This is a genomic window from Halobacterium zhouii (assembly GCF_021249405.1).
Classification (GTDB): Archaea; Halobacteriota; Halobacteria; order Halobacteriales; family Halobacteriaceae; genus Halobacterium; species Halobacterium zhouii.
In genome coordinates this window covers 1,114,933-1,225,764 of record NZ_CP089593.1, presented here as the reverse complement: position 1 = coordinate 1,225,764, position 110,832 = coordinate 1,114,933, and the positions used below count along the sequence as shown (strand labels likewise).

The following is a 110,832-nucleotide window of genomic DNA, read 5'->3' as shown; positions in this document are numbered from 1 at the left end:
ACTCATCCTGAACGAATCTGGTGAAGAGATCAACGAAGAGAACATCACCGGCGTCCTCGAGGCCGCCGGCGTCGATGTCGAGGAATCCCGCGTCAAGGCGCTCGTCGCCGCGCTGGAGGACGTCGACATCGAAGAGGCAGTCGAGGAGGCCGCCGCTGCACCCGCAGCGCCCGCCGCGGGCGCGGCCGGCGGCGCCGAGGAGTCGACCGAGTCCGAGGACGAGGAGTCCGAGGACGAGGAGTCCGAGGACGAGGCCGAAGAAGACGAGGGCGACGACGAGGACGAGGAGGCCAGCGGCGAGGGCCTCGGCGACCTCTTCGGCTGATTCAGTTCGACGAATCACCCGCTTCGCTTCGACAGCACACCACATTTCTTTCGCGCGTCACGTCCGACAGCACCGCGTAGCGCCGCCACCGGGACGAAACCACCACACGGTCGGAGCCCGACTGGCCCGCGAGGGTTCAAGTACGAGAGCGGGACCAACCCCGTTCGATGGACGTCCTCGGCGTTCGCGTGCTCGTCGCTCCCGGGTCGACAGCGGCCGCGTTCGCTGCGGTGTTCGCGGGCGTCGCGCTCGGTACGTGTTCGGGGCTGGTGCCGGGACTGCACGTGAACACACTCGCGTTGCTGCTCGCGGCGGCGGCGCCACTCGTCCCGGGGCCACCGCATCTCGTCGGCGCCGCGCTGCTCGCGGCGGGCGTCACGCACTCGTTTCTCGACATCGTGCCGACGCTCGCGCTCGGCGTGCCGGACGCGGCGATGGCTGTCACTGCGCTCCCCGGACACCGCCTCGTGCTCGGCGGCAGGGGCAGGGAGGCGCTGCGCGTGTCGGCGGTGGGGAGCGGCGTCGCTGTGGCGACCGCGTTCGTGCTCGGCGCTCCGGTCACGTGGGTCGCTCGCCGCGTCGCTCCTCTGGTGTACGCGCACCTCACGGTGGTGGTCGTCGCGCTCGTCGGATTTCTGCTTGCGCGCGAGCGGACGTGGCGGGCGCGCGCCGGCGGCCTGCTCGCCTTCGCACTCAGCGGCGCGCTCGGCACTGTTTCACTCCCGTTGAATCCCCAGAGCATTGTCCCGACTGGGGACGTGCTGTCGCCGCTGTTCGCGGGTCTGTTCGGTGCTCCCGTGTTGCTCGCGGCGTACCGCGGCGGTGGCGTCCCCGAGCAGGACGACGCGGCGGTCGCTGCCACACCCCGCGACGTCGCCGGGCCGGGCGTCGCTGGCAGTCTCGCCGGCGCGGCCGTCGCGTACGTCCCGGGCGTCTCCGGAGCCATCGCGGCCATCGGCGCGCTCGAGGCGACCCGAGCGGACGGCGACCGCGCGTTCGTCGCGGCGCTCTCTGGCGTCAACACAGCCAACACCGTCTTCGCGCTGTTCGCACTGTTCGCGCTCGGCGACGCCCACACCGGTGTGCTGGTGGCGTTCGAGCGCGCTCGACTCCCCCGGACGCTCCCGCTGTTGCTCGCGAGCATCGCGCTCGCAGCGTGCGCCGGCGCGGTCCTCGTTCCCGTACTCGGCGACCGTTACTTCCGACTCGTGCGGGCTACCGACCACCGCAGGCTGACCGTCGCCGTCTGCGTGCTCCTCGTCGTACTCGCCTACCTGTTCGCTGGCTGGGTTGGCGTCGTTCTGCTCGCCGTGGCGACCGTGATCGGGGCGGTTCCGCCGGCGTTCGGCGCGCGACGGGTCCACCTCATGGGAGTGTTACTGGTTCCGCTGGCGGTGTAGCCCGTCACCCGCTGGTGTGACTGGCCCGGGACACGACTCCCCGGGGCGGCCACCGAACTACTGTGGCGTATATAGGGAACTGTTCGGTAGGGTTCAAGCAATATCTCTCGGTTTCGCCCGGGAGCGGGCCGTACACCTATTATAAACGGGTTTACTACTGTTCTGTCTCCGCCCAGTTGATGACGCAGGAATCAGCGCGTCTGTCTGGTGGCTCGTCGCGTCGGAAGTTCATCGTGTCGGCTGGCGCCGTCGGGTCGGTGCTGCTCGCCGGCTGTCAGGGCAACTCCGACCCGAAGGACGGGAACGACGAATCGACAACCAGTGGCGGGAATGCACAGAACCCTGCAACGACCGCCAAACCAAACAAGAGCCTGGCGACGGACACGCTCACGGGCGACGGCTCCTCGACGGTGTTCCCCATCACGAACACCGCGGCGAGCTACTGGAACTCCAATCCGGAGAAGGGGGACGGCGACTACTGGCCGGCGGAGTGGGCCAACCAGTACGGCACCGACAAGCGCCTCGCCGACTACTGGGCGGGGCTCTACGGCTGGGAAGCGACGGGGAAGCGCTCGGTGCCGCCGTTCCGCGTGAGCATCGCGTTGAGCCACTCCGGCACGGGCGTCGAGGGCGTCATGGAGGGGCGCGTCGACATCGGCGACTCCAGCGCTCCGGCCGCCGCCGAACTGGAGGGCGAGAACGTCCCCGAGGCGAAGATGGAGAAGTTCGTCGACCACGTCGTCGGCGTCGACGGCCAGCCGATCGTCGTGAGCAAGGAGATACACGACGCGGGCGTCAGCCAGCTCACCATCGACGAACTGAAAGCAATCTACAAGGGCGAAATCAGTAACTGGAGCGACGTCGGCGGCCCGGACAGGGAGATGCTCGTCCTCGGTCGCGCGCAGAACTCCGGGACGGCGACCTCCTTCCGCAACAACGTGTTCGGCGACCCGAACGCGAGCACGGACCCCGACCAGCGCTACGGGAAGAACCAGCAACTCCAGCAGGCGGTCGCGCAGGCCGACAACGCCATCTCGTACCTCGCGCTCGCGTTCGTCCAGCCCGAGGGCCAGGTGCCGCCCATCGGACTGCAGATCGGCGACACCACCTACGAGTACGGGAAGAATCTCGGCGCGAAGGAGTACCCGCTCTCCCGTGACCTCCACGCGTACACGTGGGAGGACACGTCTCGCCAGGAGGCGGCGTTCATCAACTTCGTGCTCTCGGACTTCGGCCAGGAGTTCTTCGTGAAGTCGAACAACTACTTCGCGCTGCCCCAGGACCGCCTCGAAACCCAGCGCCAGAAGGTCGCGCCGAGCAAGTACGAGTAACGCGCCGTCGACCCGGGCCGAACCCAGTCACTGTCATCCACTCCGGCCCGTCTTTGCGCACAAGACAGACACCCAGGTTTCATATCATGTTATCCAGAGTCACCGAACGTTTCGAAAACTACCGGTCCCGGAACGACGACGCCGGACTCGTGGTCCTCGCGATCACGGCGCTGTCGCTCGTCGCAGCGTTCGTGTTGTTCTACCAGCACTCGCGCTGGACAGTCGTCCCCGTGGCGTCGTTCTTCGTGTTTTCCGTCGTCGGTTGGGTTCGGTATCAGGCGACGACCGCGCGCGGCCTGACGTTCGTCATGACCGTCGCCACCGTCGGCGTCCTGGCGCTCATCGTGACGTTCCTCTTCGTGCGGGCGTGGCCGGCGTTCGAGCAGATGGGATTCGAGATGTTGTACCGCTCGGAGAAACCGCTCTGGCCGCCTCGCGAGGGGACGCCGTGGTCGCTCGCGCCGATGATCGTCGGCACGATGGTGACGACCCTCATCGCGACGCTCGTCGCCGCACCGGTCGGCATCGCGGGCGCGCTGTACGTCAGCGAGATCGCGTCCGATGGTGTGCGTGAGGTCGTGAAACCGGGAATCGAGTTGATGGCCGGGATTCCCTCCATCACGTACGGGTTCATCGGGTTCGTCGTCGTGAACGACTTCTTCTACGATGAGTTCCAGACGTCCACGATTGGGAACTACTTCACCGTCGGCGTGATGATCGGCATCATGGCGCTGCCGACCATCGTGTCGGTCGCCGAGGACGCGCTCTCGACGGTCCCCGAATCGATGAAAAGCGGTGCGCTCGCCGTCGGCACGACGAACTGGCAGACGATGAAGAGCGTCACGCTCCCGTCGGCGTTCTCCGGGGTGTCGGCCGCAGTGCTCCTCGGCGTGGGCCGCGCGATGGGGGAGACGATGGCGGCGACGGTGATGATTCCCCACACGAAGGGGTTCCCCGACCCGGTGTACGACGTGTTCGGCGGCGTCGGTGAGACGCTGACGACGGTCATCGCGTTCGAGGGCGGGAACGCGGGCGGCCGCCACGTCCAGGGGTTGTTCGCGGCGGGCGTCGTCCTGTTCGTGATGGTGTTGGTGTTGAGCGTCACCGCACAGGTCATCCAGGCCCGCATGCGCAGCAGGTACGGTGGTGACCGATGAGCGCGCTCGAGGAGAACGCGCTCGTCTCCACGGAGACGACGTTCCGGGAGTACGTGTCGACGGGCGTGATGGCCCTCGGCGCGCTCCTGTTCCTCGCGAGCTGGGGGGTGTTGTTCCAGTGGCTGAACGGGGAGACGCCCGTCCTCGGTGCGGGGCCAGTCCCCAGCGCGGACCTGTTCACGGTGTTCGGCGCACTCCTCGTCGTGATGGCCGTCGGCATCGCGAGCGTCGGGGCCGCGTCCCGGCTCGGGTACGTGTCCGCGACGCCGTCCTCGACTGCCGGTCACGTCGTCGGCCTGCTGTTCGGCACCGTCGGCTTCGTCACCGGCGGTCTGGTCGCGTCACAGACCATCGGCATGGGCCCTACTGGCTGGGTCGCAACCGCATTCGTGTTCGGCGTAGGTGTCGCCGCGCTCGGCGTGCTTCCCCGGGAGGACGTCGGCTCGACGTTCCCACCCGCGGTGTTCCTCGCGTTCCTCGGCGTGCTGTTCGTGACGGGAACCATCGACACCGGCTGGTCGTGGTCTCCCGGGGACATCTCCGCGACGTTCGTCGGCTCCATCCTGGTGCCGTGCCTGACCATCGTCGCGTCCCTCGTCGGGTCGTGGAGCGCTGCGAAAGCCCGGGCCGGCTTCGGCACGCGTGGCCGCGAGCGCGGCGCGTTCTACCTCGTCCGACTGAGCGTGCTCGGGATGCTCGGCGTGCTCGCGCTGCTCGTCGGGTTCATCGTCGTGAACGGCTTCGACACCCTGACCACGAACGCACACGTCGGTCTCGGCGGCCACGTCGACCTGCCGTGGATTGGGTACGCCGTCCCGTTCCTCGACGTGAAGGTGCCGTTCGTCACGAACGTCTCCCAGAGCCTGTTCATCGACGTTCCCGGACTCGCGCCGTCCATCCTCGGCACGCTGTGGCTCGTCCTCGGCGCGATGCTGTTCGCCGTGCCGCTGGGGCTCGCTGCGGCCATCTTCCTCGCGGAGTACACCGAGAGCCGTCGGTTCCGACAAGTCGTCGAGGTCGCGACCAACGGCCTCTGGAGCACACCCAGCATCGTGTTCGGACTGTTCGGGTTGGCGTTCCTCGTCCCCCGGATCGGCGGCGGGAAGTCCCTGCTGGCGGGCCAACTCGTGCTCGGGTTCATGCTTCTCCCGCTCGTCGTCATCACGAGTTACGAGTCGATCACCGCGGTTCCGGACGAGTACCGGGACGCGAGCGCTGCGCTCGGCGTCAGCCAGTGGCAGACCATCAGGAGCACGGTGTTGCCAGCGGCGATGCCCGGCGTCATCACGGGCATCATCCTGGGTGTCGGCCGTATCGCTGGTGAGACCGCGCCGCTCTTGCTCGTCTACGGCGGCTCCCCGTTCTCGAATCGGAACCCGAACGTGCTCTCGCGATTCGAGTTCTCCACCTCGCCGCCGTTCGTCTCGAACGCCGCGCTGATGGAACGCGGGAGCGCGCTCCCCTACCAGCTGTACACGTCTATCACGAGCGGTCGGTTGCCAGGCCAGGGCGCGCCGTTCTCCGTCGAGGAGTTCGGCTGGGGAACAGCGCTCGTCCTGCTCATCGTCGTGCTCTCGTTCTACGCGGTCGGCATCGCGAGCCGCGTCTACTTCCGGCGGAAACTGTCGAAGTGACTGGCGGAGACGCGTTGCTCGCGTCGACAACCGACCGCTAGAACAGATTTTGGTTCACGAGCCCGAACGGCGTCGTCAACTCGAGTCGTGCTGGAGGCCCTTCAGCAGGGCGTCGACCTTCTGCTGCTCGCCGTCGAGTCGCTGCGGGTAGATGGCGACCGCGACCACGTAGTCGCTGCCGTGGTTCACCTTCGTCACGTGGACGTAGACGTCCACGCTCTGCCCGCCCTTCAGGGTCGCCTGGCCCTCGAACTTCGTCACCGTTGCCGACTGATTGAGCATCTCGACGGTGCGGTTCCCGACGGCGTTACCGACGGACAGCGACCCGTACTGCTTCTGGGCGAGGGCCGCGAGCTCACGGTTCGAGTACTTCTCCACGGGATTGAACGACTGCCCGAGCACGCTCACTTCGGGCGTCGTGAACGCCGAGAACACCGCAGCGCGCTGGTTCCCGCCTAGCGGCAGGTCGACGCTGCGTTCGTACATCGATATCCAGTTCGTGACGGTGACGTTCTTCGACTGGTTGACCACCGAGAACGTGCGCGTTACCTCGTTGCTCTGGATGCGTGCTTTCTCGTAGCCCGTCTCCGAGAGCGCGTTCTCCGAGACGGTCGCCTTCGACGCGGAGAACGTCACTGGCCCGCTGAGGAAGCCCAAACAACCACTCGACAGTACGAGTACAGCCAACGCGATGCCGATACCGAGTCTACGGTTCATGCCCCACGGATTTCAGTCCGGGCGAATAAACCTGCTGGCCTCGAGTCAGCGTGGTAGAACAACGCGTCCCGCCGATATGTCGCCGAGGACGTATTTCCGGGGGTACATCTCTGGGGGATCTATCGACGAGAACGCTTCGTCCCGCTACCGCCGGAACGTCGTCTCACCGCCGTCGTCCTCGACGGTGATGCCGAGTGCTTCCAGTCGGTCCCGGAGGTCGTCGGCGCGCTCGTAGTTCCCCGCCTCGCGTTCCTCCTCGCGAACGTCCAGGACGAGTTCCACCAGGTCATCTGCGAGTGCCACGTCGCCACCATCGTCCCGGGCATCGAACACGAAGCCGAGGACGCCACCGCCCAGGTCCTCGAAGGCCTCGACGGCGTCCTTCAGCGCGACGTAGTCGTAGCGCGCGTCGGCGTCCGTCCCGGCTTCTCCCGCATCCTCGCGAGCGTCGACGTGTCGGTTCACAGCAGTCGCGAGTTCGAGAAGCGCGGTCACCGCTCCGCGTGTGTTGAAGTCGTCGTTCATCGCGTCGCGGAAGTCCGCCCGCGCGTCCTCGACGGCGGCGCGGAACGCCTCGTCCGCCGCGGTGGCGTACGCGTTCGGACTGTCCACCGCGTCCACGGCGCGGTCGTACGCCCGCTCCAGGCGCTCGGCGCGCTCCTGGGCCTCCTCGATGGTGGCCTCCGAGTACGTCTGGCGCTGCGTGTACGACGTAGAGACGAGGAACATCCGCACGACGTTCACGCCGAACTCCGCGAGCGCGTTCTTGGCGGTGAAGAAGTTGCCGAGACTCGTGCTCATCTTCTCGCCCTCCGTTTCCAGCAGGCGAACGTGCATCCAGTATGCGGCGAACCGCTCGCCCGTCGCGGCCTCACTCTGGGCGATTTCGTTCTCGTGGTGCGGGAACACGAGGTCCTGCCCGCCGACGTGCACGTCGATGCTCGAGTCGAGATGCGCCATGCTCATCGCGGAGCACTCGATGTGCCAGCCCGGTCGTCCCTCGCTCCACGGCGACTCCCAGGTCTGGCCCGCCGGCTCCTCGATGGGCGGCAGGTCGGGGTCGCGGTGCTCGTTCGCGTCCTCGGGCGAGACCGGGCCGGCTTTCCAGAGTGCGAAGTCCGCGGGGTGGCGTTTCTCCGAACGCTCGTTCTCGTCGCCCTGGGCCTCCACGTCCTCGACTCGCTGCCCGGAGAGTTCGCCGTACTCCTCGAACGTGGTGACGTCGAAGTACACCGAGCCGTTGGACTCGTAGGCGTGGCCCTTCTCGATGAGCGACTCGACGATGTCGATAATCTCCGGGACGTGCTCGGACACCCGCGGGTACACCGTCGCGCGCTCGAGATTCAGGTCGCGCATGTCCTCGATGACGGATTCGACGTAGTGGCGCGCGACCGACGCCTCGTCCTCGCCGAGGTCGTCCTCGCCGATGCGCGCGACGATCTTCTCGTTCACGTCCGTGAAGTTCTGCACGTGCCGCACGCCGTAGCCCAGATGGTCGAGCCACCGCGACATCACGTCCGACTGCACCCAGAGGCGGGCGTGCCCGAGGTGAGCGTCGTCCGAGACCGTGAGCCCGCACGTGTAGACGAGGACGTCGTCCGGGTCCTGTGGCTCGAAGCGCTCCCGCTCGCCCGTGAGGGTGTTCGTCACGTAGAGCGTCATTGCGCGAAACTACGCGTGCCAGCGTTTCAAAGCGTCGGAAGTCACAGGAGGGAGATTAGTTGACGACAGTACTGACGCCATCGCTACTGCCTGAAAGCCCTCGGCGCTCTCAGATTCCGCCGCTCGCTGCGCGTCTCATTCGCTTCGCTCGTTTCGGTGCTTGCGTCGCGAGGGTTCGCTGAGAGCGCCGAGGGCTTTCGATCCGCCAGGGTGGCAGTTGGTCAGTCAGCAGAAACAGACGGTCGATTACGTTACTCCGTATTCGCCGGAAGCGCGTCGAGTGCGTCCTCGACTATCCGGAGGGCGTTCGCGCCGTCGCGTCGCTCCACGACCACGACGAGCGAGTCGTCGGCGACGCCAGCGGCGTCCGGTTCGACACCCGCCGTGTGCAGCCGTTCGAGTGCGGAAGAGAGCGCGCGCGTGTCGACGTCCCCGGTTGCAACGAGCGCAGTCATCGAGCCTTGGCCAGGTCCGTATCCCTGGCCAGAGACTGAGAGCAGTCCGTCCTCGGCGGGACCGACGCCCGATTTCATGCTCACGGGCGCGTCGCGGCTCTCTGCGTCGTACTCCGCGAGGTCCTCGCCGTACCGGCGGACGGCCGCGGAGACGGCTTCTTGGTCGCCGTCGACGTCGAGGAATCGCGCGGCTGCGGCGTGGTTGACGACGCCGGCGCGGAGCGCGCGCCTGAGAAACGGGTGGTCGTCGACTGCGTCGCGGGTGGCGGCGGCGAGGGTCATACGCCGGGGTGTGCGCTCGGCGAGATAAACGCCTTCGATATCCGGCCCCGTTCGCACGCGCTGCGACGAACAGACGGCCTTTACACGCCCCGGTGTGAACCGGGGGGCGTGAGCGAGGACAGCGACCCGACGAACGTGCTCTCGGTGCTCGACGACGGGCACGCGCGCGCCATCCTCGCAGCGGCGAGCACAGAACCCATGTCCGCCAGCGAACTCACCGAGACGTGTGACGCGTCGAAAGCGACGGTGTACCGCCGCATCGACGACCTGACCGACCACGGACTGCTGGAGGAGTCCATCGACGTCAGCGCGGACGGCAACCACCACCGGGTGTACCGCACGACGTTTCGGGAGCTCACGCTCGACCTGGAAGACGGCGAGTTCACGACCGCGGTGGAGTGTGAATCCGAGGACGTCGCCGACCGATTCACTCGCATGTGGGAGGGACTGTGATGAACGCGACCTACCTCGCCATCGTCGTCGTTTCGTTCCTGTCTACGGTCTTCGGTCTGTTCGTCGGCTACCAGGCGTACCGCGGGTTCCGCCGCCACGAGAGCACGTCGATGCGGTACCTCTCCATCGGGTTGATTCTCCTGACGGCGGTGACGTTCACGGCGGCGTTCGTCGGGTCCGCGCTCCTCCAGTACGGCGTCATCGACCCTGGGCTTCGGAATCCGTTCAGGCTTGTCGTGCGCGTCTGCCAGTTACTGGGCCTGTCGTGTATCGCGTACTCGCTGTATCGGCGCCCGTAGCGACGGTGTGACCCACCCGGCCCTTACTCGCAGGCGACTGACGCTGCGACGTCGAGAATGGCGTCTCTGTCGAGTGCCGTGGCGACGACGGAGTACGAGTGACCGTCACAGGACCACGTCACCATACTCGAAGACGCCGTCGTCAAGTAGCGACCGTCGTGGCCGGCGACGGTCACGTTATCGCCGGTCGTTTTCGTCCACGACCCGTTGTCGTCCGCCCCACCCGTCATCTTCGAGACGACGAGACGACCACCGTCACCGGTGTACTGCAGACTCACCTGGGAGATGTTCCCGCGCGACGAGTCGTCTCCGCCCCAGGAGACGTTCCCGTCCATGTGAGTCGCTCGCTCGAACGCGTACCCCTCGGGAACGTCCGGGTCGGGGACTGACGTCTCCACGCTCCCTGCGAGCGCCGCCCTCGAGTCGAACGTCTCGGTCTCCGGAACGTCTGTGGTGTTGACGGTCGCGTTCTCGGGGAGGTCGACCTGGAACGCGTCGTCGGGGAGGCCGCCGTTGAACGTGACGTTCGCGAGGCGCGTCGTGACGTGCATCGTCTGATTGTCGAACCGGAGCGTCTGGTTCGTCCGGAGCGGATAGTAGAACTCGGAGTCCAGCCACAGCGTCTGGTTCAGGTCCATCGCGGCCGCCGAGACCGCGGTCATGCGAAAGCCGTGTGCGGTCCGGTTCGCGACGGTCCGCGTGCCGAGGTACTCCACCCGATAACCGTCTATCTCGTGGGTCGGAACAGCAGGCCCCGAACTCGTCGCCGGAACCACCGGTAGCGGCGACACGCCGTCCGCGGGTTCGACGACCGCGCCGTCGCTCCGCGCGGCCTCGACGACTCGCGCGAGGTGAGCCCCGCGGTCACCCATCCGAAGCCTCCGCGTCCGCGGAATTCGCGTGGCCTGATTCTCGCTCTCGTCGTAGACGAGCGTCGCCGACTCGTTGACCACGACGAAGTCGCCCGCGCGCTTCGGGGAGGCGAGCTGCCGGCTGTACCGACGGGTCGTGCCCGTGAAGTCGATGCGGACGCGCGAGCGGGTCGTCGTCGTGTTGTTGCCAGCGGTTCCGTGGTCGAACGTGCCGTTCGTAGACGCGAACGTCGACACCTGCGTCGCCTGGAGGGTCTCGAGGTCGCCGAACTGCGCCTCGACGTCCTCGGTGGGGGGCGTGGGGTGGTCCTCTGGGGTGAGGGAGAGCGCGGTGCAGCCACTCGCCGCGAGGAGCGCGGCGAGCGCGACTGCGACCGCTGCGGTTCGGGCGGAGGAAGCCATCACTCTGGTACTCCCGACTACTCCAGAATAAAAGGGGCGAATCTCACCGGATGTCGGTCCCAGTCCACGGAGTGTATCGCCACCAGCCGAGACGCCGATGGCGAAGTTCCTAAGGCCGTCTCACCCCAAGCACCGCGCATGCAGGCCCTGGTCATCGTCGGACACGGCTCGCACCTCAATCCGGGTTCCTCGGACCCGGCGTTCGCGCACGCGGACACCATCCGCGAGGCGGGCGCGTTCGACGAGGTTCGCGAAGCGTTCTGGAAGGAGGAGCCGTCGTTCCGCGAGGTGCTCCGCACGCTCGAATCCGAGGAGGTGTTCGTCGTCCCCCTGTTCGTCGCGGAAGGGTATTTCACCGAGCAGGTCATCCCGCGTGAACTCCGCCTCGAGGACTGGGGTGACGAGAACTGGGACTCCGAGGGCACGGACGCCGACCACGTCACGCTCGACGCCGCGGACGTCGGGAAGACGGTCCACTACTGCGGCCCCGTGGGGACCCACGATTCGATGAGCGACGTCATCGTCGAGCGCGCGAAGAGCGTCGCGGGCGACGAGGACGTGGGGTCCGTCGACGAGTCACACTCGTCGGCTCGTCAGACGGAGTCTGACGGTGGGTTCGGTCTCGCCGTCGTCGGGCACGGCACCGAGCGGAACGAGAACTCCGCGAAGGCGACGCACTACCACGCCGACCGCATCCGAGAGACGGGCCGCTTCGAGGAGGTCCAGGCGGTGTTCATGGACGAGGACCCCGAGGTCGACGACGTCGCTGCCCTCGTCGACACTGAGGACGTCGTGGTGGTACCGCTATTCGTCGCGGACGGCTTCCACACGCAGGAGGACATCCCTGAGGACATGGGACTGACCGCGGACGCGCTGGACGGCGGCTACCCGGTTCCGGGCGAGGTCGACGGTGTTCGAATCTGGTACTCGGGCGCAGTCGGGACAGAACCGCTCGTCGCCGACGTGATCCTGGAGCGCGCGGCGGACGCGGGTGCTGACGTCACGGACGCTATCGAGCGAGTGCGCGAGCAGACCGGCGGCGCCGGGAGTACGGGGTCGGAGGGCTCGCGTTCCGAGCGGGAAACCCGAGGGTCGCAAGCGATCAACGGGGGCGACTGATGTCGGTCGCCGACGAACTCGTCGACGCCGCGGACGCGGGCATCGACTTCGACGGCCTCACCGTCGAACCGTACCGCGACGCCTACCGCTGGCAGACGGCCGAGGAGGACGCGGTGCTCACTGCCGCGGAACTCCGCGAGCGCACCGACGACCCTTACGCCACGAACTGGCACTACTGGGAGCGTGAGGTCGAAGGCCGGGGCACCGCGCGCCGCGCGTTCCTCCGCTGGGTGGAGGGCGCTGACGTGGAACTCACCGACGGGTCGACCGACGAGCGCGCCGACGACCTGCCGGTTCCGGAGCGGTACGAGGGCCTCCGCGGCGGGCACACCCGAACCTGGGGCGAACTCGCGGTCACCGTCGTCCTGAGCGAGGACGGCACCCGGCGCTACGACGTTCGCCACGAGGACGACGTGGGTGAGAACGTGGACGCCTACACCGACCCGCTTGAGGCGCGACACCTGGTGAAACACGACGACGACGGTCGCTACCGCCCGCTCTCTACGGCACCGACGCTCCCGCATGGGTGGGCGTTTGTCGACCTCGACGCCCCCGACCTCGTGCAGACCGTGGAGTACGTCTACCCCGCGACGGTGGCGAACTGGTGGCGTGAACAGAACGGCGACCTCGACGTCACGAACTGGGAGGAGACCGCCGAGCGCCAGAGCGGGATCTACCAGATCGTCGAGCAACTCGACCGCGAAGCCCTGGAGTGGGCGGTCGAGGCGTGCTGTGTCGACTCCCAGTGCGTGAAACGCCGGGAGTGGGACGCGAGCGAGGACGACGAACTCGAGGCCCCCCGCGGCGACGGCGAGTTTCCGTGCCGGGAGCCGTGTTCGGTGTTCGTCTCCGCGGCGCGCAAGTTCGTGACCCTGGAGCGCGAGGAGAGCCGCGAGTACACTCTCGAGTTGACGCCAGCGGAGAAAGAGCAACTCGAAGCGCTCGTCGACGCGGTGGCCGACGACAGCACGGGCGAAATCCGCGAAGCAGATCTCAACGAACCCGCGAACCGCTACCGGGCGCGGTACCTGCGCGCGAAGCGGATGGACGAACAGGGCTTTACGGGTACGCCGACGTACCCCGAGGACCACGAGTAGCCCGACCCTCTCATCTCGGCTCTCCCGCTACGACTGGCCGTACAACAGGTAGCCCGCGGCGCCGACGCCACAGAGCAGGGCGAGACCACCGACGACGAGACCCAGTCCCTCTGAGACGGAGAGCGCGAGCGCGGTCGCGACCGCGACGCCGACGACGGCGACGGCGACCGGTTTCGTGGTTTCGGCTGTCTCCGACGCCGACGTGGTCGACTCGGCGTTCTCCGTCTGCTTTTCGGCGAGCGAGTCGTCGATCGCGACGTCCGCTCCGCCGTCCTTCCGCGGGTCCGTCACGGTGACGTTGACGCGGGCTTTCTCGGCGCCGTACCCGGTGGATATGTCGATGTACCCCTTCACGGGGGAGTGGTCGGGGAGCAGGTTCACCTCGACGCGCCGCGTCGAATCGCCCTCGACGTAGACCTGGGTGCCGGTCGGGCGGGCGACTGCGTCGAGTGCGTCGTCGAGGTGGAGGTGGACGTGCGTGGGCCCACCGTGGTTCTCGAACGCGAGCACGAACGACCGGCCGGTTTCCAGCGTCGCCGCTTCCGGCGCGACCTCGCGTGGCTCCGACCGATTGAGGTGGACCGTCAGCGTCTCCGGCACGCTCGGTGGATGGAACCCCGGTAAGAAAAAGGTTTGTAGGTGGTCAGGCCGGCGCTTCCTCGCGCATGTCCGGCGGGAGGAGGTTCGGGATGCCGTCCTCGATGGGGTAGGTCTCGCCGCACTCGGTGCAGGTCAGCGTTCCGGTGATGATTTCGCCGTCCTCGCGCTCCTCGACGTCGAGTTCGAGGTCCTGCTTGTCGAGGGGACAGCAGACGATGTCCATCAGGTCTTCTTTCATACCCGCGACCAGGGCGCCACTCGGCAAAAGCGTACGGGTTGCGAGTGGGGGCGGTCGGGCCGGATGGCGGATGGGCCGGACAGGAGGGGGTCGACGAGTCGGCTACTCGAAGGGGTTGTGTCGAACGATGGTCTCCTCGCGGCCTGGACCGACACCGACGGCGTACGCAGGCGCGTCGAGTTCCGACTCGACGTACTCGACGTACTCACGCGCTGCCGCGGGGAGTGCATCGTACCCCTGGGAAGCGACCGCTTCGGAGTCGAACTCCTCCCAGCCGTCGAACGTCCGGAAGATGGGTTCACAGTCGGCCCACTGCTCGGTCGTCGCGGGCATCGTCAGGACCTCCTCGTCGTCGAGCGTGTACGCGTGCCCGACGCGGAGTTCGTCGAGGCCGGCGAGCACGTCGAGGTGGTTGAGCACGAATCCGGTGAAGCCGCTCACGCGTGTCGCGTGCCGGAGCATCGGCATGTCGAGCCAGCCGACGCGACGCGGGCGGCCCGTGACGGTGCCGTACTCGCCGCCTTCGTCGCGAATGTACGTCGCGAGGTCGTCGTCGTCGCCGTCGAGTTCGGTCGGCATCGGGCCGCTCCCGACCCGGGAGAGGTACGCCTTCACGATGCCGACGACCTCTCCTTGCCCGATGGTGGTCGGGCCGAGACCGGTGCCCGTGGCGGCGTAGCCAGCCGTCGGGTTCGAGGACGTGACGTAGGGGTAGTTGCCGTGGTCGATGTCGAGGCTCGTGCCCTGAGCGCCCTCGAGCATCAGTTCCTCGCCGTCGTCGATGCGGTCGGCGAGGAAGTCGCCCGCGTTCACGGCCATGTCGTCCGCGCGGATGCGGTCGGCGTACTCCAGGCAGTGGTCGTAGAGTTCGTCGACGTCGAACTCCGACTCGACGCCGGCCTCCTCGACTGTGGTTCCGGAGACGACCTCGTAGAGGTCCCGTTTCTTCGGGACGACGTACTCCAGTCGGTCGCGCAGCACGTCCGCGTCGAGGAGGTCGCCGACGCGCACGCCGCGGCGACCCACCTTATCCTCGTACGTGGGGCCGATGCCGCGTCCGGTCGTCCCGATCTCGGCGTCCGAGTCGGCCTTCGCTTCCTCCTCGACGCCGTCGAGTACGCGGTGGTACGGGAGAATGACGTGTGCGCGGCGAGCCACCCGGACGTCCGGGTCGAGGCCGCGCTCGCGGAGCGCGTCGATCTCGTCGAACAGCGTCTCAGGGTTGACGACGCAGCCGTTGCCGAGCACGCCGGTCTTCCCGCGGACGACACCGGAGGGGACGAGTGAGAGCTTGTACTCCTCGCCGCCGACCACGACGGTGTGGCCGGCGTTGTCGCCGCCCTGGTAGCGGGCGACCACGTCCGCGGCGTCGCCGTAGAGGTCGACGACGCCGCCCTTGCCTTCGTCGCCGAGCTGTGCGCCGACGATAGTGACGGTCATATCCGGAGGTTCCACGACGAACGTGATACCAATTACGGTACCGGGCCGCTGAGTGATGCACGGTCGTGTACAGGGTCGGTAAATCGGTGCGTGTTTCTCCCACCGCAATCGTTAATTGTTACCACCTCCAAGCTTTCCACCTCCCCTTCTCGCCGGCGGACTACGGTAACATTTAAAGGCGGGCAAGACAAGTTAACAAATGCCATGATAGACCGACTTGAGAAAGAGGTCGACATGCTGGAACGACATCTGCAGGTTCTGCGGATGGTCATCGAGAACGAACCCATCGGCATCGTAAAGATGTCGAACGAGACCGGCTACCCCCACCACAAGGTGCGCTACTCGCTTCGCGTGCTCGAGGAGGAGAACCTCATCGAGCCGTCGAGCCAGGGCGCAATCACGACTGAACGAACCCACGAGTTCGTCGAGGAACTCGACGAGAAGGTCGACGAGATCGTCGGCAAGATGGAGTCGATGAAGATCGACTCGACCGCCGCCGAAGCCGAGTAATCCAGTTTCTCCGATTCGCACGTCTCCGGCCGGGACGCTCTCCGAAAATCAACTATCTACTGCTGCGGTACGGCCGGGAGCATCGCTCGTCGGCGTAAGCGGGGCCAGTGAAACCGACAGGGGTCTGGGAGAACTGATAGAACTCCGGTAGAACCGATAGGGCTCCAGTAGCACCGATACGGGACCAGTGGAACCTACAGTTCCGGCACTGTGAGGTGGAACGCGTCGTTCCGGTCCTCGACCAGACAGAGGTGGTACCCCTCCTTGCGGGCGACCTTCACGTAGCTCTCCCTGTCCGACCGACTCAGGAAGCCGCCGCCGTCGGTCGCGTCCGACGCCGTCTCCAGCGCGCGCGGCTCGAAGAACGACGCGGTCACGTACATCGCCGCGCTCAGGTCGTCGACGCACTCCCGCACGTCGGTCGCGGCGTCGACGAGCGCGTCCATCTCGTCGCCCGACACCGCGTCGCGCTCGTCGTTCAGTTCGGCGACCACGAGCGCCTCACCCATCCGGTCCCGGAGCACCACGTCGAAGCTCTGCGCAACCGTCTCGCCGTCGACTTCGCCCTCGACGGTGCCGCCGAGTTCAGCGCGGTCGACCCGCGGCAGCGCCTCGTAGAGGTCCGCGAGCCCGGAGGCGTGGCCGGCGTCACGGATCTCGTAGGGGAGTTCGCGAACCGCCCACGACACGAACCGGTGGGCGTTCGACGACGTCAGGAACGACTCGAAGGACTCCCCGTCGACGACCACGTCCTCCGCCTCGAACTTCGTGTGGTGGTCGATGCGGAGGTTCTGGTTCACGGCGTCGGCGTCGGTCTCGCTGTCGAGTTCGTCGAGCGTCGCCTTCCCCTTGGAATCGTAGCGGACGAACAGGTTGGTGTCCGTGAGCGCCGCGTCCGGTTCGAGTTTGGTCTTCGCCGACGCGTCACCGCTACCGTCGTGACCGCCGGCGTCCCGTGCTGTCTCGAGTTCCTCGACGCGGGCCTGAAGTTCGTCGCGTTCGTCGCGGAGTTTCTCGACGCGAGCCTGGAGGTCGTCGCGCTCCCCCTCGAGGGAGTCGATGCGTTCGCCGGCGGCCTCCAGTTTCTCGTTGCGCTGCTGGACTGCTTTCTTCAGTTTCTCTACGGTGGACCCGCGGCCGCCGGACTGGCCGGACCGGCCGCGACCTGCATTCGCGTTGGTGGGCTGGCGCTGTGTAGACTGCCGTTGTTCGGACTGTTGCTGTGTAGACTGTCGCTGTCCGGACTGTCGCTGCCCGCGCTGTTCGGACTGCGAGCGACCACTCGACTGGGACTCGGCGTCCCCGCTGTTCTCGCTCTGCTTCGGGTCGAGTGTCGGCACGGAGCGCGCGTTCTGCCACTGTTCCTCGTCGTCGAAGACGCCTTCCTCCGACGCCGCTTCGGCTGCTGCCTCGGCGCCCCCGGCCGACGCCGGGGATTCGCCCGAATCGCCGTCTGCGTCTCCAGTCCGGGAGGACGCCTGACGGCTTCGAGCGTTATCGGTGTCCGCGCTGGACCCGGCGGCACTGGCGTCCGACGCAGACTTCGCTCGGGCCGGGTCCGACGGGCTGGAGTCTCTGGAACTGGTCGGACCGGATTCTGCTTCGGCCGCGGCGTCGGCGGTCGTATCGCGGCCGGCGTGCTGCGTGGGTTCGGTCGGCGGAGACCCGGTCGAGCCAGACGACGATTCGGTTGTGGCCGCGTCGTCGCTCGTGGCGGAGTCACCGCCTGCGGGGTCGCCGGGCGCCGAGTCAGCGCCAGCGGCTGCGCCGGCGACTCCAGCGGCACCAGCCGATGCTCCGTCGCCCGTTCCGTCCGCGTCGTCGCCATCTTCCTTCGCGGGCGTTCCGGGGAGGCTCGTGACGTTCACGGGCGTCTTGCGGACCTCGTAGACGCCGACCTCGTCGTTCGCGCGTTCGAACGCGTCGTCGCCCGCGACCAGTTCCTCGCTGGCGCCGATGAACGCCGCGCTCATCGAGCGGCCGCCGTAGTAGACGACGTAGTAGTCCCCCGAGAGGACGTTCTCGGAGAGCTCCACGTAGCCCGTGAAGTTGCCGTCAGTGAGCGTGCCGTCGACCTCCGAGAGCGGCGTGTCGTTCGTGTAGTACTTGGCCTGCGTTTCGCCGCCGCGCTCCTGCATCGAGAAGAGCAGCGGGAGTGACGGGTGTGGTGCGTCGTAGACGGTCCCGGACGCGTCCTCGAAGTCCTCGATTTCGCCCTCGTAGACGCCGACAACCCGGCCGTTCAGCATGAACAGCCACGTCCCGTCCGCGACGGCCGCTCCCGAGAAGTCGTCGTCCGCTAGGTCCCGCAGATCACGGACGCCGTCCGAGAACGGCCGGGAGTCCCAGGACTCCACTCGATCGACCGTGTGTGCCTGCATGTTGCAGGGAATGCAAGGGGCGCGTATAAGACTTTTCGGGCCGGACGAGTACCTCAGAAACGGTTTCGCTGTGCGAACGAGACGAGTGACTGACGCCCGGCCGACGGGTGTGGGCGACCCGACGCGCTACCGAGTCTGTGTTCGGTTCTCTGTCGAGTCTTAGCCCGGTCGCTGTCGGCGGAACAGTGGGGCGGTTCGTGGAAGACGGCCTACAGTTTGCTCGACGCGTCGTCGGCGAGTTCCTGCATGCGCTTGCTGAGGCGGCCCGCACTCGAGAACTCGTCCTCGCTCATCGCCCCAGCGAGGGCGTTCCCGAGGACGAACACCGCGTGCTTGTGTTCGCTCTTGGACTTGTGGACGTGCGAGGGGTCGACGTCGAGTTCCTCGTAGGCCGCGAAGTCGGACTCACTGACGTGCTCGAACCGAAGGAACTGGTCTCTGATATCGACCATCTCTTCGTGCAGGTCGAGAAGTTCGTCCTTGTGCATCCTTACTCCGAATACGAATTTCGGCGTTTTAAGCGTTGTCCGCGATTGGGTTACACACCTAACTGCCGGGAGTGGTCAGAACACGTACTCGTCGTCGTGCCCCATCATGCCGCCGTCGTCCTCGAGGCTGGCGTCCTCGTCCATCGGACCGCTGGTCTTGAACGCCTTGATACCTGTCGAGAGTAACTGCTCGATGGCTTCTTCCTGGCTCACGAACTCTCCCTGTTCGACGAGCTGGGCGATCTTCATCTCGATGTGGTCGGGGATGTTGACTTCGACCGTAGGCATTCTACTGGACGGGGCTTCGCCGCCACCCTTCTTAAGCTTGACGGGGTGGCTTACGGCTGGCCGAATCAGACGTTACGATTCGAAAACTGGATTTGGGGGATACGCCACGCTGTTTCAAATTCTGCGTGGTTCCGTGACACAGTTTGTGGCGATATTTTCCGGTACAGCCCCGGTGCCGGCGTCGTCCGGGCCCTCGGTGGCGATCCGAGTCGGCAGGGCTACGTGTGTCCGGCCGCTACGCTGGCGCATGAGCGTCGACGACGTCACGGACCTCCATCACGAGTTCGACGGCGAGCGCCTGCCGCCCGGCCAGCGCGAAACGTCGAAGTTCCCCGTGCTATCGAAGGGCGGGACGCCGTCCTGGGACCGCGACTCCTGGGAGTTCACCGTCACCGGGGCCGTCGAGAACGAACTCCGCCTCTCCTACGAGGAGTTCAAAGACATTGAATCGGTGACTCAGCGACAGGACTTTCACTGCGTCACCGGGTGGTCGAAGTTCGACTGCGAGTTCAGGGGCGTCACGTTTCCCCACCTCGCAGAACTCGCGGGCGTCGAGGACGACGCCACCCACGTCATGTTCCACGCGCTCGACGGCTACACCACCAACCTCCCGCTCGAGGACTGCATGCGCGAGGAGGTGCTTTTCACCTGGGAGTTCGACGGCGACGACCTGCCGCCCGAACACGGCGGCCCGCTCCGCGTCGTCACCCCACACAAGTACGCCTACAAGGGCGCGAAGTGGGTCGACGGCGTCGAGTTCCTCACCGAACCGGAGCGCGGCTACTGGGAGAAGCGAGGCTACTCGAACACCGCCGACCCGTGGGCCGAGGACCGGTACAGCTAGTTGCTGTTCGCTGTCCCGCGGGCGCGTTCGGAAGAACAGGCTATTAGTCACGGCGGCCTGAACGTCGGGCAATGAGTTCCCTGTCCGGCGAGACGGCCGCCGCGGACACCGGAACGGTCGTGAGCAGGAGTTGCCGGGTCGACGCCGTGTCCTACCGGGGATTCCTCGAAGCGAACGACGCGCCCCGAATCCACTGGGCGGACCCCGACGGCCTCGAACTCTCGGGCGTCGGCGCGGCGGCGCGCGTCACCGCGTCGGGCGGCGAGCGATTCGATGCGGTCCGAGAGTGGGCCGACGACCTGCTCGCGGAGCACGACCACGGCGGGCCCGACGTGGCCCGTCCCCGCCTGCTCGGCGGCTTCTCGTTCCTGGCGGACCACGAGGCGGGCGGGTCGTGGCCGGGCTTCCCCCCCGCGGAGTTCGTGCTACCCGCGGTCCAGTTGGCGAGCGCTGGCGACGAGACGTGGCTCACCGTCACGCGCGTGGACGAGGACCCGGCGGCTGTCGAGGACGAACTCGAGGCCGCCCGCGACCGCGTCGAGTCGCTCCCCGCGATGCAACCCGGGGGAGACGCGCCCGGGGTCGAGCAGACGGTGCCGACGCCCGACGCCGACGCGTGGCGCGACCAGGTCGGGGACGTGGTCGACCGAATCCAGGCAGGCAACCTCCGGAAGGTCGCGCTCGCCACCGCGCTGCGCGCCGACCTCGCGGGCGACGTCGAGAGCCGGAACCTCCTCGAGCGACTCCGGCAGCGCTACCCGGAGTGTTTCAGGTTCCTCGTCGAACCAACCGACGACGCGGCGTTCCTCGGCGCGACCCCCGAACGCCTGGCCACGCTCCGCGGCGACACGGTTGAGACGACCGCGCTCGCGGGGTCTGTCGGCCGCGGCGACACGCCCGAAGAGGACGCCGAACTGGTCGCGCAACTCCGCGAGGGTGAGAAGTTGCGCCACGAGCAGCGACTCGTCACGGAGGACATCGCAGATCGCCTCCGGGCCCTCGGTGACGTCATCATCGGCGACCGCGGGGTTCGCACGCTGTCGAACATCCAGCACCTCGAGACGCCCATCGAGGCAGACGTGGGAGACGACGTCCACGTTCTCGACGTCGTCGAAGCGCTCCACCCGACGCCCGCCGTCGGCGGCCTGCCGGCGGTCGCCGCGCTCGATACCATCCGCGAGACGGAGTCCTTCGACAGGGGCTGGTACGCCGCGCCGGTCGGCTGGTTCGACGCCGACGGCGAGGGGACGTTCGGCGTCGGCATCCGGTCGGCGGTCACGGCGGAACGGGAGGTGACGCTGTTCGCGGGCAACGGCATCGTCGCGGACAGCGACCCCGACGAGGAGTACGAGGAGATCCAACTGAAGTACCGCCCGATACTGGACGAACTCGAATGAACGGCCGACCAACTCCCCAGGTGAGCGCGCGATGACTGCGCCGAACCGCAACACGCTGTGGGCGCGCGCGCTCGCCGACGAACTTGCGGCGTCGGGCGTCGAGGCGGCCTGCGTCTGCCCGGGAAGCCGCTCAACCCCCCTCACGGTAGCGCTCGCCGAGCACGACGACGTCGAGGTGTTCTCGCACCTCGACGAGCGTTCGGCGGCGTACTTCGCGCTCGGCCGCGGGAAGCGCACCGGCAACCCCACTCCGGTGGTCTCCACGTCTGGCACCGCGACGGCGAACTTCCACCCGGCGGTGATGGAGGCCAACCAGGCCCGCGTTCCGTTGCTCGTGTTGACCGCCGACCGTCCACCGGAACTCCGCCACTCCGGCGCGAACCAGACCGTCGACCAGGAGAAACTGTACGGCGATTCGGTTCGGCACTACGAGGACCTCCCGGAACCCGAGGCCGACGACCGGAAACTCCGGTCGCTGCGCGCGTCGGTCTGCCGCGCGCTCGCTGAGACGTCGGGTGCGAACCCCGGCCCCGTCCACCTGAACGTGCCGTTCCGGAAACCCCTGGAACCCGTCGACGTTCCGGGTGACATTCCTGATTCGTTCGCCGCGGAGTATCCGCTTGCCGCCGAGGGCCGCGACGGCCCGTTCGTGCACGCGACGCCCGGACGACCGATGCCCGACGACGCAGATGTCGGCGCACTCGCGGACGCCGTGGCGGGCGCGGAACGGGGACTCGTCGTCGCCGGGCCGGACGACGCATTCGGACTGGCCGCGTCGGCAGCGTCCGACCTCACAGCGGCTACCGGTTTCCCGCTCCTCGCCGACCCGCTTTCCAGTGTCCGGTTCGGCGCACACGTCGACACTGCTCCGGTCGTCGGCGGCTACGACGGCTTCCTGCCCGACGCTGACGGCTCGAGTCCCGTCTCACTGGACGAGTTCGATCCTGGGTTCGTGCTCCGGTTCGGCGCGTCGCCCACGTCGAAGGTGCTCCGGAACTTCCTCCGTGATTCGAGCGCTCGGCAGGTCGTCGTCGACCCCGCAGGCGGGTGGCGTGAGGCGACGTTCACCGCGGGCGACCTCGTCGTCGCGGACCCGACGCGACTCGCACGAGAACTCGCTGAGCGCGTCCAGGGCGGGACGGCTGGCGCGCCGGCGCCGGCGGCGTGGACCGAGCGGTGGACGAACGCGGAGGCCGACTACTGGGACGCCGTGGACGGCGTCGAGCGCGACGCGCTGCTCGAGGGCGACGTGGTGGCTGCCGCCGCCGCGGACGCGCCGGACCCCGCGACGCTGTTCGTCTCGAACAGCATGCCCGTGCGCGACCTCGACCGGTTCGCGCGACCCCGGAGCGCCGACCTCACCGTGCTCGGCAACCGCGGCGCGTCCGGCATCGACGGCGTCACGTCCTCGGCGCTGGGCGCTGGGAGCGCGACCGACGACCCACTCGTGCTGGTGACCGGGGACCTCGCGTACTACCACGACATGAACGGGCTGCTGGCGATCGCGCGCTGTGAAGCGGACGCGACCATCGTGCTCGTGAACAACGACGGCGGCGGCATCTTCCACATGCTCCCCATCGAGAACTTCGACCCGCCGTTCACCGAGCAGTTCGAGACCCCGCACGGCCTCGATTTGGAGGCGACCGGTGACCTCTACGACCTCGAATTCGCGCGCTTCGAAACGCTGGCCGGATTCCGGGAAGCGTACAGCGAGTCGGTCGGCTCGCCGGGAACCCAGGTGCTCGAGGTGCAGACGGACGGCGAGGCGAGCCACCGCGAGCGAGAACGACTCGACGCACACGTCAGGGAGAACGCCAAGAACTAACACTCAGCGCTGACAGGTCTGCTGCATGGCTTCGACGACCCGAACTCTCGCTGCCGGCGCCGCCGTCGCCGGCGTCCTCGTGTTGCTGTACTCGCTCCTCGTCCTCCACCAGCCACTCGTCGGAGTGGGCATCGCGTTCGCCCTCTTCGTCGCCGCGGTGCTCCTGCACGCCGGCGGCGCGGACCGACGAACCGTCGCCGGCGTGACCATGGCCGTCACCGTCGTGTACGGCGTCTTCACACTCCAGTTGCCGGCCGCCGTGGTCGCGGCCTGCGTCGTCTACCTCACGGCGTGGGTCACCAGCCCCGACGGGCCGTTCGATGCCGCCCCGCCCGAACTGTTCGCAGCGACAGTGGAGGGCGACGCGGCGACGGCCGAGGACGACGCGGAGTAGGGAATCTTTTTGCGCCGCCGCGTCCCGCTTCGCGTATGGTTTCGGAGATATTCGACCCGGACCGCTGGGAGTCGGTCGCGGGCTTCGACTTCGACGACGTCACCTACCACCGCGCGACGGACGTCGGCGCGGTTCGCATCGCGTTCGACCGCCCGGACGTCCGGAACGCGTTCCGCCCGGGAACGGTCGACGAACTGTACACCGCACTCGACCACGCCCGCAAGCAGGCGGACGTCGGCTGTGTCCTGCTCACGGGGAACGGCCCGTCCTCGAAGGACGGTGGATGGGCGTTCTGTGCCGGCGGTGACCAGTCGGTCCGGGGTGGCTCGGGCTACGAGTACCGCGACGACGACGAAGCCGCCGCGGACGACGACCCCGCGGTCCGGCAGGCGAAGGCTGGCCGCCTCCACATTCTCGAAGTACAGCGGCTCGTCCGCACGATGCCCAAACCCGTCGTCGCCGTGGTCCCCGGGTGGGCGGTCGGCGGCGGCCACAGCCTCCACGTCGTCTGTGACATGACCCTCGCGTCCGCCGAGCACGCGAAGTTCAAGCAGACCGACCCCGACGTCGGCTCGTTCGACGGCGGCTTTGGCTCCGCGTACCTCGCAAAGCAGGTGGGGCAGAAGAAGGCCCGCGAGATATTCTTCCTCGGGAAGACCTACGACGCCGAGGAAGCCGCTGACATGGGGATGGTCAACGAGGTCGTCCCCCACGACGAACTCGAGGCGACCGCACTCGAGTGGGCCACCGAGATCAACGGAAAGTCGCCGACCGCGATGCGCATGCTGAAGTACGCGTTCAACATGACCGACGACGGCCTCGTCGGCCAGCAGACGTTCGCCGGCGAAGCCACCCGCCTCGCGTACATGACCGACGAAGCCCAGGAGGGTCGCGACGCCTTCCTCGAAGGCCGTGACCCCGACTTCGACGACCACCCCTGGCACTACTGACGGACGTTTTTCTGCCTCGGGACGCGCGGAGCGCGACAGCGTGGCGGCTTCGCCGTCCTCAGAAATCGGGGATTTCTGATGGGCTGCACAAATCGCCGTGGCGATTTGTGAACGCCACGGAATAGGTTGCCGGCGGAGCAGGCAACCCGCTCGGCAGAAAAACCTCCGCTAAAAAGTTCTCGCTCGCTCGCGGAGCGAGCGAGTGAATCACGCGAACATCCGGGCTCTCCGGGCCGTCCGTTCGCGCGAATACTACTCCGTTGGTCGCTCACTCACTGACCGCGTATCCACGGGAATCGCGTTCAGTTTCGCGCTCGTGTCCTCAGTCCCCCGCCATGTGTTCCTGAAGGTGGTTGCCGATCTGCTCGAGTTCCCCCTCGAACGTCTCCATGTCGTAGTTCTGGGCGTGGATCATCGCGCTGTAGCGCGCCGTCCAACTCGCCAGGAACGATATCTCGGCGAGTTCCTCGTCGGTCGCGCCGTGTAACTTGGCGGCCTCCGTGTGGAACGACTGGCAGTACGGGCACCTGATGTTCGCCGCCACCGCCAACCCGATCAGTTCCCTGTACTTCGCCGGAATCTCTGTCTCTTCGAGGGCGTATCGCTTGTAGTTCGGCCACTCGTTGACGAGGTCCTGTTCGTCGAGCGCGTCGAAGAATCCGGGTACGAGCCCAAAGTTCTCCTCGATTTCGTCGCGCGTCTGTTCGTACGTCCGCTCTCTGGATGTTGCTGCCATTGGTTTCCCCCTGATCCCCCGAATTCGTCCGACCCGGCTTCTGATAGTGATGCCTGGCGGAATCCACCAGCGTTCCTGGCTGGCGGTGTCCACCGTCGTCTGCGCGAACCCGGCGTGGACCACCGACTACGTCGTCGTGAATGGCAATAAGTACCCGTTGCCGGGTTGCGCTCAGTTGCTGACGGCTGCCCGACGCCCCCTCACATCGTCGAGAACGGGGTGACTCTCACGGCACCGAAGAACGGTGCCGCCCTCACGTCGCCGGAACGATGTGGATGCCACCTCGATGCGGTGGCTACCGCTGTGAGTTGCGGAGTATCAGCGGTTCGATGGCGAGTGTTCGCTTGGCCACCGTCACGATTCGGAGCACGTAGGACGTGAACAACAGGAACGGCACCAGGGTCACCGTGAACGCTGCGCCGATGGCCCACGTGATGTTCGGGACACCGAACGTGTACCCGGGAAACGTCCCCGCGTCGACGACCGCCAGCATCGCGCCCGCGACGACCAGCGCGGGAATCGCCGCGTACAAGATCATCTGGGAGAGGGTCACCAGTTCCCACTCGAAGTACAGCGTCTTGACGTGCTCGCGGGCCGGCCCGAACATGCTCAGTGACGTCTTCAGGTCGTTCAACAGGGCGTCCTCGTCCTCCGTGAGCACCGACTCGTGGTCGTTGCGGATTCGTTCGACCTGGAAGATCTTCCAGCCGTAGTTGAAGTTCAGCGCCGCGAGCAACACGTCGAAGGAGCCGAACGTCGCGCCGTCGAGTTGGTCCCGCACCTTCTCGGCGTTCCCGATGAGGCTGTCGGTGAACTCCTCTACCTCCCCGCGTAACGTGTCACTGTCGTTCTCGGAGACGGTGTCCCGGAGCGTTTCCGCCCGCTGTTGGGCCACGCCGACGAGCTCCCGGAGGAACGACGACGGGTCCGCGGGGCTCGGCGACCCGATGAGCTCCCCCGCGTACTCCCGGAAGTCCATCGACCCCTCCATCCGGTCGCGCTGGTCGCCGAGCGGCCCGTTCTCCTGAGAGAGCACGAGCTGGCCGATGGTGACGACGAGCGTGACGCCGGTGATGATGGCGCCGACCATCGTCGAGAACATCGTCTCGATGGTGTCGCCAGACCGTAGCTGTGGCTGCAGGGGCTGCGGGAGGAGCGTCACGGTGACGACGAACGCGACGAACACGCCCAGCGCGAGCACCGTCGTCACCACGAGGCGGTTCGCGGAGAGAAGCAACCAGATCTTGAACCGGCTCTCGCCCGCCCGCTCGCGCATCGTGTTCGCCGTGCTCACGTCCTCGTCCTCGCGCTGCTCGCTCACGCCCCGTCACCCTCGCCGGCGTCGGGGCTCGCGGGTCGCTTGAAAACGAGGTACTTCGTTCCGCCGCCCGAGTAGTCGATCGTCTCCGCGAGCTCCCATCCGTCCGCTCCGTACTCGTTCAGTTCGTCCTCCGGGTTCTCGGCCTCTTTTTTCGTTTCGCCACGAGGCGGTCTGAACACCGCGTACTCCCACCGACGCGCGTTCGCTTTGCTCATATCACCGCCAACGTGTTGGAGAACAAAGAACGGTGGTGTCCACAGCAGGCGGAACTCGCGACAGCCCGATACGTTTTCCCACACGGTGCCGTACCCCCACACATGGCCAAGCACTCAGACGAGGATGGCACCGAGGTCACGGCTGACCTGCCGGACAGTCCGATGCACACCACAGGAGTCGACCACGTCACACTCATCGGGAGCAACGAGGAGGACACCGTCGAGTTCTACCGCGACCTGCTCGGAATGCCCCTGGTGTTGCGCCAGCCGAACCTCGACGACCCGAACTCGACGCACCTCTTCTTCGACGCCGGTGACGGCCGCATCGTCACGTTCTTCGTGACCGACGACCAGTCGTCGAACCCGCAGCCACAGCGCTCGCAGATCGGGTCCGTCCACCACCTCTCGTTCTCCATCGCGCCCGAGCGCTTCGCCGACGTCAAACAGGCGCTCTCGGAGGCGGGCCAGCGGTTCAACGAGTTCGACCGCGGCATCTTCCACTCACTGTACACCCAGGACCACAACGGCCTCGTCATCGAACTCTCCACGGACAAGTACGACGTCCCCGACGACCGGCGCGGGGAGGTCCTCGCGACCGCTCAGCGCCTCCGCGTCGAGGACGGCGCCGAGTACGCCGAAGAACGACACCTCGAGGCCGCCCTCGAGGAGCTCGGTATTGAAGCTGAAAAACATGACCTCCCGGACGCTCCCTCCGGCGCTGGCGGAAGCTGAATCGAGTGATTACAGGCTGAAAGGCCTTGTACTCACGGATGGGGCCGTGTAGTGAGGCAACGAACTTTTACGTGGATATCCGCTTCTCGTAGACGAGATGTTCGTACGAATCCCACAACTCTACAGTAACCACTCTCTCGTCCCCGCTCGCGTCTCACTGCCGATAGACGCCACGGAACTCCAGTCAACAGTCTTCACGTGAACACACGAATCTGGTACGCGCTCGGTCTGGAGGAAGCGTCCTGGTCGGAGCGAGCACTGTTCTTCGTCACGATGGCTGCGATGCTCTCGCTCGCAGTCGTCGGCTTCACTCGCCCGACGGTATTGAGTAGTGTTCTCAATGGCGCGTTCGATTGGGTGCTCCGGTACTTCGGCTGGTGGTTCATTCTCCTCGGGTTCGTCCTCCTGGTGTTCGTCCTGGGGGTAACGTTCTCCCGGTACGGCCGCCTGCGCATCGGCGGCCCGGACGCCAAACCCGAGTTCGACACGTTCTCCTGGCTCTCGATGGTGTTCACCGTCGGGTTCGGCGGGTCCGTGCTCATCTGGGGCGTCGGCGAACCCGTCTCCATCTTCCAGAACCCGCCACCCCAGCCCTACCCGGTGGAGGGCGCGTCCCTGAAGTCGCTCGCGCTGGCGTTCATGTTCATCCACGAGGTGTTCCCCGGACTCGCGATGTGGTACCTGCCGGTAGCGCTCGCGTTCGGCGTCGTCGTCTACACCCAGGGCGTCGGCGAGTACAAGATCAGTTCGATGCTCTCCGGCGTCGTCGACACGGACTCCTATCCGGGGTTCCACTGGGCCGTCGACCTCGCCGCCATCGTCGCCACCATCGGCGGCATCGCGACGACACTCGGGTTCAGCGCGCAGACGATGGCCGCCATCCTCGGGCGCGTGTTCGGCCTCGAGGCGACGCTGCTAACCTACGGGGTGTTCGCGCTCGTCGGCCTCGTCTTCCTCGCGGACGTGTGGCTCGGCCTCCGGCAGGGAATCCGGAACGCCGCCCGCGCCACCATGCTGCTCATCGGCGCGTCGATGGCCCTCCTCGTCGCGGTCGGTCCGACGCTGTTCATGTTCGAACTCGGTCTCGACGCGACGGGCGTCTGGCTCGACAACATATTCCGACTCATGCTGTACACCGCGCCGACGTCGGCGGGCAACTGGGCCGGCCAGTGGACGGGCTTCTGGTGGGCGTGGTGGGCCGCCTGGAGCATCTTCGTCGGGAGCTTCGTCGCGCGGGTCTCCAAGGGCCGCACCATCCGCGAGATGTTCGTCGTGCTCGTCGTCGCGCCGGCGTTCCTCACGTGGATCCAGCACCTGCTCATCGGCGGATGGGTGCTGGCGCCCGGGTACGTCGGCCCGGTCGGGAATGCGATGGCGGCCCACGGCATCCCGGCGGCCATCGCCCGCGCGCTCACCATCACGCCGTACGGGTCGGTGCTCGCCGTGCTGTTCGTGCTCGTCATCGCGGGCTACATCATCACGTCTCTGGACTCGGCGGTGTTCATGATCTCGGCGATCACCATCGGCGACGAGGACCCGAACGCGCGGAACCGCGCGTGGTGGGGCGGGCTACTCGCGTTCTTCGGCATGATGTCCCTGGAACTCGAGAGCTTCGCCGCCATCCAGTCGCTGTCACCGCTGCTCGCGCTCCCGTTCACCGTGTTCCTGCTCGCCATCGTCTACGCGAGTTACGTCGCGGCGCGGGACTACGCGGCGAACGCCGACGACGTGAACGTCGAACCCGGGTCGCTGCTCTCGACCCGAGAGGAGTCCGGACCAGACCAGGGCAGTGAGTCCTCGGGCGCAGCGCCCGCAGACGACGACTGACGCAGCGCTCACAGACGACGACCGACGCTCGCTGGCCGGACTGGGTCGACCCGGTCCGGTTCGCTTCGACCGCCACCGCTTTGGCGGCGCTCGACCAACCACCGTCAATGACCGAAACCGCCGACGTCTCGCAGTCGAGAGCGTGGGTGATGGCCGCCCGACCGCACACCCTCCCGGCGGCCGCCGCGCCGGTCGTCGTCGGCACCGGCCTCGCCGTACACGCCGGCGTGTTCGCGTTGCTGCCGGCGGTCGCCGCGCTCGTCGGCGCTGCGCTCATCCAGGTCGGAACGAACTTCGCGAACGACTACTACGACGCCGTGCAGGGCGCGGACACCGCCGACCGCGAGGGGTTCACGCGCGTCACCGCGGGCGGCCTCATCGACCCCGGGCGCGTGAAACTCGCGATGTACGCGACGTTCGCGCTCGCTATCCTCGACGGCGCGTACCTCGTCTACGTCGGCGGCCTGCCCATCGTGGTCATCGGCCTCGCCAGCGTCGCCTCGGGCATCGCGTACACGGGCGGCCCGTACCCCCTGGGCTACCACGGTCTCGGCGACCTGTTCGTCTTCGTGTTCTTCGGCATCGTCGCGGTCACGGGCACGTTCTACGTGCAGGCCGCTGCCCACCTCGCCGAACCCCTGGCGACCGGAATCCCGGCCGGGACGGTCACGTTGGACGCGGTCGTCGCCAGCCTTCCGGTTGCCGCGCTCTCCACGAACATCCTCGTCGTGAACAACGTCCGCGACCGCGAGGAGGACGCCCGGACGGGCAAGCGTACGCTCGCAGTCCGCCTGGGCTACACCGCCTCCCGCGTCGAATTCGTCGCAATGCTCTCGCTCGCGTATCTGGTGCCGGTTTGGCTCGCCCTCGAGGGGTACGCCCTCATAGTCCTCCTTCCACTCCTCTCGCTCCCGCTTGCGGTCTCCGTGACGCGCACCGTGCTCTCGCGGACCGACGGCGAGGCGCTCAACCCCGCGCTCACGCGCGTCGGCCAACTGCTCGCGCTGTACTCCGTGCTGTTCGCGGTGGGATTCGCAGCATGATCGAACCGTTCACCCTTCCGCTCGACGTCCCGCTCTCGACCGCGGACGGGACCATCGCGGAGCGCGAGGGGTTCCTGTTCGCTCGCGACGGCGGCGTGGGAGAGGCCGCGCCGCTCGCGGGGTGGACCGAATCCCTCGACGCCTGTGAGCGCGCGCTCCGCGAGGCCGACGCTGCCGACGACTGGAACGGCGCGCTCGCGGCCTGCGAGAGCGCCCGCGCGGCGCGCCACGCGGTCTCGCTCGCGAAACTCGACGCCGACGCGCGGGCGGCGGGCGTGCCGCTCGCTGGCCACCTCGCCGACCTGAACCACCGGGACGCGGTTCCCGTGAACGCGACTGTCGGGGACGCGGACCCCGAGACGACCGCTAATTCGGTCGCCGAGGCCACCCGAGCGGGGTTCGAGACGGTGAAGGTGAAGGTCGGCGCGCGCTCGGTCGCGGACGACACAGAGCGCTTGCGCCTGGCCCGGAAGGCTGCCCGAGAAGCGGCGGACAGCACGGCTGTGTCGCCGGACTCCCTCGCGCTCCGCGCGGACGCCAACGGCGCGTGGACGCGCGAGCAGGCCCGCGAGGCGTTCGACGCGTTCGCCGACGTCGGCGTCGAGTACGTCGAACAGCCACTCCCGACTGACGACCTCGAGGGTCACCGCGCGCTCCGCGGCGGCGCGGTCGGCGTGGCGCTCGACGAGTCGCTCCCCGCGCATTCTGCCAGCGACGTATTTCCGGCCGCGGACTACGTCGTTCTCAAGCCGATGGCGCTCGGCGGCGTCGACCGCGCGCGAGACGTCGCGCTCGCCGCGCGTAACGCCGGCGTGACGCCCGTGGTGACCACGACCATCGACGCTGTCGTTGCGCGCACCGCCGCGGTCCACCTCGCTGCGAGCCTCCCCGACGTTCCGGCGTGCGGCCTCGCCACCGCCGACCGACTCGTCGAGGACCTCGCGGCCGATCCGGCGCCCGTCGAGCGCGGGCGGATTCGCGTCCCCGACGGCCCGGGCGTCGGCGTCTCCGGGGTGGTCGAGGGTGCGTGACGAGATCGCGCTGCAGGCTGCGAGTACCCCCGACGGCACGGCGCTCGTGGACGCCGCGACCGACGAGTCGTGGACGTTCGCCGAGTTCGACACCGAAGTCCAGGCGACAGCTGGTCGGCTCGCGGCGCTCGGCGTCGAGTCCGGGGACCGCGTCGCCGTGCTGATGGAGACCCGTCCGGCGTTCGCGCGCCTCGTGTTCGCGTGCGCTCGCCTCGGCGCCGTGCTCGTGCCGCTGAACGCGCGGCTCTCACGGCCCGAACTCGAGACGCATGTGGACGCGGTCCGACCCGTGCTCGTCGTCTGTGAGGCGGACACGGTGGCGGACGCGGACGAACTCGACGCGCCCGCGGTGAGCGTCGACGCCGGAGCAGCTGAGGGTTCGGCGGCTACCGTTGGCGACTTCGCGGCGCGCACTCCGGATGCGATCCAGCCAGCCGATCTGGCGTGGGACGACACCCGCGCGCTCATGTTCACCTCCGGGACCACGGGCGACCCGAAGGCGGTCCGACTCACCTACGGGAACTTCGCCGCGAGCGCGGTCGCGTCGGCGTTCCGCCTCGGCGTGCTACCCGAGGACCGCTGGTGTTGTCCGCTCTCTATGTACCACATGGGTGGGCTCTCGGTCGTTCTACGGTCGGCGCTGTACGGGACGACCGCCGTGCTCACGCGCGGGTTCGACGCCAACCCGGTCCGCGACGCGCTCGCGGCGTACGACTGCACGGGCGTCTCGCTCGTGCCGACGATGCTCCGGCGACTCCTCGACGCCGGCGGCGTGCCCGATGGGCTTCGGTTCGCGCTCGTCGGCGGCGCACCAACACCCCCCGAACTGGCGGCGCGTGCCCTCGACGCGGGCGTTCCGGTCTGTCTCACGTACGGGATGACCGAGACCACCTCGCAAGTCGCGACGCTGCGCCCGGAACAGGCCAGCGACGCGCCAGCAGGTGGCGGGCAGTCCGACCGACTCGACACGGTAGGCCGCCCGCTTCTGGGCACCGAAGTGACTGTGGTCGACGGCGACGGCAGTCCGTTGCCCGCCGGCGAGGAGGGGGAACTCGTGGTGTCGGGGCCGACTGTCACGCCCGGCTATCTGAACTCGGGCGGAGCGGCGGGCGGCGAATCCGGCGCGAACGCCGGACGATTCTGCGAGCATGGGCTCCGCACGGGCGACCGCGGGTTCGTGGACGACGAGGGCTACCTCCACGTCCGTGGGCGGCAGGCAGACCGCATCATCACGGGTGGGGAGAACGTCGACCCAGAGCGCGTCGAGGACGTCCTCGCCGACCACTCCCGCGTGACCGACGCAGCGGTCGTCGGCGTGCCCGACGACGAGTGGGGGGAGCGCGTCGGCGCGCTCGTGGTGCTCGCCGGCGACGAATCCGCGGCCCCCGCCACTGGGGACGCTGCCACCGGAGACGTCGTCGAGGAACTTCTCGCGTTCGCGGAGGACCGCCTGGCGGACTACGAACGCCCGCGAATCGTCGTGGCCGTCGATTCGCTGCCGCGGACCGCGTCCGGCACCGTGGACCGCGAGGCGGCCGTCGAGGAACTCGCCGACGAGAACTAAGTGGGTCGGCGCCCTACCTCGTGCTGTGTGCACGCTGGCATTCGCGTGGCGCGTCTACGACGACGCGCCGCTGGTCGTCGCCGCGAACCGCGACGAGGCCGTCGGTCGCCCCGCTTCGCCGCCCGCCGTCCACGGCGAGAGTCCGCAAGTGTTGATGCCGCGCGACGAGGAGGCGGGTGGCACCTGGATCGGCGTGAACGAACACCGCGTGTTCGTCGCCGTCACGAACCGCCGGGTCGAGTTGGAGGACGACGACTCACAGGAACGGCCGTTCGCCCAGTCCGAGGAGCGTGGCTCCTCGCGGCGCTCTAGAGGACTGCTCGTCACAGACGCCCTCGACGCCGAGAGCGCGAGCGACGCCGTCGAGGTCGTCCGGCGCGAACTCGCGGACCGCGAGTACGCCGGGTTCAATCTCGTCGTCGCGGACGACGAAGACTGCGTGCTCCTCGAGTGGGACGGCGTGCTCCGCCGGCACGATCTCGAATCTGGGACGCACGTCGTGGTGAACGAGGGGTACGACGACGGCACCGAGAAATCTCGGACTATCCGGCGCGCGCTCGGGGGGACCACCCAAGATGAGTGGGTGACGGCCGCGCGTGAGGCGCTGTCCGACCACGAAACAGGCGCCTGCGTACACGGCGACGGCTTCGGGACGCGCTCGTCGTCGCTCGTCACCATCGACGACGGCGGTGAGAGCGGCCCGGACAGTGGGTCCGTTCGATACGACTTCGCGGACGGGCCACCCTGCGAGACGCCCTACCGGCGCGTAGACAATCAACTTTAAACCGGCCGCGACTGCTAATATGGGTATGAGCGCCGACGCTATCGAGGCCGACCTCTCGGAGGACGAGCGCGCCGCCCTGGAACTCGTTCGCGAGACGCTCGGAATCTATCAGAGCGAGTTCTGGAAGGAGCTCGACGTCTCTTCGCGGAAGGGGAGTCGCATCGCCTCGAAGTTGGAGGAGAAGGGTCTCGTCGAGCGCGAGGAGTCGGTCCACAATGGCAACACGACGTACTACATCACGCCCATTATCGACGACCGCGAACTCGACTTCTCGCTCCTGATGGCGGGGGACATGCTCTCTCCGTTCGTGGGCGAGGAGGAGGTCGACGCGCGCAGCGACGCCTTCTCCCAGTGGATCATGAACCTCGCGTACGAGGACGTCGGCTCGCCGTCCGAGGAGACGGGTCCAGAGGGCGAGGACACGGGCCCCCAGACTGAGGAGTAACGCCGTGTCCCGGGTCTGAGACACGACGGTGTCGAAGCAGTCAGCACTCGAATCGTCGTCGTCGGGAGCGCGCCGCTGGTCGAAACCCACGCCGACTGTGTGGTCCACTAGATGCGCGCGACCCACCTGACCCCACTCGCCGCACGGACTTTTGGTCTCTCGTTCCCTCCCTACAGGCATGCCGACGGCGTACATCACTGCCCCACGGGACGACGCACAGGAACTCGCGGACCGACTCGTCACCGAGCGCCACGCCGCCTGCGTCAACGCCCTCGAGTGCCGGTCAGTCTACCGGTGGGACGACGACGTCGTCCGCGACGACGAGGCGGTCCTGTTCGCGAAGACCACGGACGCCGCGTGGGACGACCTCGTCGCCTTCGTCGAGGCCGAACATCCCTACGACGTGCCGTGCATCGAGCGCTTCGACGAGTCCTTCGTCGAACCCGGTTTCGAGGCGTGGGTGGGGGAGTCCGTCGAGTGATGGCCAGGAATCCCATAGCGCGAGGGGGTCGGGGCCCGGAGTATGGGAGAGCCCCCACATCGAGTGAGAGGATTCAGGACCTCAGAGCGCCGGCACCCATGACGTGTGCGGGAAGATTCCCAGTGCGGCGGCGACGGCCACGAGGAACGTTCCGAAGACGATGCCGGCCGCGGGCGGGTCCCAGTGCGTGTCGCCGTGCGCGTAGAACACGCGCTGGAACAGTTCACCGAACAGCGCGCAGACGCCGCCGAACGCCGCGCCCGCGAGGACGGCCGTGAGAACCGCGCTCTGTGACGCCGGGTCGAAACCCACCGGGAGCGCGGCGAGCGCCGCGGTGCTCGCCGGGAGCGTCATGTGGTGGGTCACGGGGACGTTCTCGACGCCGCAGTTCAGGAAGACCAGGGACGCCGCGCTGATGCCGAACGCGAGGAACGGGCTCCCGGTCTTCACGGCGACGAAGCCGCCGAGAACGCCCATCACGGCGCCGAGCACGAAGACGTTCAGCCATCGGTACTGGTGGGGGAGCCACGGTTCGACGACGAAGCGCTCGTGGACGACGCCGCCGTCCGCCTCGGCGTTGCTGTCCGCCCCGGCGCCGCCGTCGACGGCGGCCTCACCGACGACGCGGCGGTCCTCCGACTCGAAGGGACGCATGTTCAACAGGCCGTTGGGGGCGTCGCCGACGAGCGGGTAGCCGAGCGCGAGTCGGTGGACGAGCGCGGAGAGCACGACGCCCATCGCGATGGGGTCGTAGGGCATCGCGAGCGTGCTCGAGGCGACGGTGAACCAGTAGCCGACGATGCCGAACAGGCCGCCGACGACGAGCACGTCGGGTTTCGTGCCCTGGGCGAACGCGATGTTCTTCGCCTCGTGGAAGTCGAAGCCGGTGTCCATGTAGCCGCGCTTCGCGGCGTACGCCGCGGCCGCCGCGCCGCCAGCGAAGCTGATGGCGGGCGAGAAGACCGGACCGAACGCCACGGACCCCGTGATGCCGATGGCGCCGAGCGTCGACGGGTCGACACCCGCCGCTTCGACGGCGGCGCCGCGCGCGAGGTTCGCGGCCTCCCCGGCGATGACCATGAATCCCGTGAAGATGAACGCTGGGAGCGCGCCGATGGCCGCGCCGAACGCGCCGCCCGCGAACGCCGCGATCAGCATCTCGACCGCGAAGAGGGAACTCCAGGCCATCTACGTCCCCTCCTGGGCCCAGTCGCGCGAGCGCTCGACGGCCCGGCCCCACTGCTCGTAGTTGTCCTCCACGTCCGGTGTGTCCCGCTGTTCGAACTCGCGGTCGGTCCGCCAGTTGTCTCGGAGTTCGTCGACGGTCTCCCAGTAGCCGACCGCGAGGCCGGCGGCGTACGCCGATCCGAGCGCGGTCGTCTCGTCGACCTGCGGGCGGGCGATGTCGGTCCCGATGATGTCCGCCTGCAGCTGGCAGAGGAAGTTGTTCTTCACCGCGCCTCCGTCGACGCGGAGGCGGTTCATGTCCAGGCCGGCGTCCGCCTCCATGGCTTCCGCCACGTCGCGGGTCTGGTACGCGATTGACTCCAGGACCGCACGAACCAGGTGGGCCTTCCCCGTCCCGCGGGTCAGACCGACGACGGTGCCGCGGGCGCGCTGGTCCCAGTGGGGTGCGCCCAGGCCAGTGAACGCCGGGACGAAGTAGACGCCGTCGGTGGAGTCGACCGAGCGGGCGAGTCGCTCGGTCTCCGCAGCGTCCTCGATGATGTCGGTGTCCTGGAGCCACTCGATGGCGGCGCCCGTGGCGAAGATGGCGCCCTCGAGGGCGTACTGGGGTGGTTCGCCCGAGCGCTGGAAGCCGACGGTCGTCAGCAGGCCGTGGTCGCTGGCGACGGCGTCCGTTCCCGTGTTCATCAGGAAGAAGGAGCCGGTGCCGTAGGTGTTCTTGGCGTCGCCGGCGTCGAAGCACGTCTGTCCGAACAGCGCGGCTTGCTGGTCGCCGAGCGCGCCGGCGACCGGGACCTCGGCGTCGAGGAAGCCGTCAGCGTCCGTGTACCCGTAGACGTTCTCGTCGCTGGACGGGCGGACCTCGGGCAAGGTCTCTCGGGGCACGCCGAACTCGTCGAGGAGTTCGTCGTCCCACTCCATGTCGTGGATGTCGAACAGCATCGTCCGCGACGCGTTCGTGACGTCCGTGACGTGCTGGCCGGTGAGCTTGTAGATGAGCCAGGAGTCGATGGTCCCGAAGCAGAGGTCGCCCGCCTCGGCGCGCTCGCGGACGTCCTGGGGGCGCGAGCGCTGGAGCTTGATGGGGTCTGCGTTGTCGAGCAGCCACTCGGCCTTGGTCGCGGAGAAGTACGCGTCGACCTCGAGGCCGGTCTTCGCCCGGATGGTCTCTGTCCACCCGGTCTCCTGGAGTTCCTCGACGCGGTCGGTGGTGCGTCGGTCCTGCCAGACGATGGCGTTGTGGATGGGCGTGCCCGTGTGGGCGTCCCAGAAGAGCGTGGTCTCGCGCTGGTTCGTCACCCCGAGGGCCGCGAGGTCTTCGGGCGCCAGTTCGGCGTCCGCGAGCGCGCGCTCGACGACGCGCTGGGTGTTGTCCCAGATCTCGAGGGGGTCGTGTTCGACCCATCCGGGTTCCGGGTAGAGCTGTTCGTGTTTCTCGTAGGCGTTCGCGACCACGGAGCCGTCGTGGTCGAACACCATGAATCGGGTGCCGGTGGTCCCCTGGTCGATTGCGCCGACGTACGTGTCTGCTGTCATGAGTCCGTGGTGCAGGTCGAAGGTGGAAACTCCGAAACCTGTGGCTCGGGATTCACCAACTACCATTATAAATATTCGGCAAGTAGGGGGCGTCTACCCATCGTCTGGTCAATACTTCGGTGGCTGTCCAGTGGGCGAACGTCCCTCCGACTCCGGCAGCCCCAAGTAACAGCGCGCGAATACTTCCGTATGGTTCAGGAGACGACAGTCCTGGTCGTCGGCGGCGGCGTCACGGGCGTCGGTGTCGCTCGCGACCTCGCGACGCGCGGCGTCGACGTGACGCTCGTCGAACGCGACGGCCTCAACGCCGGCACCTCGGGTCGCTCCCACGGCGTCCTGCACAGCGGCGCCCGCTACGCCGACACCGACCCCGAGGGCGCCGCAGAATGCATCGCGGAGAACCGCGTCCTCCGCGAGGTCGCTCCGGGTTGTGTCCGCCCCACGGGCGGCTACTTCGTGCAGGTCGTCGGCGACGACCCCGACTACTTCGACCAGAAGGTTAGCGCCTGTCGGGACTGCGGCATCGACGTCGAGGTCCTCGACGGCGCCGAAGCCCGCGACAGCGAACCCGCGCTGACCCCGGACGCCGAGCGCGTCGCCGTCGTGCCGGACGGCGTCGTCTACCCCTCCAGACTCGTCGCCGCGACCGCCGCGGACGCCCGCGACCACGGCGCCGCCGTCCACACACACGCGCCCGTCGAGGAACTCCTCACCGACGGCGACACCGTCGTCGGCGCCCTCGTCGACGGTCTCGGCCGCGTCCACGCCGACCACGTCGTCAACGCCACGGGTGCGTGGGCCGACGACCTCGCCGCCACGGTCGGCATCGACCTCGAGATGCACCCCACGAAGGGCGCCATGGTGACCGTCGAGAGCCCCCAACTGGACACTGTCATCAACCGGTGTCGACCCACCGACGACGGCGACATCGTCGTCCCGCACGGCCGGACCGCCGTGCTCGGCACCACCAGTGTCGAGGTTGAGGACCCGGCGTCGTTCCCCCAGGAGGACTGGGAGGTCGAACGCGTCACCGAGGAGTGCGCCGCGATGGTCCCCGACGTCGCGGACGCGCCGGTCGAGTGCGCCTACTGGGGCGTCCGCCCGCTGTACAGCCCCGAGTCCTACGGCGAGGACGCGCGTGGCATCTCCCGCGGGTTCTACCTGCTCGACCACGCCGCCCGCGACGACGTCCGGGGACTCACGACCATCGTCGGCGGCAAACTCACCACGCACCGCCTGATGGCGGAAGCCACCGCTGACCACGTGACCGAGCGACTCGGCGTCGACGCTGCGTGCCGGACCGCCGAGACCCTACTCCCCGCCCAGGGGAATCTCGACAGACTCGACGCGCTCGTCGACGAGTTCGACGCCGGCGGTCCCGCGGACGCGGACGTGGTCGGCCGGTAGGTCGGTCGAAGAGAAACGGCTCCGGGGTCAGTAGTCCAGGTCGTCGGTCGTCGCGTCGAGTACGAGCACGAGACCCGCGCCGACGAGCGCCGCCACGAGAACGGGCACCCCCGTCTCGAGGGTCCACGCGCCAGTCGCCTCGGTGATCTTGATCGCCGGCGCGCGCAACGCCCCCGCCATCAACGCGACGAGGAACGTCAGCGTCGCCGCACGGTAGTGGTCGAATGCCCACTCCACAACGCGGGCGAACGTCAACACGCCGAGCAACGCGCCGAGCGAGAACACAACGAGCGTGGTCACTGGCGCCGACGCAGCACCCAGATTACCCGCGAGCACAGCGTCGGTCGCCTCGCTGACGGCGTTCGTCATCGTCGCGTACAGCCCGAAGGTCAACAACAGCAGCGACCCGGAGACGCCGGGCAGCACCATCGCGCAGATGGCGATTGCTCCGGCGACGAACACCAGCGGGAGACTCGCCGACAGCAGACTCCCCTGGCCGGCGCCGCTGAGCGCGAACGCCACCGCGAAACCGACGATTCCCGCCGTTACACGCCCCGTGGTGTCGAGTGACACCTCGCTCAGGAGAACCACGACGCTCGCCGCGATGAGACCCAGGAAGAACGCGAACGTGATGGCGGTGTATTCGTGTCGCGCGATCTCCACGAGGTTCGCCACCGTCAACACCGCAGTCAGTACGCCGACCGCGAGCATCACGAGGAACGGCACGTCCATCTCCCGGAGCGTCGACGCGAACTCCGCCCGGCCGTCCGCGCTCGTCAGGTGCGGGAGGAGCTCGAGCAGCATCACTGCCTCAGCCGGGTCGAGGGCCGCGATTGCACCCACGAGTCGCTCGTAGATGCCCGTGATGAGCGCGATGGTGCCACCGGAGACGCCGGGCACCGCGTCCGCCGCACCCATCGCCGCGCCCTTCAGGTAGACGCCGGCCCAGTCGCGCACCGACATCTACGCTCGAACCCGTGTGCCGACCGCCAGCGCGCCGACCGCGGGCAGCGCCGCAGCGCTCGCGTCGAGACCGCTCGGGCCGGCACGGGAGCCGGCGTCACTCGCGTCGCCGGACGCCGTCACGGCCCCCGACAGCGACGCCGAACTCGTCGTGTTGTCGCCCGTCTCGTTCCCGGGTTTGCCGTCGGGGACGTCCACAGTCTGGCGCTCCAGGTCGACCGAGATGGTCTCGTTGGACTCGCCGACGACCGCCGCCTCCGGAACGCTCGCGGTGTCCCTGTACGTGTACGTCGTCAGCCCGTCGTCGGCCGTCATGTTGGCCGTGCTGAACGTGTACGGGCCGGCCGCGCGGACCGAGACGTTGGTGTGGCCGTTCTTCGGCCCCCAGTTCTCGTAGCCCGTCGTCGAGTACGGCAGCGTCATCGTGAACTCACCGTCGGCGCCGACCTGCACGCGCTGGGTGTACTCGAACGTCGGGTGACTGCCGTCGCGCTGACTCGTCATCTGGGACATGTTCATCGTCACTGACGCGGTGACCGTGGTGTTCGCCGGCGCCGTGCCGGTGACCGTCGCGCCCTCCACGCGCTCGAAGAGCTTCACCCACGTCGGCATGAACTGGGAGCCGAACTCACCCGCGAACAGGATGTTCCCCGGCACCAGGCTGTTGTCGCTCACGCCGACCAGCCGGTAGTGCTCGAGGGCCTCCACGTACTCGGGGGGCGCGTTCTGCACGCCACCGATCTGGGACGTCGAATCGTTCGCGACGTACGTCTCCGCGGCGCTCATGTTCGGGAACGTCTTGATCCACGTCCGCCGATTCGACACGTCGAACCACGGGCGATTGGCGCGGGTCTCCCGCCAGTCGACGACTTTCGGCTTGACCTGCTGTGCGCTCCCGTGGTACCGGTAGAGCCGGACCATCATCGACTCGTAGTACGACTGGGTCTTCAGCGTCTGCACGCCGAACCGCGTGCTCTGCATCAACTGCGCGGCGACCGGACGGCCGTCCTGGTAGCGCGCGAGCACGGAGTGGGTGTAGAGGTCGCGCTGGGAGAAGTTGTGGACGCCGTCGTAGAACACGACTGGTGCGCCGTACTTCTCGGTCGGCATGACCATCTGGTAGTCAACCGCGACGTAGCGCATCTTCGCGTCGTCCTCCTGGATGCCCTGGAGGACGTTCCGTGCGACCGTCTCGTTCTGCGCGAGCAGGAAGTTCGCGGCGGTGTTCGCGCCCTGCTGGAACGGGTTGGCGTGCGGGATGCGGTTGGCCTCCACGGTGATCCAGTGGCCGTAGTCCCACCACGACATCACGCCGTACGAGCCGTCGGGGTAGTTGAAGTTGTCCGTCTGGCTGTACGTCCCGTAGTAGTCCATCTGGGAGGTGTTCCCGCCGTTCCCGTACGCGCCCTCCTTCGGCGTGTGGGATTTCATCCACTCGAGGGCGTCGTCCCACTTCGTCACGGCGCCCGGGCCGAACGAGGCGCCCGCGTCGATCACGGACTGTAGCGGGACCTGCTGTCCGCGTGCGTTCGAGACTGTGATCGGGCTCGTGGCGCCGCCCGCGGACTCGTTGTCGAACGCGTCCGCGGCGACCGGCGCGGCCACCGGCACCAGTACGACGAGCAGCACCATCACGACCGTGCCGACCTGGTACCAGCTCACGTCCTCGACCTTCGAGGCGGGTTTGGCCAGGTCGACCGCGCCGAGCACGAGATGCAGGAAGTACGCGTTCAGCACCACGACCGGCACCACCAGGTAGTAGTTGAACCGCACCTGCGTGAACGCCGCGGACGTGATGAACGCGCCCCAGACCACGACGAGGAGTTGCTCCGCGTCGTGCTCGCCGGTCACCGCGACCGCGGTCAGCGTGATTCCGACGATGCCGAGCGCGGTGAGCTGGCCACCGACGCCGAAGATGTTACCGATTGACGCCGGGAGGCCCGGCGCGATGAACAGCATCGCGACGACGACCACGGCGAGCGCTGCGCCGCCGACGCGCCGCGTGTCGCCGCTCGCGAGGTGCGGGCGGAGGAGAATCCAGCCCGCCGCGACGAGCGCTGTGAAGAACGCCAGCCCGTACTCCAGGAAGATGACGCCCGCCATCGAGACGCCGTACCGGTCCATCCGCGAGAGGAACGGCTGGGCCTCACCGATGGTGCGCGTCGCCGCGCCCGCGCTGAATCCGACGAACCGCATCAGGTTGGTCGTCAGCATCCCCCAGAACTCCGGGAGCACCACGGTGGTCGCCGCGAGGCCGACCAGGAGGACGCTGAACACCGCCAGCGGGTAGGACGCCGCGTCGAACCCGCGGTCGTCCCACTGCCGGGCGAGCCACGCCAGGAACACCGCGCCCGCGCCGACGGCCAGCGAGAACAGCGGCTGGAGGATGGAGAACCGCGACGGCGAGAACGACAGCGTGTCCAGGGGCACCAGCATCAACACCGCCGTCGTCGTCATGCTCACCGCGGCGACGACCGCGACGTGGTCCGGGCTCGTACCCGTGTAGTAGTCGCTCGAGAGCTTCACCAGGTAGAACACGCCGAAGATGCCCACCAGGAGCACGCCCGGCGGCCACATCCACATGTACATCGCGGTCGCAACGCCCGCGAGCACGCTCCACCCGACGACGCGACGCAGTCCCGCGACGTCGCGGTCGACGAACTGCTCGTAGATGGGTTTCTCGCGTTCCGCGACCGCGAGCGCGACCATCGTGCCGAGCACCGCGAGCGACTGGAAGAGCGGCTCAGCGCCGTTGTGGTCGGCCGCCCCCGCGAGGCTGCGCTGGAGGAAGTACCCCGGCAGGAGCGCGAGGATGACCGCCGCGAACACGCCGCCGAGACGCCCGCCGAGTCGCTTCCCGATGAAGTACGTCGGGATGGCGAGCAGCGCGCCGAACACCGCGGGCGCGAACAGCAGCGTCATCGCGACCGTGTTCTGGCTCGGCGAGCCGAGGCCGATTATCAGGGCGGCGGTGGCGACGAGCTGGTCGAACAGCGTGCCGAACTGGCCCACCACGGTGCCCTTCGGGAAGTGCGTCCACGGGTCGAAGGGCATCGTCGCCGGCCAGTGGTCGACCGTGTACATCACCTGCCGGAAGTGGTAGTACGCGTCGTTCCCGGAGAAGTACACCTCGCCGTTCTGCGTGAAGTTCTCCCACGCCTGGACCCGCACCCAGAGCATGAACGCGAAAATCGCGCCCACTGCGGGTACGTGGTACCAGTCTTCGAGCGTCTCGAGGGCCGAATCGAAGTCGATGGAGGACGCCCTCGACTGCTCGGTCTTCTCGCTCATTGGTCATAGGGACTGACAGAGCGCGAATAAGCCTTTTGAAAGAGTGGAGGTCAGTGGCGCGCGTCCGCGAGTATTCCCTTAACTGTGACGCGAAAGGACTCGCTGACTGCCACGAGCACGGAGAAGTAGATCACACCGCCGAGACCGATGAGGAGCAGTAGTTCTCCCCACCAGGAAACGCCTACAATCGAGTGGGCGAGTTCGACAACGATGAACATCAACGCACCCGCGAGTAATTGATGACGTAGCGGCTGGGTGAACAGATGAACGTCCGGGAGATACTGCTTGACCGTATATGCAAGAGTCGTGTATCGCACGACCTCGGAAACTACTGTCGCCGCAACTACGCCGATGATGCCAAACTCGAGCAAGAGGACGTAGCCAAGACTGACGTTCAAAACAAGAACTACCAGTCCGATTCTCGTGTTTATTTGGGGATAGTCTAGGCCAGCGATAGTTGACTGAAGTTGTGACGACTGCACTCTTATCACTCGAAAGAGTGCAAGGCCGACGAGAACCATCCCGACGCCAGCATACTGTGACCCGAATATCGTCACGAGAAGGTCGTTCGGCATCGCCGAGGCACCAAAGAAAATCGGTATCGCGAGCACGCTCGCGTAACTGAGCGAGTTCGTCACGTCTGTGATAACCGACGATTTGTCGTCTCGACTCCAGTGCTCGCTCACACGGGCCATCAGTCCTTTTGATGCAACAGCACCGATGAACGTTCCTACGAGTGTGAGTTGCATGGCCACCTGGTAGTCGCCAACTGCTGACGATGTCAATATTGCACCGAGAAGGAGGATGTCGAAGCGTGATTGCGCAGTTCCGATGAAGCCGTTCGGGACGCTGTATTTTGCGTACGATCCGATGTTAGTGAGCGATTCTCGAGACGGAAATGCTGGTCTGGCGTTGATGCGATACAGGACATACGGAACGGTCAACACAGTCGCTATGGTTAGTCCGTACACCATTCCAGCCACTCCAAACCCGAGGAGGACGAACGCCAGTTGTAGCGGTGTGGTTAGAAGCGATCGAAGCGTATCAGACCACTCAGCGGCGGAAAAGTTCGAACGTGCCGAGAGAATTCGGTTTGTGACGGCAAAAAGACAAATAGCGACGAAGAGAGCAGAGAACGGAGCGAATAACCCTGTAAGGTCATAGAGGCCTGTGAAGCGGTGGAACACGTACGCAAGTGGTAATATGACGATTGGAAGGATTATTGCGCCGAGCATTCCTGACCCAAGTGCTTCTTCTGTTGAAAAATCTGTTTCGGAAATCCGTTTTTTGCAAGCAGTTCCCCACCCAGTCACCGGATTGTCGAGAATGTTGACGAGCGTCACGACGATGTAAAATGCTCCATAGCCTCCGGGCCCCAGTACTCGAGCGAAAACAATTGAGCCCGCAAACCCGATAGCAGCCATAGCGAACTTCGCAAGAACTCCTCTCGAGATCTCGAGGCCGAAGTCCGCCTCACCAACACTCATATGTAGCCGAGATTCCGGAGTTGCTCCTCGTCAATATCTATTCTCTCTCCACTTACCGTCTGATGCGATACGTGTTCATCAATCCAGTCGACGACGTCAAAGACATCGGCAGGGACACTGTCGGTGGTAGAACTTGCGTAGGCTCGCCAAGAGTGAGACGCCGGAAAGCCCTCCTCGTCTTCCTTACCGTAGAAGGAGGTTCGCATTCCGTGATCGCTGAGTAACAGTAAGTCATCGTCCGGCCCGAGTGCTTGGACGAGTTCGTCCACGAATCTGCCGACTCGCTCGTAGATGCGACGAAGTGGTTCTTCATCCTCCGCGTAGGCGTGACCTGCTGCATCGAGTGTGTGGACATGGACACCGATCAGGGAGACATCGTGGTTGAGCATCTCTCGAGTCCAGCCGAACTGTTGAGCGCCGAGTCCGAGCAGTTCTCGCTCGAATTCGTGCTTCGGCATTCCTTCAGCGATCGCGTTCATCAAATCCCACGCACGCTGTAGGTCGCTCCCGTCGTAGACTCCCGGCCAGTTGTGGACGACTGCACCGTCGCGGTCAAATATCGTTTCGGCGTCTGTCTCTCCAATCTGTTCGCGCTCGCCAGTCTTGTCTCGCACGAATCGACCGAGTGTCCCACGCGTAGATTCGTTCAGTCGGCCAGTGAACTGGGATGCGAGTTCGAGAACGGGGTTACTCCATTCACTCGTCCCCGAGCCGGTGATACCGTGTTCCTCCGGGCTGAGACCGGTTGCTACTGTTGCCCACACCTCTGGGGTATATGGCATATCTTTCGCGTGCGCGAAGGTTTCGATTTGCTGGCTCGTTTCGAGTTCGAACTCAGCTACGCCGAAGTGCTCCACGAGGCCAGCATCGAGGGCATCGAGTGCGAGAAGTACGACGGTCATAGGTATCCTAGATCCTCCAAGTCCTCTTCAAGTGCGTCCTCTTTGACCACGCGACCCGGTTCGAACCGGCTAAGTGCTCGCTCTAAGCTCGGGTTTTCAATGAGTTCGTTGCAGTCGAGTGTGGCCATGCCACTATCCGTTGCGATGTTGTCCGCGTTCATCGCCGCCTTCTTGTCTCCATAGGTGGCGAACGCTCGGTCATGAGTTTCGGAGAGAAACGACCTAGTGCTTGGCATATACTCGAAGTGGTCGTATCGAAGAGAGTCTACAGTGATTAAAAGGCCCCTCATTGCTATTCTCTATTTAACTCAGAGGATTTGAAGGTAACTCTTCTTTGATGATTATAAGACACCCCGGCTTCGGACGACTATATGATAAATGATAGACCCACAACACAATTGTGTCGTTTCTGAGCGGCGGTAGCGAGGTCGGGCTTCGGACAGCGGCATTGTTTAATAGACCTAGTTATAACCCGGATGATGAAGCAATGACTGGAGACGATACTCGCCTTAATGGACTCCATGACTAACCAATCCCACCGTATTGCGATTGCGCACGAACATTTCCCGCAACGAGGCGGAGGAGAACATGTTGCGGAAGAATTGGCTCGTACGTTCGATGCACCCATTTATACAGGATTCGTGAACGATGGAACGACTTCAGACGACGTCGAAGTTCATGATTTATTCGGGGGTGGGTTATCGGGCCAATTACTCTCTGGCGGGAGAAAATGGAATATCCTCTTTCGCGACCTCTATTATATGACTCACTGGGACCACGTTCCAGAACTCCACGACTACGACGTCATCGTCCAGTCAGGAAACAACCCCGGGTGGTACATTCCCCGGGAGGAGCAGACTATCGTCAAGTACGTACACACGCCGCCCCGGAATCCATACGACCGACATCCAGAATTCGCGGATTCGATGAAGCATACAGTGTTTGCGCACATTGTTCGAACGCTCTACGCGCAGACCCACTCGTATCCTGACGTGTATGTCGCAAACTCGGAACTCGTCGCTCGTCGGTGTGAACAGTACTTCGGGATTCCTCAAGCGGAGATCGAGGTCGTGTATCCGCCTACCGATGTCGATTCCTATGGGGCCGGGCATGCGTCAAATGCCGAAAACGTCGAACCAGGCGAATTTTACTTCACTTTCTCTCGACTGTACCCCGGGAAGAATATCGATACAATCGTCGAGGCATTCAATCAACTCGGCGACGAGTATCAGCTCGTCGTAGGAGGGTCTGGCCCTGAACGCGAGCGGTTGGAGAAACTCGCTGGAGATAACGTTCGATTCTTCGGCTACGTCAGTGAAGAACAGAAACGTGCGCTCTGTGCCGCCTCGAAAGCAGGCATCTTCGCAGCGCAGAACGAGGACTTCGGTATGGTTCCTGTCGAGTTCTTTGCATCTGGAACACCAGTTCTCGGAGTTGAAGACGGATACACGAAGTACCAGATTGCAGATGGTGGAAATGGATACACTTTTGAGCGAAATCCAACAGCACTAGCAGAGACGATTCGGCAGTATGAGGAAGACGAGGTAGACTGGTCAAATGAGAGAATTGAATCCTTTGCCGAACAGTTTAGCACGGAACGGTTTCGAGAGAAAATGCACCAAGTTGTCGACAATACGGAAAAAGAGAGTCGTATCACACCCAAGTGGCAGCAGGAGGCGATAACGAATGAGTGAGGTTGTAGAAGAGTCTTACCAAAAACTGAACCTCGGATGTGGAACAGACCAACGTCAGGGTGAAGAATGGTTGAATGTGGACGTTGTTTCCGAGTGTGACCCGGACGTTGTTGTTGACCTCAACTCTGAGCGGTGGCCATTTGCTGATAGCTCCGCCGAGCATATCTTCGCTGCGCACGTGTTCGAACATTTTGAAGATATCGAGCATGGCCTTAGAGAGTGTGCTCGAATTCTCGAACCTGGCGGCACACTCGAAATTCATCTTCCGATAGGACTAGATATGCAAGCGGATCCAGATCATAATCCATGGAACGAGTGGTCGTGGCGAACGCCTGACTTTTTCACAGGAAAGCGGCACTGGGACATAGACGTTGGTCTTACTGTCGTTGACCGTGACGTATCACTTTGGGTACAACAGCCAGGGGTCTTTGGTTGGCTTCAAAAACAGAAAATCCGATGGCTCCGTGAACGTTATGGACTTGGGGAGTGGTGTTTTGGGTTGGAGAGTGTGTCTGGAGAATTTCGAATTGTGTTTAAAAACGCAGAAGACAGTAGTCGAAGTTAAATGACTTTCCGAGATTGGGCTGAAGAATCCATTGAACGGTACCGGAAGTATGGCGCATTAGATGCTACGCGAAGATCAACTCGTGAATTCTCAATGGGTGTTGTCCGTCGGATAGGACGGTCAATTCCGGCTCATGGCGATTATATTTTTGGAAAGGAGTGGGATGTTCTTATTGTTCTTGATGCCTGTCGGTGGGACGCATTAAACGAGGTGAAAAACGAATACAAGTGGTTGCCAGAAAATATCCCAAAAGTCACCTCTCGAGGCTCACACTCCCGAGAGTGGATGCAGGAAAATTTTGTTGATAAGTTTCCTGAAGAGCGAGCTAACACAGATTATATTTGCTGGAATGTTTTTGAAAGTTTTGAATTAAGTGAAGATAATTGGCATAGTCTTGATCCGGTTTGGAGAACTGGTGGATGGGACAATGATAAAGGGTGTATCCCCCCTCGAGAAGTTACTGACCGAGGAATCTCCAAGTGGCGGTCGACTGAAGCTGATCAACTTATTTTGCATTATATGCAACCGCACACGCCTTACCGAAACTTAGAGAAAGTGGAGCGACTTACAGAAGACAGGATTGGCGTTGAAAAGACTGGACGAATGACTGTCTGGAAACTAATTCGGAGGGGAGAAGTAAGTCCTGAAGAGGCTTGGGATGCTTACATTGATAATCTTCGTTGGGTTCTTGACGACTTAGAGATTCTCTTGGAGAATCTTGATGCTGAAAAGGTCGTTCTGACTGCGGATCACGGCGATTGTTTTGGGGAGTTTGGATTCTACGGACACCCTAAGGGGGTTCCACTGCCAGTCCTAGCCCGTGTTCCGTGGGTCGAAGTCTCTGCTGAAGACACCCACTCCTATGAACCCACTATTGAGAAAGAGACTGAGTTAGAGATGAACGAATCGGTAGAAAATCGGCTTGAACAACTCGGTTATCGGTAGATCTTCATTCGAACGCTTCCCTCAGTTCTGCGTCGACGTCCCACGTCCCGTCTGAATCCCCAACAAGCAGTTCTACGCTCGCGCGCAGCAGCGAAACCTGCGTGTCGAACACCGAATAGAGCGCCTGCACAGGCCCGAGCCAATCCTTCTGCCCCAAATAAGTAAATAGCCCAACCCCGACAGGAACCACCAGCCCACCCAGGCCCCACGCGAGCACCGCCCCAACTGTCCCGACCGCGAGCGTCAGCGCCATCAGCCACGGGGAGAGAATCATGAACCACCAGTTGAACGGCAGCACGAGTCGCCCGTAGTTCCCGTACTTCCCGAGGGCGTCCTTGTGCTGCACCAGGAGCCGGATCAGGCCCATCCCGCGGCGGTCCTTCTGCTTGCGGCGTTTCACGAAGTCCGAGAAACTCGCCTCCATGTAGTTCACGGCGGGGTCGAACACCACGCGCCCGCCCTGCCGGCGGATCTTCAGCGCGAGTTCGGTGTCGTCGGCCAGCGAGTTCGGGTCGATGGGCAGGATGGCGTCGTTCTCGAACGCGGAGAACGGCCCGTGGAAGATGAGCGTCGAGTCCAGGTGGGACTCCAGTTGCTGGATGTGGGACTGCACACCTCGATACCCCGACTCCACCTCGCTCCCGCCGAGCACCTCGACGTTCTGGCCGGTGACCGCCGAAACCTCGGGGTCGGCGAGGTTCGCGGCGGCCTCCCGGAACACGTCAGCGGGGAGCTTCGAGTCGCAGTCGGTTTTCACCACCATCTCGTTCGACGCGGCGGCGTACGCCTCGTTCAACGCCGGAGCCAACCCACGGCGCTCGTCCTCCTCGAGCAACACCAGCTCCGGAGCGTCCCGGTCGGCGAAAAAGTCTCGGATGATCTCCCGGGTGTTGTCGTCGCTGGAGTCCACGACCACCAATTCGACCTTCTCCATCGGATAGTCGATTGCCAGCAGGTCCTCGAGTTTCGTCTCGACGATCTTCTCCTCGTTGTACGTCGGGAGCACGACGCTCACCGAGGGCTCCCACGCCTGCTTGTCGGCGGGCGACCCCGACGGCCGAATCCACGCGTACAGCGCGAGATACAGCACGTACGGGGTCGCCGTGACGGCCGCGAGCGCGAGCGCGGCCGCCGCGAACAGATTCATACAGCCGGGTAGACGCGTTGGGGGTAAAAACCCCTCCGACGGCGGTGTTGGCAGTGTTCCGATAAGAGGGATTGGTAGAGCTCAGCATTGAGAGTACCCCGAAAGCCCCGGGTGGCTGCACCACCGAAAGACTCGCTACGCTCGTCTTTCGAGGTGCTCGAAAATCGAAGATTACAAAAGAATTTGATAGACGTTGTATATACAACGCCAATTCACGCTAATACAATAATACGTGGTCGTAGGGTATTTCGGGATTAGGCTTCCTCAAGCAGGTCCGCCAAGAATCCGTCTTTTTCAGAACCAGATCTGATAGAGTAGTCAGTCTGCTCTTCAATGGTGTTCTCGACGTAGCTGAGTGGCTCAGACCCTCGCTGCTCTAGTTCTTGGTAGCCGTCAGTGCCGTAGAAGTTGGAGGTATATTCCTCTGCAAACGCCTCGAAGGGACCAGGGTCTTGCTCTATGTTTCGGAGCGTCTGCTCGTACTCATCGACAAACCGCCTCCGGAGAATGTCATGGCACTGCACCCGTGGCCGATGCAACCCTGTTCTTACCTCCTCCCAAGTCCGTGTGATTCGCTTTTCACGCCATCCAGAGAGCAGGCCTGACCGCTGCCCAAGGCGGTGTAGTTGCCGGAAGAGACACCGCCGGATGATTTCTGAGCGACTGAGGCCTGTTTCGGAAGTCAGGCGATCCAGTATCTCAAGATGCTCAGGCGACAATTCAACGCGTGGACGAGCGCCTGAAAGGTCTTCATCCACCAGGGCTGCCCTCGCCTCATCTTCGGGGATACGCTCATTGATTCCTCGGATTACCGTAAGCAGTTCAATCAACTGCCTTGCCTGTCGTCCGCCTGCTGCAAACTGATGGAGCTGTTTCACGTTGCCCGCTATCGAGCGCCGGTAAAACGCTGAAACGGAGTCGTATTTGTCTGCCTGGTCAACGACCTCATACCGGATTATCTCGTGTGTCTTGTCGCCAATTGTGAATGAAATCTCGTCTGTCTGTGGCATTTGTGTCTCGGAGCCATCCCTGTGTTAGCTCCACAAGCAGGCGCGAGCAACCTGATTCGTATATCGATACGAACCTTTTTGCCGGGGTAGGGCCAAGGAAGGAATGGCAAGGGTCCCTTTGACCCACTTCTTGTGGAGTAGTGTTGGTTAGTCGTCAGTGCTGAGTGTCTCGAGTGTCTCCTCCTCGTGATGGACCTCCCAGATAAGTCGGAGCCAGCCGATTTCGAGGGCTGCAAGCTCGTCGTTCTCGGTATCGATGACTTCCTGAATTCGGACTCCTACGCCCTCGACTGCCGACAGCAGTTCGTGGGCGTGTTGTTCATCGTCTGCGGACTCCAGTAGTTCCGCAAAGGAGTCGTAGCGACCGATGGTGTCGTGGAGTTGCTCGGTGTCCGGCATTCTAGTCCTCCATCAGTAGTTCGAGTTCATGGAGTGATTTCTTCGCTCTCGTCTGGTTACCGAGGGAGGCAGGGATTTCCAGGTTCTCCCGCGCGTACTGCAGTGCAGCATTGATACGCTCCTGAAGGCGGGTGCTGACTCCAAACTGTTCTCGTGCCTCGTCAGTGAGTCCGTCTCGACTCTGGTACACTGGGCCTTGCGTCCCGTCAAGGTAGGTAACGAGCCGCCAGTCGGTCTGTGAGTCTTCTATCACCGGGATTATTCGGAAGCTCAGCGGGCCCTCCTCTTCGCTGAACGTTGATAGTGCCTCGACCTCTGGGGTCAGATCTGGATTGTGTTCGAGCACTTCCGTTGTATCTTCGACAACTTCCGCCTCGACAGGTTCGGTCTCATCTGAGGGAGTGTCACTGTCGCTGTTTGATGCAGCATCATTCCACTCAGTACTCGATTCTCCGTCAGGCGATTCTTGATTGTTCGCCATTACAGGGGGTAGTAGTCCCCCACCACATAAATATAATTCGTCTGATATTTTCCCTATAGTGGTTGCAGGGATCCACAGACGCCTAGACGATGATTTGCGTAATACTCATCTCCAGAAATACGGATACTCTAGAAATACGTACTAGTTGAATTCCGTCTAGCTCACTAGCCTGAGGCGAAGTCAGATATCTGAATATGAACTCTCGATTATCGAGACCGTGACTCCCCTCCGACCACCATCGTATCAATCTAGAACTCGTGAATCCCATTACTAGGCCGTCTCGCCACGATATACCGGATATTGGGATTGTCGAGGTGGTTTAGCTCACAGGTTGCTTCTCACGAGAATGAGACAGAACTATATTACAATCGCCTTCGAGGAGTGCTCTGCTCGCAAGAATGCGAGCGTGACCGAAATGAGTATTCAAGACCTCAAAGCCAACGACGGCAGCGCGGATGGCAGTACGACGTACATCGAATTCCAAAGCGACGGCTCAGACGCGGCCCAAGAAGCGTACAACCTGGTTCGACGCGGTGGCAGTATCCGTGAGGGTGTCGAGGACGTGAACGAACTCTACGCCCAACTAACGCCCCTCATTGCCGACGTGCTCTTTGACGGTGATGCTACGGGTATGATGGAGTGGTTAGACCTCGACGCGGACGACTGGGAAGCCTACAACGACGAATAGATCACGCGAACGGTAGGGGTTGCGTGAACAAACCCCATTGGAACTTATCTCACCATTCTGGTTTTCATCACTGGGACATAGCTATGAATCTGTTCGACGTGCATGAGTTAGATCCGGCCAAATTTGTAGCTCATAGACTCAATTAGAGCGCATATCTGCCCATCTCGAAATTTGACCAAATTCGGCAGTGTAAGGCCACAACATCCCCATAATTATAGGCCTCAATTCGCCCTATCACTCACCTAACCAGTTCTATATCCGGGGTTGGCCTTAGCCCTATCCAAGCCAAATGTGGTTCGGCAGATGGAATGGCTTCGGGGGTATAGTAGTAGTGGGTTCTGCGAAAAGGCCGTTAGAAAGACTAGTGCTATCACCTAGACTGGGACTGCTATAACTATTTCTTTTAGAGGTATCCGAGTGAAACAACCGTTCAGCAGATCTGCTTAGTTACCGTGCGAACTTGTAGACGGCTTCTTGTCCGTAATCGTTCTCGGCGACCTCGATGCCCTTGAATCCGTGTCTAGCGATTGTCACTGGGAGGTCCCTTCTCGCGCGGAACGCATACAAGATATCAGATGGACAGCGAACTTCTATACCCGTTTCGCCCATCGCTTGTTCGAGGTCAACCCGAGTGAAGGTCAGCTCTCGATGGACACCGTTCGCTTCCGCTACGTCTTCGAACACACGCACGATGACGGTTTCGTACTTGTTCATCGTGGTCACTCCGATTCGAACTCGTACTTCCAGACTCTATCCGTCTCTACCTTATCGTCGCCCACGTTGTCTTGGAATACATCGAACTCGAAGAGGTAGAAGTACCCGTCCTCGTCCAGCTTGACCGCCAGCGTCCGCACGGAGTCAGGGTAGTTACTCTTCTCCTCGATGCCACGAGTGTTCCGAATCAACTGGTTCCTGTTCAGCGTTTCACCCTCTCCTTTGGCTTCCACCGCCAAGGCGTGATGGTTTCCATCGTCATCGACACCGACATACAGGTCGTCCAGTTCGGCTTCACGGCCACGGACACGCATCCGCATATGCGATTGCAGGTGGAATGCCTCGTATCCCGTGAAGTCGTCCAGCAGTCCAGCGTACCGTACCTGCGTCAACGCGCCTTGTTCATCCTTGCCGATGTACTGGCGAACAGCTTCGGGGAGAACAGCGGTACTCGTTTGGTGCGTCTCGTCCACAACCTCGGGAACAGGGATCAGCTGTTCCGTCTTCGTGAACATGTACGTCGGGTCTTCACCTTCTCGCTTATCGTCGATGATTACCGCCGTGTATCCGTACTCCGAGATTTCATCAGGGAGCGGGCGACGGGAGCGGTATGCATACGGAATATCTGGCGGATTGCCGACAGAGATATCCAATGCCTCCATCGCCTCATCGATATGGTCCCGATGGAACGGAATCTCTTCTTCTGTACCGTACTCTTCAGCCTGCTTCCTGAATACCCACTTGATGACGGGTTCGTATTTTGCCATCTGCGAGTAGGACTTGACATGGTGGGGAGCTAAAAGTATCCCATAGACGACATATATTCTTAGTTATCCGCCCTAAGTCTTCGAAGATAGTCGCGTCTCGAACGAAAAATATGATTCAGAATTGAGATGCTACATCCGACTCGCCAAGATAGAAGTTGTAATCATCGGGTACAATATCGAGTTGCACCATCACACCATCTTCCTTGTAGGCGAGAACGAATTCGTCCCGTGGTCGGTTTCCTGGTCCTCTCTCTCGTGAAGATTTGAGCAATCCCGCTTCTTCCAGTTGATTCAGATTCTTCTTGATACTCTCTTTCGTCACATCGAACTCGTCTTTCATTTCAGGTGCTGATACAGGCTGCCGCTCACTCACCTCCTTCAACAGTTTCAGCCGTACCTCCGACCGAAGCGCTCTGAATACCTTCGCTTGCTGTTTGAAATCCACTGCCTCGATGTCGTCGTTCATAGTCCAGAATCCAGAGGCCGTATATAAAACATCTTGCGATGAGTCGAGAAAATGGCAAGATATAAAGCGATTAGATTCGAAGACAGTCTTGTTTAGACCCGAGGATTTGAGAATACACTGGCCGCAGTCATCAAATACAAACTAAACGCCAAAGAATGAATACGACACAAGACAACGAGGCAAGTAGCTTGAAACACACTTCGAATATTGGCCGTTTGGATGATATGGATATCCACGACTGGTACAGGTTTGTATACGCTTACAGCGACCGCATCATCACAGGGCTTGTTGACGAATTTGAAATAACCCAAGACGACCTCCTTATTGACCCGTTCAACGGGACAGGCACAACAACCCTCTCAGCGAAGAAACTCGGCATCGACTCTATCGGGACGGATACTTCACCTGCATCTGTCCTGAGTGGCCGTGCGAAGACGAATTGGGAAGTAGACCTTGACGAGTTCCGTCAGCGTCGCTCTGAACTCCTCTCAATAATCCAGCCTATCTTCAAGGAGATTTCTTCGCAGGGGAACACCACACTCGACTCGTTCGGGGATTCGACCAACGGACAGGGTATAGACCTGAGCAAGTATGACTTCTCGGAGCCAAAGAAGACGCCGAAAGGGTGGCTCTCCGAGAAGCCGCTCAAGAAGATGAAGGTTCTGCGGTATCACATCGAAGAGTTACCCAACGACAATGTAACGGATCTATTCAAGTTAGCGATGATTGCGATTTCACCAGAAGATGTTGGCAATGTCCGTTTCGGTCCTGAAGCCACCCGTGACCCGAAACAAGAAGGAGATAAAGATGTATTCACTATCTTCAAGACCAAACTCTCCGAGATAGAAGAAGACCTTGAGAGCGTCCAAGCAGCTGTTGAATCAGGTGAGGTTGAGCCTGGTGAGACTGAGATAATCCGTGCCGACGCCCGCCAACTTGCCGACACACTTCGAGAAGAGTCGGAACTACTCAACTCGGACAAGCATGGGGGCGAAGTAGACTACCTGATTACTTCACCGCCCTATCCCGCCGAACACGACTACACCCGAAACCAACGCCTTGAACTCATTTGGCTTCGAGCTGCTGACGACAACAAGGACCTGCAGAAAATCAAGAAGGCGAATATCCGCAGTCACACCAAGAACATCTATGTTGCTGATGATGAAGGCGAGCAGGTCAACATTCGAGAGAACGACCGAGTAGACGCTATCGTTTCCGAGATGGAGCAAATCATCGTTGACGAAGATATCTCCCACGGTTTCGGTAAATACTACCCGAGAGTGATTGAGGAGTACTTCGCAGGGATGCAGCACCACTTTGAGCAGGTGTATGACCTCCTCGCTTCTGGTGGAAAGGCAGCCTATGTCGTAGGTGACTCTGGTAGCTACTGGCAGGTCGAAGTAGAGACGGCAGAGATTCTTGGTGAACTTGCCGAAGAACGAGTTGGCTTTGAAGAACCCGAAATCCGCCTATGGAGAAATATGGCAGCGACGACGGCAGATTACGACGATGTTGAGGAGAACATCCTGATTCTCACTAAGCCCGAATCCGCATAGTATTATCTTCGTACTCCCTGAAAAACATAGAATAGAGAGCATCCGTTCGACCGTCTCTGCGGAAACTCAACTGTTCATTGAGCACCTTACGAGGAAACCACGAACCGGAGGGAAACCTTCCTATGTATACTCGTAAACCAACAGTCCTTCCGAGACGGCGATGAGCTGCCAGAATAAGATCGGTGGTTCAAGCGGTCGATTCATAATCATACATCATTCGTTTCTGTTCATCCTTCACGATTCGTCGTACTGTCGTCCTTGGAATATCCAAATCAAGAGCTACTGAGCGCAAACTGTCCCCCTCATCATACCGTTCAATCGCTACCTGCGCTTTCTCGAACTCAGGATACTCGGGAACGTAGTCACCAGACTTAGCACCAGTCGTGAACCCATAGGGAGGCCTCCCCACATTCTTTCCGTCTGCCTTGGCTTGCCGTATCCCGCTCTTGATTCGCTCTCTCGTCATTGAGGCTTCCATCTCGGCAAAGACGCCCATGAGCTGCAGAAACGCTTTCTGCATTGGGTCTGTTTCTTCTCCTGGTTCCAGGGCGATATTCCGATTCACGACATGCAGAGCTGTCTCCTGTTCTAATAGATGCTCGACGGTCGTAGCGAGATCTCCAACGCTTCGGGATAACCGGCTCGTCTCAAGGGCTACCACAGTATCTACATTCTCGCCTTCTACTGCAGTCACCAACTCCTGATATGCTTCTCGCTCGGTGTTCGTCCCAGTCGCCTTGTCCTCGTAGAACTCAAGTTCAGAGGGCGCTAGCCCAAGGCGTTCTGTCGCGTACTCATAGCACTCCTCTTTTTGCCGGGATAATGACTGCTCATCTGTCGAAACGCGGGCGTAGATGGCCGAATGCATCGAATCTGGCCATGTGCCATATGCCTATAAAGTCAGGGTGATTTGGCCAGGCTGGTCAAGAAGGCATGATTGTGGCCATGGGTGAAATCCACCAAGACCGTCACAACGGCGTGTGGCGCGTTTCAATTCATGGCGGGGAAAACCACGAACCGCCGCAATAGGCGGCACAACAACGCGCACGCTGGCTACATACCGCTATTACTATGCCCGAACGTGGTTGCTCACTCGAATTCTTCTATTCTAAGGAGGTTCCTTGTTAAGGATATAGGCGCTCTACTGCCAGCAGCAATCAACTTCATAAACTCCCTCTGGTAGTCCTTCACAGCGATCCCAAAAACGACTTGCTATACTACGAGAGAGCCTGATTGATATCCTCTGCTTCAGAAATAATCTTCTCTGTGTTCTCGACCCACTCATCTTCAGAATCTTCGGGGAAGTACTGTTGGTGGAGGTGTTGTCCTATCTCCTCAGCAGTGTAATTTGGATTCGCCCAGTCGGTAAGCTGTTGAATGCCAAACTTCTGCTTGATCTTCTCGTTCTTTTCAATCAGTATCTCTTTTTTCGTGGAGGGGAGATCGGGGAGGAAAAGATTGAGCGGAAGGACACTCAAGAGTTCATCAGTTGAAAGGTGTGACTCAATCAGCTTCTCTCTCAGATTCATTGTAGCTGCTACCTCGCCTGTAGTCAGCAGATTTCTAGATTTAATCGCTCTCAGAATATTCCCTGTAGGCTCTGTCTCTTCGTACTGTTGTTTGAATATCGTTCCTCCCTCAAATTTTGCCCGGTGAATGGAAAGAACTCCATCTGTCTGGCATCGTTCATACGGTTCTTTTATAAACTTCTCATAGAACTCCTTCGTCTCCCAACTCTCATCACATACACAGAGTACCAGACTGGCCATTCCGCCGTTCACCATAAACGAGCCAGTATATGTGTCGTCCCCTGTGGATATGATGTTCTCCTCAATATCATCAATGACGCCCGAATCCTTCATATCATCATTTATGAGTGTGAAGTAATGGGTCTTGTCCGTCAGGACGTAGGATAATTCTTCCTCGAGTTCAAGGAGAGCTTGCTGAATACCGAACTTGCTCAACTTACCTGAATCATATAGCTGTGATAGGGTGTGTCGATAATCGGCTAATTCCTCATGCTTTGAGGTTAGTTCGGAGATCACCTGCTCCTTATGTAGAAATCCGTGCACGAAACGCTCTTCAAAACAGTCTGTCTCCATGAAACCCTTATCAGGTGGATCAATCGTGTATGGCCTACTTGCTTCGCAGAGCAACTGGTGAGCTCCCCAAGCAAGCCGTATATCGTCCTCTGTTGGATGAACAAGACTAACCCCCTTTAGGCTCGTCTGGAGCTTCTTCTGAAGAGTTGTTCTCTCATGGTTTTCAAGCTCAAAATTAGACTTCTTGCTCAGGTATATATAGAGAAGCGGTAGGTAGATCTGTTGACCTGGATCTATAACTGATTCAGTATAGTTGATCAGATTCTCAGCCCCATACTCCTCTGTATCAAGTATATCGGCCTGAAACAGCGCCTCAAAAGATTGGAGTTCTTGATTGAACTCTTCCGTTCGATCCTTTACTCTGTCTCGGTGTTCAGAGGTTCTCCATCGCCGCCTCAGTTCTTCAACTTTCGGGAGGGTATTGACCAAAACAACTGATATCGCAAGCAGCCCTGGTGAAAGGATTGAAAGATACGTGAGAGCTGCTAGAACTGGTACGATCAGTACATTCAGAAGGAGAAAGCTGTAGTTCCTTCTCAGAAATGTTTCCACGCCCATCTTTCAGCCTAAGAATTTGACCCAACTGGGAAGTAACTTGTCCTCTTGCAATTATGTTCGCATAGAGAGAACGTCTAAATCTTCACTCCAAGCTATAACTGAGAGCTTTGCCACACCGTGTTAGAGGGGTTAGAAATTGATCTGAGGTGCAAATTGCTCGTATTCATCTTTCGCTCGCTCCTCCAGAATCTCGCCGTAAATCTCGGTCGTCGTCACCGAGGAGTGAGCAAGGAGTTTGGATAGTCCCTCGATGGAACCGCCGTTCTGTAGATAGTGCATAGCAAAGGAGTGCCGGAGGGTGTGTGAGGTGATTTTGTAGTGCTTGCTGCCGCTGGCATCGGTATAGAGCACCTCCTGAATGCCAGCGTTCTCAGCAGCCTCTCGAACTACATCGTTCAACCTGCTCGGACTTAGTGAGAGGCTTGACTCCGTGAGAAATAGATAGTCACTCTCGCGGGCATACGGAGACGCAGCGCGATAGCCACCATCAAGCCACGCCGTCAGAAGCCCATCGAGTTTGGGCTGCCAGTGTGCAGTATGCACAGTTCCGTTCTTCCCGCGAATCTGGACTTGGCGGTTCTCCCGATCCAGATCAGCGAGCGTAACATCACAGACTTCCGCACGACGGAGCCCCGTGTAGTACTGGAACAGAACGACCAACCGATTCCGAAGCGTTGGTGCGGGCACGTTCTCGACTAGTTTTTGCACTTCATCCTTGGCAAGCCAGATGTGTTTTTCCTTGGTTTCCTCTTCTTTGCGCGTGGTTTTGGGCGCATAGTCTGCCAAGGTAATCTTCTCTGTTGGGTCTGACTCGACTGCCTCCGTATCCACGAGGTCTTCATAGAATTGACTGATCGCAGCAAAGCGGAGCCGAACTGTGTTATGTGCGTATCCTTTCTCCCCCTTGAGATACCCTAGGTAGCGCTGGATGTCGCGTTTTGAGACAGCCTCCGGCTCGAGGTTTTGAGCATCGAGCCACTCGGAGTAGACCGTGAGTCCCTGCCGGTATCTGGAAATTGTCCCCTCGCTTTTGTTGGTGCTCCGGAGGACCTCCAGAAACTCCTTCATCGAATCGTGCATGATTAGTTCTCCGTGAAGTAGTGCGTCTGTCCATCAACCTCGACAGAAACTACCGGGAGGAATTGGTCTTCGAGGTGCTCAATGGCATCCCTGACCTGCTCTGGAGTTGCGTTCACCCGCTCACCGATTGCCTTTGCAGTCTGGGGATTCTCTCCGCTTTCCTCTGCTTCCTCAGAATCTGTAGGCAGAATCAAAGACTCAGCAGCCCTCTTGCGACGATATTCCTGCTTATCCATCTCAATGCCAGCAGGAACATCAACCGGAGACGCAGGCGACGGTAGTGGTTCAAGAGCATCAAAGACCTCCTGGGCGAGTTCGGAGATATCCACAGCATCCTGCTCCTGCTCACGGAGCCACTGGACATCTTTCCGAACACGCTCCAAATCCTGCTTGACTGTCTGGAGGTCATTGGCTAGTCCGGGAGACGCTCCCCCGTTACTAGTTTGCTCGTCACTAATCTCGACTTCGACGGAGGCACGGATTAGCTCTGAAAGGGAGCTGAACCGGCCTTCCTCCTCAATGTACGCCTCCCAGACTTCTTTCTGGGCGTCATCCACGCGGAGATTGATTTGCACCTTGTCACCCATACCACCTACTTGGATACAACGTCGTATATAATTTGTCTATATTTTCCATTGACAATCGAAGATTTTCGGCATGACGAGACGGCTTCGCCGTCTCGAACCATCTCGTACGCTTCGCTCACGAGACTCCCGCGGCTCGCTGCGCTCCAGTAGGTGCTTGCTTCGCCGGGGTTCGTCGAACTGGCCGGGGCTTTCTGGATCCCGTCGTTGTCAAAACCGCCAAAGTGGCCGTACCTAAATACTGCTCCTCGCGCGGAAGGAATACGCTTTTGCGCTCCCCGTGACGTACCAAACCCAATGACCGACTACGAGGACGTCTGCGCGCTCGTGCCCACTCGGAACGAGGCGCGGACCATCGGCGACGTCGTCGGCGGGCTGCACGACGCCGGTGTCGGGAGCGTCCTCGTCGTGGACGGCCACTCGACGGACGACACGGCGGACGTGGCGCGCGAGGCGGGCGCGCGAGTGATCGAGCAGTCCGGCACGGGGAAGGGGCAAGCGGTCCGGGAGGGCGTCTCGCACATCGACAGCGAGTACGTGCTGCTCCTGGACGGCGACGACACGAATCCGCCCGAGCAAGCCCCCCGCCTCCTCGACCCGCTCGTCTCGGGGGACGCCGACCACGTCGTCGGCGACCGCACGGCGGACATGCATCCGGACGCGATGAGTCGCCTGAACCGCGTGGGCAACCGACTCATCAATCGCGCGTTCACCCGGATCCACGGCGCGGACTACGGCGACATCCTCTCGGGGTACCGCGCGTTCACCCGCCAGTCGTTCGACCGGATGTTCCTGTCGGCGGAGGGCTTCGGCATCGAGACGGAGATGGCCGTGGAGTGCGCGCGCCACGGCATCCCGGTGTCGGTGGTGCCGACGACGTACCGCGCGCGGCCGGACGGGTCGGAGACGAATCTGAACCCCGTCTCGGACGGTGGGCGCATCATCCTCACGCTGTACAGCCTCGCGAAGACGTCGAACCCGCTGTTCTACTTCGGGAGCATTGGCGCCGTGTTCGGCGTCATCGGCGCGGCGCTCGCGGCGTACGTCGGCTACGACTGGTTCGCGAACGGCGTCTCACACGAGGTCATCGTCATCGTGGCGGGCGTAAGCATCCTCTTCGGCCTCCAGTTGTTGATGTTCGGCCTGCTCTCGGATCTGTTCGTGACGCTCCACCGCGAGCAGACGCGCCGAATCGAGGAGTTACGGGAGTGACGGTGGCTCCGTACTGTCGCGACTCGCTACAACGCTGCTGGTAGCGTACCCTCTCCAGTTCTCGCGAGCACCCGGAGCCGGATCAATGCACTCTGGCCGGGGCGTTTCTAATTTTGAGCGTCGACAGAACGCAGTCGTCAGACCATCGACTTCAGTCCCCGGAGCCACGCCTGTGGCGCGCGCGAACGGGCGCCGTCGAGTGCGTAACGGAGCGCGTCAGTCCCGTCCTCCATCACGCCGCGACCGTGCCCCGTGAGGATCCGTTCCGGCCGCAGTCCTTCGAAGGCGCTCGGCGGTGTCAAGCGGAGGACGGGGTGGACGCCCACGCGCTCCCGCCCGGCGCGGAAGTACGACGCGGTCCCGAGCGCGTCCGCGACGACGAGCGTCTCGCCGTCGTACAGCGCGGCCTCGGTCCACCCCGGCCAGTCCACGACGGTGATGACGTCGTACTCGCTGTCGGGGAGTCGCCCCGAGAAGCGCTTCGTCTCCGTCGGCACGTTCGCGTCGACGAACGACGGGACGTAGACGGGGACATCGTACCGGCGCGCCACCGCCGCTGCGTCCCGGGTGTGGCGGTCCAGGAGCACGACGACGCCGCGAACGCTGCCGAGTTCCGCAACCAACTCGTCGATGCCGTCGGCGTCGACGGGGTCGATTATCCAGACGTCGTCGCCGCTCCCTGCGCTCGCGGCTTCCCCGTTCGCGCTATCGGCGGTCTCGCTGCGCTCGGGCACGCGGAGCGCGTGGCTCGCTCGCTCCATCGTCTCGTCGGCGTGGGCGATCCACCCGACGCCGCCGTCGAAGCGGTCGATCTCCTCGAATCTGGAGCTGGAACCACCCTTCATCGGCATACCCGCCACTACGTCATCGAGCCCGATAAAATGGGACGGAACCCAGGACGCTGGGTCGTCTGGTCGGGGCGACGACCGGGTACAGCCAAGGGGCACGGGGACGAACGACCGGTATGCTGTCCACCCTCGACTCGCTCGCGCTCGAGGTCCTGTTCCTCGACCGTGCGGCAGCGTTCTACGAGCACCATCTCGGGTTCGACGGCGTACAGCGCGGCCACGAGATCGTCTACGAAGTGGGAGAGACCAGTCTCGTGCTTCGAGAACCCTCGACGGTGCCACGCGGCGGCGTTCACGTTCACTACGCGTTCTCGACGACAGACGACGGCTACGAGGAGTATCACGACCGTCTCGGCACCGACTTCGACCTGATCGAGCACAACTTCGGGAGCGCGCGTTCGCTCTACGTCGACGACCCCGACGGCCACTGCGTCGAGGTCGGGACGGGCGGCGGTGGCGATTCGGAAAGTATCGACGCCGCCACGGTGCCGCTCACCGGCGTCTTCGAGGTGGTTCTGGAGGTAGAGGACCTCGCCCCTGCGGTGTCGTTCTACGAGGCCCTCGGCTTCGACGTGGTCGACCGCGGCGACGACCGCGAGCGCGTCCGACTCGCGGGTCCCGTTGCCCTCGAACTGTGGGAACCACACCGCGGCATCGCGGACGCTCGCGGCGCGGTCCACGCCGACCTGGGGTTTCTCGCGTCGGACCCCGAAGCCGCCGCCGACGCTGTGGCGGACCGCGCGTGCGAAGTCACCGACGTGGAATCGGGCGTTCGCGTGTGCGACCCGGACGGCCACTATCTGACGTTCCGCGAGAAGTAGCGGTGGCGTGCCGCGACGAGTCGGTGGGTTCGTTCACTCCCGACGGCTAGTGTTCGCTGTGACTGACCGGAGCCTGCACGCCTGACCGGTGTTCGCTGTGACTGACCGTTGTTCGCTACGACTGACCGCCGTCCGCCTACAGTCGCTCGGCGTCGACGTCCACGCCCGGCGGCGCGACGACGAGGAACTCCCGGAAGTGCACGAGGGACCCGCCCGCCTCCTTCACGTCGCCCGCGAATCCGGCGGCGAGTTCGTTCAGGTCGCCCTCCACCGCGAGAAACAGCACGCTGCCATCGTCGACTTCGGCGAGCCACTCCTCGTCCGGAGTGGTGCCGTCGAGTACGCCGAGAGTGACGTCTCCGTCGTAGTCGTCGGGCACGTCCATCTCACCTTCCGCGTTCCGCAGATCGAGTTCGAAGCCGTCGTTCATGCACAGTGGTCCTCACTCCGCGGCCAAAAACCTTCGCGCCCGTCACCGGCTACGAACCACCCTGCCCGTGCGTTTATGCGCCCGCGCGCCGTCATTGCTCCCATGCCGAAGGTCACCCTCAGCGACGACACCATCGAGCGCCTCGACAACCACTGCGAAGAGGATGAATCGTACGACGAACTGATCACTGAACTCATCAACATCTACGAGTCCGAAGAGTTCACGACGCACCACGCCGGCGACGACTAGTCGCCATTCCGGCGGAAACCTCCGCTGCTCGCCGCCCGTTTAGTCGCGTTTCGCCGCGCGCCGCACCTCGTCCCACCGACCCTCGTTCTCGAGGTGGGACTGCAGTTCCTCCGCGTACTCCTGGGCGAGCGACGCCGCCGTCGCCGCCAGTTCCTCGTTACCGTCGTCACCGCCACCGATACCGAGCGCGCTCTTGATGCCGTCGACCATCCCGCCGCCGCCACCGGAGCGCCCGCCGCCGCCACCGCCCGCCATCTGGTTCATCTGGTCGTCAACGCTCTGCATCTCGGGAACGACGTGCTCGAGCTTCGACGTGTCCGCGACGATGCGCGCCATCTCGGGGTCCTCGGCGTTCTCGACTTCGAACTCCACGGCGGTCATCACGAGGCCCCACTGCTGTCTCGACAGTTCTGAGGCGCGCACGCGTTCCGCGAACGTCTGGTCGACGGTCATGCGCGCGCCGACGATCATGTCCTGCCAGCCGTTGCTCATGGCCAGTGCTACGTGGGTGGTTGGCTTGTACCCTGCGACAGAAAATCGAAGAAGTGGTGCGCGTTCGTCGGTGGTGTGCGTTCGGCGCTCTGTGAATCCGGCGCTGGTGTGCGTTCGGTGTGCCTCAGAACGCGCCCGTCTCGCCGGAGATGTCCGCGTGGAGTTCCTCGCGGAGCGCCGCGTGCACGTGACAGATGTCCTCCGCGCGGTCGACGATGGCGTCGAACTGGCCGTCGTCGAGTTCCGTCTCGACGAGCAGGTGGAACCGGATCGCGGTGAGGTCGTCCTCGCTGTCGACGTCACCCTCCACGTCGACGTCGACGCGACCGAGGTCCTCGATTCCCTCCTTGTCCGCGCCGACGCGGAGCGCAGGGACGAAACACGACGCGTAGTCAGCGAGCAGCGTAGCGTTGGGTTCGGGGCCCTCCTCGCTCGTCGCGTCGACGGTGAGTTCGAACTCCCCCACGCGGGAGCGGGTCGTGTAGCCTTCCTCGGACGTGCTCGTGACTTCGATGGTCATTGCACTCGAACGGTGACGCGCCCCACCCGTAAGCGTTGTTCTTCCAGTGGTGCCCGTCAGAAAATGGCTAGCCATCGTGTTGGAGGTTTCTTAGCTTCGTAAATGATTCATGCAAATCAACAGGCACCCCATCGTCAGGCAAAAAGGGATTCAGCGTGTGACCCCTCCGCCGACCTTTTAGCTAATGAACAAGTGGTATGGATATGGCCGTGTCAGAGTTGAGCTTGATGGTAACTGCGACAGCAATCGGTGTTGCCGCTTGGTCCCACATCCTCGACTCGCCCCAAGACACAATTGACCACTTCGAGAACTCTCTACTGAGGTACTGTACGGCAATCTTTCTCGGTTACAGTCTCATCGCAATTCTGTTTGTAGCAATTGGACTTGTGTTTGCCCTCGCGGTGAAATCAAATGCTCTCGGCGTCGGTGGAACGACGCTGTATCTTGTTCTTTTGGCTGTCCTACTGGCCAGTATCCCTACAGCAGGGGCGGTCGTTAACGCAGCTCGGATCGAGTTTGAAAAGTATGCCGACACTAGAAGCACGGTTAAGGCTGTGGCCGTATTCCTGTTGGTCACAATCCCCATTTGGCTACTCATCGTTCTCCGCACCGGTCTTCCTGCTTTACCTACTCAACTATGACAGGGAAGCTAAGTCATCTAACTACGAATCCGAGATTGATTGGGGACAATCTTCTACACGGCTCCGAGCGATATAAGCCGAAAATCAACACCTCCCTAGGTGCCGATGGTTGCAGGATTTCGTGTATCGTCGGATTGCCCTCAGACTTGTAGGCCTCTGTCAGTAGTACAGGTAGTCGGTCAAGTCGAACGTCTCCTCGCCGTCCAGCACTTCGACGTCGGCGTCGCTTCCGGTGGCCTCGACCTCCCGCTCGAAGTCCGAGGTGTCGACCTCGATGGGCGGGAACGTGTCGTAGTGCATCGGGAACGCGACGTCCGCGTCCAGCCAGTCGACGGCGATGGCGGCCTGCCAGGGCCCCATCGTGAAGTGGTCGCCGATGGGCACCGCGACGGCGTCGGGTTCGAGGAACGGCGCGATAACGTCCCGCATCTCCGTGTGGAGGCTGGTGTCGCCGGCGTGGTAGAACGACTCGCTGTCCTCGTCGGCGACCTGCGTCGGTTTCGTGTCCGAGACCACGTAGCCGGCGGGCATCCCGGCGGACGTCCCGTAGCCCGTGTCGATGCCGTTGGAGTGGTCGGCGCGCACCATCGTGACGAACGCGTCGTCGAGTTCGACGGTGCCGCCGAGGTTCATCCCCGTCGTGCTGTCGATGCTGTACTGGTCCGTGAGGTACCCCATCAGTTCCGGCGTGCCGACGAAGTGTGAGTCGCGGTAGCGGTCCACGTCCGCGATGTGGTCGGCGTGGCCGTGTGTCAGCAGAACGTGGTCGGGGTCGAGTTCCTCCGGGTCGGTGTCAGTGTACGGGTTGTCGAAGAACGGGTCGATGAGAATGCTCGTGTCATCGAGTTCCACGTGCCAGGTCGCGTGTCCGTACCAGGTGAGTTCCATAGCGTGTACCACTACTCCCGAATCCCACATAAAAGCCCACGGCCCGGAGGGTACTTCCCGGCCCCGTGGATGCACTCGGTATGGACGCAGACGCTGTTCGAAACCAGTCCCCGTCACGCAGCCACCCCGACCGCGTGCGGAACGCCCTGCTCGGCGCCGTCGTGTTCGAACTCGCCGTCGTCGCCGGATTCACCGCGGACGTCTCGGGCGGCCTCGCGGACGTGTTCGTGTTCGGCCTGTTGCTCTCGCTGGTGACCGGCACCGTCGGCTTCGTCGCGTTCTGTTTCTACCTCGCGACAGCGTAGGAACTGCCACACTGGACGCGTCCTGGGACCACGTGGCGGAACCGGCCGTGCTCGCGGGATTCCCACACGGTTACGTGGCGGGCGTTCGAGTCCTCGGTATGGATTCGAGACCGCTGGGTTCGACCGGATTCGACGTGAGTGAAGTCGGCCTCGGGACGTGGGAGATCGGCGCGGAGTGGGGCGACGTCCCCGAGGACGTCGGCCGGGACGCCGTACGCGCCGCACTCGACGCGGGCGTGACGTTCCTCGACACTGCGGACGTCTACGGCGACGGGCGCAGCGAGCGCCTGATTCAGGATGTTCTCGAAGAACGCACTGACGACCCCATCGTCGCGACGAAGGCGGGGCGGCGCCTCGACCCGCACGACGCCGAGCGCTACACGCACGAGAACATCGAGCGGTTCGTCGACCGCTCGCGGGAGAACCTCGGCGTGGACTCCCTGGACCTCCTGCAACTGCACTGCCCGCCGACGGACGCGTACTACCAGCCCGAAACATTCGACGCGCTCGCCGACCTCCGGAGCGCCGGCAAACTCGACCACTACGGCGTCAGCGTCGAACGCGTCGAGGAGGCGCTGAAGGCCATCGAGTACCCGGGCGTGGAGACGGTCCAGCTCATCTTCAACCCGTTCCGCCAGCGTCCCGCCGAACGATTCCTCGACGCGGCCGCGCGCGAGAACGTCGGCGTCATCGTTCGCGTACCGCTCGCCTCGGGCCTCCTCACGGGCGCCATCGACGCGGACGCCTCGTTCCCGGAGAACGACCACCGGAACTTCAACCGCGACGGCGACGCCTTCGACGTCGGCGAGACGTTCGCGGGCGTCCCCCTCGAAGCCGGCGCCGCGGCCGCAGACGCGCTCAGCGAGCACGTTCCCGAGCGCCTCACGATGGCGCAGTTCGCGCTCCGCTGGATCCTCGACTTCGACGCCGTCTCGACGGTGATTCCGGGCTCGACGAACCCCGAACACATCCGCAGCAACGTCGCCGCGGCGGACGCAGACCCGCTGAGCCACGAGGCCCACGGCGCCGCGCGTGACGTGTACGAACAGCACGTCGCCCAGCACGTCCACCACCGCTGGTAGCGCGCCGCTGATCAGCGCGCCACCGAAGTGCGCCGCTGGAGGCGCGTTCTCCGTCCACGGGGGCCGCGCTCGTTCCAAATTCTTACGCCGGTGCCGCGGGAACCCGAACGCATGCACGAGATGCGATTCCGCGACCCAGCGGGCGCGGTGCGGCGCGGCGAGTACAAGGACGGCGCCGTCTCCTTCGGCGGACAGACCCACGACGTGGGCGAGGTGGACGTCCTCCCGCCGTGTGAACCGAGCAAAATCGTCTGCGTTGGGCGGAACTACGCCGCGCACGCCGACGAGCGCGGAGAGGACGTGCCCGACCGCCCACTGCTCTTCCTGAAACCGCCGAACACGCTGGCGGGCCACCGGGACACCGTGACGCCGCCCGCGGGCAAGGACCGAATCGAGCACGAGGCGGAGCTCGCCGTCGTCGTAGACGAGCAGTGCCGGAACGTCGACGAAGGAGACGCGATGCACGTCGTCAGGGGGTTCACGTGCGCGAACGACGTGTCCAACCGCGACGACCAGGACCGCGAGCAGAACTGGGTGCGCGGGAAGGCCTTCGACGGCGCGTGCCCGCTCGGCCCGGTGCTCGCCACGCCCGAGGAGGTGCCCGAGGACGCCAGCGTCGAACTCCGCGTGAACGGAGAGACGCGCCAGTCCTCCGCTATCGATCGCTTCATCTTCTCCATCCCGGAACTGGTCGCGGAGATAACGCAGTACCTCACGCTGGAACCCGGCGACGTGATTCTGACCGGGACGCCGTCGGGCGTCGGCCCGCTTGCCGATGGCGACCGCGTCGAAGTCGAGGTGGAGGGCGTCGGCACGCTCGAACACGGCGTCGACCGGGCCTGACCCGCGTCTGTCGAGACTCGCTGGCGGCGCGTGCGTGGCGGTTCGGCGTCTGGGTTAGCCCTCTCAGACGCCCGGGACGCCGACGGCTTCGAGTGAGATGTCGAAGAGGATGCCGACGATGTACAGCACGACGATGGTCGCGACCCACGCGATGAGCGCGATGCCAAAGGCCGCCAGCCAGTCGCCGGGGTAGCGCCAGTTGATGACCGCGACGTACGCCAGCAGCGCGAGCAGCGGGCCGAGCAGGGGAATCCATCCGAAGAAGAGCGCGACGACGAACCAGACCAGCGCGCCGACGAGCGCGGTGACGATGGCGTACCCGTAGTCGTCTGAGTCCACGACGACGCGCGCGCCGACGTAGATGCCGAACGCGCCGACGAGCAGGCTGACGACGAACGCCACGAGCGAGTCGATGAGTGCCATGGGGTGCGGTTCGCCGCCGCCGGCCTTTACAATGGACCGCTTAGCGAGTCGTCTCGGCGGCTAAGCACCGGCTACTAGGCGTCGTCACGCCGAGGCGGCGACTGTGCCCGTGAAGGCACGCTTAAGGCCCGCCCCCCACTTCCTCCGGACATGGAACTACGGGACCTCTCCGACCACGTCGAGTACCGGGCGGGTCGGGGCATCGAGGAGGTCGCGCGCGACCTCGGCCGGGACCCCGGGGAGTTCGTGAAACTCTCCTCGAACGAGAATCCGTTCGGGCCGAGTCCGGCGGCCGCCGACGCCATCCGGGACGCCGCCGCGGACGTCCACCGCTACCCGAAGGCCGTCCACGCCGACCTCACGGCGAAGATCGCCGAGCGCTGGGGCGTCACCGAGGCGCAGGTGTGGCTGGCGAACGGCGGCGACGGCGCGCTCGACTACCTCGCTCGTGCTACGCTCGACCCCGGCGACGCGGTGCTCGTGCCGACGCCCGGGTTCACGTACTACGGGATGAGCGCGCGCTTCCACCACGGCGCCGTCAACGAGTACGACGTCGCGCCACCCGCAGACGACCCCGGCGACGGCTTCGCGCTCACCGCCGACCGAGTACTTTCAGCGTACGACGGCGAGCGCGTCGTCTACCTCACGAGTCCGCACAACCCCTCCGGCGCGCGGTTCGCACTCGAGGACGTGCAGCGAGTCGCCGACGAGACCGACGAGAACACGCTCGTCGTCGTCGACGAGGCGTACGGCGAGTTCAGCGACGCGCCATCGGCCGTCGGCCTGCTCGACGACCGCGACGACGTCGCCGTTCTCCGCACGTTCTCGAAGGTGTACGGGCTCGCGGGCGTCCGCCTCGGCTACGCGCTCGTGCCAGACGAGTGGGCCGACGCGTACGCTCGCGTGAACACGCCGTTCGCTGCGAGCGCCGTCGCGTGCGAGGCCGGCATCGCCGCGATGGACGATGACGACCACGTCGAGCGCACCGTCGAGACGGTCGAGTGGTCACGCCAGTACCTCCGTGAGGAACTCGACGCGCCGACGTACGAGAGCCACGCGAACTTCGTGCTCGCGCGCGTCGGCGACGCGTCAGCCGTCGCGGAGGCCGCCCAGCGCGAGGGCGTCATCGTGCGCGACTGCTCGAGTTTCGGGCTGCCGGCCTGCGTCCGCGTCACCTGCGGCACGCGCGAGGAGACCGAGCGCGCCGTCGACGTGCTGAACGAGGTGCTCGCGGAGTGAGAGTCACCGTCACCGGAACGCCCGGCACGGGCAAAACGACCGCGACCGAGCGCGTCGAGACGGACCTCGACGTCGTCCATCTGAACCAGTTGATCGAGGACGAACGCCTCTACACGGAGGTCGACGAAGAACGGGACAGCAAGGTCGCGGACCTCGAAGCCATCCGGGAGCGCCTCGACGGCCAGGACGACATTCTGGTGGAGTCCCATCTCGCGCACCTCCTCGACGTCGACCGCGTAGTCGTCCTGCGCTGTGCGCCCGCCGACCTCGAAGCCAGACTCACCGAGCGCGGTGAACCCGAACGGAAGGCGGGCGAGAACGCGGAGAGTGAGGCACTCGACGTGATTCTCGGGGAAGCCGTGCAGGTCCACGGCGAGTCGGCCGTCTACGAGATAGACACCACGGACCGCGACCCCGACGCGGTCGCTGCGGACATCGAGGCCGCCATCGCGGGCGACCGCGACTCCTCGGCAGGCGACGTCGACTTCACGGACTACCTATGACGGACGCCACAATCAGTCACCGATGACTCTCGACAGACTCCGCCCGGTCGCCACGCGCCTGCTCCGGCCGTGGGTCCGGGGCGCGCGCGGCCTCGGCGCGACCCCGAACACCGTCAGTGTGGTTGCGTTCGCGCTCGCGCTCGCCGCAGCGGGCGCGTTCTACGTAGCCACGCCGCTCGCGTACGGCGTCGGCGCGCTCTGCGTGTTCCTGAACGGGTGGCTCGACCTCCTCGACGGCGCGCTGGCGCGGGAACTCGGCACCGACTCGGAGGCCGGCGACCTGCTCGACCACGTCCTCGATCGGTACGCAGACGTCGTCGTGGTCGCCGGCCTCGCCGCCGGCATCGGGCGCTACGACCTCGGTCTCGCCGCCGTCACCGGCGTCCTGCTCACGTCGTACCTCGGCACGCAGGCCCAGGCGGTCGGCCTCGACCGCGTCTACGGCGGCCTGCTCGGGCGCGCCGACCGCCTCGCGCTCGTCGGCATCACCGCCGCCGCCGCGGCGGTGACCCCCACCATCTCCGGGGTGTCCCTGGTCGCGCTCCTGCTCGGCCTGTTCGCCGTCGTCGGCCACCTCACTGCCCTCCAGCGGTTCGTCTCCGCGTGGCGGCAACTCGGCTGACCGAGGACCTGGTCACCGGCCGATCGCTGGCTCGGTCCCGGATTCCACACGCAGTTGGCTCGCGGCGTGCGATTTATACACGCGCCCGGCCAATCCCGGGTATGGTCCAGTGCGAGATGTGTGGTGCGGAGACGTCCAGTCCCAAGACCGTGAAGGTGGAGGGAGCGGAGTTAGACGTCTGTGGCGACTGTACCGACTTCGGTACGGAAGTCGAGACGGGCAGCTCCGAGAGCACCACGAGCACGAAGTACTCTACGTCCTCGAGTTCGTCCTCGTCTTCGTCGGCGTCGTCCTCGAGTGGCGGGGGCGACAACCGACGCCGCCGGGACATGTTCGACCAGATGGACGAACTGGCGGGCGACTACGACGACCGCGTCCGGAACGCCCGCGAGGCCGAGGGTCTCAGTCAGGAGGAACTCGCCGAGGAACTCCACGAGAAGGCCAGCGTCATCCGGAAACTCGAGCGCGGCGACAGCCTCCCGAGCGACGACGTCCGCGGGAAACTCGAGAACCGGCTGGGCATCTCCCTCACGGAGTCCGGCGACACGAGCGACGAGGAGTGGTCGAGCAGCAGCGACAGCGCGGGCCTCACGCTCGGCGACAAGGTCCGACGGAAGGGCGACGGCAGCTAGAACCTCAGTCCATCTCGTCGGTCGACCGAGCTAGGAAGTTTTTTCGACCGGGCGCCCGGCGTTCCGGTGTGTTCGTACTCGTCAACCTGAAGGCCTACCCCTGTGACCCCGTCGCGGTCTCCCAAGCGGCCCGCGACGTCGCCGAGGAGTCCGGCGTCGACGTCGCCGTCGCGCCCCAGGCCACAGACCTGGCTCGCGTGGCCGACACCGGCGTCACGACGTTCGCACAGCACGTCAGTCCCGTCTCCCACGGCAGCCACACGGGCAGCACGCTCGCGGAGGCCGCCGCGGACAACGGCGCGACCGGAACGCTCCTCAACCACTCGGAGCAACGCATGAAACTTGCCGACATCGACGACAGCCTCGGCGCCGCCGACCGCGCCGACTTCGACACCGTCGTCTGCGCGAACAACCCCGACCAGATCGCCGCCGCCGCGGCGCTCGGCCCGGACGCCGTCGCCGTCGAACCCCCGGAACTCATCGGCTCCGGTACTCCCGTCTCACAGGCCGACCCCGACATTGTCGAGGACGCCGTCGCCGCCGCCGAGGCCGTCGATCCGACTGTGGACGTCTACTGCGGTGCGGGCATCAGCACGGGCGAGGACCTCGTTGCGGCGCGGGAGCTCGGCGCCAGCGGCGTGCTCCTGGCGAGTGGCGTCGCGAAGGCCGACGACCCGCGTGCGGCGCTCGAGAACCTCGTCGCGCCGCTGGCCTGATTCGCTTTCGGGGACTTCCCAGACCCAGCCTGTTCGTTCCCGGCGCTCTCCAACCACGGCCTTCTTGTGTCGCCCCTCCACACGTCGCTCCATGAGCGGTACCTTCGGCCACAGTTCCGAGCGGTCGTTCGGCGTCGACAGCGAGCACGGTCGGGTCACGTTCTTCCAGCGCGTCCTCCCGGTGTTCGCGATGATGTTGCTGGTGTCCGGAGCGGTCACCGCGTGGACCATCCGCCTCGGGTACACCAGCCTCGTCGCGGACCTCGGCCTCCTCGGATTTCTGGGACTGCTCGCCGTACAGGTCGGCGTCTTCTATGGGGCACAGGCGTTCCGGGAGCACTACCCCGCGAACGTCGTGTTCGCCGTTACCTTCGCGGCCTTCGAGGGCGTGTTCATCGCGCCCATCATCCAGACGTACCTCTCTGCGGGGATGGGCTACCTCGTCGCCCAGGCGCTCGTCATCACGTCGGTCGTGTTCGTCGGGTTCGCCGCCATCCCGCTCGTCACTGGGAAGGACTTCTCGTACCTCGGTGGCGCGCTCATCGCCGCCGTCTTCGGCATCATCGCGCTCTCTGTGCTCTCGTACTTCGTCGGCTTCCCCGGATGGGTCGCCGTCGCTCTGGACGTCGTGAGCATCGTCGTCTTCTCGCTGTTCATCCTCTACGACATGAGCAAGATACTAAAAGGCGACTTCGGCGCGGTCGCCGGGGCTATCAGCCTCTACATCGACTTCGTGGTGATCTTCCTCAGTCTGCTACAACTGCTCGGCATGCAGGAGTGACAGCTGTTCGAGATACCGGTGTGACGCAGATGGGACTCGGTTCGCTTACTCGATGACGTAGTGGTCGGCGTCCTGTTCGGTCAGTACGGACTCTTCTCGCATCTTCACGATGTAGCCCGTCGGCTGGCGCTGCAGTTCGTGGGCCGCTCGCGTGCGCACGAGATTCCCGACGATCTGCGCGGACGGCGGCTTCTGGGCGGCCCCGCAGTCGTAGATGGTGAGGAATTGCCCGCCGTCCTCGGCGTCGTAGACGACGACGTGGGCGTGCTGGGGGAGGTGCCACGAATCCTCGCCCGCGCTCGGGAGTTTGTTCACGTCCGTCGGTAGGTGGGTAGCGACAAAACGCTGCCGTTGTCCGCCACGCGGCCGCTGCATCGACGTTTCAGTGAGTTGTTGAACGAGGCGTACGATAGCAGCCGTCGCGAGTTCCGCGTCGACAGCGACCAGCACCAGCCGGTAGTACTTTTTGTGTCGTTTGTCAACGTCGCCTCGTGACCACCGACACTCAGCGCGGCAAACTGAGCCGGTTCGACTGCGAGGCCATCGACGAGGCCATCGTGGACGTCGTCGGCGACGACTTGCGTACGATCGTCGAGTACGACGAACACGACTTCAACGTGTTGCGCATTCGCGACGACGTCGTGGAACAACTCGGCGGTGAGGAGGCATTCTCGGACCTCGCGGACTTGCTTCATTCGGATTACCGACTGGACTTCACCCAGCAGGAACTGTACGAGGAGATGTACGGAAACCTCGGCGTAGTGCGAGCGTTCGTCGTTCTGATGGACCACGCGACCATCGTCCGATTTGTCGGCGAGGAGACTGGGGTGTACGTATCGCTAGAAGCGGGAACGCCGATCCAACCAGTGATGGACGCCATGAAGGGAGTGGTCGAATCCGATGAGTGATTCGACATCGGAACTGGTCGACGATCTGGAGGACGCCACGAACATTCTCGTGATGGAACGCCATTCGGACGAGGCGTCCCACGACGTCCACGAGACGCTGTTGTCAACGATGACGGAGGGCCGAAACGACGTACTAGTCGTTACGTTCTCCTCCCCGGACTCGTGGCTGAACGCGTGGGCGGAACACGTCAGCCATGACGACTCGAATCTGGGGCTAATCTGGTTGACGGAGACGGAGGGACGAGAAGGGACGCACGGACAGGCACAGGTTCGCAGCGTAGACCCACGCGACCTGACCGGGGTGGGGATGGCGATCCAGGACTTCTTCGACGCGGTGCCGTCGAACTCGACGGCTGCGACGGTCTGTTTCGACTCCCTGACCGAAATCCTGGCGTACACGTCGGTATCGACGCTGTTCCGATTCGTACGAGTGCTCACCCAGCAGATGAACAAGGCGGACGCGGTGGCCCACTACCACATCGACCCGGTTGCCCACGACCAGCAGTCACTCGCACGCCTGACGCCGCCGTTCGACGCTCGAATCGAATGCGGCGAAGATACGCCCGTCTCCGTGACGACGCGCTACTGAACGGTCGCGTCCTCCAGGTTTCGGTGGGTAGAACTGGCGAAGGACGCTATCAGTCTCGCCCGATGGATAGCGACGAGAAGCCGACTATTCGAACTCTCCGAGCGAGGACTGCCCATCGTGATTCCGGGTTCGTGTTCGCGCGGAGTCGCGTCGCGTGTCTGTGTCCGCCTCGGCACCGCGTTGCTGGCGGCTGTGGCCTCCGTCAGCACCGCTCCCCTCGAAGCCATCGAGACTCGACTGTTCGCGCTCGGAGAAATCCAGATTCGAGACGCGGACACCGACCTTCCGCACGCGCTCGTCCTCGAATTCCGCGAGCAGGTCCATGGAAATCTCCTCCACCAGGTCGGGTTCGTCGACCGGGCCGGGGAGCGACTGTGCGCGCGTGTTCACGTCGTAGGGCGGCGTCACGACCTTCACGCCGATGGTTCGATAGAACGCGTCCTTCCGCGTGGCGCGGTCAGCCACCGCCTCGGCGAGCGTCCGCGCCTGCTCGCGAACGCGCTCGAAGTCGCCGGTCGGGCCGTCGAAGGAGGACTCCCGGGAGAGGCTCTTGGGCTTCCCGGTGGGTTCGACGGCGCGGTTGTCCTTCCCCCTTGCGCGCCGGTGGAGGTCGCGACCGCGCTCCCCGAAGCGCTCCACGAGGTCGTAGGGGTCCGCGTCCGCGAGGTCGCCCGCCGTCTCGATGCCCATCTCGCGGAGTTCGCAAGCGCGGACGGGACCGACGCCGTGGACGTCCGCGATGTCGATGGGCGCGAGGAACTCCCGGACGTCGTCCGGCGGCACGACCACCAGACCCTCGGGTTTGTCGTGGTCGCTCGCGAGTTTCGCGGTGCTCATGTCCGGCGCGACGCCGACGCTCGCCGGGACGCCGACCTCGCGCTCGATGCGCTGGCGGACGTGCCGCGCGAAGCCCTCGGCGACCGACCAATCGGTGCGCTCGGTGACGTCGAGGTACGCCTCGTCGATGCTCACCTCGCGGACGGTGTCCCCGAGTTCGTGGAGGATGTCCTTGACGTCCGCCGCGACGGACTGGTAGAAGTCCATGTCTACGGGCCGATAGCGGCCCGCGTCGGGGTCGTCCGGGTTCTCGGCCTTCCGCGGGAGGTTCTCCAGCGCGGAGCCGATGGCTTGCGCGCTCTCGACGCCGTACTCACGGGCCTCGTAGCTCGCGGTGGCGACCGCGCCGACCGTCTCGCCCGCCTCGTACCCCATCCCGACGACCAGCGGTTCGCCCTCGAGGTCGGGTTCGCGCAGTCGCTCGCAGGACGCGTAGAAGCAGTCCATGTCGACGTGCAGGACGATGCGCTCCTCGGGGTCCGGTTCACCGAGGAACTGGTCGCCGGCCATACAGAGTGGTGAGCGACGCGGCCCAAAAAACAGTCGGCACGCGGCCGACGACGTCCGGCGTCGGTGTGCTGACGTCGTCAGTGCGCGAGCGTCTCGACGTACGTGCCGTCCTCGCGGGCGTCCTCCAGAGCGTGCTTGGCAGCCATTCCCGCGTCGTGGGCGGACGCGCCGTGCCCGACACCCACCCGGAGGTCGACGCCGGCGTCCTCGAGGACGTGCTCGATGGCCTCCTGATACTCCGCGTCCGAGAGCGACGGACAGACCGCGATGATGTTGTCCCCGCCCACGAAGAAGGACAGCGAGTCGTGGGCGTCGTGCATGTGCTTCATCAGCGATGCATAGCCCTGCTCGATGTTGATGAACGACGAGTACGCGTCGAGTTCGTCGGTGTACGTTTCTGTGGCGTCGACGACGTCGAAGTGCGCTATCTGGACGTCGTCGTCCGTGCGCTCGCTCTCCTCGAGTGGCTGGCCGAGCAGCGCCTCTGTCCGAGTGGCGTCCTGAGCGCTCCCCTGTTCCTGGAGTGCGGCGGTCGCGTCCACGAGCGCGTTCGCGGGCGACGGTCCGGCGCCGATGGAGAGGCTGACCGTTACCGGATACCGATTCCGGATGGACTCCTGGATGCGCGCGTGGTCCTCCAGGTCGAGTCCGTTCGTCACCGCGAGCATGTTGTCGAAGCGCGTGAAGAAGACGTAGCCGTCCCGCATCCCGAACGCCTGCGAGAGGTCGGCGTACAGACGGGACTGCATCGTCTGGAGGTCGACCTCGCGGCGCGGTTCCGGCGTCACCGTCCACGGCCCGTAGTTGTCGAGTTGCACGAGCGTCACCTGCGTGTTCGTCACGGTTAGTCGGCAGTCCGCACGCTGACGGTATATCGGTTTTGGATTGCGTCCCAATTATGAACTGTTGGTCGGACTCGGTCGATGAACTGCTGGCCGGTCCCGGTCTGGGTTACGGAGTCAATCACTCGACTCGTTGGCGCCCTTCGCCTGCGCAACGTGGGTGAGCGTGACGAGACCAAGCCCCCCGACGAAGTTGCCGGCCGTAACGATTCCGATCATCTCCGCGAGTGCCACGAAGCCGATGTTCGCACCGAAGAGGATGCCGAAGAAGACGTGCAAGGCGGTGACCACGACGTGTGAGAACGGCCCGAGGGCGAGCAGGAATCCAACGACGTAGGCCATGACGAGACGGCTCCCCGAACTCTCCACGGCGGCGAGGAGGAACGACAGTAGACTCACGAGTGCACCGCCCGCGATGGCGTCCGCGAACCAGGCCCAGGCGCTCTTGTGCGTCGTCTCCTCGGCGAACGTGACCAGCGACTCGGCTGTCCCGGGCGGCAGCACACCCTCGACGGAGAAGACGAGCGCGAAGAGACCGCCGCCGACGAAATTGAAGACAAACGTGACGGCCCACAACCTGACGAGTTTCCACAGCACCTGCGACCGCGAGCGGTCAGTAGAGCCCGACCCGTCGATGGCTGCCGCAGTCGGGTCCGAGAAGTTCTCGTTGAACAGTTCCGTCCGACCCGCGATCAGGAACATGAGACCGATACCGAACGCGAGCGAACCTGCGATTCGGGAGACGTCGCCGAACCGGGGGTGGACTATCGCCTCGACGATGCCGAGTGCGACGACCCCGAAGACGATCGTGAACCCCGCGATGAAACTGGTCGAAACGAGTTCGAGCAGCGACTGGTCGAGACGGCGCTGGCCTTCGTCGACCGCTCGGTCGAATATCTCGGCGGGTGTCGGACCTCTAGCCATGTGTATCCTGTCAACGAGCGAAGTGAAAAGTGCGGAGGGTGGTCGAATCAGGACTCGGTGATCACCAGTCGGTGGTCGTGTCGTCCTTCGAGAGCATCAGGGGTTCGAGGCACTCCAGGATTCGACCCTGAACTGCCTCGAACTTCGAACCGAGAACGCCCAAGCCTGACTACCCCTCTCTCCACCGTCGTCGAGATAACGGCGTTCTGCAACCAACCCGGCAAATACGCTTTTCTGGATTCCGAGGGAACTACGCCCATGGGGGATTCGTTCGCTCGCCGGGACGTGCTACGGGCCACCGGATTTGTCGCGCTGTCCACGCTCGGAGGATGTGCAGGGAGCAACAGTCAGGCCACACCCGGGCACGTCTACGTCGAGAACACGACCAGGGAAGAACAGGAAGTCGCGGTGATGGTCGGCCCGCGGACGAACGGCACGGTCGACTGGGAGGTCGAGGCGTGGTACCGGGTTCCCGCCAGAACCGCACTCCAGTTCCTCAACGCTCTCGAACCGGGCACCACACACCTGGTCCGCTCCGCGCTCCGGAACACGCCCTCCGAGGGCGCCGAATCCGTGATCAGCGAACCCTGTCCATCCGACCAGGCCACCCAGGACCGTCTCGTCATCGTGCGACTCGACCCCGAGGAACTCGGCATCATCACCTGGGGCTGCCGGGACACGTACACTCGACAGGATCTCGAGTACGTCGACGCCCCAGAGTACCTCATCGGCGCGCTCGAACAACCGCTCACACCGACCGACACGACCGAAACAACGGAAGCCGAATAACCGGAACGCACCGCGGTGCTCGCGCCGACCCCGTCAGAGGTCGGTCTGCACGTCCACGATGGTTTTCGCGGTCTCGAAGATGTCGTCCGCGCCCAGGAACTCCTCGACGGAGTCGAACTCCACCGCCTCGGTCGGAATCTCGAGGGACAACTCCTCGTCGTCCACGCCGCCGGTGATTCGCGCGAGCGACTGCGTCCCGCCGGCCTGCACGTGAACGACGGCGTTCACCGTGTCGCCGTCCACCTGTACGTGCTGGAGCTCCAGCGGCCCGTCCATCCCGCCGTCCGCGTAGTGAATCACCGCGGGGACCGCGTCCATCCCAACCAGTTTCGCGCCGAGCGTCGCCATATACATTAGCGGACGCGCCACCGGAAAAACGACTCGGCTACCGAAGACAGTGTCCCACGCTCCAGTCTGCGCTACACCCTGTTCGGAACGAGAGACCACTGTATCCTCAGTCGGTAGAGAAGTGGGGCCGGAGGGATTTGAACCCCCGATCGACTGATATCTCCGGTGCGCCTCGGAACTCCAGAGGGTCGTCGTCGCGAACCGATGATCAGTCGGTCGCTCGGTATACCAGTCTGGAATGTCGTCCCGGGCGCGTGACCTCTGGAGTCAGTCGCCATGCCTGGCTTGGCCACAGCCCCGTGCATCGATTCGTATGACGATTTCGCCTAAGAGCGTTTCGATTCTCGGAAACGCGAGTGGGTTCGTCCGAAGCGAGTGGTGGTCGGTGCCGAAGGCGTCCCTCCACTCACACACTGTGCCGCCACCCCAAAGTCGACAGGTCATGCCAACGAAGCCAGCGTCGTGATGATTGCACGGATGTGGCGCGGGTGGACGACCCACGAGAACGCCGACGACTACGAGGCGTTCGTTTCGTCCGAGCCGTTCCCGGACCCCGAGGAGAAGCCGGCGTTCGAGGGGTTCCGGGTGTTACGGCGCGAGCACGAGGACGAGGTGGAGTTCGTGACTATCGCGTACTTCTCGGACTGGGAGGCCGTCGAGGCGTTCGCTGGCGAGGAGTACCGGTCCGCGCACGTGCCAGCGCGAGCGAGAGACCTACTCAGTCGGTTCGAGGACGAGGCGACACACTACGAGGTGCGGGCGTGAGCCACGTTACGGGTGTGAATTACGCAGCAGGCGTGAATTACGCTGCAGCGTGCGTCACTCCTCGCGCTCGCTCCAGTCGCAGTCCTGGCACTTGTAGCCAGTGACGAACTCGGTGACGGAGGGCATGTAGCCGACGCGGAGCACGTCACCGCCGCAGTCCGGGCACTCGCGGTCGGCGTCCTCGATTGGTTCGGCGTCCATCACGGACTCACCCTCGACGAGTTCGGCGAGGCGTTTGGGCGTCACCATTCGCCCCTGCACGACTCGATTCTCGGCCATAGAGGCGGGAGGGTCGCCCGACGCTAAAGAGTTCCGTCAGAGCGAAAGCGGTCGTCGGCGCGGGCCTGCTCAGAGCCAGGGCGCGCGCTCTTCCGTGCTGTCCTCGCTGGGGTAGCCGTACGTCGACGGATCCTCGCTCTCGGCGTCGTTGCCACCGTCCGTCGACACCGCTGGCGCGTCGGTCGACACCGTCGGCGTGTCCCCCGGCGTGTCGCTCGACGCGTCGGCGGGCGCGTTCTCGCCGTCCGGGTCGAACGCGAGCAGCGCCGCGATGGCGAACACGCCGAGAGGCGCGTTCGACGGCACGACGTGGAAGATCGAGAGCGCGAGCGTGCCGAGGGCGACCGCGCTCCCGAAGCGGAAGCGGTCGATGTCGACGATGCGGCGGAGGTACGGCTGGAGCGCGACGACCGCGAGCGCGAACGCGACTGCGATTCCCGCGGCGGCCGCAGCCCGGAGCATCAATCCGACGTCGTGTGCCACGACGAACGCGATCTGGTTCGGTTGGAGGCTCGCGACGAACCCGAGGCCGATGATGATTCCGGGCGAGGGGAGGTACTCGCCGATGGTCGAACTCGCGGTCTTCGCGGCGATGGCGAGGATGACCAGTCCGGCGAAGCGCTCGAACGTCGGGATGTCGACGACGGTCCGAATTGTCGGGGCGAGCGCGGCTTCCGTCGCAGCGATGACGATCAGCGGGATGCCGACGGCGAGCACGCTCGTCGCTTGCTCCCGCGGGTTCTGGTCCATCTCTGCGAGGATGACGGCGAGCGTCGCGCTCCCACCGAAGACGAGCAGTCCGACCTGCGCGATGCCGACGGGCGTCTCGAGTGCGCCCGCGAGCACGAGCGCTGCGAAGATGCCGTCGACCAGCGGGAGCAACATGACCGTCGCGAGGAGGCGCGTCGCGCCCCCCACCTGTTGCTCCAGACGGAGTGCGATTGGGTGCCGTGAGCTACTCATAGACTACGGACTCAACCCGTAACTGGGCGACGTGTAGCCAGGCAGGCGATACGCGGACCGCGTGTCCGGTACGACGTGCCCGAGTCGCTCCATCAGTTTTCCTCGAAGCCCGAAGAGACCGCAAAATGTGGCGAGTGCGCCGGAGGCGTTGCTGTAGTTGCCGGCGATACGCACCGATTCGGGACTGATGGAGTCCATACGACTAATCATTCGGGTAAATTCCATAAAGATTGCGTGACACGCGCCCACATATGGTGTGGGACTCGTGCCCTTCTTTAAGTGGGTGCTTTCTGACCAACGAGTAATCCGATGGATGTCGAAGGATGCTCGTTTTCGGACCCTCATTTCTGACGTTCATCCGTTCTGTCGACGCTCTGTCGTCGTTCGTTCGGCACTGCTTCCTCCCAACAGACCACGAGTGTGCATCGAGATAGCGTACGTATTCCCGTTCCACACACGTTCGACCAACCTCGCAACGTTTTTGCCTGCCGCGCCGCGACGGTTTACATGGCGAACGAACATCCGGACGGTCAGTTCTCGCAGAAACTCCGCGTCCCCGAAGCGCTCACGTTCGACGACGTACTGCTCCGACCGAGAGAGAGCCGCGTCGAACCCGACGACGCCGACGTCAGCACGCAAGTGTCCACGAACGTCACCCTCAACGTCCCCGTGCTCTCGGCCGCGATGGACACAGTCACCGAAGCTGAACTCGCCGTCGCGATGGCCCGCGAGGGAGGGCTCGGCGTCCTCCACCGCAACATGGACGTCTCCGAGACCGGCGCGGCGATCGAGCAGGTGAAACGCGCTGACGAGCTCGTCATCCGCCGCGAGAACGTCGTGACGGCCACGCCCGACCAGACCGTCAGCGACGTGGACGCGATGATGGAGCGGGCGAGCGTCTCCGGCGCGCCCGTCGTCGACGAGGACGACAAGGTGCTCGGCATCATCTCGGGTACCGACATCCGGCCGTACCTCGAGGTCGGCGAGTCCGACACCGTTCGCGAGGCGATGACCGACGAGGTCATCACCGCACCCGAGGACATCGACGCGCGCGACGCCCTCGAGTTGATGTACGAGCACAAGATCGAGCGCGTCCCCATCGTGGACGACGACAACCACCTCGTCGGCCTCGTCACGATGCAGGGCATCCTCGCGCGCCGCGAACACGAGAACGCCGCGCGAGACGACGACGGCCGGCTCCGGGTCGGCGTCGCCGTCGGCCCGTTCGAGGCGGACCGCGCCACCGCTGCCGACGACGCGGACGCCGACGTGTTGTTCATCGACTGCGCGCACGCGCACAACCAGAACGTCATCGAGTCCGCCCGCGAGATCCAGGCGGCCGTCGATGCGGACGTCGTCGTCGGCAACGTCGGAACGCGCGAGGCCGCCCAGGAGGTCGTGGACTTCGCTGACGGCGTGAAGGTCGGTATCGGTCCGGGCTCCATCTGCACCACTCGCGTCGTCACGGGCGCAGGGATGCCCCAGATTACTGCCGTCTCGGAGGTCGCGGACGTCGCGGTCGAACACGACGTCCCCGTCATCGCGGACGGCGGCATCCGGTACTCCGGCGACGCCGCGAAGGCCATCGCCGCCGGCGCGGACGCCGTGATGCTCGGGTCGTACTTCGCTGGCACCGACGAAGCCCCGGGTCGCGTCATCACGATGAACGGCAAGCGCTACAAGCAGTACCGCGGCATGGGTTCGGTCGGCGCGATGCAGTCCGGCGGAGGCGACCGCTACCTCAAGGAAGAAGACGAAGACGAGGAGTTCGTTCCCGAGGGCGTCGAGGCCGCGACGCCGTACAAGGGCTCGCTCGCCTCGGAGCTCCACCAGCTCGTCGGCGGCATCCAGTCCGGCATGGGGTACGTCGGCGCGTCCACGCTCCCCGAGTTCAAGGAACGCGCGGAGTTCGTGCGCGTCTCCAGTGCGGGCCAGACCGAGGGCCACCCGCACGACGTGATGATCACGGACGAAGCGCCGAACTACAGCCCGCAGAACGAGTAGCCAACGACTCACCGTCGTTTTTTAGCGTACTCGGCCCGTCTGTCCGGTCGTGACCGACTGTACGTACTGCGGGAGCGACCTGACGCCCTACAACCCTGTGTTCGTCACCCGGGGTCGGGGCGAGAACGAATCTCGGGAGGGCGCGTTCTGCAACTACGGCTGTCTCTCGGCGTGGCTCGAGGAGACCGAGGCCGCCACCGGCGCGTGCTGCCGAATTGACGTGTAACGCCAGGAATAATATTGTGCTAGCCGGCGACCACGACCGAGTAGCGCGGTTGCAGTGCTGTGTTGCACTGCTACGGTACTCACCGCGAGCGAACGGAGTGAGCGAGCGGGCCGACGAGTGACTAACGCGAGCGAAGCGAGCGGCAGGAACGAGGAGCGCTTTTTAGCGTAGCTTTTTGCCAGCGAGCGGCCGCAGGCCGCGAGCGCAGCAAAAAGGTACAACGGGCCGGGCGTGATTTGAACCGAAATCAGACGTTCCTGCTCGGTCGCTTCGCTCACTCGCGGGCTGCGTCTGATAGGCTTCAAATCGCTTGCCCGCGACACGACCGCAAAACGACGCGAGCGACACGGCAGTCGCCCGCGGTCGTTGTAATAGAGTAGCGGGCCGGGCGCGATTTGAACACGCGACCGACGGATTAAGAGTCCGTCGCTCTGCCAAACTGAGCTACCGGCCCAACGCAACGAAAAGTTGCACGGGGGTACTAAAATACGTTCTGATTCGGAGAACGGGGCACGGCGCGGCTTTATGGCGGGGTGCTGTGAACGGGCGCACATGTCAGTCGAGCCCCCGACACTCGAGCGAGACGACGTCCAGATTGTCGACGACGACCGGTTCGTATCGGAGAGCGTGGCGCTCGTGACGGGTGCTGCGTCTGGAATCGGTCGAGCGACGGCCGTGGCGCTCGCGGTAAACGGTGTGACGGTCGCGGGCGTGGACGTAGACGAGGACGGACTGGTCGAGACGGCTGAGACGGCAGCGGACCTCGACGCAGACGGCGACGTGCGCGTCGTGGAAGCCGATCTGACCGACGACGAGGACGTGATAGCGGCCGTCGAGGCGGCGGCGGAATTCGGCGACCTGCGGTTCGTCGCAAACATCGCGGGACTCCAGCACGTCGCGCCGCTCTCGCAGTTCCCGATGGACGTCTACGACACGATGCAGGACGTGATGGTTCGCGCGCCCGTGCTCGTCTCGAAGCACGCGCTGCCGCACATTCGGGAGTCGGGGAGCGGCGCAATCGGGAACATGGCGTCCGTGCACGGCCACTACGTCACGTCGGACAAGGTTGCGTACAACGTCGCGAAGTTCGCGTTGCGCGGCCTCACGCAGTCAATTGCGGCAGAGGGTGACGTTCGGAAGACGACTTCGTCGTCTTCCGCAGCCCATCAGAACGCGGAGCGTTCTGAGGACGGCGACGTGCGTGGGTTCTCGGTTTCGACGGGATACGTGAAGACGCCGCTGGTCGTCGACCAGATCCCCGACACCGCCGCAGAGCGCGGAATCACCGAACAAGAGGTCGTCGAGGACGTGATGCTCGGGCAGGCGCGTGCGAGTGAACTGATGGAACCCGTGGATGTCGCGAACCTCTTCGTGCTCGGGTTCTCGGAACTCGGCAGTCATCTCAACGGCGGCGATCTGCGCTTCGACGACGGCATGACGCTGACGTACGACTGACCGCAGGTCGGGAGGATTAAGTAACGGCCGGCGGTATCTCGCGATATCATGAGCAGTCGGGCTACCATCTCCTCGATGTCTACGTACGCCATCCTTGGCTGCGGGAGCGTCGGCCACGCCGTCGCCGAGGAGTTGGTCGAGCGGGGGAAGGACGTACTCATCGTGGACCGCGACGAGGCCCGCGTCGAAGCGCTCCGCGACCAGGACCTGAACGCGCAGGTCGCGGACATCCGGGACGAGGAGGTCGCCGGACTCGTCGAGGACCGCGACGTCGTTCTGGTGATGGCCTCGGACGTCGAGGCCAACGAAGCCGCGGTCTCGAACATCCGGAAGCGCAACGACGAGCAGTTCCTCGTCGTGCGCGCTCGGGACCCGGTAACGAGCGACGAACTCACGGACCTGGGTGCCGACGTCGTCATCAATCCATCCTCGGTCATCTCGGACGCGGCCCTGCACGCCCTCGAGTCGGGGGAACTCGAGTACAAGGCACAGCAGCTATCGGACGTCATCGAGGGCACCGAGGAGCGGATGGCCATCGTCACGCACGACAACCCGGACCCGGACTCCATCGCTGCCGCGGCAGCGCTGCAGGCTATCGCGAACCACCTCGACGTGAGCGCGGACATCCTCTACTTCGGTGACATCGGCCACCAGGAGAATCGTGCGTTCGTGAACCTCCTGGAGATCGACCTCACCGCGTACGACTCGGTGGACATCGACGACTACGACACGGTCGCGCTCGTCGACCCGGCGAAGGCCGGCGAGGTCGACGTCGACCACGACATCGACATCTTCATCGACCACTACGACGCCGAGGTGGACGTCGACGCGGAGTTCGCGGACGTCCGCCCCAACGTCTCCGCAACCTCCACCATCCTCACGAAGTACATCCAGGAGTTCAACCTCTCCGTGAGCCAGGAGGTCGCGACCGCTCTCCTCTACGGCATCCGCGCGGAAACCCTGGATTTCCGCCGGGACACCACACCGGCGGACCTCACGGCGGCGGCGTACCTCTACCCGTTCGCGGACCACGACACCCTCGAACAGGTCGAATCACCGAACATGAGTCCGGAGACCCTGGACGTGCTCGCGGAGGCCATCACGAGCCGCGAGGTCCAGGGCAGCCACCTGGTCTCGAACGCGGGGTTCATCCGCGAGCGGGACGCGCTCGCGCAGGCCGCTTCTCAACTTCTGAACCTCGAAGGAATCACGACGACAGCGGTGTTCGGCATCGTGGACAACACCATCTATCTGGCGGCGCGCTCGAAGGACATCCGGCTGAATATCGGGCGCGTACTGGAGGACGCCTTCGAGGACATCGGTGAGTCCGCGGGCCACTCCACGCAGGCGAGCGCGGAGATCCCCTTGGGCATCTTCACGGGCATCGAGACCACGGAGGAGAACCGCGACACGCTGCTCTCGCTCACGGGCGAAGCGGTCACGCGGAAGCTGTTCGGCGCGATGGGTGTCGAGTCCGAGAGCGGAAGCAACGGGAGCTAACGAGACCCCCGCACGCCCGCGCCAGCCGACTCGGTCGCGGTCGATGAGTCGTGACTCGACCGAACCAGACCTGTTCGTTCGCCCGTTCGGATACGCCGCCGACCAGCCCGTCGTTCGGCGTCTCGGTGACCGAGACCTCTACCTCGGGAACGCCCACGCGGCGCGTCCAGACAACCGCGGCCAGTCGTTCGACCACGTGGTGTCACTGACGCGATCCGTGGAACTGGCGACGACCCACCACTGCCCGCTGACCGACGACGCGGAGAACGACTGGCGTGCCTTCGCGAACGCCGTCGACACGGCGCGACAGTTGTATCGACGCGACGGGTCGGTGCTGATTCACTGCAAGGCGGGCGTATCTCGCAGCAGCGCGGTCGCGGCGACCACAGTTGCCGTAGAAGAGGCACTCGCGTTCGTGAACGCGCTCTGCCTCGTGCAGGACGCGCGACCGCACGCGATTCCGCATCCGGCACTCCACGAACAGGGTGTTCTGTACGTGGCCGCCGAGTCGGGACCGTCGACGCGGCGACTGCTCGACGCAGAGAACCTGGCAGTACGAGACGGGCCGGAGAACTAGACCGCGGCCTCTTCCTCGGCGTTCGGCGTCTCGTAGCGCTCGACGACGTCGTTGATGAGGACGACGTCGCCGACCGCACGAACCCAGCGGTACGGGATGATGACGCCCTTGGTGCCGGTCGCGGCGTCCTGGAACAGTTGCGCGTTGAGTTCCGAGAGCGCGAGTCCGTTGACGACTTCGGCGTCCAGGTCGAGTCGAACGTCCTCGACTTCCCCCACGAAGACGCCGTTGTTCGAGTAGACCTCGCGGCCGACGAGCGAGGTGATTTCGTCTGCTTCGGAGTCCATGTCCCGTAGCAGGGAACGGGGGGCCTTAACGATTGTTGGCTCGCGTCGGACGGCCGCACGCCGCTGTGAGCGCACTGACCTACCGAAAGCTGTCCAGTACGACGCCGAGGGCGTCGAGCGCGGCAGTGCTCGACTCCGGGGTCCGGCCGAGGCTCACCCGCACGCGCTCGGGGTCGTCGAAGAAGCGGCCGGGGACGACGAGCACACCCTCGTCCCACGCGGCCGCCGCGAGTTCGTCGCCGTCCACGTTCTCGGGGTCGAGGAACGCGAACGTGCTTCCCTCCGGAACGAATCCATCGACGTCGTCGCGGGCGTCGAGAAACGCGTCGAGCGCCGCCGAGTTCTCGGCGGCCAGGTCCCGCGAGCGTTCCACGAGTGTGTCCTTGTTGTGGAGCGCCCGCATCCCGAGCGCGCGGCTGGTGCCTGCGAACCCGGGGATGTGGTGGGCGACCGAGCGCGCCCGCGAAACGAACTCCGCGTCGGCGACGAGCCAACCGACGCGCAGATCGCCGAGGCCGAAGAACTTCGTGAGCGAACTCGTGACGACGGTATTCTCGACGTCCGCGACGGTCGGCGCGCCGAACGCAGTCGACTCGCTTTCGTCGGGAGTCGAACCGTAGGGGGCGTACACCTCGTCGACGAGTAGTCGTGCGTCGCAGTCCGCGGCGACGTCGGCGAGCTCGAGGAGCGTGTCGCGGTCCGAGCGCACACCGCTGGGGTTGTGGCGGTTCGTGGCGGCGACGAGTCGCGTGTTCTCGACCGTCGCGTTCGCTGCGCGCTCGGGGTTCAACCGGTAGTCGTCCTCGCGCAGGAACCGGTCGACGTTCCCGCCGAGCGCGCGCGGCGTCTCCACGAGCGGTTCGTACGCCGGTTTCTCGACGAGTACGCGAGGGTCCCGCGTGTCCGCGTCGTCGTCATCCATCGACGGCCCTCCTTCCTCGAGTTCGGCGTCGAGCGCGGCGGCCGCCGCGACGAAGTTCGCGGTCGACGCGCCAGGGGTCAACAGCACCTGGTCGGGGTCGACGCCGTACTCCGCGGCGAGTTGCATCTCCAGGGACGCGCCGACTGGCGGGTCCTCGAGACCCACCAGCGGGTCCGGGACGGCCTCGGGTTCGTGGTCGCGGTCGCCGCGAAGGTCACTCGACCCGAGGTCGTGCATGGCGACCTCCGGGCGACCAGAGATCCACTCGAGGTACTCCAGACGCGGAAACATGTCACTGCGTACAGCGGGCGACGTGTTGAGGGTAGCGGTCTCGGGGCCATCCACCGGCAGAATCGTCTGTCAGCGCTTCGAGTTTCCCGGCGGCAGGTCGTGGTCGGCGCGGTGGTCGAGCATCTCCTCGTACTGGAAGGCACGGAGGTGACAGTCGGAGTCGGGTGTCGCGCGACACGGCAGGACGAAGTCGGCCGCCGCGTCGACGTCGTAGTATCGCCGGGCGTCCGAGTGGTCGAGGACTCCGTCGAGGCGCTTGGCCGCACACGTACAACACCACCCCTGCTGGCAGTCTGCTGGCAGCCACACGCCCGCTTCGCGGGCCGCCCAGAGGACGTACTCGTCCTCGTCGACCTCGACCGTCACGGTCTCGCCGGCCTGTTCGATGCCCGCGTCCGCGGGGATGTCCAGCGTGACGGTGTACGTGGTCACACTGGATGAGACGGCCGCGAGGAGGATAAGAGAGTCGCTCCCATCAGGGGTCCTCCATCTTTCTCGCACGGCTATCGGGGTCGACGCGACGGCGTCCGCGCTGTGTACTTCGAGGGACGCAGGGTACAGAGGGGAAAGCAGGGAGCTGCGCAGAGCGGAAATGGAGGAACTACGCAGAGCGAAAAACAGGGGGTGACTACGCGGACCGGTTGAACCGGTTGTTCGTCGAGAGGGGTGCGTCCCCGGGTTCGTCGCGGACGAAGTGGCCGGCGGGATTGACCTCGCCGTCGCGTTCCATCGAGAGGAGTTCGACGAACCACGCCTCGTGGTCGATCTCCTCCTGGAGGATCCGCTGGGCCATGTCGTACGTTCGGGGGTCGACGCCTTGAGTGAGATCACACATCTCCGCCCACGTGCGGATGGCACACCGCTCGGCTTCGAGGAGCACCTCGAGGATGTTCTCCGCGGTCGGGTCCTCAGGGAGGTATGGATGCGCGCAGGACGCGCGGTCCATGAAGTCGCTGAGTTCCCGTGGAATCATCCCGCCGAGTTCGTAGACGCGCGGCATCGCGAGTTCGAAGTGTGCGCGGTCCTCGAGGCGGGCGTCCTCCGCGATCTCCTTGTAGTCCTCGTGGCCCGCGAGGTGGGTTCGGAGGTTCGTGTAGTGGTAGTACGTGGAGAACTCCGCGCCGATGGCGTCGATGAGTTTCTCCCGGATCTCCTCGGGGTCACCACCGCGCTCGCTGATAATCTTCATCCCGACGCGCTCGGACGTGTCGCCAGGTTTCACGCTGCCTCGTTCGTGTTTCTTCTCGTCGCTCATGATTCTACCCAATACGTCACGGGGCTGTGACTTATCGTTTCGAGCAAGAAACGACGAGTTTCGATACCAGAAACTGCCGCTCCGAGTGCGATTCGAGAGCGTTCCGAAGTGCAGAGTTCGCTGCCATCTGCTGCCCACCGCTGCCCTCTGCTGCACTCGTCGCTTCTCGGGGGGCCAGTTCGTGGACTTCCTCGGCGAGTGGGCGGGTCCCGTCCTCGCGGGCTTTCGTCACGGTGTGGCGTTCGCGTTCCGGAGCGGAAAACCGACCGACTACCCGGACTACTCCGCGTCGGTCCCAACCTGGCGGAGGTCGAACTCGGCCGGGGACGACGCGAGCGTGCACAGCGAGTGATAGCGGAGGAACGTCATGATCGGGACGCTCACCGCGGCGAGCGCGACCAGCGCGACGACCGTGGCGGCCACGAGTGCGACGACGACGGGCGCGGCGACGTTCGGCACCGCCAGCGAACCCAGATAGCCGACGGCTCCGACGAGCAACACGAGCGGGACGGCCACGATGGCAACCGCGAGTCCGGTGACGAAGCCGGCACCGACGAGTAACACCACCTTCACGAGGACGTACACGCCGAACTGCTTCCACTCCGCGCGCAGCGTCGGCCACAGCCGCCGCCAGCCGGCGAACACGCCGTCGTCGTGTTCGTCCATCAGGGGAACGACGAACGCCGTCGTGAACTCGAGGGCGAGAGCGGCGAGCACGGCGACCACCACCAGCAGCGGGATGGTCACGACGAGTGCGAGCAGCCAGAGCGGGGTCGCCGTGACGGCCGCGAGCGCGGCGGGCACCGCGACCGTGGCGAACGCCACGAGGCCGACGACGCCGACCACAACACGGAAACCGAACAGCCGGACGCCGTTCCAGACCTGCGCCCGGAACGGACGCAGAATCCGCACGGCCCGCGAGCGAAGCACGCTCACGAGCACGAACTCCATCACCGCGCCGACGAGCAGAAACAGGACTCCGACGACGACCACAGCGGCGACGAACAGCAACACCGCGGCGACCAGCGCAGATTCTCCGGCCATCACGCCACCTGCTCCCGGGTCGAACGCTCCCGGGCCCGCCCCGTCGAAGTCGGTCGGCCCGAAACTCCAGTTCATCGACGGTACCTGGGGCGTACTCAGCCCCGCGAACAACGAGATGAACGCCAGTCGAACCCACACGCCGAGGTCGAAGGGCAACAGCATCGAGCGCGTCTCCGAGAGCGCTTCGTCGAGCGCGCGAACCGCGTACCAGCTCATGACTGTCAGTTCGTAGATGGATGCGATAAAACTGCGTGTGGGTTCTCGTCTCCCGCAGACGAGCGCCTACTCGGCAGCCGTCACGAGTCGCTCCAGGTCGAGGTGGCCGGCGCCGTGGTAGGTTTCGCCCTCCTCGGCGTCGCTCGCCGTCTCCTGGATGAGCGACTCCACCTCGTCGACGCTCGCGTCGGGACGAAGCGACCGCACGAGCGCAACCGCGCCGGCGACCTGCGGCGCGGCCATCGACGTGCCGGCCTTCCAGCCGTACCCCGCGACGGTGTCCCCGTTCTCGTCCGTCGTGTAGATGCTCGAGAACACGAGGTCGTTGTACCACGGTACGCCGGTACCGATGACGTCGAGATCGGCGTTGCCGCCCGCCGCGCTCACGTCGACGGCGTCGCCGTAGTTCGTGTAGAACGCCGGCTGGGTCGTCGGCTCCTCGAGGCGGTCCCCGGTGAGCCACTTCTCCTCGTTGTCGTCGTGGTTGCTCCCCCAGCCACAGCCGATAGGGCCGGTTGCGCTCACGCCGAAGGTTCCTTCGACCTCCGTCGGGAGGCTGATGGTCTCCTCCGGCGTCATGTTCGCGCCGGAGTTCCCCGCCGAGTTCACGAAGACCATCCCCTTCTCGCGGGCGTACGCGGTGAACCGCCTGTACGCCTCCCTGACGATGGGTACCCACGATTCGTCTGTGGGAGCGACACCGTAGCCGACGCTGAAGTTCGCCGCGTCACAGCCCTTGTCCGCGGCCGAGACGAGCGCCGCGATCACGTCCCCGAGGTACGCCCCTTCACCCTTGACGCCGGAGAAGATGCGGTGAGAGACGATCTCCGTCTCGGGTGCGGTGCCGAGGATGCCACCGTCCGGGCCGTCGTTGCTGTTCGTCCCCGCGATGATGCCCGCGACGTGCGTCCCGTGACTCCCGGCGCCGTTCGGTCGCCAGTCGTATCTGTCGGTCGTGAAGTTCTCGGACAACTCGTCGTTGACGACGTCCTCGAGGTCGGGGTGTGCGTCGTAGACGCCGCTGTCGACGACGGCGATGCGCGTCCCCGCTCCCTTCGTCGTGTCGTGAACCGTCTGTTCGTCGTCTGGCTTGTCCGTCAGGTCCCCCACGTCTTGGACGCGCTTGTCCCACTGCAGTTCGGTGTTCGACGCCGTTCCGTCGAAGTTGTGGTTGTTCGCCTTCGGGCCACCGTGTTCAATCGCCGGCCCGTTGTCGTCCTGGTGGGCGGTGACCTCGGGCATCGTCGACGCGGCCCCGGGTACGGAACTCGGGTCGCCGCGCGCTGCCAGCAGGTCGACCTCCGAGACGTCGTGGATAATCTCGACGTCGTTCGGAACATCGCTGCGGTCGACCGCTGTGAGGTCCACGAGGAACCGCTGGTTCTCGGCACTCGACGCGGCGCCCGTCCCGGCCCCCAGCGCCAGTCCGCTCATTGCAATACTTGCCCCCTTCAGAAACCGCCGTCTGCTGTGGTCTGTCATGACCTGTGGTACCCATTCTCCCACCATGTGAAATGCTTTCTGTTACGAACGTCGGAGGGAAGAACAACTCTATCATCTGCCGTATATGTTTTCTGATTGGTCGGTCTAGGGGCGGGCCACCGCGTTAGACTTTAGACGCGTGCCGGTGAACGGCGGGGTATGCGCGAAGGCGGAGACGAGGACGGCGACACGGACGGGCGCGTCCTCTCGGCGGACGAACTCGACATCACCGAGCAGGAGGAAGTCGCGCCGCTCGGCGAGGGCCGGTTCGTCGTCGGGTCGGACGGCCCGCCTGCGGCGCCCGACGAGGCGACCGGCGACGCGTCCACGAGCGCTCGCCGTCCGGAACCCGCCGACAACCCGGCCCCGGATGAGGACGAGGGGGTCGACGACGGCACTGACCCTGACCCCAACGCCACCCAAACAGACGACGGCGGGACGACTGCGGACGCCGACCCGGCCAGTGACGACTCAGCCACCGACGACGAGGGAGACATCACCGGTCGTGACGTGAAGTCGTGGCTGTCCGAGGAACTCACCCGTCACGACACCACGTACGCCCACCACGTCGCCGCGAAAGCCGGCGACGACGTCGCGAACCAGCAACTCGCCACTGACGACATCGGCGCGGCGTTCGACGGCCTCCTGGTGTGGTACGCTCGCCAGGTCGCCACCGACACGCCAGTCGACGAGGCGCTCGGCATCCTGCTCTCTGAATCCGGTGTGCGGGTCCGTTACCCCACGGCTCGACTCGTGGAGTACGTCGAGGCGAAGGGCCTGGGCCCCGACGACTCGATCGGCGACCTGGTCGCCGCGGTCTCCGAGGACGACGGACTCGTGTTCACGAAACGGCAGTAGAGCCGGGCGTTGCGGCGACGACCAGCGCACCCGGGTGGGCGCGGCGCCGCGAAACAGTTTTGGTCGTGGTGTGTCCTCTTCGGGCAAACGATGAATCTCGAGGAAGCCGAACGCCCCGTCGAGACCGCCGCCCACGTCGTCGAGTTCGAACTCGGTGACGAGGTCTGTGCCATCGACATCGACGCCGTGGACAGCATCGTCGAATCCAAACAGGTCACGCGCGTGCCGCGAGCGCCGGACGCCGTCGAAGGCGTGATGGACCTGCGCGGGGAGACGACCGCCATCGTCGACCCCCGGGAGTTCCTCGCCATCGAGGGCGACGCGGTCTCGGACAACATTCTCGTGCTTGATCGCGCGGACGACAAGCAGAAGATCGGACTGCGCGTCGCCGAGGTGACCGAAGTGGCGTCGTACCCGGAACCTCAGGTCGACACGGGCGAGGACGTCGAGCGGATCGGCACCGCGGCCATCGAGGGCGACCTGGTCCGGGGCGTCATCCGGAAGCACGTCGGAGAGGTCGACGAGGACGGCAATCCCGAGGACGTCGACCTGGTACTGTGGGTGGACATCGACTCCCTCATCGGCGCGGTCGACGAGGGCGACGTCGACGGCGCTCAGCACCGATAAGGTCGTCTCATCGGCGCTACGCACCACCGGCGCGAACCGGCCAACGGAACCGCCTTCTCGACGACAATCAGCGCTGATAATCGGTGACGAGACTTTATTAGGCCCTTGTTCGAAGGGGGCTACCATGCCCAAGGAGGTCCTACTGGTGGACGACTCTGAGTTCATGCGGAACCTGCTCCGGGAGATTCTGGAGGAGGAGTTCGAAATCGTCGGCGAGGCGGAGAACGGCGTCGAGGCCATCGAAATGTACAACGAGTACGGCCCCGACCTCGTGATGATGGACATCGTGATGCCGATCCGGGACGGCATCGAGGCGACCTCGGAGATCAAGGAGGCGGACCCGGGCGCCCACATCATCATGTGCACGAGCATCGGCCAGGAGGAGAAGATGAAGCGCGCGGTGAAGGCCGGCGCGGACGGCTACATCACGAAACCGTTCCAGAAGCCAAGCGTGATGGACGCCATCTCGGACGTGCTGGCATGACGCGAGCGCTGGTGGTCGACGACTCCCACTTCATGCGGACGGTCATCAGCGACATCCTCACCGACGGCGGCGTCGACGTCGTGGACACCGCGGACAACGGCCGAGAGGCGGTCTCGAAGACCGCCGAGGTCGAACCCGACGTCGTCACGATGGACGTCGAGATGCCCGAGATGAACGGCATCGAGGCGGTTGAGGCGATCATGGCCGAGACGCCGACACCCATCCTGATGCTGTCCGCGCTGACCACCGAGGGCGCCGACGCGACCCTCGAGGCGATGGACAACGGCGCAGTGGACGCGTTCGCCAAACCCGGGGGGACCATCTCCACGGAGCTCTCGGGCCACAGCGAGCGACTCGTGAACGCCGTCGAACGCGCCGCTGTGGCGGACCCGACGGCCGCGCGGGACGTCGAACAGACGACGCCCACCGAGACGGGAAGCGAGGAGTACGTCGCGAATCCGACGCTGCTCGTTGGCGCGTCGACCGGTGGGCCGAACGTCGTCGAGTCGATCCTCGAGGCGCTGCCCATCGAGGCGGGATTCCGCGTGCTGGTCGTCCAGCACATGCCCGACCAGTTCACGTCCCGGTTCGCGAACCGACTCGACCGCGCCAGCGACTACGACGTCAGGGAGGCCGAGGACGGCGCGCGCATCAGCGCCGGCGAGGGACTCGTCGCGCGCGGCGACTACCACATGCGCGTCTCGGGCTACTCGAACGGCCGACTGCGCGTCCGCCTCGACCAGAGCGACCGCCGCCACAGCGTGCGGCCCGCCATCGACGTGACGATGGAGTCGGCAGCCGAACGTGTCACCGACCCGGTGGTGGGCGTGGCGCTCACCGGCATGGGCACCGACGGCGCGGACGGCATTCGCGCGGTGAAGGACAAGGGCGGGCACACGCTCGCCCAGAACGAGGAGACGTCCGCGGTGTTCGGCATCCCACAGCGCGCCATCGAGACCGGGTGCGTGGACGAGGTGCTGGCGGCGGACGGGCTCACGGAAGCAATCACGGATTCAGTACGGAGGAGTTCCTGAATGGACGACTACCTAGAGGCGTTCGTGCGCGAGGGCGAAGAGCACGTGACGAACCTGAACAACGCGCTCCTCGAACTCGAGGACGACCCGGAGGACGAGGAAGCGATGGACTCCATCTTCCGGACTGCCCACACGCTGAAGGGCAACTTCGGCGCGATGGGCTTCGAGGCGGCCAGCGACCTCGCCCACGCCATCGAGGACTTACTGGACGCGATGCGCCAGGGCGACCTCGAGGTGACGGGCGACCGGATGGACCGCGTCTTCGAGGGCGTCGACGAGATCGAGGCGTGTCTCACAGACATCGAGCAGACCGGCGAGGTCCAGCGAGACGTTTCGGGCACCATCGAGTCGGTGCGCGCCGTACTCGAGGACGGAGCAGACGAGGCCGACGTCGATGCAGAAGCGGCGGACGACGCGTCCGGTTCTACAGACGACGCGCGCGGTTCCACAGACGACGACGCCGACCCAGCAATCGACCCATTCGCGATTGTCGACCAGTCGTCGCTCGCGGGGGTCACAGACCGCGTCTTTCACGTCCGCGTCGACATGGGCGACTCCGAGATGAAGGGCGTCGACGGCATGTTCGTTCTGGAGGCCACCACCGAGGAGTTCGACCTGCTCGGCGCGGACCCCGGCCCCGACGCCATCAACGACGGCGAGTACGACGACAGCTTCGACCTGGTGGTAGCGAGCGAACTCGCCGACGTGGCCGCGACGGTGCAGTCGTTCCCGAAGCTATCGGGGGCGTCGGTCACGGAACTCACGGACGAGATTCCGGACTCCGTGGGCGAGTCCGCAGGCGATTCTGAAGCAAACGAGTCCGAAGCAGACGAGGCTGAAGCGAGCGACTCTGAAGCGGGTGGCTCCGGCGTTGACGCATCCACAGCAGACGACTCGACGGCCGAGGAAACCAGTGACACCGACAACCCGAACACGGAGATCCAGTCCGTGCGCGTGGACGTCGACCAACTCGACGAACTCCACGGTCTCGTCGAACAGCTCGTGACGACGCGCATCAAACTCCAGCGCGGCGTCGAGGGGTCGAACCGCCGCGCGTCGGACGAACTCGACGAACTCGACAAGATAACCTCGAGCCTGCAGGACACCGTGATGGACATGCGCCTGGTCCCGATGAAGAAGATCGTCGGGAAGTTCCCGCGTCTCGTGCGGGACCTCGCGCGCGAGCAGGACAAGGAGATCGACTTCGTCGTGGAGGGCGACGACGTGGAACTCGACCGCACCATCCTCACGGAGATATCCGACCCCCTGATGCACCTCCTGCGGAACGCCGTCGACCACGGCATCGAATCCCCCGAGGAGCGAACGGCGAACGGCAAGGACCCCGAGGGAACCATCACGCTCTCCGCGGAGCGCGACCGCGACCGCGTGCTCATCGAGGTGAGAGACGACGGCGGCGGCATCGACCGCGACCGTGTGCGCGACAAAGCCGTCGAGAAGGGTATCAAGTCCCGGGCCGAGGTCGAGGAGATGGACGACGCGGCGGTCGAAGACCTCGTCTTCCACCCCGGGTTCTCCACGAACGACGAGGTGACGGACGTGAGCGGGCGCGGCGTCGGCATGGACGTCGTCCGCGACACAGTCGCGCGACTCGACGGCTCGGTCTCCGTGTCGAGCGTGCCCGGCGAGGGAACGACGTTCACGCTCACGCTCCCGGTGACCGTCGCCATCGTGAAGGTGCTGTTCGTGGAGAGCGGCGGCGAGGAGTACGGCATTCCCATCAAGACCGTCGACGAGATATCGCGCATGCAGTCGGTCGAGCGCGTGGACGGCGAGGAGGTCATCACGTACGACGACACGGTCTACCCGCTCGTCCGACTCGGCGAGGCCCTCGACGTGCCTGGCGAGACGAAGAACGGCGACGGCATGCTCGTCCGCATCCGCGAGGGCGAGCGGCAGGTCGCCATCCACTGCGACGACGTGCGCGAGCAGGAGGAGGTCGTCGTCAAACCCTTCGAGGGGTTCCTCTCGGGCATTCCCGGGCTGTCGGGTGCCGCGGTGCTCGGCGAGGGCGACGTGGTGACGATTCTGGACGTCGGAACTCTCTGAACCATGAGCACGATGATAGACATTCGGCGGCTGCAGACGGTGAACGAACTCGCCCGCGAGGGCGCGACGACGGTGGCGGACAACATGAGCCAGCTCACCGGCGTCGAAACGGAGATGCAGATCACGAAGATCAACGTCATCGACGTCGAGGACCTGGGCGCGCACCTCGGCCCCGAGAAGCAGGTGGGGGTGAACGTTCCGCTCAAAGAACAGCCCTACGGCTCCGTGCTCGTGCTCTTCGACGACGAGAGCGCGCGCCGACTCGCGGACACGATGCTCGGTGGCATCGACAGCAATGGCGGCGCGTACAGCGACATGGAGCGCTCGGCCATCCGGGAGGTCGGCAACATCATGACCTCCGGATTCATCGACGGCTGGGCGAACGTGCTCGGGCGGACCATCGACATCTCCACGCCCCAACTGCTGCGGGCGTCCGGCCACGACATCGTCGAGCACTGCGTCGACCCCGGCGAGCACGAGATCGCGATGGTGTTCGACGCGACCCTCCACGCCCCCGACGCGGACGTCGAGGCGAAGATCTACTCCTTCCCGGACATCGAGGCGTTCGTCTCGATGATCAACGACATCTGAGATGCAGGTCGACCTGGGTGCACTCGGCACGTTCAGCCGAGTCGGCGACGACGGCGCGGGGAAGGCGGCGAGGGCCCTGGAGACGATGGCGGACGTGCAGGCGTTCAGCCACCTCACGCGGACCGCGCTCGTCGAAACCGCCGCGGTCCCGGGTTTCCTCGGCGACGCTGAGACCAGGATCGAGGTGCCGTTCGACGGCGCGCTCTCCGGGCGCGCGTTCGTCTCCTTCGACGAGACGTTCGCGGCCCACGCGACCGACCGGTTACCCGTTGGCGGCGACCCGATCCCCGAGATATCGAACATCCTGACGAGCGGCTTCGTCGACGTGTGGGCCGAGGACGCCCCGGACACCATCGACATCCGGATGCCCGAGCGAGTGACGGACGACGACCTCGTTCCGGACGCGGCGGTCGTCGACGACTGCGCGTTCGTCTTCGAGAGCCACGTCGGCGTGGAGGCCGTCGAGGGCACCTGCCGGATCGCCGTCGTCCCCGACGTCGAACCGTTCCTCGCGTACCTGCCGACGTCCGGCGAGAACCCGCTGTCCCTCGAGGACCTGGTGGCCTACAGCCGCCTCACACAGGAGAACGCGGCGGGCGTCGCCGACCACATCGAGGGGATGACCGGCTTCGAGACCGACGTCGTGGAGTCCCACGTCGACTTCATGCCGGTCGAGCGCGTCCCCGCACTCCTCGACGACGCTCCCTACGATGGCGCAGTGTTCGAGTGCGAGGGACGCATCGACAGCGTGATTGCGGTGCTGTTCGAGGAGATCGAACCCGGATCCGTCGCCGACGCGATGCTCCCGAGCGGAGACGCCGACGCCAAGGTCGCGGAGAGCGCGGTGGCCGAACTCGGCAACGTCACCGCAAGCGGCTTCCTCGACGGCTGGGCGAACGCACTCGACTCCACAATCGACGTGTCCACGCCGTCTCACGTCCGCGCGAACGGCCGCGCGGTCCTCAGCACCATCGCTGCCGGCTACGGCCAGCACGCGGACTGCGTAGCGGTCTTCGACACCACAGTGAGCGCGGGCGAACAGTTCCTCTGTCGGGTCGTCGCCCTTCCGAGTCCGACCGAGGTGGACGCGTTCGCCGACGTCGCCGCCAGACTGTCGGGGGATACATCGTGACGGAATCCAAGCCGCGGATCCGCGTCGGCGTCGCGGAGTGGCGCGCGCTCGACGGCGACGGAACGCTCGTCACGTCCGGCCTCGGCTCGTGTGTCGCCGTCTCTATCTACGATTCTGACTCGGCCGTCGGCGGCCTCCTCCACGCGATGCTTCCGGCGGCCGCCGAGTCCACGGGGTCGTCCGTGAACACGCCGGGGAAGTACGTGGACCGTGGCCTCGCGGAACTCCTCGCCGACCTCGAACGCCGTGATGTCTCCCGGAACTCCCTCGAGGCGAAACTCGTCGGCGGGAGTTCGATGCTCGACATCTCCATCGGCGAGGCCGTCGGTGAGCGGAACGTCGAAGCCGCGAAACGCGCCCTCTCAGACGAGGGCGTCCAACTCGTCGCGGAGGAGACCGGGGGGAACGCTGGACGGTCAGTGTCGTTCTCGCCGACGACTGGCGACGTCACCGTCGAGCGCGTCGACGCCGAGGTACTCGTGCTATGACCACCTTCGAACTACCACCATGACCGATTTCAAGGACCTGCTGTCGTACGTCGAACGGGAGACGGAGTTCGCCACAAGCTACTACGACGACTCGTACCTCGACCGGCGCGTCTCCGCGCGGATGCGCCGCTGTGGCGCGGATTCGTACGCGGAGTACCTCGACGTACTGCGCGAAGACGACGAGGAACGGGTTGCGCTCCTCGACACGCTCAGCGTGAACGTCACGGAGTTCTTCCGCGACGGGAAGGTGTGGTCGGCCCTCGAGGACGTGTTCACCGACCACGCCGACAGCTCCGGCATCTCCATCTGGAGCGCGGCGTGCGCGGACGGCCGCGAACCGTACTCACTGGCGATGCTCGCACTCGATGCCGGCCTCTCACCGTGGCAGGTGGACGTACTCGCCACGGACATCGACCAAGACGCGCTCGCTCGCGCCCGCGCCGGCCGCTACCAGAGCACCCGAACCGCAGACATTCGGGAGCAACTCGACTTCCTCGAAGACCCCCTGGAGTACGTCGAACGCGACGGCGACCACGGCTTCGTCGTCGCCGACCACGTCAAAGACGTCGTCACGTTCGAGCGCCACGACCTCATCACGGACGAACCCAAGTCCGGATTCGACCTTGTGTGTTGCCGGAACGTCTGCATCTACATCGACAAACAGTACAAACGCCCCATACTCGACACCGTCAGCGCGTCCATTCGGACCGACGGCCACCTCGTTCTCGGCCAGACCGAAACCCTCCCGAACGGCGTCAAGGAGCGATTCGAGGCCGCAGACCCACGGATTCGTATCTACCGACGGCTCCCAGGCGACGACTGAGCGGGACGCCGGTCGACGCGCGACCGAACCACTGACTCGGCAAGACGACTGGTCGGTTCGCGGGAGAGGAGTAACGCTTATTCTCTCGGGCCGTCCACCTGTGAGCGAACCAGGGGGACATGTCGGAATCAGCCATCGCAGACTTCGTCACGACGTTCATCCCGGACACCGCCACGCACGCCGAACCCGTGCGCGGCCGTGTCGTGATGAGCAAGCGCCAGATCGTACTCGTCACGAGCGACGACAGAGTCGTCGTTCCCCTCGAGGGCGTGTTCGACGTCAAGCACGCGTCCGCGCCGGGCGACCTCGCGAAGTTCTTCGAGGACACGGTCACCATCGGCTACGAACGCGACGGCCAGAAACACGTCGCCGTCGTCGAGGGCGGGGGCGACACCGTCGACCGGTTCGTCACGCTCGTGTTCAAGGCGCTGCTCAACGGGACGACCGTGTACGCCAAACACCCCGCGAGGCGGGGTGGTCGCATCACCGACGAGTCCTTCGACACCGCCGACCTGTTCCTCGTCCCGGACGCCGTCGAACTCCGCGGCGCCACCAGCGCGCGCATCGTCGTTTCCACGGTCACGCACTTCGAGCGACTCGAACGCGACGTCGGCGGCTCCTCTCGCCCGCTGCTCTCCGTGCGCCACGTGGGTGACGCCAGCGCCGTCACCACCGAACTCGCACTCGACTCCAGTCGTCGCATGAACATCCTCGGGCGCTTCCTGCGCCTCCAGTACGCGCAACTCAAGCAGGACCTCGGCGACGCCACGCTCTCCGACGACGAGGTCGAGGCGCTCGTCGCCATCTACTCCACCGGTCCGGATGTCAGCCTCGCGGGCGTGCTCGGCGTCGACGTCAGCCACCTCACAATGTTGCTCAGTGACCTCGAAGAGAAGGGGTTCGTGGTAGACGAGAACGCCATCGAACACGGTTCGACGGGCCCTGCCTCGCAGGCTCGGCAGGGAACAGTGGAACTCACCTCGCTCGGGCAGGCCGCGGTCAGCGAACACCTCGAGGACGTGAACAATTAGGCTGAAGAAGCCGCTGGTCGCCGGTACTGATCCGCAGCTTCTGCTTGCTGGGCTCGCTACTCCTCGTTTATTGCTTCACTCGCGATGTTTCGCCCGCGGGTCTTCATCGCCACCTCGCGGCGCTTGCGCACCTCCTCTAACACGTCGACCTCCACGAGTCGCTCGAAGATGGACTCCACCTCGTCGACGTCCATCCCGAGGAAGTCCGGGATTTCGAAGGAGGCCACCCCGGAGTACAGCGCCATCAGCACGCGCTTTTCGGTCTCCGAGAGCTCGACGGACCCCTGGCTCTTGCGCGCCTCCTTGCTGAGCAGCGACTCCAGGATCGAGCAGGTGTGTGAATCACTCGAGAAGTACGTCTGCACGCTCGCCTCGTCGACGGTATGTTCCGTCTTCAACACCGGACTCGTCTCTCCCTGCACCTCCAGGGACGCCGCCTCCGCCGACCCGACGTCGTCCAGTTCGACGGGCACGAACTCGCCATTCGACATCGCGACGTTCAACTGGTCGTCGTCGACCTTGATCCGCGCGCGCTCGAAAGTCGTGTCCTGGACCACGCCCCCCTTCACGGCGGGATGTTTCACCAGCACCTCCGTCTGGTCTAACAGCGCGCCGTACAGTTTGTGCTCGAACTCCTCGGTGTTCTCGCCCAGCGAGAGCAACACCACGCTCTCGTTTTGCATCTGGATGGTGACGTAGTCGCTGACCTTCGCCACGGTCTGGTTCACGTCGTAGCGGCCGCTCAGGCTCGCAACCTTCGACAGCGGGAGCGTGCGCTTCCCGTCGTTGCCCGCCAGGACGACCCGCTTGTTCGAGAGCAGGATGCGACCGTTCGTCCACTCCGCGTCCTTCAGTCGGCGGCCGTCTTTGACGACCTGCAGGAACTTTCCCGGCCCGTCCGCGACCTTGTACTCCGACTCGCTCATCCGGAACCCGGAGTTGGTGTGTCCGCAGGAAGACAGTCGCTCGCCCGACGCGCCGACGCGTCCGTACTCATTACTGGGATACGTATTCAACTGGCGTATTTAACCTTTTGTGTGCAATTCTCGCGATTGAAATCGCCGTGCGGCGACCCAGTGATTCGAGTGTCAGGAGTGCTCGACCAGTTCAGGAATGCCCACCGAGTTTCGAGATTGCAGAGAACGCCCGACGCCGCACCTCGTCGTTCTCGGTCTCGTCGACGAGTTTCTGGAGGCGCTGATGGGCCCGGTCCCCTCCGACTTTCCCGAGCGCGAACGCCGCCATCGCCACCGCGTCCTCGCCGTACCGGTCCGACTCGATGACCTCGAGCAACGACGTCTCCACCGACCGCCCGCCGATCTCGGCCAGTCCAGTCGCCGCGAACTGCGAGAGCAGGTCGTCGTCGGCGCCGAGTTCGCCGACGAGCGCCTCCACTGCCTCCATCTTCGTCGACTGATCGCCGGCGACCCGGCCGAGCATCCACGTCGCGTTCCGCCGCTGGTGGAGCTGTGATCCCTCCTCGATGATCTCGACCAGCGACGCCACGATGCTCGGGTCGCTGCGCGCCGCCATCCGGTCGACGATCGTCTCACGGAGTTCGTGGCTCTTCCCCGGCGGCACGTTCGACATGATCTCGATGAGAGAAAACACCGCCGCGCGCCGAACCAGGTCGCTCCCGTCGCCGAGGCGTTCCACGAGCGGGTCCACTGGCTCCGTGCGACCGAACCTGCCGAGCGAACTCACCGTCGCGCGCCGCATCGTCTCGCTGTCGTCGTCGACGACGGCAAGCAGTCCCCGGAGCGCCGTCTTCCCACCGAGTCGACCAAGCGACTCGGCGGCCTCCCGCCGCACCTCGAGTGGCTCCCCGCGCAGGCACTCCACGAGCGCGCCGGCAACGCTGGGTTCGTCGACGCGGCCCAGCGCCCGCGCAATCCGGGCTCGAACCCTGGGTTCTGTCTCGCGCTCGAGTCGCGCCGCCAGCGGCCGCGCGGACTCCGTGACGCCGAGCAAGCCGAGCACGTTCGCGGCCGCCATCCGCATCTCCGGCGTGTCCGAACCCAGGTCCTCGACGAACGTCTCGGCCTGGGCCCACTCCGCTCCGGCGTCGTCAACGGACCGACCCAGGCCCTTCATCAGCGCGTCGACGGCTTCCTGCTGCGTGAGCGCGTCGATGGCGGCCGCGCGAACCGACACTGCCTCGTCGCTCATCGCCTCCACGAGCCCGTCGACGCCCTCGGACTCCGGGTCGTCGAGGTTGCCGAGAATTTCGGCCGCGCGCCGTCGGACGGTCTCCTTCTCGCTCTCTCGGAGCAACTCCACGAGCTTGTAGACGTCACCGGAGCGCTCCAGTCCGTACAGCGAAGGCACGATTACCAGTTGGTAGCCGAGTACAAAATCGTGGCGTTCGAAAAGCGATGCGACAGAAGTGGATGCCGTCTTACAGCTTGACGGCCTGCTTGTCCATCAGGGACTCGGGCACGGAGACCCAGTAGTCCGTGGACGCGCCGTACTGCGTCGTGATGGTGAGTTTGACGTTCTCACCCTCCATGAGGCCCGTCAGACTATTGCCGGTGCCGCTGAAGGAACCGTCGTCGTTCTTGATCGCGGTGGCGTTCATGACGAGCTTGATCCGGGTGTCCTTGTCGGACAACACCTGATCTTGGTCGTCGTCCGTCACGCCGATCGTCGCGAACTGCTCGTTCGACGTCTGGTCGGCGTTGTTCGGTCCGTTGACCAGCGTCGTCGCCTGGTTCGGGCCGATCCACTGGATGGTGGCTTCGGAGAGGTTGATGTTCTCCGAACCGGCCGCACGCATCACCGTCACGTTGACGAAGTGAACTGTCCCGTTCTTGACGCTGTCGTTCGCGTCGTTCACGCTTCCGTACGCGTTCACGACGGTGACGCGATTGGAAACCTGTGCGGAGGCTTCCTGACCGGTTGCCTCGGACTTCGTCTGGAGGAAGCCGGCGGTGTTGATGAGCACACCGGCGGCGATCGCGGCGACCAGGACCATCGCGATGAACACGATGAGGGTACCGATACCCACCTGACCACGCTCTTCCTCGTCTGTGATGAACTCGAACATCTACAGCTCCACCACGTTCTTATCCTGAAGCGATTCGGGGACGGCCGCCCAGTACTCCGTGGACGCGCCGTACTGCGTCGTGATGGTGAGCTGGACGTTCGTCCCTTCACCGAGAGCAGCGTTCTCGATTTCACTCGCGTCCATGACGATGGTGATGCGGCTCTCCTGGCTGGACAGAACCTTCGCACCCTCACCCTTCACCTTCGTCGTGTTGAAGTTATCCCCATCAGCACCAGTCTGGTTGTACGTCAGCGTCTTGGCCTCGTTCGGGCCAATCCACTGCACGGTGGCACTGGAGAGGTTGATATTCTGTGCACCGGCGGCGCGCATGACCGTCACGTTGACGTAATCGACCTTGTCGTTGGTTGTGACGTTCCCGTACGCGGAGACAACCGTCACGCGGTTAGAGACCTGTGCGGAGGCTTCCTCGCCGGTTGCTTCGGACTTCGTCTGGAGGAAGCCGGCGGTGTTGATGAGCACACCGGCGGCGATCGCGGCGACCAGGACCATCGCGATGAACACAATGAGGGTACCGATACCCACCTGACCACGCTCTTCCTCGTCTGTGATGAATTCGAACATTGTTGGTTCTCCGCCCCCACCCGGTAGGGTCTCGGGGCTCGCTCCGATAGAATCTGGAACTACACTAAAAGGTATGGGCGTGGTTATCAGCGGTGAAAAAAGGGGATGGCACCGGGGTCCCAAACTATAACCATCGGTCGTTCGGGGCGTACGTATGGGCGACGTAATAGATTTCGAGGCCGTCAGACACCGGTTGAAGCTCCGACGGGACACCGGTACGGTGCGACTGTTCGAGAACCGGGATGGTGTATCGTGTCCGGTCTGTGGGGAGGCCTTCGACGAGGCGCTCGCGACCACCGAGCGGTCGCGACAACTCGGATCTGACCAACCACTCGACGTTTGTGTTGCTCGAGAGTCCGACCGGTTATTCATTTTCACGCACGCGCACGGGTGAGCGCGAGATAGGCTGCTACCGCGAGACAGACAACTTGCGAGCGCAGGTTGTGGAGGTGCGGGACCGTGTACGATCGGGCGAGGAACGTGTGCGATTAGGCGGGGGACGCGTGGGCGGGCGATTATACGAATTGGTAACGGTGGGGGAAATCTTTTATAGCTACCTGGCTCCCTTCTGGGCACAAATGCTGGGAACCCTGCGTAAACTGCTCGGTCGGGGGTCCGAGCCGGCGGCGACGGACGGCGGTGGGCGGACCGACAGTCCGCAATCCTCGTCGGACTTCCAGTCCGACGGCGGAACCGAGGCCGGTCAGTTCTCCTTCGGCGGACACGACCGGCACCGCACGGCGCTCCGAGAGCGCTACGAACTCGACACCGCGAGCCTCGACCCGGAACTTCCCGAAGAGACGGCTGACCATCTCGGCGGACTCTTCGAACAGAACAAACCGGGAACCGAGACGTACGTGCCCGCGTACGAGGACGCGGGTGTCGACGCGGCGAGGTTCGTGAAGAGCCACGACGCTGCCGTCGACGGGGTCGTTACGGCTGTTTTCGACCGCCTCCGCGAGGAAGGGGTCGACGACCAGGCTCTGGACCGTGCGGAGGGGGAGCTTCGAACGGGAATGGAGGCCGTACTCGAGGACGCCGCCACAGGCGTCGGCGCTTTCGGCGACGTCGGGGGCTCGGAGTCCGGCGACGTGGAAGACGAGGACGAACTGAACGTCGAGGACGACGAACTGCTCGACGGCATCGGGATGCCTGTGTTCATGATCGACACCGCCGGCGAGGTCGTCGCCTGGAACAACGCGATGGCCGACCTCAGCGGGTGTCCCGCGGAGGAAGTCGTCGGGTCGACGGACACTACGGGCGCGATGAACGCCGATGGAAGCGGGACCGAGACACTCGCCGAGAAAGTTGTGGCGTCACCGGAAGCAGCCGACGCCGAGGAGGGCGTCGAGCGCGCTGACACGTCGTACACGCTGTACGAGGAGGGGGGAACGCTGCTCGACCGGAGCGGCGTCGAACACCGGGTGTCGATAAAGGCCCGCCCGATATTCGACGGCGACGAACTCATCGCCGTCGTGGAGACGGTCAACGACCGGACCGAGGACGTTGAGCGCGCGAACGCCATCGAGGCGCTCGTGACCGAACTCCGGGAGACGATGCAGGCGCTCTCGGACGGTGAACTCTCCACCCGTGCGACCTACGACGAGGACGGCGTCGTTGATTCGCGCCTCGTGGCGGTCGTGGACGACCTGAATCAGATGGCCGACGAGTTCGAGCGACTCGTCGGCCAGGTCGACGGAAAGACACGGGAACTCGAGGATTCCATCCGAGACGCGGCCGGTGAGGCCAACGAGATCAAGGAGACGGTCGACGAGCAGAACCAGATGCTCTCTGAGGCGGCGAGCGAGATGCAGAACTTCTCCGCGAGCATGCAGGAGGTCGCCGCGAGTTCCGACCAGGTCGCGTCGGCCGCCGAGCAGGCTCAGGCCGCAGCAGAGAGTGGTCTGGACGCCAGCGAGAGCGCGAGCAAGGCGACCGACGAGGTCATCGAGATCAGCGACGACCTGGTCGAGAGCGTCTCCGAACTTGAGTCGAAGATGGACGACATCGAGGGCGTCGTGGAGGTCATCGCTGAGGTCGCAGACCAGACGAACCTGCTCGCGTTGAACGCGAACATCGAGGCGGCGCGCGCAGGCGAGGCCGGCAGTGGGTTCGAGGTTGTCGCGGACGAGGTGAAGGAACTCGCGAACGAGACGCGCGAGCACACCGAGCGAATCGCGGGGAGCATCGACGAAGTCCAGCAGCAGGCCAACGAGACGGTCGTCGCCGTCGACCAATCCCACGAGCAGATCCATCGCGCGGGCGACGAAATCGACGACGCGCTCACTGCTCTCGAGGAAATCGCCGACGCCGTCGACGAGGCGGCGACCGGCATCACCGAGGTCGCGCGCGCGAACGACGAACAGGCGTCCACTGTCGAGGAGGTCATTGTGACGATAGAGGAGGTCCAGGAGCAGGCGGAGACCGCAGCGGCGGCGTCCGAACAGATCGTCTCGGCGACGCAGAAGCAGTCCGAGGCGGTCGACGAACTCGGTAACCGCGTCGAGCAACTCACCACAGAGGAGACCCAGGAGTTCACCACGGAGGAGCCCCAGGAATGACACTCAACCCACGCGAGTACGACCCGGAGGAGTTGCGGAGAGCGGCACAGCAGACCGACGACAGCGACATCCGCGACCTCAAAGAGCGCCTCTCCGAGCAGGAAGAGAGCGTCGAGGAGGCGGTCCGCTCCGGACAGCTCAAACAGTTGCTGTTCATGGAGTCGAGCGCGGGAGAGGAGCGACTCAGTCGCCCCTATCTCGAGTCGATGCCGGGGAAGTACGCGGCAGAGATTACGCTCTTCGAGTGGCTGGACTTCCTCCTCGAGCGCGGCGGCGTGAAGCGCTCGCTGAAGGCCATTGGCTACTACGAGAGCATCGGATGGGTCGGTGAGAGCGCGGCGTCGGAGCTCCGCGACCACGTTCGCGGGTTCGCGGGGCCGGCCGACGCGGACGACCACGAGGACCTCGGGATGACAGACCACGTGTTGAGTCTGGTGTTCATCGGCCGACTCGCTTCGATGGAGACGCAGTAGCTCACACGCGAGCGACCATCGACGTCCCAGGGAGTGGCTATTCCACTGATCCCTGGCTGACGTTGGTTCTGCCTGATATTCGAGGTGTGTTCACTCTGTCAGGCCCGCCGTCGCCGTCCGCAGAACATTCTCGATGCTGTCATTTTTTCTGTTAGTGTTTCTGTCGCCTCTCGCAGGTTCCGCGGCGGTTCGTTCAATCACCGTTCGGCCAGCTTACGGCCTGTACGTCCAGTCCCACGGCTTAATAGGTTAGTAATATCGAGTTACCCGATTCATCTATCTGAGAATTGGGGGAGAACATTAATTACGGCGGGGGCACCTGTATCACGCCAATGAAGCTTATCCACCTCACCCCGACTGCGCTCGCCGTCGCCCAGTTCGGGACGCTGGCCGTTGGGATGGCCAGTTGGCTCGACGAGGACGAGGACGACGGCGGCTCTGGGCAACCCGAGGGGGACGACGAGTTCGGGATGGACGAGGAGTTCGACGACGACTTCGACGACGAGTTCGGCTCCTTCGACGGGATGGACGACGGTGGCGGTGGGGCGGACTCCTCGGTGAACGAACTCGAAAGCCGCATCGAGGAACTGGAGACTGAGGTATCGAACGTCTCCTCGAAGGCGAACACCGTCCGGAGCGAGAACGAACAGATCAGCGAGAGCGTCGACGACGTCGAGGAGAACGTCCGGAAGCTTCTGGAGATCTACGAGATGGTTACTCGTGGCGTCAATCCGTTCGTCGACGACGTGGAGGGGGCGGGCGGCGTCGGCGGCGGCGGTGGTGCGGAGAGCTTCGGTCTGTTCGACGACGAGGAGGGCGACGAGGACGAGGAGGAGGAACTCGACGCCGACATCGCCGACGCGGACGCGAACGACTTCTTCGACGACGACGCGTTCGACGAAGGCGAGGAACTCGACGACGGGGAGTTCGGGGAGGACGAGTTCGGTGACGACGAACTCGGTGGAGAGTTCGACGAGATGGACGACGGTGAGATGGATGACGGTGAGATGGACGCAGACGAGGATGACGTGGACGACGAATCGGGGGGTGGCACGTCCTTCGAGGAACTCAAAGAAGAGTACGAGTCGGGCGACGCGGAGTGGGCCGAGGGCGACGACGTCGAAGACGGCATCGAGGCCGAAGAGAAAGACGACATCGGGTTCGACGACTCGGACCTCGAAGCGGACGCAGAGACCGAGACGGCTTCGGACGACACCGGTGAGTTCGAGTTCGACGAAGACGACGTCACTACAGACGCGGGCGAGGAGTCGCCCGACGACGGGCCGTCGGCGCCAGCCCTCGGCCTCCGGTCGCAGAGCGACGGCCCCCACCTCGCGGAGCCGCCGACGGGGTATCTCGCGGACGTCGTCTCCCTGGAGTTCCTGGAGTACCTGCTCTCGGAGTTCGGCCCGAAGAACACGGTCCGGACGTTGAACTACTACGAGCGCATCGGGTGGATCGGCGAACCGGTTCGAGACCACCTCTTCGACCTCCTCGAGGGGTTGACGGACTCGGACTACCTCTACCGCGAGGAGTTCGGGACGACCCAACTGACGATGGACGACCACCTCGAGAGCCTCGAGTACATCGAGGAGTTGGCGAGTGGCGACATCGAGCGCTCCATCATCGACCGCTGCGAAGACCTCCAGAGGAATGGGATTCAGCGTTAGTGGGTCCGCGGCGATCATCTTTCTCGCCGCGTTCATGAGCGTCGGCGTGCTGTACTCGGCGGCGTACAACGGGTACGAGCAGGTACAGACCGCCGACGACCGGCACGCCGAACGGGTGCTCGAGCGACGGAACACCGCCATCGACGTCACGAACGCTTCCTACAACGGGAGCGGCGACGAGCAACTGGTGGTGAACGTGACAAACGAGGGGGCGACGTCGCTGTCGGTGAACGGGACGAGCCTACTCGTGGACGGGTCGTTCGTGGCTCGCTCGGCGTACGCTTCGTGGAACGTCGAGGGGTCGACCGACACGTCGCTGTGGTTGCCCGGGGAGACGTACACCATCGTGATGAATCAGTCGAGTCGCCCCGACCGGGTCAAGGTGGTTACGCCGTCGGGTAACACGGCGACGGAGGGGGTCTGAGTGGCGAGTGTCTCCTCCTCGACGCTCATCATCTTCATCGCGAGCCTCCTCGTCGCGGCGTCGGTCGCGGGGACGATGACGAGCGGCGTCCAGCGACTGAGCAGCGCGCTCGGTGACAGGAGTGCGGACGTCAGCCAGGAAATCCGGACGGACGTGGAGATCATCAGCGACCCGGGGAGTCCGGCCGCTATCTACGACGAGACCAACTCAACGCTCACACTACTGGTGAAGAACACGGGGTCACAGACGTTGGCTCCGGACCCCGAACTGATATCCATCATCGTCGACGGCAGGTACGCGACGTCGAAGAACGTCACCGTGGTCAGCGGCGACTCGTGGACCGTCGGTAACGTCGCGCGCGTGAACGCGACGGGTGTGGATCTGTCGTCGGGTGACCACCGCGTGGTGGTCA

The 110,832-nt window shown here is 64.5% G+C and carries 121 protein-coding genes, 2 tRNA genes and 1 pseudogene (2 of these 124 cut by a window edge); 67 read left to right on the top strand and 57 right to left on the bottom strand.

Annotated features, from left to right (window positions below; genetic code table 11):
- The 5 genes from rpl12p to pstA form a co-directional block, all read left to right on the top strand.
- Positions 1–325 carry the 3' portion of a 50S ribosomal protein P1 gene (gene rpl12p / locus LT970_RS06340; RefSeq protein WP_232688627.1) on the top strand. Its footprint begins 20 nt before the window's first position, so the window shows 325 of its 345 coding nt (coding positions 21–345); its start codon lies off the left edge, out of view; the stop codon is at positions 323–325.
- Between the two features lie 167 nt (positions 326–492).
- Positions 493–1,725: a tripartite tricarboxylate transporter permease gene (locus tag LT970_RS06335; RefSeq protein ID WP_232688626.1), complete on the top strand. Its 1,233-nt coding sequence runs from the start codon at positions 493–495 to the stop codon at positions 1,723–1,725.
- A 179-nt stretch (positions 1,726–1,904) separates the two neighbouring features.
- Positions 1,905–3,056: a PstS family phosphate ABC transporter substrate-binding protein gene (locus LT970_RS06330; RefSeq protein WP_232688625.1), complete on the top strand. Its 1,152-nt coding sequence runs from the start codon at positions 1,905–1,907 to the stop codon at positions 3,054–3,056.
- A gap of 86 nt (positions 3,057–3,142) precedes the next feature.
- Positions 3,143–4,213, top strand: a complete 1,071-nt coding sequence (gene pstC, locus LT970_RS06325) for a phosphate ABC transporter permease subunit PstC (protein ID WP_232688624.1) — start codon at positions 3,143–3,145, stop codon at positions 4,211–4,213.
- Positions 4,210–5,847, top strand: a complete 1,638-nt coding sequence (gene pstA, locus LT970_RS06320) for a phosphate ABC transporter permease PstA (RefSeq protein WP_232688623.1) — start codon at positions 4,210–4,212, stop codon at positions 5,845–5,847. The genes pstC and pstA overlap by 4 nt, the downstream gene beginning before the upstream one ends.
- A gap of 75 nt (positions 5,848–5,922) precedes the next feature.
- Here pstA and LT970_RS06315 read toward each other — a convergent pair whose 3' ends face one another.
- From LT970_RS06315 to LT970_RS06305, 3 genes are all read right to left on the bottom strand, one after another.
- Complete coding sequence (locus LT970_RS06315; protein WP_232688622.1) at positions 5,923–6,564, bottom strand: DUF6517 family protein; 642 nt, start codon at positions 6,562–6,564, stop codon at positions 5,923–5,925.
- Between the two features lie 144 nt (positions 6,565–6,708).
- Positions 6,709–8,226, bottom strand: a complete 1,518-nt coding sequence (cysS, locus tag LT970_RS06310; RefSeq protein WP_232688621.1) for a cysteine--tRNA ligase — start codon at positions 8,224–8,226, stop codon at positions 6,709–6,711.
- Between the two features lie 251 nt (positions 8,227–8,477).
- Positions 8,478–8,963, bottom strand: coding sequence for a DUF7523 family protein (locus LT970_RS06305; protein WP_232688620.1), 486 nt, complete (start codon positions 8,961–8,963; stop codon positions 8,478–8,480).
- Positions 8,964–9,071: 108 nt separating this feature from the next.
- Between LT970_RS06305 and LT970_RS06300 the strand changes: the two genes are divergently transcribed.
- Together LT970_RS06300 and LT970_RS06295 are read left to right on the top strand one after the other, a co-directional pair.
- Positions 9,072–9,416, top strand: coding sequence for an ArsR/SmtB family transcription factor (locus tag LT970_RS06300; protein WP_232688619.1), 345 nt, complete (start codon positions 9,072–9,074; stop codon positions 9,414–9,416).
- Positions 9,416–9,715 (top strand): DUF7521 family protein, encoded by a 300-nt coding sequence (locus LT970_RS06295; RefSeq protein WP_232688618.1) that lies wholly within the window; start codon positions 9,416–9,418, stop codon positions 9,713–9,715. Before LT970_RS06300 ends, LT970_RS06295 begins: the two co-directional genes overlap by 1 nt.
- Positions 9,716–9,738: 23 nt before the next feature.
- Here the strand turns inward: LT970_RS06295 and LT970_RS06290 are convergent, their stop codons facing one another.
- A complete protein-coding gene (locus LT970_RS06290) occupies positions 9,739–10,989 on the bottom strand; it encodes a LolA family protein (RefSeq protein WP_232688617.1) in 1,251 nt (416 codons plus the stop codon).
- A gap of 138 nt (positions 10,990–11,127) precedes the next feature.
- Here LT970_RS06290 and LT970_RS06285 point away from each other — a divergent pair, with 138 nt between their 5' ends.
- A complete protein-coding gene (locus LT970_RS06285) occupies positions 11,128–12,108 on the top strand; it encodes a CbiX/SirB N-terminal domain-containing protein (protein WP_232688616.1) in 981 nt (326 codons plus the stop codon).
- Positions 12,108–13,205 (top strand): DR2241 family protein, encoded by a 1,098-nt coding sequence (locus LT970_RS06280; protein WP_232688615.1) that lies wholly within the window; start codon positions 12,108–12,110, stop codon positions 13,203–13,205. Before LT970_RS06285 ends, LT970_RS06280 begins: the two co-directional genes overlap by 1 nt.
- A gap of 27 nt (positions 13,206–13,232) precedes the next feature.
- Here the strand turns inward: LT970_RS06280 and LT970_RS06275 are convergent, their stop codons facing one another.
- The 3 genes from LT970_RS06275 to LT970_RS06265 form a co-directional block, all read right to left on the bottom strand.
- Positions 13,233–13,805, bottom strand: coding sequence for a DUF7524 family protein (locus tag LT970_RS06275; RefSeq protein WP_232688614.1), 573 nt, complete (start codon positions 13,803–13,805; stop codon positions 13,233–13,235).
- A 43-nt stretch (positions 13,806–13,848) separates the two neighbouring features.
- A complete protein-coding gene (locus LT970_RS06270; RefSeq protein WP_232688613.1) occupies positions 13,849–14,043 on the bottom strand; it encodes a methytransferase partner Trm112 in 195 nt (64 codons plus the stop codon).
- A 102-nt stretch (positions 14,044–14,145) separates the two neighbouring features.
- Entirely contained in the window at positions 14,146–15,483 is a 1,338-nt protein-coding gene (locus LT970_RS06265; RefSeq protein WP_232688612.1) for an adenylosuccinate synthase, read from the bottom strand.
- 204 nt (positions 15,484–15,687) lie between these two features.
- Between LT970_RS06265 and LT970_RS06260 the strand changes: the two genes are divergently transcribed.
- Complete coding sequence (locus LT970_RS06260; RefSeq protein WP_232688611.1) at positions 15,688–15,993, top strand: hypothetical protein; 306 nt, start codon at positions 15,688–15,690, stop codon at positions 15,991–15,993.
- A 194-nt stretch (positions 15,994–16,187) separates the two neighbouring features.
- Here LT970_RS06260 and LT970_RS06255 read toward each other — a convergent pair whose 3' ends face one another.
- From LT970_RS06255 to LT970_RS06245, 3 genes are all read right to left on the bottom strand, one after another.
- Positions 16,188–18,374: a DUF7527 domain-containing protein gene (locus LT970_RS06255; protein ID WP_232688610.1), complete on the bottom strand. Its 2,187-nt coding sequence runs from the start codon at positions 18,372–18,374 to the stop codon at positions 16,188–16,190.
- A 209-nt stretch (positions 18,375–18,583) separates the two neighbouring features.
- Positions 18,584–18,862 carry a UPF0058 family protein gene (locus LT970_RS06250; RefSeq protein WP_232688609.1) on the bottom strand — a complete coding sequence of 93 codons (279 nt, stop codon included), beginning with the start codon at positions 18,860–18,862 and terminating at the stop codon, positions 18,584–18,586.
- A gap of 75 nt (positions 18,863–18,937) precedes the next feature.
- Positions 18,938–19,150, bottom strand: a complete 213-nt coding sequence (locus LT970_RS06245) for a DUF7120 family protein (protein WP_232688608.1) — start codon at positions 19,148–19,150, stop codon at positions 18,938–18,940.
- Positions 19,151–19,397: 247 nt separating this feature from the next.
- Between LT970_RS06245 and LT970_RS06240 the strand changes: the two genes are divergently transcribed.
- The 5 genes from LT970_RS06240 to LT970_RS06220 all read left to right on the top strand — a co-directional run bounded on the left by LT970_RS06240 (position 19,398) and on the right by LT970_RS06220 (position 24,560).
- Positions 19,398–19,994 carry a sulfite oxidase-like oxidoreductase gene (locus tag LT970_RS06240; RefSeq protein ID WP_232688607.1) on the top strand — a complete coding sequence of 199 codons (597 nt, stop codon included), beginning with the start codon at positions 19,398–19,400 and terminating at the stop codon, positions 19,992–19,994.
- A 71-nt stretch (positions 19,995–20,065) separates the two neighbouring features.
- Positions 20,066–21,391 (top strand): isochorismate synthase, encoded by a 1,326-nt coding sequence (locus LT970_RS06235; protein WP_232688606.1) that lies wholly within the window; start codon positions 20,066–20,068, stop codon positions 21,389–21,391.
- 31 nt (positions 21,392–21,422) lie between these two features.
- Positions 21,423–23,216 carry a 2-succinyl-5-enolpyruvyl-6-hydroxy-3-cyclohexene-1-carboxylic-acid synthase gene (gene menD, locus LT970_RS06230; protein WP_232688605.1) on the top strand — a complete coding sequence of 598 codons (1,794 nt, stop codon included), beginning with the start codon at positions 21,423–21,425 and terminating at the stop codon, positions 23,214–23,216.
- Between the two features lie 25 nt (positions 23,217–23,241).
- Complete coding sequence (locus LT970_RS06225) at positions 23,242–23,610, top strand: hypothetical protein (protein WP_232688604.1); 369 nt, start codon at positions 23,242–23,244, stop codon at positions 23,608–23,610.
- A gap of 35 nt (positions 23,611–23,645) precedes the next feature.
- Positions 23,646–24,560 (top strand): 1,4-dihydroxy-2-naphthoyl-CoA synthase, encoded by a 915-nt coding sequence (locus tag LT970_RS06220; RefSeq protein ID WP_232688603.1) that lies wholly within the window; start codon positions 23,646–23,648, stop codon positions 24,558–24,560.
- Positions 24,561–24,882: 322 nt separating this feature from the next.
- On the opposite strand, the gene LT970_RS06215 is transcribed toward LT970_RS06220, so the two are convergent.
- The 3 genes from LT970_RS06215 to sp36 form a co-directional block, all read right to left on the bottom strand.
- Positions 24,883–25,296, bottom strand: a complete 414-nt coding sequence (locus LT970_RS06215) for a carboxymuconolactone decarboxylase family protein (RefSeq protein WP_232688602.1) — start codon at positions 25,294–25,296, stop codon at positions 24,883–24,885.
- A gap of 295 nt (positions 25,297–25,591) precedes the next feature.
- Entirely contained in the window at positions 25,592–26,617 is a 1,026-nt protein-coding gene (locus LT970_RS06210; protein ID WP_489886102.1) for a DUF7972 family membrane protein, read from the bottom strand.
- Positions 26,614–26,832, bottom strand: a complete 219-nt coding sequence (sp36, locus tag LT970_RS06205) for a Sp36 family protein (protein ID WP_232688601.1) — start codon at positions 26,830–26,832, stop codon at positions 26,614–26,616. Before sp36 ends, LT970_RS06210 begins: the two co-directional genes overlap by 4 nt.
- A gap of 102 nt (positions 26,833–26,934) precedes the next feature.
- Between sp36 and LT970_RS06200 the strand changes: the two genes are divergently transcribed.
- The 8 genes and pseudogenes from LT970_RS06200 to cutA all read left to right on the top strand — a co-directional run bounded on the left by LT970_RS06200 (position 26,935) and on the right by cutA (position 34,739).
- Positions 26,935–27,564 (top strand): VOC family protein, encoded by a 630-nt coding sequence (locus tag LT970_RS06200; protein WP_232688600.1) that lies wholly within the window; start codon positions 26,935–26,937, stop codon positions 27,562–27,564.
- A gap of 198 nt (positions 27,565–27,762) precedes the next feature.
- The gene (locus LT970_RS06195) at positions 27,763–29,391 is read left to right on the top strand and encodes a BCCT family transporter (protein WP_232688599.1); all 1,629 of its coding nucleotides are present in this window, start codon (positions 27,763–27,765) and stop codon (positions 29,389–29,391) included.
- A gap of 107 nt (positions 29,392–29,498) precedes the next feature.
- A complete protein-coding gene (locus LT970_RS06190; protein WP_232688598.1) occupies positions 29,499–30,434 on the top strand; it encodes a 1,4-dihydroxy-2-naphthoate polyprenyltransferase in 936 nt (311 codons plus the stop codon).
- Positions 30,431–31,465, top strand: coding sequence for a mandelate racemase/muconate lactonizing enzyme family protein (locus tag LT970_RS06185; protein ID WP_232688597.1), 1,035 nt, complete (start codon positions 30,431–30,433; stop codon positions 31,463–31,465). The genes LT970_RS06190 and LT970_RS06185 overlap by 4 nt, the downstream gene beginning before the upstream one ends.
- Positions 31,458–33,029 carry a class I adenylate-forming enzyme family protein gene (locus tag LT970_RS06180; protein ID WP_232688596.1) on the top strand — a complete coding sequence of 524 codons (1,572 nt, stop codon included), beginning with the start codon at positions 31,458–31,460 and terminating at the stop codon, positions 33,027–33,029. The genes LT970_RS06185 and LT970_RS06180 overlap by 8 nt, the downstream gene beginning before the upstream one ends.
- Positions 33,030–33,054: 25 nt before the next feature.
- Complete coding sequence (locus LT970_RS06175; RefSeq protein WP_232688595.1) at positions 33,055–33,813, top strand: NRDE family protein; 759 nt, start codon at positions 33,055–33,057, stop codon at positions 33,811–33,813.
- 25 nt (positions 33,814–33,838) lie between these two features.
- Positions 33,839–34,192 (top strand): annotated as a pseudogene (locus tag LT970_RS06170) (helix-turn-helix transcriptional regulator); the annotation flags it as partial.
- 244 nt (positions 34,193–34,436) lie between these two features.
- The gene (cutA, locus tag LT970_RS06165; protein WP_232688594.1) at positions 34,437–34,739 is read left to right on the top strand and encodes a divalent-cation tolerance protein CutA; all 303 of its coding nucleotides are present in this window, start codon (positions 34,437–34,439) and stop codon (positions 34,737–34,739) included.
- An 81-nt stretch (positions 34,740–34,820) separates the two neighbouring features.
- Here the strand turns inward: cutA and LT970_RS06160 are convergent, their stop codons facing one another.
- Positions 34,821–35,927 carry a DUF7973 family transport facilitator gene (locus LT970_RS06160; protein ID WP_232688593.1) on the bottom strand — a complete coding sequence of 369 codons (1,107 nt, stop codon included), beginning with the start codon at positions 35,925–35,927 and terminating at the stop codon, positions 34,821–34,823.
- Entirely contained in the window at positions 35,928–37,463 is a 1,536-nt protein-coding gene (gene glpK / locus LT970_RS06155; RefSeq protein WP_232688592.1) for a glycerol kinase GlpK, read from the bottom strand. It lies immediately after the preceding gene.
- 189 nt (positions 37,464–37,652) lie between these two features.
- Between glpK and LT970_RS06150 the strand changes: the two genes are divergently transcribed.
- Complete coding sequence (locus LT970_RS06150) at positions 37,653–38,870, top strand: FAD-dependent oxidoreductase (protein WP_232688591.1); 1,218 nt, start codon at positions 37,653–37,655, stop codon at positions 38,868–38,870.
- Between the two features lie 27 nt (positions 38,871–38,897).
- On the opposite strand, the gene LT970_RS06145 is transcribed toward LT970_RS06150, so the two are convergent.
- From LT970_RS06145 to LT970_RS06125, 5 genes are read right to left on the bottom strand one after another with little or no spacing between them, the layout of a single operon-like run.
- Entirely contained in the window at positions 38,898–39,833 is a 936-nt protein-coding gene (locus LT970_RS06145) for a DUF368 domain-containing protein (RefSeq protein ID WP_232688590.1), read from the bottom strand.
- Positions 39,834–43,124: an oligosaccharyl transferase, archaeosortase A system-associated gene (locus LT970_RS06140; RefSeq protein WP_232688589.1), complete on the bottom strand. Its 3,291-nt coding sequence runs from the start codon at positions 43,122–43,124 to the stop codon at positions 39,834–39,836.
- Positions 43,125–43,174: 50 nt separating this feature from the next.
- A complete protein-coding gene (locus LT970_RS06135; RefSeq protein WP_232688588.1) occupies positions 43,175–44,611 on the bottom strand; it encodes a lipopolysaccharide biosynthesis protein in 1,437 nt (478 codons plus the stop codon).
- A complete protein-coding gene (locus LT970_RS06130; RefSeq protein ID WP_232688587.1) occupies positions 44,608–45,513 on the bottom strand; it encodes an alkaline phosphatase family protein in 906 nt (301 codons plus the stop codon). The genes LT970_RS06135 and LT970_RS06130 overlap by 4 nt, the downstream gene beginning before the upstream one ends.
- On the bottom strand, positions 45,510–45,803 hold the full coding sequence (locus tag LT970_RS06125; RefSeq protein ID WP_232688586.1) for a hypothetical protein: 294 nt from the start codon (positions 45,801–45,803) through the stop codon (positions 45,510–45,512). Before LT970_RS06125 ends, LT970_RS06130 begins: the two co-directional genes overlap by 4 nt.
- A gap of 222 nt (positions 45,804–46,025) precedes the next feature.
- Here LT970_RS06125 and LT970_RS06120 point away from each other — a divergent pair, with 222 nt between their 5' ends.
- The 3 genes from LT970_RS06120 to LT970_RS06110 are packed head-to-tail and all read left to right on the top strand — an operon-like array spanning position 46,026 to position 48,717.
- Complete coding sequence (locus tag LT970_RS06120) at positions 46,026–47,207, top strand: glycosyltransferase (protein WP_349292246.1); 1,182 nt, start codon at positions 46,026–46,028, stop codon at positions 47,205–47,207.
- Entirely contained in the window at positions 47,200–47,772 is a 573-nt protein-coding gene (locus LT970_RS06115) for a class I SAM-dependent methyltransferase (RefSeq protein WP_232688584.1), read from the top strand. Before LT970_RS06120 ends, LT970_RS06115 begins: the two co-directional genes overlap by 8 nt.
- Entirely contained in the window at positions 47,773–48,717 is a 945-nt protein-coding gene (locus LT970_RS06110; RefSeq protein ID WP_232688583.1) for an alkaline phosphatase family protein, read from the top strand.
- Between the two features lie 4 nt (positions 48,718–48,721).
- On the opposite strand, the gene LT970_RS06105 is transcribed toward LT970_RS06110, so the two are convergent.
- The 4 genes from LT970_RS06105 to LT970_RS06090 all read right to left on the bottom strand — a co-directional run bounded on the left by LT970_RS06105 (position 48,722) and on the right by LT970_RS06090 (position 51,754).
- Entirely contained in the window at positions 48,722–49,864 is a 1,143-nt protein-coding gene (locus tag LT970_RS06105) for a glycosyltransferase (protein WP_232688582.1), read from the bottom strand.
- A gap of 254 nt (positions 49,865–50,118) precedes the next feature.
- Positions 50,119–50,874: a ribbon-helix-helix protein, CopG family gene (locus LT970_RS06100; protein ID WP_232688581.1), complete on the bottom strand. Its 756-nt coding sequence runs from the start codon at positions 50,872–50,874 to the stop codon at positions 50,119–50,121.
- A gap of 147 nt (positions 50,875–51,021) precedes the next feature.
- Positions 51,022–51,273, bottom strand: coding sequence for a hypothetical protein (locus LT970_RS06095; protein ID WP_232688580.1), 252 nt, complete (start codon positions 51,271–51,273; stop codon positions 51,022–51,024).
- A gap of 1 nt (position 51,274) precedes the next feature.
- Positions 51,275–51,754: a hypothetical protein gene (locus tag LT970_RS06090; protein ID WP_232688579.1), complete on the bottom strand. Its 480-nt coding sequence runs from the start codon at positions 51,752–51,754 to the stop codon at positions 51,275–51,277.
- Positions 51,755–52,100: 346 nt separating this feature from the next.
- Here LT970_RS06090 and LT970_RS06085 point away from each other — a divergent pair, with 346 nt between their 5' ends.
- Complete coding sequence (locus LT970_RS06085) at positions 52,101–52,442, top strand: hypothetical protein (RefSeq protein WP_232688578.1); 342 nt, start codon at positions 52,101–52,103, stop codon at positions 52,440–52,442.
- A 447-nt stretch (positions 52,443–52,889) separates the two neighbouring features.
- Here the strand turns inward: LT970_RS06085 and LT970_RS06080 are convergent, their stop codons facing one another.
- From LT970_RS06080 to LT970_RS06070, 3 genes are all read right to left on the bottom strand, one after another.
- Positions 52,890–53,156, bottom strand: a complete 267-nt coding sequence (locus LT970_RS06080; protein ID WP_232688577.1) for a hypothetical protein — start codon at positions 53,154–53,156, stop codon at positions 52,890–52,892.
- 5 nt (positions 53,157–53,161) lie between these two features.
- Positions 53,162–53,923, bottom strand: coding sequence for a hypothetical protein (locus LT970_RS06075; protein ID WP_232688576.1), 762 nt, complete (start codon positions 53,921–53,923; stop codon positions 53,162–53,164).
- Positions 53,924–54,038: 115 nt separating this feature from the next.
- Positions 54,039–54,389: a winged helix-turn-helix domain-containing protein gene (locus tag LT970_RS06070; RefSeq protein ID WP_232688575.1), complete on the bottom strand. Its 351-nt coding sequence runs from the start codon at positions 54,387–54,389 to the stop codon at positions 54,039–54,041.
- Positions 54,390–54,613: 224 nt separating this feature from the next.
- Here LT970_RS06070 and LT970_RS06065 point away from each other — a divergent pair, with 224 nt between their 5' ends.
- Positions 54,614–55,945, top strand: coding sequence for a site-specific DNA-methyltransferase (locus tag LT970_RS06065; protein ID WP_232688574.1), 1,332 nt, complete (start codon positions 54,614–54,616; stop codon positions 55,943–55,945).
- Between the two features lie 187 nt (positions 55,946–56,132).
- On the opposite strand, the gene LT970_RS06060 is transcribed toward LT970_RS06065, so the two are convergent.
- The 4 genes from LT970_RS06060 to LT970_RS06045 form a co-directional block, all read right to left on the bottom strand.
- Positions 56,133–56,813 (bottom strand): recombinase family protein, encoded by a 681-nt coding sequence (locus LT970_RS06060; protein WP_232688573.1) that lies wholly within the window; start codon positions 56,811–56,813, stop codon positions 56,133–56,135.
- Positions 56,814–57,162: 349 nt separating this feature from the next.
- The gene (locus LT970_RS06055) at positions 57,163–58,605 is read right to left on the bottom strand and encodes a hypothetical protein (RefSeq protein WP_232688572.1); all 1,443 of its coding nucleotides are present in this window, start codon (positions 58,603–58,605) and stop codon (positions 57,163–57,165) included.
- 129 nt (positions 58,606–58,734) lie between these two features.
- Positions 58,735–59,685: a tyrosine-type recombinase/integrase gene (locus LT970_RS06050; RefSeq protein WP_232688571.1), complete on the bottom strand. Its 951-nt coding sequence runs from the start codon at positions 59,683–59,685 to the stop codon at positions 58,735–58,737.
- Positions 59,686–59,687: 2 nt separating this feature from the next.
- Complete coding sequence (locus LT970_RS06045) at positions 59,688–60,272, bottom strand: hypothetical protein (RefSeq protein WP_232688570.1); 585 nt, start codon at positions 60,270–60,272, stop codon at positions 59,688–59,690.
- A gap of 294 nt (positions 60,273–60,566) precedes the next feature.
- Between LT970_RS06045 and aglJ the strand changes: the two genes are divergently transcribed.
- Positions 60,567–61,481: an S-layer glycoprotein N-glycosyltransferase AglJ gene (gene aglJ, locus LT970_RS06040; RefSeq protein ID WP_232688569.1), complete on the top strand. Its 915-nt coding sequence runs from the start codon at positions 60,567–60,569 to the stop codon at positions 61,479–61,481.
- Positions 61,482–61,618: 137 nt separating this feature from the next.
- Here aglJ and LT970_RS06035 read toward each other — a convergent pair whose 3' ends face one another.
- Positions 61,619–62,326 (bottom strand): MBL fold metallo-hydrolase, encoded by a 708-nt coding sequence (locus LT970_RS06035; RefSeq protein ID WP_432419608.1) that lies wholly within the window; start codon positions 62,324–62,326, stop codon positions 61,619–61,621.
- Between the two features lie 119 nt (positions 62,327–62,445).
- Here LT970_RS06035 and LT970_RS06030 point away from each other — a divergent pair, with 119 nt between their 5' ends.
- Positions 62,446–63,150, top strand: a complete 705-nt coding sequence (locus tag LT970_RS06030; protein ID WP_232688567.1) for a VOC family protein — start codon at positions 62,446–62,448, stop codon at positions 63,148–63,150.
- A 136-nt stretch (positions 63,151–63,286) separates the two neighbouring features.
- Here the strand turns inward: LT970_RS06030 and LT970_RS06025 are convergent, their stop codons facing one another.
- Entirely contained in the window at positions 63,287–63,580 is a 294-nt protein-coding gene (locus LT970_RS06025; RefSeq protein ID WP_232688566.1) for a DUF5779 family protein, read from the bottom strand.
- 102 nt (positions 63,581–63,682) lie between these two features.
- Here LT970_RS06025 and LT970_RS06020 point away from each other — a divergent pair, with 102 nt between their 5' ends.
- On the top strand, positions 63,683–63,829 hold the full coding sequence (locus tag LT970_RS06020) for a DUF7557 family protein (RefSeq protein ID WP_232688565.1): 147 nt from the start codon (positions 63,683–63,685) through the stop codon (positions 63,827–63,829).
- Between the two features lie 39 nt (positions 63,830–63,868).
- Here the strand turns inward: LT970_RS06020 and LT970_RS06015 are convergent, their stop codons facing one another.
- On the bottom strand, positions 63,869–64,321 hold the full coding sequence (locus LT970_RS06015; protein WP_232688564.1) for a DUF5799 family protein: 453 nt from the start codon (positions 64,319–64,321) through the stop codon (positions 63,869–63,871).
- A gap of 124 nt (positions 64,322–64,445) precedes the next feature.
- Complete coding sequence (locus tag LT970_RS06010; protein WP_232688563.1) at positions 64,446–64,841, bottom strand: OsmC family protein; 396 nt, start codon at positions 64,839–64,841, stop codon at positions 64,446–64,448.
- Between the two features lie 203 nt (positions 64,842–65,044).
- Here LT970_RS06010 and LT970_RS06005 point away from each other — a divergent pair, with 203 nt between their 5' ends.
- Positions 65,045–65,482, top strand: a complete 438-nt coding sequence (locus tag LT970_RS06005) for a hypothetical protein (protein WP_232688562.1) — start codon at positions 65,045–65,047, stop codon at positions 65,480–65,482.
- A gap of 159 nt (positions 65,483–65,641) precedes the next feature.
- On the opposite strand, the gene LT970_RS06000 is transcribed toward LT970_RS06005, so the two are convergent.
- Positions 65,642–66,370, bottom strand: coding sequence for a metal-dependent hydrolase (locus LT970_RS06000; protein ID WP_232688561.1), 729 nt, complete (start codon positions 66,368–66,370; stop codon positions 65,642–65,644).
- Positions 66,371–66,450: 80 nt separating this feature from the next.
- On the opposite strand from LT970_RS06000, the gene LT970_RS05995 reads away from it, so the two are divergent.
- The 3 genes from LT970_RS05995 (at position 66,451) to LT970_RS05985 (ending at position 68,600) form a co-directional block, all read left to right on the top strand.
- Positions 66,451–66,675 (top strand): hypothetical protein, encoded by a 225-nt coding sequence (locus LT970_RS05995; RefSeq protein WP_232688560.1) that lies wholly within the window; start codon positions 66,451–66,453, stop codon positions 66,673–66,675.
- A gap of 98 nt (positions 66,676–66,773) precedes the next feature.
- The gene (locus tag LT970_RS05990; RefSeq protein WP_232688559.1) at positions 66,774–67,757 is read left to right on the top strand and encodes an aldo/keto reductase; all 984 of its coding nucleotides are present in this window, start codon (positions 66,774–66,776) and stop codon (positions 67,755–67,757) included.
- A 111-nt stretch (positions 67,758–67,868) separates the two neighbouring features.
- On the top strand, positions 67,869–68,600 hold the full coding sequence (locus LT970_RS05985; RefSeq protein WP_232688558.1) for a fumarylacetoacetate hydrolase family protein: 732 nt from the start codon (positions 67,869–67,871) through the stop codon (positions 68,598–68,600).
- Between the two features lie 63 nt (positions 68,601–68,663).
- Here LT970_RS05985 and LT970_RS05980 read toward each other — a convergent pair whose 3' ends face one another.
- Positions 68,664–69,023 carry a hypothetical protein gene (locus LT970_RS05980; protein ID WP_232688557.1) on the bottom strand — a complete coding sequence of 120 codons (360 nt, stop codon included), beginning with the start codon at positions 69,021–69,023 and terminating at the stop codon, positions 68,664–68,666.
- 150 nt (positions 69,024–69,173) lie between these two features.
- Between LT970_RS05980 and hisC the strand changes: the two genes are divergently transcribed.
- The 6 genes from hisC to LT970_RS05950 all read left to right on the top strand — a co-directional run bounded on the left by hisC (position 69,174) and on the right by LT970_RS05950 (position 73,516).
- Positions 69,174–70,262, top strand: coding sequence for a histidinol-phosphate transaminase (gene hisC, locus LT970_RS05975; RefSeq protein WP_232688556.1), 1,089 nt, complete (start codon positions 69,174–69,176; stop codon positions 70,260–70,262).
- Complete coding sequence (locus tag LT970_RS05970; RefSeq protein ID WP_232688555.1) at positions 70,259–70,765, top strand: adenylate kinase family protein; 507 nt, start codon at positions 70,259–70,261, stop codon at positions 70,763–70,765. Before hisC ends, LT970_RS05970 begins: the two co-directional genes overlap by 4 nt.
- Positions 70,766–70,787: 22 nt before the next feature.
- A complete protein-coding gene (locus tag LT970_RS05965; protein WP_232688554.1) occupies positions 70,788–71,387 on the top strand; it encodes a CDP-alcohol phosphatidyltransferase family protein in 600 nt (199 codons plus the stop codon).
- A 101-nt stretch (positions 71,388–71,488) separates the two neighbouring features.
- On the top strand, positions 71,489–72,019 hold the full coding sequence (locus LT970_RS05960) for a multiprotein bridging factor aMBF1 (RefSeq protein WP_232688553.1): 531 nt from the start codon (positions 71,489–71,491) through the stop codon (positions 72,017–72,019).
- A gap of 68 nt (positions 72,020–72,087) precedes the next feature.
- A complete protein-coding gene (gene tpiA, locus LT970_RS05955) occupies positions 72,088–72,735 on the top strand; it encodes a triose-phosphate isomerase (protein WP_232688552.1) in 648 nt (215 codons plus the stop codon).
- A 91-nt stretch (positions 72,736–72,826) separates the two neighbouring features.
- A complete protein-coding gene (locus tag LT970_RS05950) occupies positions 72,827–73,516 on the top strand; it encodes a Bax inhibitor-1/YccA family protein (protein ID WP_232688551.1) in 690 nt (229 codons plus the stop codon).
- 45 nt (positions 73,517–73,561) lie between these two features.
- On the opposite strand, the gene LT970_RS05945 is transcribed toward LT970_RS05950, so the two are convergent.
- The gene (locus LT970_RS05945; RefSeq protein WP_232688550.1) at positions 73,562–73,831 is read right to left on the bottom strand and encodes a hypothetical protein; all 270 of its coding nucleotides are present in this window, start codon (positions 73,829–73,831) and stop codon (positions 73,562–73,564) included.
- A 176-nt stretch (positions 73,832–74,007) separates the two neighbouring features.
- Here LT970_RS05945 and LT970_RS05940 point away from each other — a divergent pair, with 176 nt between their 5' ends.
- Entirely contained in the window at positions 74,008–74,424 is a 417-nt protein-coding gene (locus LT970_RS05940) for a DUF7522 family protein (protein WP_232688549.1), read from the top strand.
- On the top strand, positions 74,417–75,013 hold the full coding sequence (locus tag LT970_RS05935; RefSeq protein ID WP_232688548.1) for a DUF7504 family protein: 597 nt from the start codon (positions 74,417–74,419) through the stop codon (positions 75,011–75,013). The genes LT970_RS05940 and LT970_RS05935 overlap by 8 nt, the downstream gene beginning before the upstream one ends.
- Before the next feature lie 84 nt (positions 75,014–75,097).
- On the opposite strand, the gene dinB is transcribed toward LT970_RS05935, so the two are convergent.
- From dinB to LT970_RS05920, 3 genes are all read right to left on the bottom strand, one after another.
- Positions 75,098–76,360 carry a DNA polymerase IV gene (gene dinB, locus LT970_RS05930; RefSeq protein WP_232688547.1) on the bottom strand — a complete coding sequence of 421 codons (1,263 nt, stop codon included), beginning with the start codon at positions 76,358–76,360 and terminating at the stop codon, positions 75,098–75,100.
- A gap of 77 nt (positions 76,361–76,437) precedes the next feature.
- Complete coding sequence (locus LT970_RS05925; protein ID WP_232688546.1) at positions 76,438–77,202, bottom strand: GTP cyclohydrolase III; 765 nt, start codon at positions 77,200–77,202, stop codon at positions 76,438–76,440.
- A 117-nt stretch (positions 77,203–77,319) separates the two neighbouring features.
- Positions 77,320–78,126: a formate/nitrite transporter family protein gene (locus tag LT970_RS05920; protein WP_232688545.1), complete on the bottom strand. Its 807-nt coding sequence runs from the start codon at positions 78,124–78,126 to the stop codon at positions 77,320–77,322.
- Positions 78,127–78,384: 258 nt separating this feature from the next.
- On the opposite strand from LT970_RS05920, the gene LT970_RS05915 reads away from it, so the two are divergent.
- Complete coding sequence (locus LT970_RS05915; RefSeq protein ID WP_232688544.1) at positions 78,385–78,915, top strand: hypothetical protein; 531 nt, start codon at positions 78,385–78,387, stop codon at positions 78,913–78,915.
- A gap of 33 nt (positions 78,916–78,948) precedes the next feature.
- Here LT970_RS05915 and LT970_RS05910 read toward each other — a convergent pair whose 3' ends face one another.
- Positions 78,949–79,263, bottom strand: coding sequence for a hypothetical protein (locus LT970_RS05910; protein ID WP_232688543.1), 315 nt, complete (start codon positions 79,261–79,263; stop codon positions 78,949–78,951).
- Between the two features lie 122 nt (positions 79,264–79,385).
- Positions 79,386–79,562, bottom strand: a tRNA-Trp gene (locus LT970_RS05905).
- Between the two features lie 166 nt (positions 79,563–79,728).
- On the opposite strand from LT970_RS05905, the gene LT970_RS05900 reads away from it, so the two are divergent.
- Entirely contained in the window at positions 79,729–80,028 is a 300-nt protein-coding gene (locus LT970_RS05900; RefSeq protein ID WP_232688542.1) for a hypothetical protein, read from the top strand.
- Positions 80,029–80,082: 54 nt separating this feature from the next.
- Here the strand turns inward: LT970_RS05900 and LT970_RS05895 are convergent, their stop codons facing one another.
- The 3 genes from LT970_RS05895 to LT970_RS05885 all read right to left on the bottom strand — a co-directional run bounded on the left by LT970_RS05895 (position 80,083) and on the right by LT970_RS05885 (position 81,468).
- Entirely contained in the window at positions 80,083–80,307 is a 225-nt protein-coding gene (locus tag LT970_RS05895) for a DUF5795 family protein (protein WP_232688541.1), read from the bottom strand.
- A gap of 69 nt (positions 80,308–80,376) precedes the next feature.
- Positions 80,377–81,270, bottom strand: a complete 894-nt coding sequence (locus tag LT970_RS05890; protein ID WP_232688540.1) for a DUF5794 domain-containing protein — start codon at positions 81,268–81,270, stop codon at positions 80,377–80,379.
- A gap of 3 nt (positions 81,271–81,273) precedes the next feature.
- A complete protein-coding gene (locus LT970_RS05885; protein ID WP_232688539.1) occupies positions 81,274–81,468 on the bottom strand; it encodes a hypothetical protein in 195 nt (64 codons plus the stop codon).
- A 309-nt stretch (positions 81,469–81,777) separates the two neighbouring features.
- Here LT970_RS05885 and guaB point away from each other — a divergent pair, with 309 nt between their 5' ends.
- Positions 81,778–83,274 carry an IMP dehydrogenase gene (gene guaB / locus LT970_RS05880; protein WP_232688538.1) on the top strand — a complete coding sequence of 499 codons (1,497 nt, stop codon included), beginning with the start codon at positions 81,778–81,780 and terminating at the stop codon, positions 83,272–83,274.
- A 49-nt stretch (positions 83,275–83,323) separates the two neighbouring features.
- Entirely contained in the window at positions 83,324–83,500 is a 177-nt protein-coding gene (locus LT970_RS05875) for a hypothetical protein (protein WP_232688537.1), read from the top strand.
- Positions 83,501–83,880: 380 nt separating this feature from the next.
- Here LT970_RS05875 and LT970_RS05870 read toward each other — a convergent pair.
- Positions 83,881–83,954 (bottom strand) — tRNA-Lys (locus tag LT970_RS05870).
- Between the two features lie 71 nt (positions 83,955–84,025).
- Between LT970_RS05870 and LT970_RS05865 the strand changes: the two genes are divergently transcribed.
- Genes LT970_RS05865 through LT970_RS05855 form a run of 3 tightly spaced genes read left to right on the top strand, consistent with a single transcriptional unit; the run spans position 84,026 to position 87,032 of the window.
- Positions 84,026–84,955 (top strand): SDR family NAD(P)-dependent oxidoreductase, encoded by a 930-nt coding sequence (locus LT970_RS05865; RefSeq protein ID WP_432419607.1) that lies wholly within the window; start codon positions 84,026–84,028, stop codon positions 84,953–84,955.
- A gap of 48 nt (positions 84,956–85,003) precedes the next feature.
- A complete protein-coding gene (locus LT970_RS05860; protein WP_232688535.1) occupies positions 85,004–86,455 on the top strand; it encodes a DHH family phosphoesterase in 1,452 nt (483 codons plus the stop codon).
- Positions 86,456–86,498: 43 nt separating this feature from the next.
- On the top strand, positions 86,499–87,032 hold the full coding sequence (locus tag LT970_RS05855) for a protein-tyrosine phosphatase family protein (RefSeq protein ID WP_232688534.1): 534 nt from the start codon (positions 86,499–86,501) through the stop codon (positions 87,030–87,032).
- Here LT970_RS05855 and LT970_RS05850 read toward each other — a convergent pair.
- From LT970_RS05850 to LT970_RS05825, 6 genes are all read right to left on the bottom strand, one after another.
- Positions 87,029–87,319: a PRC-barrel domain-containing protein gene (locus LT970_RS05850; protein WP_232688533.1), complete on the bottom strand. Its 291-nt coding sequence runs from the start codon at positions 87,317–87,319 to the stop codon at positions 87,029–87,031. The two genes, LT970_RS05855 and LT970_RS05850, sit on opposite strands and share 4 nt — an antisense overlap.
- Before the next feature lie 79 nt (positions 87,320–87,398).
- Positions 87,399–88,532: a pyridoxal phosphate-dependent aminotransferase gene (locus LT970_RS05845; protein ID WP_232688532.1), complete on the bottom strand. Its 1,134-nt coding sequence runs from the start codon at positions 88,530–88,532 to the stop codon at positions 87,399–87,401.
- Between the two features lie 69 nt (positions 88,533–88,601).
- Entirely contained in the window at positions 88,602–88,964 is a 363-nt protein-coding gene (locus LT970_RS05840; RefSeq protein ID WP_232688531.1) for a 2Fe-2S iron-sulfur cluster-binding protein, read from the bottom strand.
- A 196-nt stretch (positions 88,965–89,160) separates the two neighbouring features.
- The gene (dps, locus tag LT970_RS05835) at positions 89,161–89,787 is read right to left on the bottom strand and encodes a DNA protection during starvation protein (RefSeq protein ID WP_232688530.1); all 627 of its coding nucleotides are present in this window, start codon (positions 89,785–89,787) and stop codon (positions 89,161–89,163) included.
- A 279-nt stretch (positions 89,788–90,066) separates the two neighbouring features.
- The gene (locus LT970_RS05830; protein WP_232688529.1) at positions 90,067–91,047 is read right to left on the bottom strand and encodes a DUF7544 domain-containing protein; all 981 of its coding nucleotides are present in this window, start codon (positions 91,045–91,047) and stop codon (positions 90,067–90,069) included.
- A gap of 66 nt (positions 91,048–91,113) precedes the next feature.
- A complete protein-coding gene (locus tag LT970_RS05825) occupies positions 91,114–92,529 on the bottom strand; it encodes a S8 family peptidase (protein ID WP_349292243.1) in 1,416 nt (471 codons plus the stop codon).
- Between the two features lie 159 nt (positions 92,530–92,688).
- Between LT970_RS05825 and LT970_RS05820 the strand changes: the two genes are divergently transcribed.
- The 10 genes from LT970_RS05820 to LT970_RS05775 all read left to right on the top strand — a co-directional run bounded on the left by LT970_RS05820 (position 92,689) and on the right by LT970_RS05775 (position 101,664).
- Positions 92,689–93,387 carry a DUF7500 family protein gene (locus LT970_RS05820; protein WP_232688527.1) on the top strand — a complete coding sequence of 233 codons (699 nt, stop codon included), beginning with the start codon at positions 92,689–92,691 and terminating at the stop codon, positions 93,385–93,387.
- Positions 93,388–93,477: 90 nt separating this feature from the next.
- A complete protein-coding gene (locus tag LT970_RS05815; protein ID WP_232688526.1) occupies positions 93,478–94,014 on the top strand; it encodes a chemotaxis protein CheW in 537 nt (178 codons plus the stop codon).
- Between the two features lie 124 nt (positions 94,015–94,138).
- A complete protein-coding gene (gene cheY / locus LT970_RS05810) occupies positions 94,139–94,498 on the top strand; it encodes a chemotaxis protein CheY (protein WP_232688525.1) in 360 nt (119 codons plus the stop codon).
- Positions 94,495–95,532, top strand: a complete 1,038-nt coding sequence (gene cheB, locus LT970_RS05805) for a chemotaxis-specific protein-glutamate methyltransferase CheB (protein ID WP_232688524.1) — start codon at positions 94,495–94,497, stop codon at positions 95,530–95,532. The genes cheY and cheB overlap by 4 nt, the downstream gene beginning before the upstream one ends.
- Positions 95,533–97,599 carry a chemotaxis protein CheA gene (gene cheA, locus LT970_RS05800; RefSeq protein ID WP_232688523.1) on the top strand — a complete coding sequence of 689 codons (2,067 nt, stop codon included), beginning with the start codon at positions 95,533–95,535 and terminating at the stop codon, positions 97,597–97,599.
- Between the two features lie 3 nt (positions 97,600–97,602).
- The gene (locus LT970_RS05795; RefSeq protein WP_232688522.1) at positions 97,603–98,190 is read left to right on the top strand and encodes a chemotaxis protein CheC; all 588 of its coding nucleotides are present in this window, start codon (positions 97,603–97,605) and stop codon (positions 98,188–98,190) included.
- 1 nt (position 98,191) lies between these two features.
- Positions 98,192–99,322: a chemotaxis protein CheC gene (locus LT970_RS05790; RefSeq protein WP_232688521.1), complete on the top strand. Its 1,131-nt coding sequence runs from the start codon at positions 98,192–98,194 to the stop codon at positions 99,320–99,322.
- Positions 99,319–99,810: a chemotaxis protein CheD gene (locus tag LT970_RS05785; RefSeq protein ID WP_232688520.1), complete on the top strand. Its 492-nt coding sequence runs from the start codon at positions 99,319–99,321 to the stop codon at positions 99,808–99,810. The genes LT970_RS05790 and LT970_RS05785 overlap by 4 nt, the downstream gene beginning before the upstream one ends.
- A gap of 19 nt (positions 99,811–99,829) precedes the next feature.
- Positions 99,830–100,633 (top strand): CheR family methyltransferase, encoded by an 804-nt coding sequence (locus LT970_RS05780; protein WP_232688519.1) that lies wholly within the window; start codon positions 99,830–99,832, stop codon positions 100,631–100,633.
- A gap of 119 nt (positions 100,634–100,752) precedes the next feature.
- A complete protein-coding gene (locus LT970_RS05775; protein ID WP_232688518.1) occupies positions 100,753–101,664 on the top strand; it encodes a CheF family chemotaxis protein in 912 nt (303 codons plus the stop codon).
- A gap of 56 nt (positions 101,665–101,720) precedes the next feature.
- Here the strand turns inward: LT970_RS05775 and cheF1 are convergent, their stop codons facing one another.
- The 4 genes from cheF1 to LT970_RS05755 all read right to left on the bottom strand — a co-directional run bounded on the left by cheF1 (position 101,721) and on the right by LT970_RS05755 (position 105,292).
- Positions 101,721–102,590 (bottom strand): chemotaxis protein CheF1, encoded by an 870-nt coding sequence (gene cheF1, locus LT970_RS05770; protein ID WP_232688517.1) that lies wholly within the window; start codon positions 102,588–102,590, stop codon positions 101,721–101,723.
- A gap of 181 nt (positions 102,591–102,771) precedes the next feature.
- A complete protein-coding gene (locus LT970_RS05765) occupies positions 102,772–103,992 on the bottom strand; it encodes a HEAT repeat domain-containing protein (protein ID WP_232688516.1) in 1,221 nt (406 codons plus the stop codon).
- A gap of 70 nt (positions 103,993–104,062) precedes the next feature.
- Entirely contained in the window at positions 104,063–104,710 is a 648-nt protein-coding gene (locus LT970_RS05760) for a flagellin (protein ID WP_232688515.1), read from the bottom strand.
- Positions 104,711–105,292, bottom strand: coding sequence for a flagellin (locus LT970_RS05755; protein ID WP_232688514.1), 582 nt, complete (start codon positions 105,290–105,292; stop codon positions 104,711–104,713). It abuts the gene before it with no gap.
- A gap of 154 nt (positions 105,293–105,446) precedes the next feature.
- On the opposite strand from LT970_RS05755, the gene LT970_RS14695 reads away from it, so the two are divergent.
- From LT970_RS14695 to arlG, 6 genes are all read left to right on the top strand, one after another.
- Positions 105,447–105,686, top strand: coding sequence for a DUF7385 family protein (locus LT970_RS14695; RefSeq protein ID WP_432419606.1), 240 nt, complete (start codon positions 105,447–105,449; stop codon positions 105,684–105,686).
- 184 nt (positions 105,687–105,870) lie between these two features.
- Positions 105,871–107,853 carry a methyl-accepting chemotaxis protein gene (locus LT970_RS05750; protein ID WP_232688513.1) on the top strand — a complete coding sequence of 661 codons (1,983 nt, stop codon included), beginning with the start codon at positions 105,871–105,873 and terminating at the stop codon, positions 107,851–107,853.
- Positions 107,850–108,326 (top strand): FlaD/FlaE family flagellar protein, encoded by a 477-nt coding sequence (locus LT970_RS05745; protein WP_232688512.1) that lies wholly within the window; start codon positions 107,850–107,852, stop codon positions 108,324–108,326. The genes LT970_RS05750 and LT970_RS05745 overlap by 4 nt, the downstream gene beginning before the upstream one ends.
- Before the next feature lie 332 nt (positions 108,327–108,658).
- The gene (locus LT970_RS05740; RefSeq protein WP_232688511.1) at positions 108,659–109,996 is read left to right on the top strand and encodes a FlaD/FlaE family flagellar protein; all 1,338 of its coding nucleotides are present in this window, start codon (positions 108,659–108,661) and stop codon (positions 109,994–109,996) included.
- Positions 109,980–110,420 carry an archaellum stator protein ArlF gene (gene arlF, locus LT970_RS05735; RefSeq protein WP_232688510.1) on the top strand — a complete coding sequence of 147 codons (441 nt, stop codon included), beginning with the start codon at positions 109,980–109,982 and terminating at the stop codon, positions 110,418–110,420. The genes LT970_RS05740 and arlF overlap by 17 nt, the downstream gene beginning before the upstream one ends.
- Positions 110,421–110,832, top strand: partial view of an archaellum stator protein ArlG gene (gene arlG / locus LT970_RS05730; protein ID WP_232688509.1) — the 5' portion only. 41 nt of this gene lie beyond the right edge of the window; the window shows 412 of its 453 coding nt (coding positions 1–412); the start codon lies at positions 110,421–110,423; the stop codon falls past the right edge of the window.

Coding starts and splice junctions, on each gene's coding strand:
- LT970_RS06335 (WP_232688626.1), top strand. CDS start 493: ATGGACGTCCTCGGCGTTCGCGTGCTCGTCGCTCCCGGGTCGACAGCG.
- LT970_RS06330 (WP_232688625.1), top strand. CDS start 1,905: ATGACGCAGGAATCAGCGCGTCTGTCTGGTGGCTCGTCGCGTCGGAAG.
- pstC (WP_232688624.1), top strand. CDS start 3,143: ATGTTATCCAGAGTCACCGAACGTTTCGAAAACTACCGGTCCCGGAAC.
- pstA (WP_232688623.1), top strand. CDS start 4,210: ATGAGCGCGCTCGAGGAGAACGCGCTCGTCTCCACGGAGACGACGTTC.
- LT970_RS06315 (WP_232688622.1), bottom strand. CDS start 6,564: ATGAACCGTAGACTCGGTATCGGCATCGCGTTGGCTGTACTCGTACTG.
- cysS (WP_232688621.1), bottom strand. CDS start 8,226: ATGACGCTCTACGTGACGAACACCCTCACGGGCGAGCGGGAGCGCTTC.
- LT970_RS06305 (WP_232688620.1), bottom strand. CDS start 8,963: ATGACCCTCGCCGCCGCCACCCGCGACGCAGTCGACGACCACCCGTTT.
- LT970_RS06295 (WP_232688618.1), top strand. CDS start 9,416: ATGAACGCGACCTACCTCGCCATCGTCGTCGTTTCGTTCCTGTCTACG.
- LT970_RS06290 (WP_232688617.1), bottom strand. CDS start 10,989: ATGGCTTCCTCCGCCCGAACCGCAGCGGTCGCAGTCGCGCTCGCCGCG.
- LT970_RS06285 (WP_232688616.1), top strand. CDS start 11,128: ATGCAGGCCCTGGTCATCGTCGGACACGGCTCGCACCTCAATCCGGGT.
- LT970_RS06280 (WP_232688615.1), top strand. CDS start 12,108: ATGTCGGTCGCCGACGAACTCGTCGACGCCGCGGACGCGGGCATCGAC.
- LT970_RS06270 (WP_232688613.1), bottom strand. CDS start 14,043: ATGAAAGAAGACCTGATGGACATCGTCTGCTGTCCCCTCGACAAGCAG.
- LT970_RS06265 (WP_232688612.1), bottom strand. CDS start 15,483: ATGACCGTCACTATCGTCGGCGCACAGCTCGGCGACGAAGGCAAGGGC.
- LT970_RS06260 (WP_232688611.1), top strand. CDS start 15,688: ATGATAGACCGACTTGAGAAAGAGGTCGACATGCTGGAACGACATCTG.
- LT970_RS06255 (WP_232688610.1), bottom strand. CDS start 18,374: ATGCAGGCACACACGGTCGATCGAGTGGAGTCCTGGGACTCCCGGCCG.
- LT970_RS06250 (WP_232688609.1), bottom strand. CDS start 18,862: ATGCACAAGGACGAACTTCTCGACCTGCACGAAGAGATGGTCGATATC.
- LT970_RS06245 (WP_232688608.1), bottom strand. CDS start 19,150: ATGCCTACGGTCGAAGTCAACATCCCCGACCACATCGAGATGAAGATC.
- LT970_RS06240 (WP_232688607.1), top strand. CDS start 19,398: ATGAGCGTCGACGACGTCACGGACCTCCATCACGAGTTCGACGGCGAG.
- LT970_RS06235 (WP_232688606.1), top strand. CDS start 20,066: ATGAGTTCCCTGTCCGGCGAGACGGCCGCCGCGGACACCGGAACGGTC.
- menD (WP_232688605.1), top strand. CDS start 21,423: ATGACTGCGCCGAACCGCAACACGCTGTGGGCGCGCGCGCTCGCCGAC.
- LT970_RS06225 (WP_232688604.1), top strand. CDS start 23,242: ATGGCTTCGACGACCCGAACTCTCGCTGCCGGCGCCGCCGTCGCCGGC.
- LT970_RS06220 (WP_232688603.1), top strand. CDS start 23,646: ATGGTTTCGGAGATATTCGACCCGGACCGCTGGGAGTCGGTCGCGGGC.
- LT970_RS06215 (WP_232688602.1), bottom strand. CDS start 25,296: ATGGCAGCAACATCCAGAGAGCGGACGTACGAACAGACGCGCGACGAA.
- sp36 (WP_232688601.1), bottom strand. CDS start 26,832: ATGAGCAAAGCGAACGCGCGTCGGTGGGAGTACGCGGTGTTCAGACCG.
- LT970_RS06200 (WP_232688600.1), top strand. CDS start 26,935: ATGGCCAAGCACTCAGACGAGGATGGCACCGAGGTCACGGCTGACCTG.
- LT970_RS06190 (WP_232688598.1), top strand. CDS start 29,499: ATGACCGAAACCGCCGACGTCTCGCAGTCGAGAGCGTGGGTGATGGCC.
- LT970_RS06185 (WP_232688597.1), top strand. CDS start 30,431: ATGATCGAACCGTTCACCCTTCCGCTCGACGTCCCGCTCTCGACCGCG.
- cutA (WP_232688594.1), top strand. CDS start 34,437: ATGCCGACGGCGTACATCACTGCCCCACGGGACGACGCACAGGAACTC.
- LT970_RS06160 (WP_232688593.1), bottom strand. CDS start 35,927: ATGGCCTGGAGTTCCCTCTTCGCGGTCGAGATGCTGATCGCGGCGTTC.
- glpK (WP_232688592.1), bottom strand. CDS start 37,463: ATGACAGCAGACACGTACGTCGGCGCAATCGACCAGGGGACCACCGGC.
- LT970_RS06150 (WP_232688591.1), top strand. CDS start 37,653: ATGGTTCAGGAGACGACAGTCCTGGTCGTCGGCGGCGGCGTCACGGGC.
- LT970_RS06145 (WP_232688590.1), bottom strand. CDS start 39,833: ATGTCGGTGCGCGACTGGGCCGGCGTCTACCTGAAGGGCGCGGCGATG.
- LT970_RS06140 (WP_232688589.1), bottom strand. CDS start 43,124: ATGAGCGAGAAGACCGAGCAGTCGAGGGCGTCCTCCATCGACTTCGAT.
- LT970_RS06135 (WP_232688588.1), bottom strand. CDS start 44,611: ATGAGTGTTGGTGAGGCGGACTTCGGCCTCGAGATCTCGAGAGGAGTT.
- LT970_RS06130 (WP_232688587.1), bottom strand. CDS start 45,513: ATGACCGTCGTACTTCTCGCACTCGATGCCCTCGATGCTGGCCTCGTG.
- LT970_RS06125 (WP_232688586.1), bottom strand. CDS start 45,803: ATGAGGGGCCTTTTAATCACTGTAGACTCTCTTCGATACGACCACTTC.
- LT970_RS06120 (WP_349292246.1), top strand. CDS start 46,026: ATGGACTCCATGACTAACCAATCCCACCGTATTGCGATTGCGCACGAA.
- LT970_RS06115 (WP_232688584.1), top strand. CDS start 47,200: ATGAGTGAGGTTGTAGAAGAGTCTTACCAAAAACTGAACCTCGGATGT.
- LT970_RS06110 (WP_232688583.1), top strand. CDS start 47,773: ATGACTTTCCGAGATTGGGCTGAAGAATCCATTGAACGGTACCGGAAG.
- LT970_RS06105 (WP_232688582.1), bottom strand. CDS start 49,864: ATGAATCTGTTCGCGGCGGCCGCGCTCGCGCTCGCGGCCGTCACGGCG.
- LT970_RS06100 (WP_232688581.1), bottom strand. CDS start 50,874: ATGCCACAGACAGACGAGATTTCATTCACAATTGGCGACAAGACACAC.
- LT970_RS06095 (WP_232688580.1), bottom strand. CDS start 51,273: ATGCCGGACACCGAGCAACTCCACGACACCATCGGTCGCTACGACTCC.
- LT970_RS06090 (WP_232688579.1), bottom strand. CDS start 51,754: ATGGCGAACAATCAAGAATCGCCTGACGGAGAATCGAGTACTGAGTGG.
- LT970_RS06085 (WP_232688578.1), top strand. CDS start 52,101: ATGAGACAGAACTATATTACAATCGCCTTCGAGGAGTGCTCTGCTCGC.
- LT970_RS06080 (WP_232688577.1), bottom strand. CDS start 53,156: ATGAACAAGTACGAAACCGTCATCGTGCGTGTGTTCGAAGACGTAGCG.
- LT970_RS06075 (WP_232688576.1), bottom strand. CDS start 53,923: ATGGCAAAATACGAACCCGTCATCAAGTGGGTATTCAGGAAGCAGGCT.
- LT970_RS06070 (WP_232688575.1), bottom strand. CDS start 54,389: ATGAACGACGACATCGAGGCAGTGGATTTCAAACAGCAAGCGAAGGTA.
- LT970_RS06065 (WP_232688574.1), top strand. CDS start 54,614: ATGGATATCCACGACTGGTACAGGTTTGTATACGCTTACAGCGACCGC.
- LT970_RS06060 (WP_232688573.1), bottom strand. CDS start 56,813: ATGCATTCGGCCATCTACGCCCGCGTTTCGACAGATGAGCAGTCATTA.
- LT970_RS06055 (WP_232688572.1), bottom strand. CDS start 58,605: ATGGGCGTGGAAACATTTCTGAGAAGGAACTACAGCTTTCTCCTTCTG.
- LT970_RS06050 (WP_232688571.1), bottom strand. CDS start 59,685: ATGCACGATTCGATGAAGGAGTTTCTGGAGGTCCTCCGGAGCACCAAC.
- LT970_RS06045 (WP_232688570.1), bottom strand. CDS start 60,272: ATGGGTGACAAGGTGCAAATCAATCTCCGCGTGGATGACGCCCAGAAA.
- aglJ (WP_232688569.1), top strand. CDS start 60,567: ATGACCGACTACGAGGACGTCTGCGCGCTCGTGCCCACTCGGAACGAG.
- LT970_RS06035 (WP_432419608.1), bottom strand. CDS start 62,326: ATGAAGGGTGGTTCCAGCTCCAGATTCGAGGAGATCGACCGCTTCGAC.
- LT970_RS06030 (WP_232688567.1), top strand. CDS start 62,446: ATGCTGTCCACCCTCGACTCGCTCGCGCTCGAGGTCCTGTTCCTCGAC.
- LT970_RS06025 (WP_232688566.1), bottom strand. CDS start 63,580: ATGAACGACGGCTTCGAACTCGATCTGCGGAACGCGGAAGGTGAGATG.
- LT970_RS06020 (WP_232688565.1), top strand. CDS start 63,683: ATGCCGAAGGTCACCCTCAGCGACGACACCATCGAGCGCCTCGACAAC.
- LT970_RS06015 (WP_232688564.1), bottom strand. CDS start 64,321: ATGAGCAACGGCTGGCAGGACATGATCGTCGGCGCGCGCATGACCGTC.
- LT970_RS06010 (WP_232688563.1), bottom strand. CDS start 64,841: ATGACCATCGAAGTCACGAGCACGTCCGAGGAAGGCTACACGACCCGC.
- LT970_RS06005 (WP_232688562.1), top strand. CDS start 65,045: ATGGCCGTGTCAGAGTTGAGCTTGATGGTAACTGCGACAGCAATCGGT.
- LT970_RS06000 (WP_232688561.1), bottom strand. CDS start 66,370: ATGGAACTCACCTGGTACGGACACGCGACCTGGCACGTGGAACTCGAT.
- LT970_RS05995 (WP_232688560.1), top strand. CDS start 66,451: ATGGACGCAGACGCTGTTCGAAACCAGTCCCCGTCACGCAGCCACCCC.
- LT970_RS05990 (WP_232688559.1), top strand. CDS start 66,774: ATGGATTCGAGACCGCTGGGTTCGACCGGATTCGACGTGAGTGAAGTC.
- LT970_RS05985 (WP_232688558.1), top strand. CDS start 67,869: ATGCACGAGATGCGATTCCGCGACCCAGCGGGCGCGGTGCGGCGCGGC.
- LT970_RS05980 (WP_232688557.1), bottom strand. CDS start 69,023: ATGGCACTCATCGACTCGCTCGTGGCGTTCGTCGTCAGCCTGCTCGTC.
- hisC (WP_232688556.1), top strand. CDS start 69,174: ATGGAACTACGGGACCTCTCCGACCACGTCGAGTACCGGGCGGGTCGG.
- LT970_RS05965 (WP_232688554.1), top strand. CDS start 70,788: ATGACTCTCGACAGACTCCGCCCGGTCGCCACGCGCCTGCTCCGGCCG.
- LT970_RS05960 (WP_232688553.1), top strand. CDS start 71,489: ATGGTCCAGTGCGAGATGTGTGGTGCGGAGACGTCCAGTCCCAAGACC.
- LT970_RS05950 (WP_232688551.1), top strand. CDS start 72,827: ATGAGCGGTACCTTCGGCCACAGTTCCGAGCGGTCGTTCGGCGTCGAC.
- LT970_RS05935 (WP_232688548.1), top strand. CDS start 74,417: ATGAGTGATTCGACATCGGAACTGGTCGACGATCTGGAGGACGCCACG.
- dinB (WP_232688547.1), bottom strand. CDS start 76,360: ATGGCCGGCGACCAGTTCCTCGGTGAACCGGACCCCGAGGAGCGCATC.
- LT970_RS05920 (WP_232688545.1), bottom strand. CDS start 78,126: ATGGCTAGAGGTCCGACACCCGCCGAGATATTCGACCGAGCGGTCGAC.
- LT970_RS05915 (WP_232688544.1), top strand. CDS start 78,385: ATGGGGGATTCGTTCGCTCGCCGGGACGTGCTACGGGCCACCGGATTT.
- LT970_RS05910 (WP_232688543.1), bottom strand. CDS start 79,263: ATGGCGACGCTCGGCGCGAAACTGGTTGGGATGGACGCGGTCCCCGCG.
- LT970_RS05900 (WP_232688542.1), top strand. CDS start 79,729: ATGATTGCACGGATGTGGCGCGGGTGGACGACCCACGAGAACGCCGAC.
- LT970_RS05895 (WP_232688541.1), bottom strand. CDS start 80,307: ATGGCCGAGAATCGAGTCGTGCAGGGGCGAATGGTGACGCCCAAACGC.
- LT970_RS05890 (WP_232688540.1), bottom strand. CDS start 81,270: ATGAGTAGCTCACGGCACCCAATCGCACTCCGTCTGGAGCAACAGGTG.
- LT970_RS05885 (WP_232688539.1), bottom strand. CDS start 81,468: ATGGACTCCATCAGTCCCGAATCGGTGCGTATCGCCGGCAACTACAGC.
- guaB (WP_232688538.1), top strand. CDS start 81,778: ATGGCGAACGAACATCCGGACGGTCAGTTCTCGCAGAAACTCCGCGTC.
- LT970_RS05865 (WP_432419607.1), top strand. CDS start 84,026: ATGGCGGGGTGCTGTGAACGGGCGCACATGTCAGTCGAGCCCCCGACA.
- LT970_RS05860 (WP_232688535.1), top strand. CDS start 85,004: ATGAGCAGTCGGGCTACCATCTCCTCGATGTCTACGTACGCCATCCTT.
- LT970_RS05855 (WP_232688534.1), top strand. CDS start 86,499: ATGAGTCGTGACTCGACCGAACCAGACCTGTTCGTTCGCCCGTTCGGA.
- LT970_RS05850 (WP_232688533.1), bottom strand. CDS start 87,319: ATGGACTCCGAAGCAGACGAAATCACCTCGCTCGTCGGCCGCGAGGTC.
- LT970_RS05845 (WP_232688532.1), bottom strand. CDS start 88,532: ATGTTTCCGCGTCTGGAGTACCTCGAGTGGATCTCTGGTCGCCCGGAG.
- dps (WP_232688530.1), bottom strand. CDS start 89,787: ATGAGCGACGAGAAGAAACACGAACGAGGCAGCGTGAAACCTGGCGAC.
- LT970_RS05830 (WP_232688529.1), bottom strand. CDS start 91,047: ATGAGCTGGTACGCGGTTCGCGCGCTCGACGAAGCGCTCTCGGAGACG.
- LT970_RS05825 (WP_349292243.1), bottom strand. CDS start 92,529: ATGACAGACCACAGCAGACGGCGGTTTCTGAAGGGGGCAAGTATTGCA.
- LT970_RS05820 (WP_232688527.1), top strand. CDS start 92,689: ATGCGCGAAGGCGGAGACGAGGACGGCGACACGGACGGGCGCGTCCTC.
- LT970_RS05815 (WP_232688526.1), top strand. CDS start 93,478: ATGAATCTCGAGGAAGCCGAACGCCCCGTCGAGACCGCCGCCCACGTC.
- cheY (WP_232688525.1), top strand. CDS start 94,139: ATGCCCAAGGAGGTCCTACTGGTGGACGACTCTGAGTTCATGCGGAAC.
- cheB (WP_232688524.1), top strand. CDS start 94,495: ATGACGCGAGCGCTGGTGGTCGACGACTCCCACTTCATGCGGACGGTC.
- cheA (WP_232688523.1), top strand. CDS start 95,533: ATGGACGACTACCTAGAGGCGTTCGTGCGCGAGGGCGAAGAGCACGTG.
- LT970_RS05795 (WP_232688522.1), top strand. CDS start 97,603: ATGAGCACGATGATAGACATTCGGCGGCTGCAGACGGTGAACGAACTC.
- LT970_RS05790 (WP_232688521.1), top strand. CDS start 98,192: ATGCAGGTCGACCTGGGTGCACTCGGCACGTTCAGCCGAGTCGGCGAC.
- LT970_RS05780 (WP_232688519.1), top strand. CDS start 99,830: ATGACCGATTTCAAGGACCTGCTGTCGTACGTCGAACGGGAGACGGAG.
- LT970_RS05775 (WP_232688518.1), top strand. CDS start 100,753: ATGTCGGAATCAGCCATCGCAGACTTCGTCACGACGTTCATCCCGGAC.
- cheF1 (WP_232688517.1), bottom strand. CDS start 102,590: ATGAGCGAGTCGGAGTACAAGGTCGCGGACGGGCCGGGAAAGTTCCTG.
- LT970_RS05760 (WP_232688515.1), bottom strand. CDS start 104,710: ATGTTCGAGTTCATCACAGACGAGGAAGAGCGTGGTCAGGTGGGTATC.
- LT970_RS05755 (WP_232688514.1), bottom strand. CDS start 105,292: ATGTTCGAATTCATCACAGACGAGGAAGAGCGTGGTCAGGTGGGTATC.
- LT970_RS14695 (WP_432419606.1), top strand. CDS start 105,447: ATGGGCGACGTAATAGATTTCGAGGCCGTCAGACACCGGTTGAAGCTC.
- LT970_RS05750 (WP_232688513.1), top strand. CDS start 105,871: ATGCTGGGAACCCTGCGTAAACTGCTCGGTCGGGGGTCCGAGCCGGCG.
- LT970_RS05745 (WP_232688512.1), top strand. CDS start 107,850: ATGACACTCAACCCACGCGAGTACGACCCGGAGGAGTTGCGGAGAGCG.
- LT970_RS05740 (WP_232688511.1), top strand. CDS start 108,659: ATGAAGCTTATCCACCTCACCCCGACTGCGCTCGCCGTCGCCCAGTTC.
- arlF (WP_232688510.1), top strand. CDS start 109,980: ATGGGATTCAGCGTTAGTGGGTCCGCGGCGATCATCTTTCTCGCCGCG.